Source organism: Devosia oryzisoli, from assembly GCF_014837245.1.
Taxonomy (GTDB): domain Bacteria; phylum Pseudomonadota; class Alphaproteobacteria; order Rhizobiales; family Devosiaceae; genus Devosia; species Devosia oryzisoli.
This window is the reverse complement of the sequence record NZ_JACYFU010000002.1, coordinates 622,125-737,467: the sequence shown is the minus strand read 5'-3', so window position 1 is coordinate 737,467 and position 115,343 is coordinate 622,125. Positions and strand designations below refer to the sequence as shown.

The window sequence follows — 115,343 nt, the reverse complement described above, 5'->3', positions numbered from 1 at the left end:
GCTGCTCGGCTCTTATGCGACGCCCGAGAACGTCGAGCGCATCAACCGCGCACTCGGGCTCGACCGCTCCTGGCCCGAGCAATATGTTATCTGGGTCGGCAATCTGCTGCACGGCGATTTCGGGCGCTCCTATATCCTCAACCGGCCTGTGCTCGATGAGGTGCTGGAGCGCTTCAGCGCGACGCTGATCCTGGCGGGCGCGGCGTTGCTCATCTGTTCGGTGCTGGGCATTCTGGCCGGCATCGTCTCGGCCGTCCGCCAGTTCGGCTGGACCGACCGCATCGTCACGTTTTTCGTTCTGATCGGCATTTCGATGCCGGCCTTTTTCCTGGGGCTGGTGTTCATCCTCTTCTTTGCCGTGCGCTGGCGGTTGTTGCCGGCCTCGGGCATGTACGCCGTCTATGGCGGGGGCGACCTGCCCGATCTCGTCAACCACCTGATCCTGCCGGCCGGGACCCTCGCCATCGTCGCCACGGGCGTCGTGGCGCGCCTCACCCGCGCAGCCATGCTCGAAGTGCTGCGGCAGGATTTCATCCGCACCGCCCGTGCAAAGGGCCTCAAGGAAGGCGTGGTGATCTATCGCCATGCGTTTCGCGCCGCACTGGTTTCGGTGATCCCGGTGATCGGCATCCAGGCTGGCTTCGTCCTGGGCGGCGCCGTCTATATCGAAACCGTTTTCCAGTGGCCCGGGCTGGGGCAGATGCTGGTCAAAGCCGTTTCGACGCGTGATCTGTTGCTGGTGCAGGGCGGCGTGCTGGTGGCGGCGACCGTCTATGTCCTCGTCAATCTCCTGGCCGATGTCGCCCAGGCCATGCTCGACCCGAGGCTCAAGGCATGACCGGCCTGACCGTTTCCCCCTCCGTGCCGCGCAAGCGCCGCAGCAACTGGCAATTGCTGATGGCCAACCGGCTGGCCGCCGCCGGATTGTTCCTCTTCGGCTTCATTGCCCTCCTCGCGATCCTTGCGCCGGTACTGCCGCTGCCCAATCCCGATATCACCGATCAGCCGAACCGGCTGCTGCCGCCCCTGAGCGACGGGCATCTCCTCGGCACCGATCACCTCGGGCGGGACATTCTCGCGCGCCTGATCTGGGGTACGCAGATCTCGCTGATCGTGGGCATCAGCGCCACCGCTTTAGCGGCCATCTTCGGGTCGTTGATCGGCCTTGTCGCCGGCTACATGCGCGGCGCGACTGACACGGTGCTGATGCGCTTTGTCGATATGCTGATGGCATTCCCATACATCCTTCTCGCCATTGCCATCGTGGCGGCGCTGGGGCCGGGGCTGCTCAACGCGCTCTATGCCATCGCCATCGTCAACATCCCGTTCTTTGCCCGCAACATCCGGGGCGTGACGGTCTCGGTGCGCAACCGCGAATTCGTCGAAGCGGCACGGCTGTCGGGCAAGAGCCATCCGGCGATCCTCTTTACCGAAGTCCTGCCCAATGTGTTGCCGGTGATCGTGATCACCATGTCGACCACAGTGGGTTGGATGATCCTCGAAACCGCGGGCCTGAGCTTTCTCGGGCTCGGCGCGCAGCCGCCGACGGCCGATCTTGGCTCGATGCTAGGGCAGGCGCGGGCGCAGCTTTTCACCGCGCCGCACGCCTCAATCATTCCGGGCGTCATGATTTTCGCGCTGGTGATGAGCATCAACCTGCTCGGCGACGGTGTTCGCGACGTGCTTGACCCGCGCCTGCGCTCGGGCGCGCTCGACCGCCCCATGGCGGTGACGAAGATCCGCCGCAAGGCCAAGCCCGCGCCCACCATCGAGAACGCGCCCTCCCTTGTGGTGGAGCATCTCACGACAGGCTTTGACGACGGCGGCCATTTGACGCCTGCCGTCAAAGGCATTTCCTTCCGGCTCGACAAGGGCGAATGCCTGGGGCTGATCGGGGAAAGCGGATCGGGAAAATCGGTGACGGCCCTGTCGCTGATGGGGCTTGTGGCCTCGCCGCCCGGCCTCATCACCGATGGAGCGGTCTATATCGACGGCCGCGACGTGCTCGGGCTGCGTGAGCAGGAATTGATTGCCCTGCGGGGCGCGCGCGTGTCCTATGTGTTTCAGGATCCGCTGACGACGCTCCATCCGCTCTATCGCGTGGGCGAACAGGTCGCCGAAGCCATCCTGGCACACCAGGCGGTCGGCAAGTCCGCTGCAAAAACGCGCGCCATCGCGCTCATGGAAACGGTGGGAATTCGCGATGCCGCCGAGCGCAGCAGGGCCTATCCGCATGAGCTTTCGGGCGGGCAACGCCAGCGCATCGGCATTGCCATGGCGCTCGCCAACGACCCCGACATTATCATTGCCGACGAGCCCACCACTGCGCTCGACGTGACCGTGCAGGCCCGCATTCTGGATCTGCTGCAGAATTTGCGGCGCGAGCGCGGGCTGGCGCTGCTGCTGATCACGCATGATTTCGGCGTGGTGGCGCAGGTGTGTGACCGGGTGGCGGTGATGAAGAACGGCGAGATCGTCGAGCAGGGCGTGACCGACACCATCCTGCGCGACCCTCAGCACGACTATACCAAGCGCCTCATTGCCTGCGTTCCCGAATTGGGAGAGGGGCAGCGCTTTCTCGCGCGCGTGCGGCCGCTGTTCGAGGAGGCGGGCGCATGACCGGTCCGGCAGTGCAGATGCGCGACCTGGTCAAGACCTTCGGCGGTGGCCGCGGTCTTTTTGGCCGCGAGGCCAGCACGGTTCAGGCCGTGCGCGGCATTTCTCTCGATCTCAAGCGCGGCGAAACCCTCGGCGTCGTGGGCGAAAGCGGGTCGGGCAAATCGACGCTGGCGCGGATGCTGGTCGGCCTCGAAAAACCCAGCTCAGGGACGATGCTGATCGATGGACGCCCCTGGGAAGATTTGGCCCGGTCCGGCACACGCGCCTTCGGACGTACCATTCAGTATGTTTTCCAGGATCCTGTGGCCTCGCTCAATCCGCGCAAGACCATCGGCGAAATCCTCGACGTGCCGCTCAAATTGCTCTGCGGCTACGAGAACACCAAGCGCAGGGCGCGAAAAAGAGAACTGGTCGACGCCGTGCAGATGCCGCTCGATACGCTGGAACGGTATCCGCACGAATTTTCCGGCGGCCAGGCGCAGCGTATCGCCATCGCGCGGGCCCTGGCGGCGGAAGCCAGCATCCTCGTGCTCGACGAGCCGGTGAGCGCGCTCGATGTGTCCGTACAGGCGCAGGTGCTGCTGCTGCTCCAGGACCTGCGGAACAGCCTCGGTCTTTCCTACCTCTTCATCAGCCATGACCTGGCGGTGGTGGAATCCATTTCCGATCGGGTTGCCGTGATGTATCTGGGGGAGGTGGTGGAGGTTGCCCCGGCGGCCCAGCTTTTTGCCGCGCCGCAGCATGAGTATACCCGGACGTTGATCGCCAGCGCGCCGCGTCTGGAAACAGCGGAAAGTCCCGCATGATGCCATCTACTTTTTCACAGTGTCATTCCCGCGAAAGCGGGAACTCCTGTTTGACCAAACGGAGGTCCCTGCTAGCGCGGGGATGACAGAGTGGATACTTCAAACGCCGAATCCGACAAACCAGCGTCAACTGCCCCCCGCCGCAAGCGGACGGACGAGATCGTCGACGCCATCAAGCGCATGATCGTCGAGCACGGGCTGGCCCCGGGCGATCGGCTGCCGCAGGAGCGCGACCTGATTGCACAATATGCGGCCAGCAAGGGGACCGTGCGCGAAGCCTTGAAAGCGCTCGAGGTGCAGGGGCTGATCTCCGTGCGCACCGGCCCCGGCGGCGGCGCCTTTATCGAGCGCATGTCGGAGGGACGGGCGATGAGCCTCCTCTCCAACTTCCTCTTCGCCAAGAACCTGTCGATCGCCCACATCTACGAGATGCGCAAGGCGCTTGAGCCGCTCGTGGCCGCCAGCGCGACCCCGCAGATCGACGAGTCGGGCCTAAAACGCCTCGAGGCCATCATCGCCGTCTATGACCATGAGCCGGCCGATGCCGAGGAACGCTGGACCCAGCGCATGGCCGAACTCGATTTCCACGGCGTCGTGGCCGAATATGCCGACAACCCGATCCTCGCGTTCACCTGCCGCTTCCTGCAACGCCTCCTCAAGGATCTGGCCGTGGCGCAGGACATCTACCTGCGGCCCGAACCGGTCGAGCGCGAGAGCGGCATCGAGCACCAGCGCGACCTCATCGCGGCCATGCGCCGACGGGATGTCGACGCTGCCGCTGCCATCCTTGCCGAACACATGGCCGAGGCGGAACGGCACATGCTGGGCCTCCAGGCCACGCTGCAGGACCGGTTCCTCGTGGAAGCCGAGGCGCCGGTGCGCAAGCGAAAGCGTCGATCTAGCTGATCGACCGGGCTAGCGGGACCTGCGACCGGCGCCGTCCGCTCAGGCGCCGGTGACGCGCCAGATGACGTCGCCCACATCGTCCGCCATCAGCACGGCACCATCGGCGGCGATGGCGACGCCGACTGGGCGGCCATAGGAATATTTCTCGTCCGGCGAGAGGAAGCCGCCAAGGATTTCCCGTGGCATGCCGACCGGCTTGCCGCCCTGGAATTCAACGAAGGCCAGCTTGTAGCCGGACAGCTTGGAGCGGTTCCACGAGCCGTGCTGGCCGATCGCCATGCCAGCCGGGAATCCGGGCAGTGTGCCTTCCGGCAGCCAGCAGAGGCCTAGCGACGCGGTGTGACCGCCCAGCGCGTAGTCAGGCTGCCTGGCCGAGGCCACCTTGGCTGCGTCCTGGGGCACCCGATCGTCGACGACGCGGTTCCAGTAGCAATAGGGCCAGCCATAAAAGCCGCCGTCGACCACCGAGGTCAGGTAATCGGGCGGCGTTTCGTCGCCGAGGCCGTCGCGCTCGTTGACCACCGTCCAGAGCAGCCCGCCCTCCGGTTCCCATGCCATGCCGACGGGGTTGCGCAGGCCGCTGCCATAGATGCGCGACCGGCCGGTGGCGAGATCGAGTTCGTGGATGCAGGCGCGATTTTCCTCTGCCGCCATGCCGGCATCGCCGATATTGCTCAACGATCCCACGGCGACGTAGAGCTTGGTCCCGTCCTTGCTGGCGATGAGGTTGCGCGTCCAGTGCCCGCCCGGGATCAGGTCCATGATCTTGCGGCCCGGCGTGGTGATGCGGGTGACGCCCGCTTCGTAGGGGTAGGCGAGCACGGCGTCGCTCGCGCCGACATAGAGCGTGTCGCCCCGCAGCACCATGCCGAAGGGCTGGCGCACGTTCTCTATGAAGGCGTGGCGAAGTTCGGCCGTGCCGTCGCCATCGGCGTCGCGCAAGAGGGTTAAGCGGTTGGGGCTGGTGCCCGTGGCCTTGGCGCGCTCCATGGTCGAGCTCATGGCGAGATCGAACAGGGTCCGGGGCTTACCCGACTCGCCCATGGATTCGGCGACCAGCACGTCCCCATTGGGCAGCACCAGCATGTTGCGCGGATGATCGAGCCCCTTGGCAAAGGCATTGACCTTGAGGCCGGCGGCAACGGTCGGCTTGTGGTCTCCCTCCCAACCCTTGGCCGTGGGCATCTTGAGGGTCGGAATCTTCCCCTGCGGCTTGGCGTCGGGAATGGCCGGCGTCGTTCCATAGACCGGCTGGCGGGGGCCATCTCCGGAGTGACGGATGGCCACCGCGGCTGCACCGACCGCGGCGACGAAACGAGCAAAAAGGGCGCTGGCAGGCATTCAGTACTCTCGGAGAACGTATTCGGAATAAGGATTGGCAACCTAATGCGATGATGTTTCAGAGACCAGCCCTGCCGGAAAATTTTGCACTTTGCTCCTAAGAAGGAGTGGCGCGAGGCGTATAAAAAGGTTCACCGAAGGCGTTTTTCCTTGCGCTACTCAATAAACGCAAATATTGCGAAGTTTCAGCAAGGAACTTCCATGGCGACCACCAAGCGAGCCAACCAAGCCGACATAGCCGAAAAACTGGGTGTCTCGGTGTCGACGGTTTCCCGGGCGCTGGCCAATGAAGCCGGCATCAGCGACACCGTGCGCCGCGAGGTACAGAAGGTCGCCCGCTCGCTGGGTTACAAGTCAAAGCACGCTCCGGTCACGGGCAATCCGGACAAGCGGGCGGTCGCGCTGGTGCCGCTGAGCGGGGCAATGGGTAGCTTGGCCAGTTTCTATCACGGCATTGTCGAGGGCATGCGGGCCCAGGCCGCCGAAGATGGCATCGCGCTGGACGTACGGCTGGTCAGCGAAGACCAGGTGACGCTGGACTTCATCGCCAAGCAGGTCGCCAAGTCCGATGCCGCAGGCGTCGTCTTGGCGGGCCTCGACCCCAGTGATGACATTGTGGCCTGGGCTGCGGAACACGACATCGGGGTCGTGCTGGCGAACGGGCTCGATCCGCGCATGCGGCTCAGTTCAGTGTCACCCGCCAATTTCTTTGGCGCCTACATGGCCGCGCAGCACCTGCTCGACGCCGGGCACCGGCGCATCCTGCACTATACCTTCCGCAACCGTCCCACCATTCTGCAGCGGCAGCGCGGCTTCGAGGCGGCGATGGCGGATCATTCGGACGCTGTCGGCACCGTGATCTGCTCCAACGACGTGAAGACCCGGCAATTGCTGGACGATCTCCTGGCTGGGCGCCACGACGTGACAGCCGTGTTCTGCTGGAACGACAGCGTTGCCGTGTCCATGGTGGAAACGCTCATGGGCCCCGACACGCCTCTGCCGCCGTACTTTTCGATCATGGGCTTCGACGATCTGCCCATTGCCGGGATGGCCAACCCACGCCTCAGCACGGTCGGGGTGGACCGCGAGGCGATCGGCCGGGGGGTCATTCACCTCTTGGCACGCCGGCTCGATGGCGACCTGACCGTGCAGCATCTCGAAATCGGGCTCAAGCTCGTTCCGGGCGAGACAGTTTTTTCGCTTCCGGCGCGCTGACGCCAGATTTTCCCCTGCCCAAGAGACACTTCCGCGCCGCCTAGATGGCTGACTTGACGACGCAAAGTTCGCAAAATTGCGTTAATTGCGTGAATTGCGCAAAATGCTTGAAATCACGCAAATTCACGCATAGGCTTTCTCTCATGCAGTCGCCTCCACAGATCGTCACCAGACGACGGGCGGTGGCAGGGAGGAACCGGGCAAGTGGATCTGCGACGCTGGAACGTCAAGCACATACGGATGCTGCTCGAGGCCGCGCCGGATTTCGCACCGTTTCCCAAGGCCGGCGCCGGGTTCGACCACATTCGGGCCGCGCTGGGTTCGGAGCCGCTCGCGGCCCTGACGACGGCAGCGAAGGCGGACATAGGCCAGCCAATTCCCGCGCTTCCGGCCGAACTCTACCTCGACTTCCTGCGTACCGGGCGCCGCGAGGGGTATGAGGACGCCCAGCGCGAACGGCGCAACATGCTCTATCGCCTGTCGCTGGCAGAATGGCTCGGGGGCGACAACGAGTTTGCCGCCGCCGCCGAGAACATCCTCTGGGCGCGGCTCGAGGAAACCAACTGGGCCTGGCCTGCCCATGCCCGCACGCTCGACATGCCGGACCGGCCAACGGTCGACCTCGCGGCCGCAATGACCGGGCTCGATCTCGCCGAGATCGATTATCTTCTCGGCGATCGTCTCTCGCCCCAGGTACGGGCCTGGATCCGCAGCGAAGTCGACCGCCGCACCATCACCCCGTTCCTTTCGCGCAACGACCATTGGTGGCTTCATACGACGCCGCAGAAGCAGGTCAACAACTGGACGGCGGTCTGCGTCGCCGGCGTGGTTGGGGCCGCGTGCTATCTCGAGACCAACCTCGACCGGTTGGCCGAGATCATCACCCGGGGCCTGCATTCGCTCGCCGACTACCTCGAAACCTTCGATAGCCAGGGCGGCTCGTCCGAAGGGCCGGATTACTGGTCGTACGGCTTTGGCAACTACGTCGTCCTGGCCCAATTGCTGTCCGAACGCACCGGCGGCGCGCTCGATCTCTTCGAAGACCCGATGATGCGCGAGATCGCGCAGTTCCCCGTGCGTACCGTCATGACAACCGGCATCTGGGCGAGCTTTTCCGACAGCGACAGCAACCCGCAGTTTCATCCGGGTCTCCTCAGCCACCTGGCGAGCCGTCTCGACCTGCCCATGCTTACCCAACTGGGCACGCACAACGATTTTTCCGTCGACATCTTCAACCAGTTCGTCTGGCCCCTGCGCCAGTACGCCTGGCCATTGCCGAAGGAGACGACGGTCTATGGCGGCGTTGCCCATGACTGGTTCGAGGACATGGGCTGGATGCTGAGCCGGCTCGATGCCGCCGATCCGACCTCGCTGCGCCTCGCGGTCAAGGCCGGACACAACGACGAGATGCATAACCAGAACGACGTCGGCTCGCTGATCGTCGTCTCCGGCGGCACCGTGGTCCTCACCGATCCCGGCCGCGGGCGCTATTCCAAGGCCTATTTCAGCCCGCAACGCTACGACAATCTCATGGCCTCCTCACGCGGCCATTCGGTGCCCGTGGTCAATGGCCAGGAGCAGGCCGAGGGGCGGGATCGGGCGGCAACGGTGGTGGAGCACGTTCACGGCGAGAATGCCGATCGCCTGGTCTTCGATTTCGCCGACGCCTATCCCGATGACGCGGGGCTGCAGTCGCTGCGCCGCAGCGTCACCTTCGATCGCCGCGCCGCGGGCGGGGCCATCGAGGTGCACGATGATTTCGCTCTCTCCCACGGAGGTAGTTTCCAGTCTGTGCTCGTGACGCCGCTCGACGCTTCCCTGGCGCCTGGCGAGGTCCGCATCGGGAAAGAGGGCGCGGGAGTCGCGGTCCGGTTCGATACGGATGCATTGCAAGCCAGCACCGAAATCCATCGCGGCGTAGAAAAGCAATATGCGCCCGCGGTCGACCTCACACGGGTGCTGTTCACCCCAAAATCTGCAGCGGCATCGGGCTCGGTGAAGCTGCGCATAACGCCGCTCTAGCGGCCGAGAATGCGGACCGGACAATCGGCCGCTGGCAGCCAAGCTGCCACCCTGGAGGAAGCAAACCGGGCATCACGCTCGGGGAAGGAGGAGGATAATGAAGTTCAGTGTTTTGGGTACGGCAGGTGCCTTGGCGGGGATCGCCATCGGCGCGCTCATGCTGGCCAATCCGGTTCTGGCCGCGCAGCAGGCGCCCAGCCTCGATGAAATGGTCTCGAGTGGCGCGCTGCCGCCGGTAGACGAGCGCCTGCCGGAAAACCCGCTGGTGGTGGACCCGGTCGAGAGCGTCGGCACCTATGGCGGCATCTGGCACTCGGCCCTGCGCGGCGGCCTCGACAACGCCTGGATCGCCCGCACCGTGGCGTATGACGGCCTGGTCCGCTACGACCGCGAGTGGAAGGAAATCATCCCCAACCTGGCCGAAAGCTGGGAAGTGAGCGAGGATTCCCGCAGCTACACCTTCCACCTGCGCAAAGGCCTCAAGTGGAACAACGGCAAGCCGTTCACCGCCGATGACATCGCCTTCGCCGTGGAACTGTTCAAAGAGCCGAGCTATGGCGCCGGCACCTTCATCAAGAACCCGCAGAACCCGGTCACGATCGAGGTGGTGGACGAGACGACGTTCACGCTGAACTTCGAAAATCCCAACGGCACCATCATGGACGAACTGGCCAGCGTCAACGGCCTCACGCTGGTGTCGCTCAGCAAGGACTACTGCAGCCAGTTCTACCCCAAGTACAACGAGAACGCGGCCGAGGAGGCCAAGGCGGCCGGGTTCGAGACCTGGGAACTCTGGATGACCGACCGTTGTGGTTGGGCAACCGAAACCATCCGTTGGGCCAACCCCGACCTCCCCTTCATGAACGCCTGGATGATCGACCAGCCCCTGACCGGCGACGCCACCCGCGTCACCTTCAAGCGCAATCCCTATTACTGGAAGGTCGACACCGAGGGGAACCAGTTGCCCTATATAGACGGCCTCGAAATGCGGGTTTCGGACTCGGTGGAAGAGATCACGCTTCTGGCGCTCAATGGCCAGATCGATTTTCAGGACCGGCACATCTCGACCGTTGCCAACCAGCCCCTGTTCTATGACGGACAGGAAGAAGGCGACTATCGCATGGGCCAGGAAATCCAGTCCTCGTCCAACACCATGGTCATCCAGTTCAACATGAACCATGTGGACGAAAAGCGCCGCGAGCTCTTTGCCAACAAGGACTTCCGGATCGGCATTTCCTACGCCATCGACCGGCAGGAAATCATCGACGCGGTCTTCACTGGCCAGGGCGAACCCTACCAGGTCGCGCCGCGTCCGGAGTCGCCGTTCTACAACGAGACCTACGCCAAGCAGTATACCGAGTACGATCCGGACAAGGCTGCCGAAGCGTTCGAGAAGGCTGGTCTCACCAAGGGCGGCGACGGCATGTACACCTTCGCCGATGGCAGCCCGCTGACCATCACCATCGACACCATCGCTTCGCTCCGCCCGGAATGGCCGGACATGCTCGAGCTGATCCAGCTCCAGCTCGAGGCTGCCGGCATCAAGATGGAAATCAACAACATCGACCGCACCCTCTACTACGACAAGCGTCCGCTGGGCGACTACGATGCGCAGGTGTGGGGTGGCGACGGCGGCCTCGATGTGGTGCAGGAGCCGCGCTACTACATGGCAGCCAATGCCGAGTCCGTCTGGGCCTTCCGCTGGCAGGCCTGGTACAACGGCTCGACCCCCGAAATCGCCGAAGAGCCGGCCGACTGGGCCAAACAGCAGATGGATCTCTATACCCAGCTACGCGGCGAGGGCGATCCGGACAAGCGGGCCGAGCTGATGACGCAGATCCTCACGATCGGCCAGGAAAACTTCCCGGTCATCGGCGTGAGCCTGCCTGGCGACACCTACTATATCGCCAGGAACAACCTCAAGAACGTCCCCGACACCATGTTCCAGGCGTACCTCTTCCCCACGCCTGCACCCTATGACCCGTTCCAGTGGTACTTCGCCCAGGAATAGGTCCCTCCCGGCCTCCCGCGGCGGCTCCCCTCAGACGCCGCGGGATGGCTGAGACTTTTGGCCGGCGGCGGTGGTCCCACCGCCTCCTTCCCCCGGGTGGGGAGGGACCGGGGTGGGGGAAGTTGGTCGACCCACTGACTGGCCCCACCCCTGTCCCCCTCTCCTCAGAAAGAGGGGGAACCCGGCTCCCGCTTTTCACGACAGGAGACGCCCATGCTGCGTTTCGCCATCAATCGATTGATCGCCATGGTGCTCATCCTGTGGGCCGTGTCCTTCGTCGCCTTTGCCATCATCCAGCTGCCGCCCGGCGACTATCTCACCACCTATGTGGCAACGCTCTCGGCCAATGGGGATCGGGTCGATCCGGCCGCCATCGATGCGTTGCGCCGGCAATACGGTTTCGGCGAGCCCTATATCGTGCAGTACTGGAAGTGGATCACCGGCATTCTGCTGCGCGGCGACTTCGGCCAGAGTTTTGAGTGGAAGGCGCAGGTCACCGACCTCATCTGGGGACGGCTGGGTAACTCCATTCTCGTGGAAGGGCTGGCGGTGATCCTGACGTGGCTCGTTGCGCTGCCCATCGGCATCTATTCGGCGGTGCGCAAATATTCCCTCGGCGATTATCTGGCGACCGTAGGCGGCTTTATCGGCCTTGCGATCCCCAACTTCTTCTTTGCGCTGATCCTGATGTATCTTAGCTTTGTCTGGTTCGGCGCCAACATTGGCGGGTTGTTTTCTCCCGAGTTCGAGAACGCCCGCTGGAGCCTGCCGCGCATCTGGGATTTCGTCAGCCACGCCTGGGCGCCCATTCTCGTGCTCTCGCTCTCGGGCACCGCCGAACTGATCCGCATTCTGCGCGCCAACCTTCTCGATGAGCTTAAAAAGCCCTACGTGACGACGGCGCGGGCCAAGGGCCTCAGCGAATTCCGGACCATCATCAAATATCCGGTGCGCGTGGCGCTCAACCCGCTGGTGTCAACCTTGGGCTGGCTGCTGCCGGCGCTGGTGTCGAGCTCGGTGATCGTCTCGGTCGTGCTCAACCTGCCCACCGCCGGCCCGATGCTGCTGCGCTCACTCACCAGCCAGGACATGTATCTGGCCGGCGCGATCATCCTCCTGCTCGGCGTCCTCACCGTCATCGGCACGCTGGTCTCGGACCTGCTGCTCGCCTGGCTCGATCCGCGCATTCGCTATGGAGGCAAATGACATGGCGCTCGACACCATAGCCCCCCTCGCGGAGGAAACGCGCCCCACCCGCGTGCGGGAATCGCAATTGCACCTGATGTGGCGGCGGTTCCGGCGTCATCAACTGGCCTTTGTCAGCCTCTGGATCGTCGTCGCGTTCTATCTCGTGGCAGTGTTTGCCGAGTTCCTGGCGCCCACTGACCCCGGCGCCTACAGCGCCCGCTACACCTATGCGCCGCCGCAGGGCATCCATTTCTTTGTCTCGGACGAAAACGGATGGCACTTCCAGCCGCACGTCAATGGCTACACCACCGAGATCGACCGCAAGGCGATGCGCCGCACCTTCGTGGTGGACTCCGAAGTCGTCATCCCGGTGCGGTTCTTTGCGCCATCGGAGCCCTACCTGCTGGCCGGCTTCATTCCGATGTCCATCAAGTTCATCGGCGTCGAGAACCCGCGCGATCCCTTCTATATCCTGGGTGCCGACCGGCTCGGCCGTGACATGCTGAGCCGCCTCATCCACGGCACCCGCATCTCGCTGTCCGTGGGCCTTGCCGGCGTGACGCTCAGCCTCTTTTTCGGCATCATCATCGGCGGCTTTGCCGGCTTCTACGGTGGCTGGTTCGATGGAGCGGTGATGCGCGTCGTCGAATTCATCCGCTCCATGCCCACCATTCCGCTCTGGATGGGCCTGGCGGCGGCCATGCCCAAGGATTGGAGTGCGCTCCAGACCTATTTCGCCATCACCATCATCCTCTCGCTCATCGGTTGGACTGAACTGGCCCGCGTCGTGCGCGGACGGTTCCTCAGCCTCAGGACGGAGGATTTCGTCACCGCCGCGCAACTCGACGGCGCCAGCGACTGGCGCATCATCACGCGCCACATGGTGCCGAGCTTTTCGAGCCACATCATCGCGGCCGCGACGCTGGCCATCCCCGGCATGATCCTGGCCGAAACCGCGTTGAGTTTTCTTGGTCTCGGGCTGCAGGCGCCCATCGTCTCCTGGGGCACGCTGCTGCAGGAAGCGCAGAACATCCGCACCCTCGCCACGGCTCCCTGGCTGCTGGCCCCCGGCATCTGCGTGGTGGTGGTCATCCTGTCCCTCAATTTCTTCGGGGACGGCCTCCGCGACGCCGCTGATCCACATGGCCGGTAGCTCGATGACCGTTTCCGCTCCCCCCTCATCCGGCGCTGCGCGCCACCTTCTCCCCGAGAGGGAGAAGAATAGGCCGTCACGCCTCTTATTCCTCTCCCACTCGGGGAGAGGGTGGATCGACCGAAGGTCGAGACGGGTGAGGGGGAAAGCTTCCACACACTCACGAGGCGCGGCATGACCAAACCCCTTCTCTCGGTCAACGACATGGCCATTGTCTTCACCTCGCCCGACGAGCCCGACATCGAGGCCGTGCGGCAGGTGGATCTCACCCTCACTCCCGGCAAGACCCTGGCGTTGGTGGGTGAAAGCGGCTGCGGCAAGTCGGTGACGGCCCGGGCCGTGCTGCGCCTGCTCGACAAGAACGCCGATATCAGCCGCGGCGAAATCCTTTACGACGCCGCACAGGACGGGCCGGTCGACATCGCCCGGCTTGATCCCGATGGTCTCGCCATGCGCTCGATCCGTGGCGCGCAGATATCGATGATCTTCCAGGAGCCGATGACCTCGCTCTCGCCGGTGCACACCATCGGCAACCAGATCGACGAGGTGATCATGCTGCACGAGCGCATGAGCCAGAAACAGGCGCGCGAGCGCACCATTGCCCTGCTCGATCAGGTCGGGGTGCCCGGCGCTCGCGACCGCGCCAACGCCTATCCGTTCGAATTGTCCGGCGGCCTGCGGCAGCGCGCCATGATTGCCATGGCCCTGGCCTGTACCCCTAAGCTGCTGATCGCGGACGAGCCGACCACCGCGCTCGACGTCACGACGCAGGCGCAGATCCTCGATCTCCTGCGCCAGTTGCAGGACGATTTCGGCATGGCGATCCTTTTCATCACCCATGATCTGGGCGTGGTGGCCGAGGTCGCCGACGAAGTGGCCGTCATGTATCTGGGCGACGTGGTGGAGCAGGGCGATGTCTACGAAGTATTCCGCGCCCCACAGCATCCGTATACGCAGGCGCTGATGAATTCGGTTCCGCGGCTGCAGCGCAAGGCGGAGCGGCAGCGACTCTCGCCCATCAAGGGCACGGTGCCCTCTCCCAAGGACCGGCCGGAAGGCTGCGCCTTCACCAGCCGCTGCCCGCATGCCTTCGCGCCATGCCCCAACATTCGCCCCGAACGAACCGAGGTGGGGGCAGGCCATATCGCCCGCTGCCACCTTCTTACCCAGGCAAATGTGGAGGAGCCGGCATGACCCGCCTTCTGACGGTCGAAAACCTCTCCAAGGTCTATACGCTGGGCGGCGGCCTCTTCGGCAAGTCGCGTGAACTGGTGGCGCTCAACGATATCGACCTGACGGTCGAGGCGGGCGAAACGCTGGCCGTCGTGGGCGAAAGCGGCTGCGGCAAGACCACGCTGGGGCGCTGCATCATCAAGGCGCAACCCTCGACGGCAGGCCGGGTGGTGTATCACCCCAAGTCCGGCGGTGAGGTGGAATTGACCTCGCTCAACAAGCGCCAGATCAAGCCCTACCGACAGGACATTCGGATGATCTTCCAGGATCCGATGAGTTCGCTCAACCCGAACATGCGCGTCTTCGATCTGGTGGCAGAGCCTCTGCGCATCCACAGGATCGCCAGGGGACAGGAGTTGGAAAACAAGGTGGTGGATACGCTTGCGCGGGTCGGCATCCCCGCCGACGCCCTGGGGCGCTACCCCCATGCCTTTTCCGGTGGCCAGCGTCAGCGCATCGGCATCGCCCGCGCGCTCGTGCTCGATCCGAAACTGGTGATCGCCGACGAGGCGGTGTCGGCGCTCGACGTGTCGATCCAGGCGCAGGTCCTGAACCTTCTTGACGATCTCAAGGAGGAATTCGGCCTCACCTACATCTTCATCAGCCACGATCTGGGGGTGGTGAACTACATCGCCGATCGGGTGGTGGTGATGTATCTGGGCCACGTGGTGGAAACCGCGCCCACCGAGATGCTGTTCGAGCGCCCACGCCATCCCTATACCGAAATGCTGCTCGAGGCGCTCCCCATCGCCGATCCGACGCGGCGCAAGGGTCGACGCCCCGAACTCAAGGGCGAAATCCCCTATCTCGGCAACCGCCCCCAGGGGTGTCCCTTTCACACACGCTGCAAATACGCCCAAGACCGCTGCCGCAGCGACAAGCCGGTGCTCCGACCCATTCACGGCACGGCGCAGTCTGCCGCCTGCCATTTTGCCGAAACACTCGATCTCAAGGGCGCCTACGACGACGCGCCGCAAAGGACATTTGCCTGACATGACGTACGACCCAGCCACCGCCAATCCGCTTTTCGGCAATCCGCTCAAGACCCGTGCCGACGTCGAAAAGGGCCTGCGTGACCTGTTCCAGCCGCTGCTGCCCTATTTTTCCGAGGGTCGGGCGCGCGTGCGGCTCGATGGCGCGGGCGCCCATTTCGATCGCGCCGCTGCCGACCTCGAGGGGTTCGCCCGACCGCTTTGGGGGTTGACCCCGCTGGCAGCCGGCGGCGCCGATTTCGATTATTGGGACTACTATCGTCAGGGTCTCGCAAACGGCACCGACCCGGAGCACCCCGAATATTGGGGAGAAGTGAATTCCACCGACCAGCGCATGGTGGAACTGGCCGCGATAGGCTTCACCCTGCGCCTCCTGCCGCACCTCGTCTGGGAACCGCTGCCGCAAAAGGCCAAGGACAATCTGGCCGCCTATCTCAAGCACGCGCGCCAGTTCAACTATGCAGACAACAACTGGAAATTCTTCCGCGTCCTGGTCGATCTCGGCCTTGAGGAATGCGGCGTCGATTTCGATAGCAGCCTGACGGAGAAATATCTCGAAGAGCTGGATGGCTTTTACATCGACGACGGCTGGTATCGCGACGGCAATGTGCGTCGCATCGACCATTACATTCCTTTCGCCATGCACTTTTATGGCCTGATCTATGCCAAGTTGGCCAAGGGCGACGACGCGCGGGTCCAGCGCTACAAGGAGCGGGCAGCGCTCTTTGCCAGGGACATCCAGCACTGGTTCGACGAGGATGGCGGTACGCTCGCCTTCGGGCGTTCGCTGACCTATCGCTTCGCCTGCGGCGGCATCTGGGGCGCGCTGGCCTTTGCCGATGTCGAAGGACTGCCCTGGGGCGTCATCAAGGGGCACTTCCTGCGCCACCTGCGCTGGTGGAGCAAGCTGCCCATCGCGAACCGCGACGGGATTCTCTCCATCGGCTTCGGCTACCCCAACCTCTTCATGTCCGAAAGTTACAATTCTGCGGGCTCGCCCTATTGGGCGCTCAAAGCCTTCCTGCCGCTGGCGCTGCCGGCCGACCATCCCTTCTGGGCGGCCGAGGAGGAGGAGGCCGGCTTCGACGACAAGCCGGTGCCCCTCAAGCATCCGGGCATGGTGAGCTTCCATACGCCCGGCAATGTCGTCGTGCTCTCGAGCGGCCAGCAGAACTGGCAGATGCGCGCCGGCGCCGAGAAATACTCCAAGCTCGTCTATTCCTCCCGCTACGGGTTTTCCGTCGAAGTGGACGAGCGGGCCTACCCGCAGGGCGTCTTTGACGGTGCGCTGGCCTTCTCCGACGATGGCCGCCACTACCGGACCCGCGAAACCAACGAAAAGGCCCAGATCGCCGGCACCACGCTCCATGCCGTGTGGAAGCCCTGGAACGACGTGACGGTGGAGACCTGGCTGTTGCCGGCCAATCCCTGGCACATCCGCGTCCACCGCATCACCACGCCCCGTCCACTCCACGCCACCGAAGGCGGCTTTGCCATAGGTCGGGCCGATCTCAACGCGGATACGCTGACTGAAGAAAAGGGCAGGGGCGTTGCCAGCAGCGCCACCGATCTCAGTGCCATCGTCTGTCTTGTCGGTGGTCGCGACGGACGGGTGCTGCGGGCGCTGCCCAACACCAATCTCATCGTCTCGAAAACACTGGTGCCGCAGGTGCGGGGTGACATCGCAGCGGGAACCACGGTGCTCGTCACCGCGGCCATGGCCCTGCCGGCCGGCGCTGCAGCCGATGCTGCCCTGCGCAACCCGCCCCGGGCCCCGGACATTGCCGAATTGGACGCGCTATTCGCCCGCGAGGGCATCGACGTCAGCGCCATCCTCGTGCCGGAGCGCTTCTGATGCGACCCAAACTCGCCTTCGCCCTCGATCCGCGACGAACGCGACATGTCTTCGACGACGAGGCCCTGGCGCGGCTGCACGCCTGCTGCGAGGTGCTCTCGGATGAGCCGGTGACCTCGTTTTCTGAAAGCCGCGCGCAAACCCTTCTGGCGGAAACAGAGGTGCTGGTGACCGGCTGGGGTTGCCCTGTCATCACGCCCGAGGTGCTGCGCGCCGCGCCGCGCCTGCGGCTGATCGCGCATGCGGCCGGTACGGTTAAGTACACCGTCGATCCCGGCGCATACGCCGCCGGCATCCGCGTTTCCCATGCCGCCGAGGCCAACGCGGTCCCGGTGGCAGAATACACCCTGGCCGCCATCCTGTTCGCCAACAAGCAGGTCTTTGCCCTCCGCGATCTCTACCGCGCGGACCCCAGCCGCCGCTCCAGTTATGAACTGATGGATGGCCCCATCGGCAATTTCTGCCGCACCGTGGGGCTCATTGGCGCGTCGCGCATCGGGCGTCGTGTGGCCGCCATGCTGGCCGGCTTCGACTTCACCGTGCTGCTGTACGACCCCTTCGTGCAGCCTGGCGATCCTGTCACCGCGCACGCGCGCCTCGTTGATCTCGACACGCTGATGAGCACTTCGGACGTGGTCTCGCTCCACGCCCCCTCGCTGCCGTCGACGCGTGGCATGCTCGGCGCCCGCCACTTCAAGCTGATGCGCGACGGCAGCGCCTTCATCAACACGGCGCGCGGCGCGCTGGTCGATGAGGCCGCCCTGATCGACGAGCTTCGAACCGGCCGGATCCAGGCGGTGATCGACGTCACCGACCCCGAAATCCCGCCGCAGGAGTCGCCGCTGTTTTCCCTGCCCAACGTCTTCCTCACGCCCCATGTCGCGGGCGCCGCCGGCACCGAACGGCTCCGCCTCGGCCTGATGGCGGTGGAGGAGGTCGAGCGCTTCGTGCGCGGAGAGCCTATGCTCTACGAAATCGAGCCGACGCTGCTGGAGCGGCTGGCATAATGGACGAGACAGCGAGCCGCCCGCGCGAGCCGGCGACTGCGCCCGTCGGGGACGAGTTTGCGCAAAGGCGCCTCCAGTTCCTGACTTGGGATCGTACGCCTGAGGATATCGCGAGCCCCCAGCATCAGGCGCGCTTGAGCCTGCTGCGCGAAAAGGCCGGGGGCGAGTTTCATCCGACGGCCTATGTGGCCTCGGCAGCAGCCATCTTCACCACCCGCCTCGTTCTGGGTGCCCAGAGCTGGATCGGCGGCCATGCGTTGGTCCGCGGCGATGTGGAGTTCGGCGCTCACTGCACGGTCAACTCCTATGCTATGATTTCGGGCAAGGTGCGCTGCGGCGATGGCGTGCGCATCGCCAGCCACGTGACGCTGGTGGGCTTCAACCACGGCTATGACGATCCCGACATTCCCATCTGGCAGCAGACCCACTTCAGCCGTGGCATTACCATCGGCGACGATGTCTGGATCGGCGCCAACGCGGTGGTGGTCGATGGCGTCACCATCGGGCGCGGCGCGGTGATCGCGGCCGGCGCCGTGGTCAGCAAGGACGTGCCGGAAAAGGCGATCGTGGGCGGCGTGCCCGCCAAAGTGCTGCGCTTTCGCGGCCGTGGCCGCACCGACACCACCAGGGCGCAGCTCAGTGCCCTTGGCGATCGCGCCGCGGCCCAATGGCGGGACGTGCTTGCTGCCAATCAAAGCGAGGGCGAATATCTATCGCGCGAGGCCGACGGCCAGAACCGCCGCTCCAACCGGCACCTCTGCGATGCCATCGAAATCGCGACGAGTTTTGATGCCCTCCAACCCGGGCTCGATGTGGCCGCGACCATAGAGCGCCTGCAGGCGGTCCAGGATCCCGAGACTGGCCTGTTTCCCGATCCGTTCATTTCGCCGCACCCCGACCGGCCGATGCGCGACGACGGGCTCGCCCTCTACAACATCCTTTCGGCCGGTTATGCGCTGGAAGCCCTGGGCAGTCGCCCCCGGCATCGGATCAATGCCGTGGAACTGGCCGCCGCCGATCTTTGCCAGTGGCTCCAGGAACTGCCCTGGCGCGAGCGAGCCTGGGGCGCTGGCGCGGCGGTCGACGCTATCGGCACGGCGCTCTATTTCAACGCGCGCTATCATTCGAGCACCACCGCGCGGGAAACGCTTTTCGGCTGGCTGGCGCTCAAGCAGGATCGCGCCTCAGGCCTTTGGGGATCGCCCACACCGGAGGAGGGCTTGCTGCAGCCGGTCAACGGCTTTTATCGCCTGACTCGCGGCACCTATGCCCAGTTCGGTATTGCCGTGCCGCGGCCCGAGGCCGCCATCGATGCGGTGCTGCTCAATTATCGCCAGTACGGCGGGTTTTCCGACCGGACCTATACCGCCTGCAACCTGCTCGACACCATCCACCCGCTCTGGCTCTGCCTCAATCAGACCGATCATCGCCGGCCGGAAGCCGAAGACATCGCGCGGCACATCATCGCCCGGGCGGGAGAGCGGTGGATCGACGGCGAAGGGTTCGCCTTTGCAGATGGCCAGGAGCCAGGCCTGCAGGGGACCGAGATGTGGCTCTCGGTGGTTCATCTTTCTGCAAAACTGCTGGGCATGGACGACGGGTTCCCCTTCGTGCCCAGGGGTGTGCATCGCACCGAAGCTGTCGGGTTGGGGCTGTGAAAGGAGCACCGGGAATGACCAAGAAGGCCCTCGTCGTCTGGGGCGGCATGGAACTACACACTCCCGAGCGCGGCGCGCACGTCGTGCGGGAGCTTCTCGAAGAAGAAGGCTTCGCCGTCACCGTCACGCCGGACTACGACGCGCTGGGCGCGGAAGATGTCGGCAGCAACGACCTCGTCGTGCCCGTCATCACCGACGGAACGCTCGCGCCCGACAAGATGGACAAATTGATCACGGCGATCCGCGCCGGGACGGGTCTTGCCGGCTACCACATGGGCCTCGCGACGACCTTCCGCGCCAGCGTGCCCTTCCGCTATGCCGCAAGCGTCTACTGGGTACAGCACCCAGGCAACATCATGGCCTACCGCGTGGACGTCACCCGCCCCGACCATCCGATCATGGCCGGTATCGAAAGCTTCGAGCACACGTCCGAGCAGTACTATCTCAACTACGATCCGGCCGTCGAAGTGCTCGCGACAACCACCTTTTCGGGCGACATCCACCCCTGGCGCAAGAATGTCGTGATGCCCGTGGTGTTCACCACCACGCACGACAAAGGCCGGGTGTTCTATTCCTCGCTCGGCCATACCGCGGAGGAACTGGACATCCCGCATGTCCGCACCATCCTCAAGCGCGGCCTGCTCTGGGCCGCGCGCTGATTATTGCTGGGCCGCCTCCGCCTGCCGCCGCAACACTTCGGACTCTGGTAGGGCATTGGCGTATGCCAGCTCCCGGTTGGCTCGTGCCCAGAAGGCTGGATGCACCCGGTCGAGCAGCGCTGGGTCATCGGGACGAAGATCGAGCCGCTCGGCAGTCACCTGATCAAGGAACAGCAGCGTGTTCTGCCGGTACCAGGCGGGGATAGCGTCGTCGGCCCAGATTTTGGGCCGGATGATGTCATGCGCCGAATAGCCTTGCTGCCGGAACAGCGCAGCCCAAAAGCTAGGCCATTGTTCGTTGAGGTGTCCGACCCCGCCCTGGCCGGGGATCGCTGCGCTGAACAGAACGGCAGGCGCCATGGCGCAGAGATCGCCAACGAAGGTGGCCGCTCGCTCTGGTGAGAGATGTTCGGCCACCTCTAGCGACACCACCAGATCCACCGCGTGACAGCCGAGGCGTTGTTCGAGGTTTCGATGCTCGAAAACGATGCGCTTGTCGTCCAGCAAGCTCGCGTCCAGCCAGTCGCCCTCCACGCCGAAGGCATGGCTTGCGCCGGTTCTGAGGGCTTGGGCGAGAAATGTGCCGGTGCCGCAGCCAATATCAGCAACACTGTCGCGGACTAGGCCGAGAGGCAACGCCGCAAAAATGCGCTCTGCAGCATGCGCCGTGTGTCGGCGGCGGTCGGTGTAGAAGTTGGCGGGATAAAGATCGGTCACGGCGATCCCCTCGGGAAATGCGGCACCCTAGCATGCGGCTTGTGAAAATCTTGCGGCCTCGGGCGGAACACCACCGCATATTGTGTGTTAGGCTCTTACGCTGGTCCGCTCGAGACGGACCAGATAGGGCAAATCTTGGGAGTTGGCTTGGGCATGGACCGTTTCCTGCGCCTCGCCGCAATACCGTTCTTCCTTGCGCTACTGGCGGGCTCTGCACTGGCCGATGGCCTGCTTACGCCAATGGGTCCCGTCGCCGCACAGCAGCAGTTGCACCTCTGGCGGGTCATAGGAATTACTGCCATCGCCGTTGTCCCGGTCCTGGTCGGGGTGCCTATCATTGTCTGGCGCTATCGTCGGCAGCGGCACGGCACGTATCGGCCCGACTTCGGTTTTTCCGGCCATCTCGAGGCGGTGATGTGGGGTGTGCCGGTAGTGCTGGTGGCAATCCTCGGGTTCTGGCTGTGGCAGTCTACCGTCCGGCTCGATCCATACAAACCGCTCGGCCCTGACCCGCTTGAGATCGATGTGGTGGGCCTCGACTGGAAGTGGCTCTTTCTTTACCCCGAGCAGCATCTGGCCAGTGTGGGCACTCTTGTTCTGCCGGTGGACCGGCCGGTTCAGCTGCGCCTCACGACCGACACGGTCATGCAGAGCTTCATGATCCCCTCGCTGGCCGGGCAAGTCTACGCCATGCCCGGCATGATCAGCGAGCAGAACCTCGTCGCGGACACTGCGGGGATCACCAAGGGGCGCAACGTCCAGTTCAATGGCGCCGGCTTCGCGCGGCAGGACTTCCCGGTGAACCTCCTGCCCGATGCACAATGGCAGGCTTGGACCGCCGGTCATGCCGACGCGCCCGCTCTCGACGCAGACGCCTATGCCCAGTTGGCGAGGGCCGGCACCCTCGACGATGCACGCGAGCAGTTCGGCCTGCAAGAGGGCAGCCTTGTGCTCAACCTCGTGGATGAGAGTCTCTTTCAGTCCATCGTTGGCCGTTATCATGACGGCCGCCCGGTTGAGCCGGCTTCCCAGCCCGGCGCAGCTGCCTACCTCCCCGGAAACCAGCCATGAACCTGCTCTTCGGCCGCCTCGGGTGGACGGACACACCCTTTGCCGAGCTCATTGCTCACCCCAGTGTCAACACCGCCGTGGCTTCTGGAGCAGCCGGTCTCGTAATCCTGGGCGCCCTCGTAACCACGGTCCTGCTGACGCGCTATCGGCTTTGGGTGCCGTTATTTCGGGATTGGCTGACCAGCGTCGACCATAAGAAGATTGGCGTCATGTACATCGTTCTGGCGCTGGTGATGATGTCCCGCGGCGTTGCGGAAGGCGCGGTCATGCGCGCCCAGCAGGGCACCGCACTGGCCGGTGGCTTTCTGTCCGCCGATCATTTCGCGCAGCTTTTCAGTACCCATGGCACGATCATGATCTTCTTCGTTGCCGTGCCGATGATCGTCGGGCTGATCAATATCGCCGTGCCGCTGCAGATCGGTGCACGCGACATGGCCTTTCCGGTGATGAACCAAGTCAGTCTCGGCCTCACCGCCTCAGGCGCTGCCCTGATGATGATCTCGCTGGTCATCGGCCAGTTCGCCACCGGGGGATGGACCAATTACCCGCCCTATACGGGCCTCGCCTTCAACCCCGGCGTCGGTCCCGATTACTGGCTCTGGGCCATCCTTATATCCGGCGTCGGGTCCATGCTTTCGGGCATCAATTTTGCCGTGACGATCTACAAGAAGCGCGCGCCCGGCATGCACTACATGCGCATGACGCTCTTCACCTGGACCTCACTCTGCACCGCCATCATGCTGATCTACGCCATGCCGCCGCTGACTGTCTCATCGGCCATGCTGGCGCTTGACCGTCTCCTCGGATTTCATTTCTTCACCAATGATCTGGGCGGCAACATGATGAACTACGCCAACATCTTCTGGATGTTTGGCCATCCGGAGGTCTACGTCCTGGTGCTTCCCGCCTATGGCGTGTGGTCTGAAGTCGCCTCCACCTTCTCGGGCAAGACGCTTTATGGCTATACGTCGCTGGTGCTGGCCACCATGGCGATCGCCGTCATTTCCTTCACGGTTTGGCTGCACCACTTCTTCACGATGGGGCAGTCATCTTCCGTCAACATCGCGTTCGGCATCGCCACCATGGTCATCGCCGTGCCGACGGGGGTGAAGGTCTACGACTGGATGGCAACGCTCTGGCGCGGCCGGATCCGCCTCACCGTGCCGATGATTTATCTCCTCGGCTTCTTCATGCTCTTTGTCATTGGCGGCATGACCGGCATGATCCTCGCCAACCCCAGCATCGACTATCAGGTGCACAACTCGACCTTTCTCGTCGCGCACTTCCATAACGTCCTGATCCCCGGTGTCCTCTATGGAGTGCTCGCGGGCATTCACTACTGGTTTCCCAAAGTCTTCGGTTTCCGGCTCGACGAGCGCCTCGGACGCGTTACAGCGGGGCTCTGGGTCGTTGGATTCAGTCTCACCTTTTTCCCCCTGTACGTGCTGGGCCTGATGGGCATGCCCCGCCGTCTGCCGGACTTCGATGACAGCGCCTACGGGCCATGGGTAACCGTGGCCGGCATCGGGGCCCTTGTTGTCCTGGCGGCGCTGGCGATGATCTTTTTCACCTTCTGGTACTCGATCAGGCATCGCGACCGTTTTGCCGTGCCGCTGGGCGATCCGTGGGATGGGCGGACGCTGGAATGGAGCGTGGCGGCCCCCGCGCCGGAATGGAACTTCGCTCGCCTTCCTCAGGTTCGGCAGGTCGACGATTTTTGGCGGGCCAAGCAGGATGGTCGCGCCTATGCGCCCATCGAAGAATACGAAGATATCGTGATGCCGCGCTCCACCGCCTTCGGTCTCGTAATAGCTGTCGCCAGCTTTTGCATGGGCTTCGGCATCATCTGGCACATCTGGTGGTTCGCGGCGCTGGGGTTCGTCGCGATCCCTGCCGCCATGATCTTCCGCGTCTTCCGCACCGACACCGAGCGCACGATTCCCGCAGCCGAAGTGCGGGAAAAGACGGAGGCCTGGCTCGCGGCCGTGCATGCGGCTACGCCCGTTACGCGCGATGAGGAAGATACGCCTGCCAACCGCGGTCGCGCGGTGTTCGAGGGTAACCCGGCATGAGCGACAATCTCCACCCCGGGATCAACCTCGGTGCCGATCATGGCAGCGATCATGCAGGCGCCGAGGCCACTGTATTCGGCTTCTGGGTCTTCCTGATGAGCGATCTCATCACCTTCGGCGTGTTCTTTGCCACATACGCGGCAGCCAGCGACGTCGTGGGGCGGGCGGGGGGGCCAGGGCCGCTTGAGTTGTTCAACCTGACGAGTGTGGGCCTCCAGACGGCCATTCTCCTCATCAGTTCCCTCACCTGTGGCTTTTCAGCACTCGCGGTCAAATACAAGGAAGGCGTGGCCAAGGTCACCTTCTGGCTCGCCGTGACGGCCCTCTTGGGCCTCGCCTTCCTCGCCCTGGAAATCAAGGACTTTGCCGACATGGCTGCAAAGGGCGGCGCACCCACCCGGTCGGGCTGGCTATCAAGTCTATGGGCGCTGGTGGGGCTGCATGGCCTCCACATCACCGTCGGCATCCTCTGGGCAAGTGTGATGATGGCGCTCATCCTCCGGCGTGGCGAGAACCACCACACGAAGCGCCTCATGCTCATGTTCGGGCTCTACTGGCACTTCCTCGATCTGATCTGGATCGGCATTTTTTCCGTCGTGTTCCTGGGAGGCCTCGCATGACCCACGAACAGCGCGAGCGTCGCAGCTACTTCATCGGCTTCGCCGCCTGCGCAGCCTGGACGGCTCTGGCCTTTGGAGCAGTGATCCTCCGCCTCGATCAGATAACCGCCCTCTGGATCATCGGCGTTTCAGCACTGGCCCAGGTGGTGCTGCAGTTCCGCTACTTCCTCCACATCGACTTCAGCCGCCAAAAGCGGGAGGATCTGCAACTGATCCTCTTCTCCGCGCTGCTCCTGGCGATCATGGTCGGCGGGACGGTGTGGATTCTCGCCGACCTGGACAAGCGGATGATGTAGTCTAGCCGCCCGGCTTTTCGTGATGCCCGCCAAAGGCGTAGCGCATGGCCGAGATCATCTTGTTGGCGAACTCGTCATTGCCACGCGAGGAGAAACGCTGGAAGAGTGCTGACGAAAGCACCGGTACCGGCACGCCGGTCTCGATGGCGGCCTTGAGCGTCCAGCGGCCTTCACCGGAATCGGAGACGTTGCCCGCAAAATTGTCGAGCTTGGGGTCGCGCAGCAGGGTCTCTGCGGTCAGGTCCAGTAGCCACGAACTGATTACGCTCGAGTGCCGCCAGACTTCAGCGACGGCGGCAATATCGAAATCGTACTGATAATATTCCGGCTCGGACAGCGGCGCCGTTTCGGCATCCGTGGTGCGCGTTTCGGTGCCGGCGTCGGCCTTGTCGAGCACATTGAACCCTTCGGCAAACGCGGCCATAACGCCGTATTCTATGCCGTTGTGCACCATCTTGACGAAGTGGCCGGCACCCGATGGCCCGCAATGGAGATACCCCGCAGGCGCCGTGCCCACAGCACCGTCCAGAGGGCCGGCAGCGCCTGGCGCTAGAGACGCGAAGATGGGATCGAGGCGTTTGACGGCGGCCTCGGCACCGCCGATCATGAGGCAGAAACCGCGCTCCAGCCCCCACACGCCGCCGCTCGTGCCGACGTCGATGAAGTCGATGCCGAGCCCGGCGAACTCGCGCGACAGGTCCACCGCCTCGCGATAATAGGAGTTGCCGCCGTCAACAATCGTGTCGCCTGCCGAAAGAAGCGCGGCAATCTCGCGGGCGAGCTGGCTCGTGAGTGCAGCTGGAACCATGAGCCAGACGGTACGTGGGGCATCGAGTTTGCCCACCAGATCGGCCAACGATGCGCTGCCCGTAGCGCCTTCGGAGACGAGTGCGGCTACGTTGTCGGGGCTGACGTCGTAGGCGACGCAATCGTGTCCGGATCGCATCAGCCGCCGAACCATGTTGCCGCCCATGCGACCAAGGCCCACCATTCCGATCTGCATCTTGTTTTCCCTGTGTTGTTGGCAATTTTGCTGGGCAGTGTGCAACCTCTGTGGCGCAGGCGCAAACGCCCTTGGCGGTCACACTTGCGGCACCACCCGTCCGTGCTGTGCCCGATTGATACCACCACCGCACCACGAACCAACCTCTGGAGGCACCATCACCGATGGGTTCGGCGGCCGCTTACAGATGACCCTGGTTGAAGAAGAGGCGGTGAGGCGCGACCAAAGGGCCAGCCTGCCGTCTGTCACTGCGCCCTAGCGCCATACCACAATGGGGCAGCCGGTCTAGCGCCCGCTACTCCCAGGCCTCCAGCATTGCATCGCTGACGAACTGCAGATGCCGCGCCATGGCCACGCGCGCAGCGCTTTCGTTGCCGGTGACCACGGCCGCAACGATCGCGTCGTGGTCGGCCAGGATCTGCGCCCGTACCGAACCGATATCAGCCAGGTGCTGATGAAACCGCGTGTCCACCGCACACCGCCTCTCGGTCCAGAGGTCGTCCAGAATTCCGCGCAGCACGGCGTTGCCGCTGGCCTCGGCCAAGATCATATGAAGCGCGCGGTCGTCATCCGTGGACCAATACCCCGCTTCCGTCGCGGCTCGCATGTTCTGCAGCGTCTCACGCAGGCGCGCCGCCGCAGCTGGCGACAGGAACCGGCTGGCCAGCGCCGCCGCCTCCGGCTCAAGCAGCCGCCGTACCGCCATTGTTTCGAGCGGCGAGGCGCTGCTTTCGGGCAGCGCAGCGGCGGGACTTCCCGGTCCGCGAACGAAGGCTCCCACCCCAACCCTGACCTCGACCAGTCCAGCCACCTCGAGGGCGATCAGCGCTTCGCGCACAGTTGGGCGGGATACTCCGAGGGACGATGCGAGGTCTCGTTCCGAAGGCAACTGCCGACCGGCCTCGACCGCTCCCGCCAGGATCTGGTCCCGGATCTGGTCGGCGATCTGGATGTAGAGTTTGCGGTTCGAAACGGCCTGTAGCTTCATCCTGCCCCCTGATGAAGTTCTACTGACACCGGCAGCCCGTGTCCACTGGTCTGACCGCTTGACAGCCTGGCCGTGTTGCCCTTAGCTCGTCCCCGGTTGCAACCGCCCCTGGAGCGGTGCGACCGCGGGAGGATGCCATAATGGTGGAGCCACGGGAGAGCGCGCCTGTCGTGCCGTTGGTCGAGATGACCGGCATCGACAAGTCGTTCCCTGGCGTGCGCGCCCTGTCTCAGGCGCGCTTCCAACTCCTGCCCGGAGAAGTGCACGCCCTCATGGGAGAGAACGGCGCCGGCAAGTCGACGCTGATGAAGATCCTTTCCGGCGTCTACCAGCGGGATGCTGGTACAATCCTGCTCGATGGTCGGCCCAGCGAAATTGCCTCCCCGCGCGAAGCGCAGGATCGCGGCATCGGCATTATCCACCAGGAACTGGCGCTAATGCGGGACCTGACCGCGGCGCAGAACATATTCATCGGTCGCGAGCCCCGTCGCTTCGGCATTCTCGACGAGCGCGCCCTCAATCGCGACGCGCAGGCCATCTTCGACTCGATGAACCTGCGGCTCGACCCCACTGTCGTGGTGGAGAGCCTGACCATCGCCAAGCAGCAGATGGTCGAGATTGCCAAGGCCCTGAGCTACCGGTCGCGCGTTCTCATCATGGACGAGCCGACGGCGGCGCTGAATGACGCAGAAATCGCCGAGCTCTTTGCCATCATCAACCGGCTTAAGGCTGAGGGCGTCGGTATCGTCTACATTTCGCACAAGATGGACGAGATCAAGCGCATATCCGACCGCGTCACCGTCATGCGGGACGGCGAATATGTCGGCACCGTCCCCGCCGCCGAAACACCCATCGAGACGATCATCTCCATGATGGTCGGGCGCACGCTTGGCAGCGAGACCTTCGTCGTACCCAACACTGCCGATGCGCCGGTTGCGCTCGAAGTGCGCAACCTCAATCGCGGGCGGGAAATCCGCGACGTCAGCTTCTCGGTTCGCCAAGGCGAAATTCTCGGGTTCGCCGGTCTCATGGGGGCCGGACGGACGGAGGTCGCCCGGGCCATATTCGGCGCCGACCGCCGCGAGAGCGGAGAAATCTGGGTGCATGGCAAGCGTGTCGGCATTTCGACCCCCAGGGATGCGGTCGCCAGCGGCATCGGGTATCTCTCCGAGGATCGAAAACTTTTCGGTCTCGCGACCGGGCTCGACGTGCGCAACAACATCGCGCTGCCGAGCCTCGAACGGTTCACCGGCCCGGGCGGCATCCTCAACGATGCGGCCATGCGCGATGCGGCCAGGGGCTACATCCGCCAACTGTCGATCAAGACGCCAAGCGAGACCCAGGAAGCGCGGCTGCTCTCGGGTGGCAATCAGCAAAAGGTGGTCATTGCCAAGTGGCTGCTGCGCGACTGCGACATTCTCATCTTCGATGAACCGACGCGTGGCATCGACGTGGGCGCAAAGACCGAAATCTACAAGCTGCTCAATACGCTCGCCGCACAGGGCAAGGCGATCATCGTCATCTCCTCGGAATTGCCCGAGGTGCTCCGCCTCAGCCACCGCATCGCGGTGATGTGCGAGGGTCGCCTGACCGGCTTTCTGCCTGGCGGCACCAGTCAGGAAGAGATCATGCGCCTTGCCACCCAGCGCGAACCGTCCATGCAGGTGCGCCATGCGGGATAGCCTCACGCAACAGCGGAAAATCGAGGGAAAGCCATGACCGACGCCACTGCTCCCGCCGTCCGCTCCAGCCCGCGCGTTTCAGGCGCTTTTCACCGCCTCCTGGCGTTCTCCGGGCTGATTGCGCTGGTGATCGTGTTTTCGCTCGCCTCGCCCAATTTCATGCAGACTCAGAACATTCTCGCTATCCTGCAGGCCACGTCGGTCAACGGCGTGCTGGCCATCGCGGCGACGCTGGTCATTATCACTGGCGGCATAGATCTGTCGGTCGGCACGCTGATGACCTTTTGCGCGGTCGTGGCAGGCGTCGTGCTGACGTTCTGGGGCCTGCCGCTGCCGGTCGGCATCGTCGCCGCCATTCTTGCGGGCACTGTCTCCGGCCTGGTTTCCGGCACGGTCATCGCCAAGCTCAAGGTCCCGCCCTTCATCGCCACGCTCGGCATGATGCTGATCCTCAAGGGCCTGTCGCTGGTCATTTCCGGTACCAAGCCCATCTATTTCAACGACACGCCCGGTTTCACGCAGATCGCGCAGGGCTCGTTCATCGGCGCGATCCTGCCGGCGCTGCCCATCCCCAACGGCGTCGTCATTCTCTTTGCCGTCGCGCTGATCGCTGCCTTTGTGCTCTCGCGGACCGCACTGGGTCGCTACACCTTCGCCCTCGGCTCCAACGAAGAGGCCGTGCGGCTTTCGGGCGTCAATGTCGATCGCTGGAAGATCGCCGTCTATGCCACCTCGAGCTCCATCTGCGGCATCGCCGGTCTCCTGATCGCCAGCCGCCTCAATTCGGCACAGCCGGCGCTGGGGCAGGGCTACGAGCTTGACGCCATTGCTGCGGTGGTCATTGGCGGGACCTCGCTCTCGGGCGGTCGCGGCACCGTACTGGGCACGCTGATCGGTGCCCTCATCATTTCTGTGCTGGCCAATGGCCTGCGCATTCTCTCCGTACCCCAGGAATGGCAGACGGTCGTCACCGGCACCATCATCATCTTGGCGGTCTATGCCGACATACTGCGGCGCCGCTCTCTTTAGGCACCGACCATCCGCGCATCCGCGCCAACATCAAGAGGTCGCTTCACGACCCCATAAGAACGAGCAGTTTGGGAGGATCACCATGCTCACCCGTCGCACCGTCCTCGGCGCCTTCAGCGCCCTGGCCATGCTGGCCACCGCCGGCGTGCCGTCTATCGCGCAGGACAATTACGATATTGCGCTCATCTCCAAGGGCTTCCAGCATCAGTTCTGGCAGGCCGTGAAGGCCGGGGCCGACAAGGCCGGCGAAGAACTGGGCGTCAAGGTCACCTTCGAAGGACCCGACACCGAATCCCAGGTCGACCGGCAGATGGACATGCTGGCCGCGGCATTGTCGCGCAATCCCAGCGCCATCGGCTTTGCAGCGCTCGACTCGCAGGCGGCGACTCCGCTCCTCGAACAGGCTAAGGCCGCCAATATCCCCGTCATCGCTTTCGACAGTGGCGTGGACAGCGACATTCCGCTGACCACCGTCACCACGGACAACGTTGCGGCGGCCGCGCTGGCTGCCGACAAGATGGCAGAACTCATCGGCGATGAGGGCAAGGTTGCGGTCGTCGCCCATGACCAGACCAGCCGCACTGGCATCGACCGAGTGGACGGCTTCGTCAATCGCATGAAAGAGGCGCACCCCAATATCGAAGTGGTGAGCGTCCAGTATGGCGGCGGCGATCAGCTGCAGTCGACCGAGATCACCAAGTCCATCCTGCTGGCCAATCCTGACCTCAAGGGCATCTTCGGCGCCAATGAAGGCTCGGCCATCGGTGTGGCCAACGGCAAGACCGAACTGGGCAGCGACATCGTCGTGATCGGCTTCGATAGCGGTGCCGCCCAGAAGGGCATGATCAAGTCGGGCGTCATGGCCGGCGCTATCACGCAGAACCCGGTCGGGATCGGCTACGAAACCGTCAAGGCTGCCGTGGGCGCGCTCAAGGGCGAAACCCTTCCCAAAGTCATCGACTCCGGTTTCAACTGGTACGACGCCACCAATATGGACGACCCCGAGATCGCGGCCGTCCTGTACGACTGAAGACAGCGGCTCCTTCCCCTAAGGGGGAGGGAGCCGCTTCCGGCCGGAAGCGGCCACGAACACCTCAAGGACAAACATGGCTGACCTCGCCGGCAAAGTCGTTCTCATCACCGCCGCTGCGCAAGGCATCGGTCGCGCCTCCGCAGAAGCCTTCGCCCGCGCCGGTGCGCGAGTGGTCGCCACTGACATCAATGCCGAGCTTCTTGCCCAGCTCGAGGGCGCCCAGAACATTTCCACTCGTGTTCTCGACGTCTTGTCAGATCAAGCCGTCAAGGCTGCGGTGACCGAGATCGGCCGGATCGACGTCCTGTTCAACTGCGCCGGTGTCGTCCATTCGGGCACGGTGCTGGAGATGAGCGATGCCGATCTCGATTTTGCGCTGAACCTCAACGTCAAGGCGCAGATCCGGACGATCCAGGCCGTGTTGCCGCAGATGCTGGAGCGCAAGGACGGGGCGATCATCAACATGGCCACGGTCGCTTCATCGGTGAAGGGTGTCCCCAACCGCGCTGCGTACTCCATCTCCAAGGCAGCCGTCGTCGGTCTGACCAAGTCGATCGCCGCCGATTTCACCACGAGCAATATCCGCGTCAATGCCATCTGCCCGGGCACGGTGGATTCGCCCAGCCTGCACCAGCGCTGGGCCGCGACGGGGGATGTCGAGGCAGCGCGCAAGGCCTTCATCGCTCGCCAGCCCATCGGCCGCATCGCCCGGCCCGATGAGGTGGCCGATCTTGCGGTCTATCTCGCCGGCGCCACCTACACGACCGGACAGGTGCATATCATCGACGGCGGCTGGACGGCCTAGGCAGCGCGTCGGATCGCTCCTTTGCTTTTCCCTTCGTTGCGCAAACCGACGCGCTTCGTCCTCCGCCGTTAAGCTTGGCATAAGCAGCGCTGGCTAGTATCGCCCCAGGACCAGGGACCAAACGCATGCGTCTGCTCATTGTCGATGACAGCCGGTCGAGCCTGGCATTGATCGCTGCCATCCTGCGTGAGGCCGTCATCGGCGAGGTTGAGCTCTGCCTCAATCCCGTGGAGGCGCTCGAAAAATGCGCCCAGACACAGTTCGACCTGGTTGTGGTTGACAACATCATGCCCGAGATGGACGGCGTGGCCTTTACGGCCGCGCTCCGCGCTCGCCCGGCCTATCACATCGTGCCCATCGTCATGGTCACGTCCGACCTCGACGCGAGCGTTCGGATCGAGGCCATCAAGGCGGGTGCTACCGATTTCCTCCACAAGCCGTTCGATCCGACTGAGCTCCAGGCGCGCGCGGCCAATCTTCTGGCGCTGCGCCAGGCGCAGGTGGAATTGGCGGATCGCGCCAACTGGTTGGCACGCGAAGTCGAGCGCGCCACAGCACACCTGCTCGCCCGGGAGGAGGAGATCATCTCCCGGCTCGGCCGTGCCATCGAGTATCGCGACGGGGACACGGGTGAACATGTGTCGCGCGTCGCGCTGATCAGCCGGATGATTGCCGAAGGCGTAGGCCTCTCTGCCGAGCGCTGCCGCATGATCTATCTGGCTGCGCCCCTGCACGACATCGGCAAGATCGGAATTGCGGATGCTATCCTGACCAAGCCGGGCAAACTGTCGCCCGACGAAATGGCCAAGATGCGCGAGCACGTGACCATTGGTGCTCGTATCCTCGGCAACGGTGACAGCGAGTTGATCCGGACCGCCGAACTGATCGCCCAGAGCCATCACGAACGCTGGGACGGCGGCGGCTACCCTGATCAATTGTCACAGACCGACATTCCCATTGAAGCGCGCATCGTCGCTATCGCGGATGTCTTCGACGCGCTGTGCTCTGAACGGTCATACAAGGCCGCCTGGCCGATCGAAAAAGCCTACGCCGAGATCGTTCGCTCCAGCGGCAGTCACTTCGATCCCAAATGCGTGACGGCCTTCCGCGCCAAATGGCCGGAAATAATGGCGCTGATGCAGTCGGCCCCCGTTGCGGACGCTGCTGACTTCTGAACCGAAGCGACTTTCTCTCGTCATCACTATTCCGGACCTCGGCCGCGACCAGATGCGGGCCACCGTAATGCGCATAGTGAATCCAGCGTGTTCTACTGGAGAGTCTTGCGCATTGGATTCTGAGTCTTGATGGCCGGATTCTGCCGCCCAGCCCGTCAGGCTGGAATCAACCGAATGCTTGCGTCGCCGTATGTTACTTTTACTGCTGAATACTGTTTTGAAATCTCTTCAACAAAAATCATCACGGGTTCCATGCTGTAACTAATGTTTAAGCTGGAGATGAAACTATAGTGTTGCGTCGGATGGGAATACGATGCCGCAGAAACAGCAATAGAGTCAAACGTAGCAAGCGTACGGACACGCATAAACGCCTACCGGTTCCCACCCCACTTTCAACGGTAGAAAGACAGAATGTCAGACCAGATCACCCTTCAGGCCGGCCACGCACATGGCCGATGAACGATACCACACGCTCGTCTTGAGCGCTGACGCAGGCATCAGATCGGCACAGAACGTGCTGGCAAGTCTGCGGGAGACAATTTCACATCACGATCGGATCGGCATCGACACGCAGACGGTGACGGCGGCGGACCTGACGACCGTTCAGTCGCTTCTTTCGGCACGCAACAAGGCGGCCGAACTGGACAAGTCCGTGGTGATGCTGGCTCCCCTTGGGGCAGCGCTGGCCGATGTGCTCCAGGCGGCCGGCTTTCTGGCCGAGGGCCAGGCGCAGGCATCCTTCTGGTCACCCGTTTCCGAACCGCTGCCAAGGGCCTGAGCCATGAGCAAGACCATCCTCACCATCGACGACTCCGCGTCCATCCGCCAGATGGTGGCCATGACCCTTACGGGTGCCGGGCTCGACGTCATCGAGGCCGCCAACGGCGCCGAGGGCTACGACAAGGCCACCACCAATACCGTCCACGCCGTGCTGACCGACCTCAACATGCCGGTCCTCAACGGCATCGAATTCATCCGCAAATACCGCCAGCACCCCTCCAGCAAGGGCATCCCGATCATCCTCCTGACCACGGAGTCCGATGAGGACCTCAAGCGTCAGGCCAAGGAAGCGGGCGCCACCGGCTGGATCGTGAAGCCCTTCAAGCAGGACCAGCTTCTGGCCGTCATCAAGAAGGTCACCGGGGCATGAACATCTCCGACCCCACCGAGACATTCCGCCAGGAGGCGCGCGAGCTGCTCGATCTGCTCGAAGCGGGGCTGCTCGACCTTGAGCAGGATCCCGGCAATGGCGACCTCATCAACTCCGCCTTTCGGGCCCTCCATACTATAAAGGGCTCGGGCGCGATGTTCGGGTTTACCGCCGTCGCCGAATTCGTGCACGAGTTCGAAACGGCCTTTGACCGGGTGCGCAAGGGCCAGAGCGAGGCGACCAAGGCCCTGATCGGCGTGGCGCTTGACGCCAAGGATCACATCCACCGCCTGATTGAAAACCCGGACAGACGGATCACGGGGGGCGACGTCATCCTGTCCCAGTTGCGACAAGTGGTCGAAGGAACGCCTGTTGAACCCGTGGCGCCGTCGCCAGTCGCCGAGCGCACGCCCGCGCAGAAAGTCGACACCACGCGCCTCTGGCGGCTGACATTCTTCCTGCCATCGGACGCCCTCGTCTACGGCACCAACCCGCTGCTGCTGCTCGATGAACTCGCGCAAATCGGCCCGATCACTGTTACTGCACTGACGGACCGAATTCCCGATCTCGATATCCTCGACCCCGAGGTGCCGCAGATCGGCTGGCAGGTGGACATCGAGGCCGACGACCCGACGAGCGCGATCGACGACGTCTTCCTGTTCCTGCGCGACAGCATGGAACTCAGTCTAGTGCCGCTGGAAAGAGCTCCCGCAGCCGCGATCGACCTCGAAGAGCATACCCAGCTGGCCGCGGCGCCAAGAGCCCAGGAACCTGCCGCAGTGCCGGTTCCACCGCGTGCAAAGGCGCAGGAGAAGGCGGAAACGGACAAGCCAGCCGCCAGCTCCTTGCGGGTTCCCGCGGAAAGACTGGACGAGTTGATGGACCGCGTTGGGGAGCTGGTCATCGCCCAGGCGCGCCTCAGCCAGATTGCCGCGCTCAGTTCGGACACGGCATTGAAGACCATCGCCGAAGAACTCGAGCGCCTGTCCTCGGGCCTGCGCGACACCACCATGGGCATCCGCATGGTGCCCATCGGCAGCCTGTTCGGCCGCTTCAGGCGGCTGGTCCACGATCTTTCGGGCGAGTTAGGCAAGCCCATCGACTTCATCACCACCGGCGAGGAAACCGAGCTCGACAAGACCATGATCGAGCGTCTCGCCGACCCGCTGGTGCACCTGATCCGCAATTCGGTGGACCATGGCCTTGAGACGGCCGAGCGCCGTGCCGCCGCCGGCAAGCCGGCCAAGGGGCAGGTGCGGCTGTCCGCGGTCTATTCCGGCGCCGAAGTCGCCATCTCGGTCAGTGACGATGGCGCTGGGCTCGACGCCGCCCGCATCCGCGCCAAGGCCGAGGAGAACAGGCTCATCACCCCCGAAACCAAGCTGACTGATGGCGAGTTGCATCAGCTGATCTTCGCCCCGGGCTTTTCGACCGCCAAGGAAGTGACCTCGCTCTCCGGTCGCGGTGTCGGAATGGATGTCGTCAAGCGCACCATCGATGGGTTGCGCGGCACCATCGAGGTGTCGACCCGGCCGGGCGAGGGGACGACCATGACCCTGCGCCTGCCGCTGACGCTCGCGATCATCGATGGCATGCTCGTGCGCGTGGGCACCGGCCGCTACACCATTCCCCTTGCCGCAGTCGAAGAATGTGTCGAGCTGCCCGAGGGCCTTGAAGGGCAGGCGAAGGGCCGCAACTTCCTCGACATCCGCGGCAGTCTCGTGCCCTACCTGCGGCTGCGGGAGGTCTTCGGCATCACCGCGCCGCGTGAACTGCACCAGAAGGTCGTGATCGTCTCCTCCGGCGAAGGGCGGGTGGGGCTCGTGGTCGACCAGATCATCGGCAACAACCAGACCGTCATCAAGCAGCTCTCCAAGCTCCACTCGGACATCAAGTCGTTCTCCGGGGCGACCATCCTGGGCGATGGCAGCGTGGCGCTAATCCTCGACACCGCGCATCTGGTCGCTTCCGGCCAGTCCTACGTGGACCGCAACCTCAACGGGAGGGCGGCATGAGCGCCTCTGAAGCGCCGATGAAGGCGCTGACCATCCGCCTCCAGGACGAGCTGTTCGCCGTCGAGGCCTCTCAGGTGCGCGAGATCCTTGATCTCGTGCCCATTACCGAGGTCCCCAACGCGCTCCCCTTCGTCGGCGGCTTGATCAACGTGCGGGGGCGCGTCGTGCCGCTGGCAGACTTGCGCGTCATGTTCGGCATGCAGCGCCCGGAGCCAGACCAAGATACCCGCATCGTCGTCATGGAAGTCATCATCGACGGTGAGCCAACCATTGCCGGTATCCTGGCCGACAAGGTTCATGACGTCACCGACATCGAGGCCGCCTCGATCGAGGAAGCCCCGCGAGTGGGCATGCGTTGGCGCCCCGACTTCGTCAAGGGGATCGGCAAGCGCAACGGCGGCTTCATCATCATTCCGGACATGGAACGGATTTTCGACACAACGGACGGCAGGACGCCGGCCGCAGCAACGACAGAAGAAAGGTCATCGCTGTGAGACTAACCATCAAGACCAAGCTGGCGGCGGTGTTTACGACCGTCGTTGCCCTCTCGGGCGTCAGTATGTTCATCGCCGTGCAGAATTTGGATGCGCTCAACTCCGAGCTGCAAACCATCGTCGATGTCCGGTCGGCAAATCTAATTCGCTCATCGCAGATGCAAACGAGCCTTGAGAGCTTGGGCTCAAGGGTGCGCGCCCAAATTCTGACTACGGATCAGATCGAAAAAGAAAGCTACACAGAGAAGCTCCACGAGGATTATCAGGAGCTCGTCGATGGGCATGCCTTCCTTGATGGCAATGCACTCAATCCGGCTGTGCGCGAGAAATTGCCCGCCTTCAAGGCGAAGGTGGAGGAACTTTATGCTGCCGTGCAGAAGGGCGAAGAGTTGACGCTCAAGAATTCCGACGCCACGGCCCTGGCCATCAGCCGCAGTGATGGCAGCGACTCCCTAGGCGTCTTTGAGGAGTCCATGGCCAATATACGCAGCACGTTGCAGCGGAAGGTCGAAGGCGGCGATCTGTCTGCTTTCCCGGCATATCGAGCAGCTACAGAGATGTTGCTGACTGGCTCGGATATGTTCCGTCAGCAGCGCAACGTATTGCTTGCGGCCTCGCAGGATCGAGAGCTGCAGGAAAAGTGGCATGCAGATTATCTGTCGGGCGTGCAGTCCAATGCAGAACGGCTGCCTGACCTTCAAAGGACCATGCCGCCCTCTGAAATGGCCTTGTTCAATGCAGCTCGCGACGCGTACGAGGCCATGGTTGCAGCGATGGATAAGGCGGTTGCTGTATCGATGGACAACGGCGACTACTTCGCGCTGCAGCAGATGAACAGCGTCAACGACCTGCGACTTGAGGCGGATGAAATCCTGCAGTCAATTATCGATCTGAACACAGCCGTCATGGATGAGGCCCAGAAGCACGCGGCAGAAGTTTACCAAAGCTCGATGACGCTGCTGATCGGCCTCTTGATCGGCTCCGCCCTGATCGCTCTGGTCGCGGCCACCTGGATCGTACTCTCGATTTCGCGGGCTCTCTCCAGCGCCGTTCGCCTCGCCGACGAAGTGGCTGCCGGCGATCTCAATGCCTCCGCCCAGATCAAGGGCGACGACGAGGTGGGCGATCTCATCAAGTCGCTCAATGCCATGACCACCAAGCTGCGCAACGTGGTCGGCGAAGTGACCGCGGCGGCCCGCAACGTTGCCGCTGGCTCGCAGGAAATGTCGGCCACCGCCGAACAGCTGAGCCAGGGCGCCACTGAACAGGCCTCCTCGACCGAAGAAGCATCTGCCTCCATGGAAGAGATGGCCGCCACCATCAAGCAGTCGGCCGACAACGCCTCCCAGACTGAGAAGATCGCCCGCCAGTCCGCGGCCGATGCCATCGCCTCGGGCGAAGCGGTCAACAATGCCGTCAGCGCCATGCAGACGATCGCCGAAAAGATCATGGTGGTGCAGGAAATCGCCCGCCAGACCGATCTGCTCGCTCTCAACGCGGCTGTGGAAGCGGCCCGGGCCGGCGAACATGGCCGCGGCTTTGCCGTCGTGGCTTCGGAAGTGCGCAAGCTCGCCGAGCGCAGCCAGGCGGCCGCCGCCGAAATCTCGACCCTTTCCGGCACAACGGTCAAGGCCGCCCAGTCGGCCGGCGAGATGCTCTCCAGGCTGGTGCCCGACATCCAGCGCACGGCCGAACTCGTCGAAGAAATCTCGGCCGGTTCGCGTGAGCAGAATGCCGGTGCCGCCCAGATCAACACGGCCATCCAGCAACTCGACAAGGTGACCCAGCAGAACACCTCGGCCGCCGAAGAGATGTCGGCAACCTCCGAGGAGCTGGCCAGCCAGGCCGAACAGCTGCAGGCGGCGATAGGGTACTTCCGCGTCGACGGCAGCGGCATGGAAACCTCTGTCGCGGTCGCCCGTCCGGCCAATGATCTGAAGCAAGCCATTCTCGCCAAGGCGCCGCACATGGCTCCGCGCAAGCCGGCTCCGGCCGGCAAGTCACGCACTGGTGGCGGCTTCGACCTCGACCTCGGCGATGACGGCCACGACGATCTCGACGGCGAGTTCAGCCGCCGCGGCGCCGCATAGGAGGCCCGTTCATGGCCGAGCGCCAGCAATATGTGACCCTGGGCGTCGCGGAGGAAATCTTCGCGGTGCCCGTCACCCGGGTGCAGGAAATCCTCGACATGCGTCCCATCGCCCGCCTGCCGCGCGCGCCGGACAACCTGCTGGGCATGATCGACGTGCGCGGCGAAGGCGTACCGGTGCTGGACCTGCGGCTGACCCTGGGAATGGGCGCGGCCATCGACACGGAAAACACTCGGATCGTGGTGCTGTCTGTGGAGACGGCACACGGACCGGTCGTGCTCGGCCTGCGCGCCGACCGCGTCTTCGAAGTGACCGTGCTCGATAGCGATGCGCTCGATCCGGCCCCGGCCATCAGCGCGGGCTGGAGCGGTCACTGTATCGAGGGCATCGGACGGCGCAACGGCCAGTTCGTGACGGTTCTCGATCTCGACCGGCTCCTCGGGAACGCCGTGCCTGCCGCAGGCCGCGCCGCCTGATCACTCGCCGGCCGGCGTCCTGCTGGCCGGCGTCCTGCGTTTCGGAGAACACTTTCTTGCCCGCCCTTGCCCGCGCCCCGCAGCGCCTCGACGAAGACGATCACCTCACCCCGACCGATTTCCAGCGCATCTCGGCGCTGATCGGGCAGGAGGTCGGTATCCGCTTGCCGCCGGGCAAGCGCCTCATGGTCGAGGGGCGCCTGCGCCGGCGCCTGCGCGCCCTGGGCCTGGCAGGCTTCGAAGCCTATGGCGACTACCTTTTCCGCCAGAACGGGCTCGAACAGGAGCGCCCCCACCTCATCAACGCCGTCACCACCAACAAGACCGACTTTTTCCGCGAGCCCGAGCATTTCGAGATCATGGAAAAAACGCTCGTGCCGACGCTGCTGGCTGGCCGGACCGATCGCCAGCCGCTGCTCAAGGTGTGGAGCGCCGCCAGTTCCACCGGTGCCGAGGCCTATTCCATCGCCATGCTGCTGGCCGACATGGTGACCCGCGGCCGAAGCTTCCGCTTCGCCGTGCTGGGCACCGACATTTCCACCGACGTGCTGGAGCAGGGCCGCCGCGCCATCTATCCGGCCGAGCAGATCGCGCCCGTTCCGCCCGCGCTCCAGTCGCGCTACCTGATGTTCTCCCGCCGCCCCGGAACACGCCCCGAGGTGCGCATCGTTCCCGAATTGCGCCGGCACGTGCAGTTCCAGCGTCTCAACCTCATGGACCAGAGCTATCCTTATGACCGGGACGTCGACATCATCTTCCTGCGCAACGTGCTGATCTATTTCGACAAGGCGGATCAGACAAAAGTCATCACGCGGCTCACCGCTCATTTACGACCCGGCGGCTATCTTCTACTTGGCCACTCGGAGTCGATGATCGGCACTGATGTGGCGGTGCGGCAGGTTGCTCCGGCCGTGTTCCAGAAACTCTGAGGCCACGCCATGGGCGAGAAAATTCGCGTCCTCATCGTCGATGACAGCGCCTCGGTTCGTCTGGCGCTTTCCGACATCATCGCGGCCGATCCCGATCTCGAGGTCATGGGCACGGCCGCCGATCCCTATGTGGCAGTCGAGCGCATCCGCCAGGAGGTGCCGGACGTGATGTTCCTCGATATCGAACTGCCCCGCATGGACGGGCTGACCTTTCTGCGCAAGATCATGTCGCAACGGCCCATCCCCGTCGTCATCTGCTCGAGCTTCGCGCAGGCCGGCTCAGACACGTTTATCGAGGCGCTCGAAGCCGGAGCGGTGGACGTGGTGGCCAAGCCGCGCGTCGACACCGCCCAATTCCTCCAGGAATCGCGGATGCGCATCTGCGACGCGGCCAAGGCGGCTGCCCATGCCAAACTGAAAGGCATTCGCAAGGCTGCTCCCGCCATGACCGTCGAGGCCAAGCTGACGGCGGACGCCATCCTGCCGCCGCTGTCGGAGACGCGCCGCCAGTCGCTCTCCGAACGCATGCCGGCCACCGAGCCCCTGATCGCCATCGGCGCCTCCACCGGCGGCACAGAGGCGCTGCGCGAAGTGCTCGATGCGCTTCCCGCGGCCACGCCGGGCATCCTCATCGTCCAGCACATGCCCGAAAAATTCACCACCGCCTTCGCCCGCCGCCTCGACAGCACCTGCGCCCTGCGCATCAAGGAAGCCGAGGACGGCGACCTTGTGCTGCCCGGTCAGGTCCTCCTGGCCCCTGGCAATCTGCACATGCAACTGGTGCGCAACGGAACGCGCTACAGCGTGAAGATCATCGAGGGTCCGCACGTCTCGCGCCATCGCCCGTCGGTCGACGTTCTCTTTCGCTCCGTCGCCCAGGCCGCAGGCCGCAATGGGCTCGGCATGCTCTTGACCGGCATGGGCGACGATGGGGCCCGGGGGCTTCTCGAAATGCGGCAGATGGGCGCCCATACCGTCGCGCAGGACGAAGACAGTTCGGTCGTTTTCGGCATGCCTAAGGAAGCCATTGCGCGCGGCGCCGCTGCCCGCGTGCTGCCGCTCTCGCGCATGGCGCAGGAAATCGCGCTATTCGCCCACGCTGCCACCACCAAGAGGGCCGGCACATGATCGCCACCGCTTCCGCCCGGTCACCGTCCACGGCCGGCACTCCTGTCCGCGATCTGGCCCGCGCCATCGCCGCGCCGCGCGACCGCATCGAGACGGCTTTTGTCGGCGTCGGCGAGCGCCTCACCGAAGGCGCGGCGCTGCTCAACAGCCTGACCCGCGAATTCGAAGCGCTGCCCGAGGCCCTGGAAGGCGAGGACGTACTCGACGCCAGCGCCCGCCTGCGCGACGTGGCGGAGCGCGCCGCCGATCTCGCGCGCGCTTTTGGCCAGGAAAAGGCCGACCTCGACAAGCTCGTGGAGGTCGTTGCAGCGGCCAATGCCCCGATCAGCGAACTGCGGCGGACCGTGAAGATGATGGGCATCGTCTCGGTCAATGCCCGGGTAACGGCCGCCGGCATCGTCGGAGACAGCGACGACTTCGACGTCTTCACGACCGACATTGCTACCCTCTCCGATACGGCCAACCGCACCATCCAGGAATTTGCGCAGGTCTATCGCCAGCTGACGGTGGAGGTGGGCAAGGCCGCCAGCCAGCGCGCCCGCTTTGAAAGCCAGCACGCCAGCACCCTTTCGACCCTTGCCGCGAGCCTCTCGGAGACCCTCGAGGCTTTGGACCGCCAGCGGGTTGCCGCTGTCGACGGCAGCGCCGAAACCGGTCGCGTATCGCGCCAGATTGTGGCCCGTATCGGCAGCGCCGTCATGGCCTTGCAGGTGGGGGACGCCACAAGGCAGCGGCTTGAACATGTCGAAGCGGGCCTGCTTGCCCTGGCAGATACGCTCGATCACGCCAGTGCGATGGGCGTCGACCTCGACGTGAACGAGCGTGCGCCCGCCCGGGCGGCGCTGTCGGCCCTGCAACAGGCGCAACTGAGCGACGCAGCATCGAGCTTCGGCATGGAGGTCGCGGAGGCCGAGGAGGCCCTCTCGGCCCTTGCAGCCGATGCCAGCGTCATCATGGCGCGCAGCCGCGATCTTTATGGCGACAAGAACGGCAAGAGCTCGATCATGGCGGGCCTGAGTGCGCAGTTGCGCAGCGCCATTGCCATCCTGGGCGATTTTGAGCTGGAGCGCGGCAAGCTCGAAGCTGTCGCCGGCGCGGTGCACGACACGGTGGGCGTTCTGCTCGGGCACGTTGCGGCGGTGCAGGACATCGAGGCGAACATGCGCCTCGTCAGCCTCAATGCGGCAGTGCGTTGCGCCCAGCTCGGGCCGCGCGGCGCCTCCCTCACGGTGATTGCGACGCAACTGCGCGAATTGACCAGTGAAACCGTGGTGGCTGCCGAGGCGGCGATGGCGCGCCTCGATCAGTCCTCTACGCTTGCAGCGTCGTTTGGCGCCGCAGCCAGGGCAGACGGCGCCGGACAGGTCGGCCAGCTCGAGCAGCAGGCCAGCCAGGCGCTCGAGCTTCTGACCAGCCTCGACAAGCGCCTCGCGGCTGCACTGGCGCGTCTCAACGCCGATGGGCCAAAGGTCATTGCCCTGCTCGATCGCGCGGCGCGCGGCCTGTCGGGCCAATCCGCCATGGCCGAAGCTCTTGACGACATTGCGCTGCGCATTGCCGGCCTTTCGCCCGAGCCACCGCCAGAGAGCCTGTCGGCAGGTCTTGCCGCCCTGCTCGAAAGTCTGCGCAAGACCTACACGATGCAGGCGGAGCGACAGGTGCATGCGCGGCTCTTCGGGCACCTTGCCACGACCGCGCTCGAAGAACCCGAGCCGGCCAATGACGACGCCAATCTGGGTGACTTCATGCTCTAGCCGATCGTGGCACTCACCACGCCGTACCCCTCGACCCGCCCCTCGATGGTTGTGGCCTCACCGATCGGCGCGACGGGCCGCGCCCCGGTGATGATGATCTGGCCGGCCCTGAGCGGCAGGCCGCGGCTGGCTGCGTGGCCGGCAAGCCAGGCGAGGGCGTCGAGCGTCGTTGTCCAGCTGGCTCCGTTGGCGACCGCCTTGGCCTCGGCGCCATCGTGCCAGAGCGCCGCCGGGAGGGTCTCCAGCTTGCCGGTAATCGTGTCGGCAACCGCCGGTCCGACGACGACGGCCCCATTGCTCTGCAGGTCCCCCAGTTGCAGATTGCGCGCCATGGCGTCCCGGTCGGGGAAGGGGCTGCCGATCAGTTCGAGAGCCGGATGGATCGATCCGATGGCCTCGGCGATGGTGGCGCGGTCGGAACCCGCGGCGATGTCGGCCCCCAGCATCACCGCGATCTCGAGTTCCGCAATGACGAACCGGTGGCGCTTGCCGTCGATGCTGGCCCGATTGTCGAAATAGCGGTTCTTGGGGATCGGCGAACAGATCGGCGGGTCGCCGACGCCCGCAGCGACTTTCCAGCCCCCGACGGGGCCGGTCCGTTCGATGATGGCATCCTGGAGCGCGTAGACCGCATCGAGGTCAGCGGGGACCAGATGATCGGGGACGTCCGCCACCAGCGGTCCGCCATCGTGGGCGGCGATCAGGGCTTGGGCGAGGGCGGAGAGGCTGTCGATCATGTGCTGGTCCTTAGGCAGAAGGGGTCGTTTCGATGAGCCGCACCCCTGCCTCGGCACAAAGCGTGCGAATGGAGGCGTGGGGGCACGTGTCGGTGATGAAGGTCTGAGCCTGGCTCAGATGGCCGATGCGCACCGGAGCGGTGCGCGAAAATTTCGTGCTGTCCGATACGACGATGACATGGCGTGCATTGGCGATGATCGCCTGCGCCACCTTCACCTCCCGAAAATCGAAGTCGAGCAGCGCCCCATCCGGGTCGATGGCCGACACGCCGATAATGGCAAAATCCACCTTGAACTGGCGGATGAAATCCACCGCCGCCTCGCCCACGATGCCACCATCGGATGCGCGCACCACGCCCCCGGCAATCACCACCTCGACCGTGGGAACGGTGCGCAGGCGGTTGGCGACATTGATATTGTTGGTGATCACCATCAATCCGTGGTGCTGGCTCAGGGCCTGGCTGACGGCTTCGGTGGTGGTGCCGATATTGATGAAGAGCGAGGCGTTGTCAGGAACAATGGCCGCGGCAGCCTGCCCGATGGCCTGCTTCTCCGCCGTCGCCATGCGCCGCCGGGCCTCGTATTCGAGGTTTTCGACGCCCGAGGGGTGCATGGCCCCGCCATGCGTGCGCTTGAGGGTACCGGCATCGCAAAGGCTGTTGAGGTCCCTGCGGATGGTCTGCGGTGTCACCGCAAAGGCGGCCACGAGATCCTCGACGCTGACTTCGCCGCGCTGGCGCGCCATCTCGACGATCTGGGCCTGTCGCATCGTGGGAGTCATGGCATCCGCACCGGTTCCTTCCGGTGCTTATCCCAAGAACGGATGCGGGAAAAGCATTCAGCCTGCCCGCGCCGACCACTTTACCTCCGGCGTGAAGGCAAAATCGGTGTCGAACGGAAAGCTCGGCCGCGGGGTGTGAAGGCGTTCGGTGCGCTCGACGAACTGGTCGACGACGCCCGGTGACAGCGCCATCAGGCTCGGATTGGCGATCGGTCCCAGTTCCGGCGACAGATAGCCCGACTTCACCACCACGATTCCGGCCTTGCGCGGATCAAGGTCGAGTTTGGTGAAGTCCGCGATGTTGTGGAACGGTCGCCGCCGGGCCGTCAGCACGAGCTCGATGCCGCCGATCCGCACCACCGCCTCGCGCAATCGCGGCTCGAACGTTTCGAGGAGGAAAACGACCTCACAACCCGTCTCCACCGGCGTGCTGGACGGATCGAGGCTGCCCCCGATATGCAGCATCACCGTCGCGCCGACCCCAGCACTGTAACAGGCATCGGTCGCCGCGCGATCGGCTATGCCGGCAAAGATCACGTCGCGGGCGTCACGGTGCATCAGCGCCGCCAGCACCTCGGCCCGGTCGCCCACGCCCCCGCCTGTCGGATTGTCCCCGGACTCGGCAAGCACGACGGGATGCGTGGGGCTGGCGATGGCCTTGTCGACACACTCGTCGATGGAACCGGTTTGCATGCCGAAGACGAACTGGTGGCGAATGTCCCAGTAGTTCTGCGCCAACCGGCCGGCGGCCTCAGCCATTGCCGCCCGGTTCGTGCCCGTGATCACGGCGCAGGCGGTGGCGCGGGGCTCATCGGCCCAGACATAGCCAACCTGGAACGAGGCATCCCACACCCCGCCCGGCTCCTCGACCTCGTGCATCTGCGCATAGAAGCTGCGGGCCGGCTCGTCCTGTGTCGAGGTCCGTTCCCCCGGGAGCAATACCGGCACGGGTGCCCACGCCAGCATCGGCCGCACGCCCGTATGCAGTGCCCGCACGAGCATGGTCACGGCCCGGCGCATCGTGTCGGGCACGTCGATGTGTGGCGCGGTGCGATAGGTGGAGAATATGTCGAGATTGTCGATGATGCGCTGGCTGATATTGCCGTGCAGATCATAGCTGGCCGCGATCAGCACGTTGGGTCCCACGACCTGCCGCACGGCTGCGATGAAATCGCCCTCGGCGTCGAACATGCCCTCGACGAACATGGCGCCGTGCATGGCGAGATAGACGCCATCGAGCGGCATCGCCGCGCGCAGCCCGTCGAGGATTTCGCCTTTCCAGGCGTCGTAGATGGCCCGCTCCACCGGTCCCCCGGCGATGGCGCGCGCGTGCAGCAGCGTGATGAACTCGGCCGGGAAATGGGTCAGGAAGTTGAAGTAATCGTCCTTGAGCATGGCCGGGCCGCGCAGCACGCGAAAATCGGCTTCGCGCGCGAGCACGGGATTATACGTGCTGCATTCGGTGTGGAGGCCGGCAACGGCAATGCGCATCAGAGAACTCCGGGTATCTCGGCTTCGGGATTACGGGTGGTTCGGACAGGGCGTGGCGCCAACCGGCCTGCAAGAAAGAGGCTGAGCAGCAGCGCCGGCACGACGCAGGCCACACCCACCCGGATGTCGACATGCTCGGCGACGAACCCGATCAGCGGCGGACCGATCAGGAAGCCGCAGAGGGCCACGAAACTCAGCACCGCCACATTGGCCGATGCGGCCCGGTCGCCGAGCCCGGCCGCGGCCGTGACGGCCAACGGGAATCCGACCGAAACGCCGACGCCGATGATGCCGAAACCCACCAGCGCAAGCGGCAAGGTGGGCGCCAGGAACAGGGTGATGCCGCCCAAGACCCCCAGCGTCCCGCACAGCCGCGCCGTGCCGACGGCGCCGAACCGCCGCTTGAGCAGATCGCCACCGAAGCGGCCGCTCGCCACCATGAGGGCAAAGATCGAGTAGCCGATCCCGACAAGGCCGCCATCGGCCGAGAGGGCGTCCCGCAGGAAAATGGCCGACCAATCGGCCATGGCGCCTTCCGTCATGGTGATGCCGAAGACAAAAAGGCAGATGCCCACCAGGGCTGGGCTGGGTAGCGACCAGGCCGAACGGTGCGTCTGGCCTTCGGGTGCTGCATCACTCAGCGCCGGCAGCGCCTGTCCCACCAGGAGAGCGATCGGCAACACCATTGCTGCCGCGATGGGAACGGCGATCTGGGGCGCCACCGCCAGCGCGGCGAAGCCCGAGCCGATGAGGCTTCCGGCCATGATGCCGAGCGACCAGAATCCGTGCGAGGTGTTCATGATGAGCCGGCCGCTGGACTTTTCGACAAGGTCCGCCTCGACATTCAATCCCAGTTCCACGAAGGAAATCGAGGATCCGGCGAGCATCAGGGCGAGGAAGAGCCAGGCCATGTTGGGCGCCAAGACCGGCAGGCAGGCAGCCAGCGAATAGAAGACGAAGCCGAGAACGATGGCCTGTCGCGCCCCGATCCGTCCCACCAGCGGCCCGGCAAAGGGCAGGGTGAGCAGCGTACCCACCGGCATGCCGAGAAGGGCAACCGCGAGGCTGGCCGGACCCAGCTCCAGCCGCGCCTGGATTTCGGGAATGCGCGGCAGCCAGGAGCCATAGGCGATGGGCTGGAGAAAGAAGATCAGCATCACGAGGCGCTGGGGCGTGAGGAGGGGCAAGAAAAGCTCCGAAATCCGTGGCCTGTCCTGCAGGGTCATCCCCCGAGAAAGGCGGGGGCCTCTGTTGGGGATGCCTGCGCAAACAGGGGTCCCCGCTGTCGCGGGAATGACACCGGGTTTGCTTAGGCCTGCTTGCCCATCGGGTAGGGCAGATAGCCGACGAAGCCTGTCAGCTTCCATTGCCCATCGATCTTGCGGCAGAAATAGAGCGTCTGCCAATTGAGCCGGTCGACCCCGCCGTCGCTCTTGCGGATTTCGCCATCGAACTTCTTGTGCGCGATGGCGCGCTCGCCGCTGATCTCGATTTCGGTCAGGCTCGTGGCGCGACGGATGCCGGCCTCGACGTCCTCGGCATAGCTCTGCGCCTGCCCCTCGCGGGCCTGCCGCAGCCACTCGTCGCGATACGCCTCGAGCGTGGGAAAGCTGATCGTCCAGCCGTCCGGATTGTCCTTGCCGTTGCCGTTGATGCCGAAGAAGTCCGATGCGGCGAAGTCGTTTTCCACCATGCTCCAGTCGGCCTGGATGTAGGCGGCGATGTCGCGGGGCACCAGCATGGTCCAGATGGCGCTGCGATCGGGGTCGTTGGGGAAGGGGTTGGTGGAAAAGCTCATCATTACCATCGTGTTGGGCGGGAACGGCCGGTCCCGCGCTGTTTCATATTTTCAGGCAAAGCCGGGCACAAACAAGTCCACTTTGAGGCCACAAGGATACCAATTTCGCCATGCTGCCCCGAACCGATGGCTTTGTCCACATCTTCCTCGGGGGTGTCACGTTGAAAAATGCCCAGATTTCGGCCGTGTCGCCGCAGATTTGGGCAGGGAAGCTGGGTGGCTTAAATTGGTATTGTAATGGGCGGCAATGTGTGTTGACATGATGTCAGAAACACGCCTAGTCTTGAAAATCGTTTACAAGAACGACACTGGCCCGCAGAGGTCGGCGGAAGAATAAACAGGGTGCGCATATGCGGGTAGGGATCGTCGGGCTCGGCTTTCGGCTGGGCTATCTGGCACGGGTGTTTTCGCTGGCGAGCGACGATTTCGAGGTCGTCGGCTACGTGGATCCCGAGCCTGCCGGTCTTCCCTACGCCCAGGAACATGGCGTGTCCGTCGGTAAGGCCTATGACAGCCTCGAGGATATGCTGGACAAGGCGGAGCTCGACCTTTTGATGGTCGGCTCGCCCAATCACCTTCATCTCGAGCACATCCGCATCGGGCTCGACCGCGGCCTGAAAATCTTTACCGAAAAGCCGGTCGTCACGACCATCGAAGACACGATGACGCTGGCCGAGCTGATCGGCAAGCACGGCCCGGACCAGCTCATGGTCGGCCTCGTGCTGCGCTACGCGCCGCTCTATGTCGACCTGCGCCGGGCACAGGCCGAAGGGCAGCTGGGGGACATCGTCTCCATCGAGGCGTCCGAGACCATCCCGCCCTATCATGGCGCTTTCTTCATGCGCGACTGGCGGCGGTATGAAAAATATTCGGGCAGCTTCATGCTCGAAAAGTGCTGCCACGACATCGACCTCTATAATGGCGTCATGGGCTGCCGCCCGGTCTCCGTCGCCAGCTTCGGCGGCCGGCGCAGCTTCGTGCCCAAGAATGCGCCTGCCGAAAGCGGCATCAACGACATGGAGGTCTACCACCGCAAGCCCTCGGGCTGGATGGGGACGGACAAGGTGTTCGACAGCGACGGCGACATCATCGACTACCAGATGGCGCTGGTGCAGTACGAGAACGGCGCGGCGCTGACCTTCCACACCAACCTCAACGTGCCCGACGATTTCCGGCGCTTTGCCGTGATCGGCGCCAAGGGCATGGCCGAGGGCGACTTCATCCGCAACTACTTCAAGGTCACCGACGCCCGCACCAAGGAGCGGCTGGAGGACAAGACCTACCAGACCTCCGAGCTCAGCCAGCACTATGGCGCCGACGAGCAGATGGCCGAGGACATCCTCAAGCACCTCAAGGAGGGGGCGCCGCTGCCGGTTTCGGTCACCGATGCCCTGGAGGCGGGGCTCCTCGCCCTCTCCATGGACGAGGCCATGCGAACCCGCTCCGTGGTGGACATGGCCCCGATCTGGCAGCGCTTCGATAAAGCGCTCGGGCGCACCAGCTAAGGGAGACCGGCGATGACCAGCACCAGAAGCGCAACCCTCTTCGCCCTCGCCCTGCTGGCTCCGGCCCTCCTCTATATCCTGGTGATCGTCGCCTATCCCCTGTTCGATACGGTGGTGCTGAGCTTCACCAACGCCGCCCTGCGCCCGACCTACGACTTCGTCGGCTGGGCCAACTACCAGCGCATCTTCAGCGCCGGCAATTTCACCGAAGTCATCCTGCGCACGCTGATCTGGACCTTCTTTTCGGTCAGCATCAAGATGATCATCGGCATGGCCGGCGCGGTGCTGCTCAATGCCGCCATCCCCGGCCAGACGCTGTTCCGCGTCCTCACCATGCCGCCCTGGATCGTGCCCATGGCCATCGGCATCTTCATGTGGGGCTGGATGTATAACGGCCAGTTCGGCATGATCTCCGGGCTGCTGCAGAATTTCGGCATCATCAGCAAGCCCTGGCCGATCCTGGCCGCGGGAGACAGCGCCTTCTGGGCCACCATCGTCACCGACGTGTGGATCGGCGTGCCCATGGTGACGATCTATTTCCTGGCCGCCATGCAGTCGATCCCGCGCGATCTCTACGAAGCCGCCTGGACCGACGGGGCAGGGCGCTTCTACCGCTTCCGCCGCATCACCGTGCCGATGATGCTGCCGGCCATCATCACCATGAGCCTGCTCTCGCTCATCGCCACGTTCAACTCGTTCGACATCATCTACATCCTCACCCGTGGCGGGCCCTCCGGCTCCACCACGACGATGATCATCGACACCTACAACACGGCCATGGGCAGCCGGAAATACGGCGAAGGCGCCGCGCGCGCCGTGGTCATCTGCATCTTCGTGACGCTGTTCTGCCTGGTGTACTTCCGGGCCGTGCGCAAGCTCCAGCAGGGAGAGGCCAAATGACCGACGTCGCCCACACCACCGAAGTTGCCGCCGTCGATAGCCCGGCGACCGTCAAGCCGAAGGCCCGCGTCAAAGCCACCAAGGCGATGATCGACCGCTACAAGTGGTACGAGGTCGTGGCGCTCTACGCTGGCATCGCCCTCTTCCTGTTCTTCGTGCTGGCCCCCTTCATCGAAGGGTTCCTCGTTTCCCTGAAGCCGTTGAGCCAGCTGTTTTCGACGCCCTACAGCTTCATTCCCAAGACCTGGTCCTTCGACTCCTACGTCAACATGTGGACCTCGGTGCCCATGCTGGGCATGCACATCTTCAACTCGTTCTTCATCTCCACCCTGGTCACCCTGATCGTGGTGATGGTGGTGGTCCCTGCCGCCTACGCCTTCGCGCGGTTCAGCTTCGCTGGCGCGGGCCTGCTGCTGGGCGGGTTCCTCGCGGTCAACATGTTCTCGGGCGCCGTGCTGCTGATCCCGCTGTTTCGGCTGATGCGCTCGCTGGGCCTGCTCAACACCTACTGGGCGATGATCGTGCCGGGCGCGGCTTTCCTCATTCCCTCGTCCATCTGGCTGTTGCGCACCTACATGATGCGCATTCCGCGCGAGCTCGACGAGGCGGCATGGGTCGATGGCGCCAGCCGGCTCTATACGCTGCGCCGGGTCATCCTGCCGCTGGCCATGCCCGGCATCGTGGTGGTCGCCATCATGACCTTCATCGGCGCCTATGCGCAGCAGTTCATCTTCGCGCTGACCTTCAACTCCAAGACCGAGTTCATGCCGCTGCCGATCGGGCTCTTCGCCTTCTTCGGTAAGCAGGAAGTGATCTGGAACGAGCTGATGGCAGCCTCTTTCGTGGGCATCCTGCCGGTCATGATCGTCATCGTGATCCTGCAGCGCTATCTCGTCGCCGGCCTCACCGCCGGTGCCATCAAGCAATAGGGCTCTCCCAGGGGAGCTCGAGGGACTTGGCCGCAGCCCGTTGGGAGGCCCGGCCGGGAGAATGCGCCCCCCGGGGCGTCAACAAGGGAGACTACGCAATGAAGAAGATACTTGGATTGACGGCGGTTTCGCTGCTGGCCCTGGCCAGCGCTGCCCCGGGCGCCTATGCCCAGGACAAGGAAATCACCTTCATCAACTGCGGCGACGAACTGACCGCGGGCTACGCCGATTATTTCAAGGAATGGGAAGCCGAGAACCCGGGCTTCAAGGTTGCGCCCGAAGTCGTGGGTTGGGGCCAGTGCCAGGACAAGGTGACCACGCTCGCCGCCGCCGGCACCCCGGTTGCCCTGGCCTATGTCGGTTCGCGCACGCTCAAGCAGTTCGCGCTCAACGACCTCATCGTCCCCATTCCGATGACGGACGAGGAGAAGGCCTCCTACTACAATTTCGTGCCCGAAACCGTGACCTTCGACGGCACCCAGTGGGGCGTGCCGGTGGCCTTCTCCACCAAGGCTCTCTACTGGAACAAGGACCTGTTCGAAGCCGCGGGCCTCGATCCGGAAACTCCGCCCAAGACCTGGGAAGAAAAGATCGCCTTCGCCAAGCAGATCACCGAAAACACCGACGCTGCTGGCTATGGCCTGGTCGCCAAGACCTTCGACAACACGATGCACCAGTTCCTCCATTGGGTTTACACCAATGATGGCCTCGTGATCGATGCCGAAGGCAACATCGTCCTCGACAGCCCGCAGGTTCTGGCCGCGCTGACGGCCCTCAAGGACATCACGCCTTACTCCGAAGAAGGTCCGACTGCTTACGAGCAGAACGAAGTGCGCGCCATCTGGCTGGACGGCGGCGTGGCCATGATCGAGGCCTCTCCCGGTGCGGCCAACCTGGCCACCGAAGCCGGCATGAATTGGGGCGTCGCTCCGCTGCCGCTTGGCCCCGACGCCAAGGGTCCCGGCACGCTGTTGATCACCGACTCGCTGGCCGTCTTCAAGGGCAGCGGCGTCGAGGAGCAGGCCATCAGCCTTGCCAAGTACATCACCTCGGGTGAACGCCAGTGGGATGCCGAAATGGCGCAGGGCCTGACCCCGCTCCGTCCGCTGCAGCCCCAGACCGATGAACTGGTTGCCGAAAAGCCGTACTGGAAGCCGTTCCTCGACGGCATCGAGTTCGGTGGCCCCGAGCCGCTCCTGACCGACTATGTCGGCCTGCAGAACACCATGATCGAAATGGTCCAGTCGGTCGTGACCGGCCAGGCCGAGCCCAAGGCGGCGCTCGAAAAGGCCGCTTCCGAGCTCGAGCAGTACAAGTAAGGTCCTCCCAGACTCCGCCGCCGCCTCCGGGCGGCGGCCCTCCACCATTGTGCCTTCGCCGGAGACGCGAACCATGTCGCAACTGAGCCTCAAGCAGCTCGAAAAGAGCTTCAACGAAGCCCGCATCATCAAGGGCATCGATCTCGATGTGTCCGAAGGCGAGTTCGTGGTTTTCGTCGGGCCTTCCGGCTGCGGCAAGTCCACGCTGCTGCGCATGATCGCGGGGCTCGAAGAGGTCAGCGGCGGGCAGATCGAGATCAGCGGGCAGGTGGTCAACGACCTGCCGCCGGTCAAGCGCGGCATTGCCATGGTGTTCCAGAGCTACGCGCTCTACCCGCACATGTCGGTCTATGAAAACATCGCCTTTCCGCTGCGCGTGGAAAAGCTGCCGCAGGCCGAAGTGGACGCCCGTGTCGGCGCCGCGGCCAAGGTGCTGCAGCTCGAATCGCGCCTGCAGCATCGCCCGGGCCAGCTTTCGGGCGGCCAGCGCCAGCGCGTCGCCATCGGCCGCGCCATCGTGCGCCAGCCGAAAATTTTCCTGTTTGACGAGCCGCTCTCCAACCTCGACGCCGCGCTTCGTTCGGAAATGCGCATCGAGCTGATGGAGCTGCACAAGCGCCTTGGCTCCACCATGATCTACGTGACGCACGACCAGATCGAGGCCATGACCATGGCCGACAAGATCGTCGTCCTCAACGCCGGCGAAATCAGCCAGGTCGGCGGCCCGCTCGAGCTCTACCACAAGCCCGACAACCTCTTCGTCGCGGGCTTCATCGGCTCGCCCAAGATGAACTTCATCTCGGGCAAGGTGCGCAAGGCCGATGGCGCGACGGCCACCATCGATCTGGGGAGCCTCGGCACCATCGCCCTGCCGCGCACCAGCACCGCCGTTGCGGGACAGGACGTGACGCTGGGCATCCGGCCCGAGCATCTCTCGCTGGGCGAAGGGGAGTTCGGCCTCGAGACGACGCCAAACATCGTCGAGCAGCTCGGCATCCACACCATCACCTATTCCACCCTGTCGGGCGGGGAGAACTTCATCGGCCTCTTCGAAGGCAACCCGGCGCTGGCCGAGGGCCAGCCGGTGCGCATGAGCTTCCCCCTCGACAAGGTTCACCTCTTCGACGCGAAGGGCCTCGCCGTCTACTGAGCGGCAAGGGGCCAGGGTCAGGTCATGCTCGATATCGTCGGCCTGCTGCAGACCGAAAAGAACGCCTTTACCCGCTCGGAACGCGCGCTGACCGATCTCGTGCTGGCCGATGTCGACAGCGTCCTCAAGATGAGCATCGTCGATCTCGCCGCGCAGGCCGACGTGTCCCCACCCACCGTGACGCGCTTCTGCCGGCGGCTGGGCTGCGAGTCCTATGCCGATTTCAAGGTGCGCCTCGCCCAGTCCCGCTTCGTCGGGCAGCGCTACATCGCCCCCTCAAGCGGCCCGACCGGCGTGCCCGAAATCGCCCAGGGCGTGATCAACGGCATCCAGTCCATCATCTACGAGACCTTCGATCAGCTCGACTTTGCCGCTGTCGACCGGGCCGCCAAGGCCATCGCGCAATCGAGCTTCGTGCTGAGCTTCGGCTCGGGCGGGGCCTCCTCGATGATGGCGGGGGAGATCGAGACGCGCCTGTTTCGTCTCGGGCTCAAGGTCGCGTCCACCGAGGACCACCAGCTCCAGCTGATGCGCGTGGCGGCTGCCCCGGCCGGCACAGTGATCGTCGCTTTTTCCATGTCGGGCAACAATGCCCAGCTCGCCAAGACGCTGACGGTCGCGGGCGAATATGGCCTCACCCGCATCGTCGCCACGCGCTCGGCCTCCATGGTGTCGGCGCAGGCCGATATCCTCTTGCCGGTCAACTGGCACGAGAACACCGACATTCTCCGTCCCACCCCGGGGCGCTACGCTTTCCTCGCCACGGTGGACGTGTTGGCCCAGACCATCGCCACGCGGCTTGGCCCCTCCGCCGTCGCCAGCATGCGCCGCATCAAGCACCAGCTCGTCGTCACCCGTGATGGGGACGACGGACAGCCGCTGGGGGATTAGTTCAGAGCGTACCAAACGCCCTCGTGGTGAGGTGCGCGTTCTTCACGAGCCTCGAACCACGAGGGCGTGGCATCACATCTGCAGCGAGTTGATCATGACTGCCAAATTCTCCCTAACCACCACCTGGTCCCCCGCCACGGACAGCGAGCCGCTCGGCTATGGCCTCAACCTCACCAATATCGGGGACGAGCCGGTCAGCAATTTCCAGCTGGGCTTTTCCGGCCCCGCGCGCATCGATCCGCATGCGACGCTGGAGAACGGCAAGCTGTTGAAGCGCCTTTCGAACCACACGCTGATCGCGCCGCCCGATGGCTTCGTGCTGCGGCCGGGGGAGACGTGGACGGCGACGGCGCGCGGGCTCTCCTATGGGCTGCGGCACTGGAGCGATGGCGCCAATGCGGCCTATGTCGTGCTCGAGGACGGGCAGGTAATTGCCATCCCCACCACCCCCACGCAAGGCAAGGGCCACAACGCGCCGCTCCTCAAGGGGGCTGCGCGGTTCCTGGTTCCGGCCAAGGCGCCGGTGGCCCATTCCATCATCCCCTGGCCGCGCCATGTCGCGACCGCCGGCAATCGCATCGCGCCGCTCGGCCTCGACCTCCAGCCGCAGGGGGAGGCGGCCAATCGCGCCGCTGCCGCCTTTGCCGGGCTTGTCGACGATCTCTTCCCGGTCGAAGCCATCGTCCGCCCCGCGGCCGAAGCGGGCATGGCGGTGCACATCACTGAAAAGATGGGCCTTGGCGTAGAAGCCTATGAACTGAGCTTTGCCGACAACGCCGTCACCGTCGCCGCGGCCACCCGGCAGGGCATGCTCTATGGCCTCATCACCCTGGCGCAGATGCTACGCGGCGCTCGTCAGTATCCGCAGACCTTCTCCTGGCCCACCGGCGGCACCATCAGCGACGAACCCGGCTTTGGCTTCCGCGGCAGCCATCTCGACGTGGCGCGCCAGTTCTACACCGGAGCGGAAGTCAGCCGGCTCCTCAAGATCATGGCGTGGAACAAGATGAACCGGTTCCACTGGCATCTGACCGAGGACGAAGCCTGGCGCATCGAGATCGACGCTTACCCGGCGCTGACCGAAATCGCCGCCTGGCGCGGTCACGGCAAGGCCCTGCCGCCGCTTTTGGGCTCCGGGCCGCAGCCGACGGGCGGCTACTACACCAAGGACGTCATCCGTCAGGTCGTGGCGCTGGCCGATAGCCTGGGCATCGCCGTCATTCCCGAAGTCGACATGCCGGGCCACTTCTACGCCGCATTGCAGGCGCTGCCCGAATTGCGTGACCCGAATGAAAAGGGCGAATACCAGTCGGTCCAGGGTTTCCCCAACAACAGCCTCAACCCCGCGCATGAGCCGGTCTACAAGTTTGTCGAGACGGTGATCGACGAAGTGCTCGAGATGTTCCCTGCGGGCATCTTTCATATCGGCGCCGACGAGGTGCCGCTGGCGGCCTGGTCCGGCTCGCCTTTGGCGCTGGACATGCTCGAAAAGCTGGCTGGCCCCGAGATGCGGAAAAAACACGAGGCCCAGTTCAACCAGCTGGGCAATCATCACGGCGCCGACGAGATCGAGGGCTCGCCCACGGCGATCCTCCAGGCCGAGTTCATCAAGCGCGTGCACGCCTATATCACCAGCAAGGGCGCCCTCACCGGCGGCTGGGAGGAGGCCGCGCATGGCGATGCCGTGGCCAAGGACAAGGCCTATGTCATCGGCTGGCGCAATGTCGAGATCAACGCGGCGCTGGCCGAACGCGGCTTCGACATCGTCGTTTCGCCCGGCCAGCGCTATTATCTGGACATGGCCAACGGCGTGAGCTGGGCCGAGCCCGGCGCCGGTTGGGCGGGGTGGTCCGGGCCGCAGGAAACTTATGAGTTCGAAGCCCGCGAGGGTTTTTCCGAACAGGGATTGAAGCATCTCCTGGGCATCCAGAGCTGCATCTGGTCCGAAAGCATGACCGACCGCGCCATCTTCGATCGCCTCGTCTTCCCGCGCCTTTCGGCGATTGCCGAAGCCGGCTGGACCACGCCGGAGCGCAAGAGCTGGGAGCGGTTCAGGGCGTTGGTCGGGCTGATGCCGATCATGTACGGGCACTTCGAGCAGAGCGTATGACCCTTATTCCTCTCCCCCTCGGGGAGAGGGTGGATCGGCCGCAGGCCGAGACGGGTGAGGGAGCGCTCGGTCGAGAAGGCGGCGTTGGTGGCTATGTGGACCACCCGGACAAGCCGGGTGGTGACGAGGTGGGAGAGATGCGATCCCCCCACATCGTCATTGCCCCACGTGTTCGGGCAATCCACCGGCCCAACCTCCCCCTCCACGGGGAGGCCGGGAGGGGTGCGAGACCCCTGATATCGTGGCTCTCGTCCCCCCACCCTTGACTCCCTCCCCGCGAGGGGGAGGGTGTCGACTGAGAGTTCCATCCCACCCACCGGTCTTCACCTCCCCCTCGACGGGGGAGGCCGGGAGGGGGTGCGAGAGCCCCGATACCGTGGCTCTCATCCCCCCACCCTTGATCCCTCCCCGCAAGGGGGAGGGTGTCAACTGAGAGTTCAGGGAACGGGATGCGGCTTGCCGATTACAGCGGTTGTCACGCCCCCCACGGGTCCTCGACCATCGGCCAGATGTCGCGGCGCGCCTTGCGGTAGGGCGTCTCCGCCGGGCGGTTGGGGTAGGGCTTGCCGGCCGAGCAGTAGACGATCTCAGAGGCGATCTTCGAGAACGAGTCATAGAAGTGGTTGGTGGACTTGATCAGCAGGATTTTTCGGCTCTTCGGGTCGATCCCCAGTGCCGAAAACAGGCTTGGATCGAAGCTCTGCGCGCGTGTCGAGTTAAGGATCACGTCGATCCCGTCGAAATGCACCCAGGCTGCATCGCCAAAGGGAGCAAAACTGTCGCCGAAGCGCATCTGGGCGTTCCGCACCAGCTTTCTTATCGTCACGATCCGGTCGATGGGATTGCCGGTCATGGGAGCGGACTTGGCGCCGAAGCGCAGCGGGATTTCCGCGCCTTCCCCGGCGGCAAAGCAGATCTGGACGGCAATGGGGTCCCAGATGGTGCCCACCGCAACATCCTGTGCGCCGCGCGCCATGAGTTCGGCCAGGATCACAGTGGCGTCGCCCGCCGTGCCGCCGCCCGGATTGTCCCACACATCGGCGATCACCACCGGGCCGCGCGGGGCGGCGAGGGCGGTGCCGACCGCGACCTTTTCGTCCACCTGCCGCACCATGAAGGTGCCGCGCATGGCAAAGAGCTCGCGGCCCAGCCGCTCGGCGAGGGCCGCGCCTTTTTCAGGCTGCCCGTCCGTCACGGCGATGATCTTGGTGCCCATCTCCGGCACGTCGCCGGCCATGAAGCCGTGAATGACCGAGAGCGAGAGCACGCCTGGCTCGCTTTTCTCGAGCGCCATAAGCCCGTCGACAAAGCTGCGCATCGGCTCCTTGGAGGTGGGAAAGACGTCGATCATCCGGCAATCGAAGACGCTCATCACTGGGGAGATTTCGCCCTTCAGCGTCCGCACGGCCAGCGCCCAGAGGTCGCGCGCCCGGTCCACGAAATCAGTGTGCGGGAACTCCTTGAACACGACGAAGAAGTCTGCCGCCGCGACGCGCCTGGCCGTGAGGTGGCTGTGCGGGTCGAGTTCTGCGCAGACCAGAACCTCCGGCCCGACGATCTCGCGCACGCGGGCGAGGAAATCCCCCTCGCAATCGTCATAGCCCTGCGCCACCATCGCGCCGTGGAGACCCAGCACCACGCCGTCCACCGGCAGCGCCGCGCGCAGCTCGTCGAGAATGGTGTCGCGCAACTCCTCATAGGTCGCCCGCGCCACAAGCCCGGCCGGGTCGGCCCAGCTCGCGCTGCCCTCGATCAGCGTCCAGCCTTCCCGGGCGCAGATTTCGCGGCCGACGGTGATCGGCGCCGTGCAGAGGGTCGGTGTCGCGGGGTGTTGGCCCGGCCCGGCATGGAGGGACGCTTCGAAGGCCCGCTTGTCGATGGCGATGGGCGAAAACGTGTTAGTTTCGGTAGCAAGGGCAGCGGTAAAGACGCGCAACGGGATCATCCGGAAGAAGCAGGGCGTGGAGAAGTCGCAGCCGCGACGCTAGCACACCGGCCGGGTCCCATCACGTAACAAATTTTCATTCCTCACCGCACTTTTCGCCAAATCCATTGCCACCGCGCTATAACTTTGGCTCAGCACGAAATTGAATTTCAGAAAGGATCACCAACATGCCGATCAAGCGCTACGGAGCCGAAAAATCGGGAGCCGGTGGACAGAACCTGCCCTTCGCCCGCGCTGTCGAGGCCGGCGGCTGGCTCTATGTCTCGGGGCAGGTGGCGATGAAGGATGGCGAGATCGTGCGTGGCGGCATCGTTGACGAGACGCACCAGACCATGAAGAACGTCCTCGCCATTCTGGATGAGGCCGGCTACGGGCTCGAACACGTGGTTCGGGTGGGTGTGTGGCTCGATGATCCGCGTGATTTCTGGAGCTTCAACGGCGTCTACAAGACCTATTTCGGCGAGCATCCGCCCGCCCGCGCCTGCGTCCAGAGCCGCATGATGGTGGACTGCAAGGTGGAGATTGATCTCGTGGCCTATAAGGGGCCGTGACCTGAGGCTTGTGCCAGTCGCCCCACCCCACCCTTGATCCCTCCCCATCAAGGGGAGGGAGACGACTGAGAGTTCAGCGTGAGCCAGAGGATTTTCGAGAGTGACCGAACAAAACGCCCCCTTCCGCCTCGATGGCAAGACCGTCCTCATTTCCGGCGCCGGCGGCGGTATCGGCCGCTCGCTGGTGGCGGCGTTCCATGGCGCCGGGGCCCACATCATCGGCGCCGATCGCGATGCCACGATGCTCGAGGGGCTGCCGCTGCTGCGCACGGTGCTGTTCGACCAGGCCGATGCTCCGGCCACCCGCGCGGCCATCAGCGCCGAGATCGAGGCCCATGGCGGGCCAGACTGCGTCGTCTCCAATGCCGGCTTCACCCGCGCCGAGCATCTGGGGATGGTCGATGACGATGTGTGGGCCAGTGAACTCGCCATCAATCTCAACGGCGCCTACGCCATGACCGACCCAATCATTGCCGCCATGGCCAAGCGCGGGCAGGGGAGCCTGGTTTTCATTTCCTCGGTCAACGCGCTGGCGCATTACGGCAACCCGGCCTATTCCGCGGCCAAGGCCGGGCTCGTGGCCTACGCCAAGGCCATCGCGGTGGAGCGCGGCGGCGAGGGCGTGCGGGCCAATGTCGTGGCGCCCGGCTCGGTCCGCACCCCTGCCTGGGATCATCGTCTGGCGGCCGATCCGAGCCTTCTGGACGACGTGCTTCCGCACTATCCGCTGGGGCGCATGGTGAGCCCGTTGGAAGTGGCCAATGCCGTGCTGTTTCTCTGCTCGGACGCGGCCTCGGGCATCACCGGCACCGTGCTGCCCGTCGATGCCGGGCTCACCGCGGGCAATCTGCGTTTCGTCGATGACGTCCTGAGACACAAATGACCACGATATCCGAACTCGATACTCCTTGCGTTCTCATCGATCTCGACAAGGTCGAGGCCAATCTCGCCCGCGCGCAGGCGCTGGCCGACAAGGCGGGGCTGAAGCTGCGCCCGCACATCAAGACCCACAAACTGCCGCGCTTCGCCCGGCGTCAGGTCGAGCGCGGCGCTGCGGGTATCACGGTGCAGAAGCTGGGCGAGGCTGAGGTGATGGCCGATGCGGGGCTCACCGACATGCTCCTTACCTTCAACATCATCGGCGCGGCAAAACGCGCGCGCCTCAAGGCGCTGCACGAGCGCGTCACCATCCGCACCGTGGCCGACAGCGCCGAGTGCGTCGACGGACTGGCCGAGACGTTTACGGACCCGGCCCATCCTCTCGGTGTCTTTGTCGAATGCGACACGGGCATGGGGCGCTGCGGCGTCCAGTCAGCCAAAGCGGCCGTCAGCCTCGCCCGCCGCATCGCCGCGGCGCCCGGCCTCGCCTTTGCCGGCCTCATGACCTATCCGGCGGCCGGAAAATATCGTGAAGCGGCCAAATGGCTGGCCGACGCCAAGGCGCTCTTTGCCCGGGAGAACATGGAGCTGCCCGCCATCACCACGGGCGGCACGCCGGACCTGGCGCACATGGCCGAGGCGGCGGCCGTTGCCACCGAATACCGCCCCGGCACGTACATCTACATGGACCGCTCGCAGGTCGCGGCGGGCGCCGCCGGCTGGGACGATTGCGCGCTGAGCGTTCTTGCCACGGTGGTGTCGCGGCCGACCGACACGCGCGCCATTCTCGACGCGGGCTCCAAAACCCTCACCAGCGACACGCTGGGCCTGGATGGCTTTGGCTATATTCCGGCCTATCCCGAGGCGCGTATCGCAGGCCTCAGCGAGGAACACGGCACGGTGGACCTTTCGGCATCGGCGCAAAAACCTGCCATCGGCGCGGTGCTGCGGATCATTCCCAACCACGCCTGTCCGGTCAGCAATCTCTTCGACCGGGTGCATCTGGTGCGGGGTGACGGGGTGGTGGAGACGCTTGATGTCGCCGCCCGCGGGCGCGTCGACTGACCGGAAACGGTCACTGCCGCGTCAGCAGCGCCGTCATCAGGCCCTCGGCGATCCGCTCGGTCCAGAGCGCAACGCCGTCGAGCGTCAGTATCTCGTCGTGCCGCAACTCGATCATGATGGCGTCGATGCCCCGCGCGTTGCCATGGCGCTCGAGCGTCAGGGTCAGCCCCATGCTGGCCGCATAGGGCTCGTTCCAGCCCACCCTGAGATCGGGTTCGAGCGCGAGAAGGGCATCGCGGAAAGCGGCGGTGAAGCCTTCGTCGTGCGGCACCACCAGCCCGATCGGCCAGGGCCGCTGCACGCCATGATAGACCGGCGTGAAGGAGTGCATGCAGACGAGAATGGAACTCAGCCCTGCATGCCGCCGCGCCTCCAGCAGCGTCTCGATGGCCGCGTGATAGGGCCGGTGATAGTGGTCGATCCGGTATTGCCGCTCCTCGGGCGAGAGGTTCTCGTTGCCGGGGATGCGGGTGCGTTCGGACAGCGTCCAGATGAGGTCGGGCGCGTCGAGCCCGCGGTTCGGATCGATGACGAGGCGCGAAAAGGTGGCTTGCACCATGGGCGCGTCGAGTTGGTCGCTGAGGGCGCGGCTGACCGCCAGCGCGCCGGGGTCCCAGGCGACGTGACTCAACCGCTCGGTCATCGTCAGGCCAAGGGTGCCGAAGCGGTCGGGCAAGCGGTTGGAGGCGTGGTCCACGACGATCACGAAGGGAGAGGCGCCCCGCGCATTGGTCACCATCACCGCTTTGTCGGCAGACGCATTCACGAAGTGCAAAGTCCTTGTCAGTTGTGGGGAAATGGCCGCTTCGACAACGGCGTGTCAACGCCCAACGGTTCCATGACGGCTTCGGCATATCCGCTTGCGGGGGCGCCAAGGCCCCAATAGGCTTGCACCGCCTCATCGTGGGAGGGAGGCACCGGATGCGGATCATCGATACCCATTTGCACCTGATATATCCCGACCGCTTCTCCTACCCCTGGCTGGCCGGCAAGACAGGGCTCGATCGCGCCTGGACGCATGACAGCTATTTCGCCGAAGCCGTGCCGCTCGGCATCGAGGCGGCGCTCCACATGGAGGTGGACGTGGCCGAGCCGGACATGGTCGAGGAGACCGGCTTCGTGGTCGGCCTGCCGCGTATCGTGGGCGCGATCGCGGCGTGCCGGCCGGAACGGGCCGATTTCCCCGACCAGCTCGAGCGTCTGCTCGAAGCGGGGCGGGGGAAGGTGAAGGGGCTGCGGCGCATTCTCCACGAGGTGCCGGACGATGTGAGTCAGAGCGCGCTTTTCGAGGAAAATCTGCGTCACCTCGCACGCCGCGACCTGCCGTTCGACCTTTGCCTCAGGGCCGATCAGTTGCATCTGGGGGTACGGCTTGCCCGGCTTGTGCCCGATCTCACCTTTGTCCTCGACCATTGCGGTAATCCCGACATCAACGGCCAGGGGCTCGACCCGTGGCGCGAGAGCCTGAGCAGCATCGCGGCGCTGCCCAACGTGATGGGGAAGGTATCGGGCATCGTCAATCACTGCGATCCGGGCTGGACGGCGGAGACGCTTCGCCCCTATGTCGAGCACATGATCGCGGCTTTCGGCTGGGACCGGCTGGTCTGGGGCTCGGACCATCCCGTCGCCACGACGACGGGCGGGACGCTGACCGACTGGGTCAATGCCACACGCACCATCGTCCAGGGCGCCAGCACCGACGAAAAGGCCGCACTCTTTCATCGCAACGCCGAACGCCTCTATCGGCTTTAGCATCACCGGGCCGATCCCGGCCCACAACTACCGCCTTCAGGAGAAGCCTCATGGCCGACAGTGCCGACCGCATCGCCCTTTCCACCTGGTCCCTGCACCGCCTCCTGGGCTCAACCTATCCGCACGACCTCTCAACCGATGCGGTGGGGCCGGGCGAGGACACCTATGGCGAAGGCGAAGAGTCGCTGCTGGGCCTGCCCTCGGTGATGGCGAACCACGGCTACCACCGGCTGGAGATCGTCTCGTTCCACCTGCGCAGTCGCGATCCGGTCTACCTTGGCGAATTGCGCGACCAGCTCAAGGTGTCCCATGTGCGCCTCCAGACCCTGCTCATCGATGCCGGGGACATGACCGACCCGGTCAACGGGGCGCGGGACACCGCCTGGATCGGCCGCTGGCTGGACGTCGCCAATGAGCTGGGGGCGGAGAATGCCCGCATCATTGCCGGCAAGCAGCCGTACTCGCCCGAAACGCTGGAGCGGTCCGTGGCCGGCTTCCGCGAACTGATCGCGCGCAATGCCGGGTCGCCGTTGCGGCTCGTGACCGAAAACTGGTTCGACCTGCTCTCGACGCCCGCGGCGGTAAACGCGCTGCTCGACCGTCTCGAGGGCGAGGTTGGGCTGCTTGCCGATTTCGGCAACTGGGGCGGGCCGGGGAAATACGAGGACCTGGCCGCGATCTTCCCGCGCGCCGAGCTCTGCCACGCCAAGGCCAGCTTTGCCGACGGGCAGCTCGACGAGGCGGACTATGGCGACTGCGTCGGCGTGGCCGAGAGCGCCGGCTATATCGGCCCCTACACCCTGATTTTCGATGCGGACCATCCGCACGAATGGACAGGGCTGGCGGCGGAGCGGGACTTCATACTTTCCCGCCTCGGCTGAATTTCCATAGCGCTGGAAGCCAGTTATTAACACGCGCGTGGCAGACTGACCGCATGGCCAAACCGCGTGTGAAACTTGGGGCGAATGCGCCTGTGCGTCTCTCCGAGACGGCAGGCGAGGGTTTGGCCCTTCTCGACGCCGCGCCCCTGGGCATGCTGGTGCTCGATGAGGCCGGGCGGACGCTCTACGCCAATGCGGCATTCTCCGCCATGACGGGCCATGTGCTGCCGCTTGCCGACGACTTTGCGTTTCTCCAGACGATCCACGCCGACGATACGACGCCGGTCCGCCTGCAGCTCGAGCGCCTGGTTCGGGGCGAGGTGGAGACCCTGCGCGGGGAGCACCGCCTGATGCACGCCGATGGCGGCACGCTCTGGGTGATGCTGGCCGCGTCTCGCCTGCCGGGTGCCCAGCCGCGCGTCATCGTGCAACTGACCTCCATCGAGCTGCAGAAAAAGGCCGAGGAAGCGCTGGCCTATTCCGAGAGCCGCTGGAACTTCGCTCTCGAGGGCGCGCGTCAGGGCGTGTGGGACCACGACATCCGCACCGACACCATGTTCTATTCGCGCATGTGGCGCCGCATGCGCGGCATTCCGGCCGACGAGGTGGTCGGCAAGGACCACCAGAAGCAGTGGCTCTCCCGCGTCCACCCCGATGACCATGTCCGCGTGCTGCACGAAATCGAGCGGCAGGATCGGGGCGACGAGGATTTCGAGGCGCTCGAATACCGGGAAATGACGCGGGACGGGCGCTACATCTGGATTCTCAGCCGTGGCCGTCCGGTGGAATGGGATGCGGATGGCAATCCGGTCCGGACCATCGGCACCGATACCGACATCACCTATCTCAAGACGATCGAGCAGGAACTCGCCAGCGAAAAGGAACGGCTGCGCATCACGCTGGACGCCATGGCGGACGGCATGATCGCCACTGACGCCCAAGGCAATGTGGTGTTCCTCAACCCGGCAGCAGAAGCGCTGATCGGCAGACGCGCGGAAGAGATCAGGGGCCGCCCGGCCCAGGACGTGTTCTGCCTGCGCCACGAAATGACCGGCCTGCCCATCCCCTGTCCGGTGCGCCGGTGTCTGGAGACGCACCAGACGGTGCGTAGCGACGATGACGCGCAACTGCTGCACGCCGACGGCGCCCTGCGTGACATCCGCTGCATGGCCTCTCCCGTTACCATGCCCGACGGGACGCTTTCGGGCGTGGTGCTGGTGTTCCAGGACGTCACGCAAAGCCGCGCGCTGCAGCGCGAACTGGCCCATTCGGCTGCGCACGACCCACTGACGGGCTTGCCGAACCGCGCCGCCTTCGAGCGCGGCATGGCGGCCGCAATCGCGACGGCCACCAGCGGAACCCGCTCGCACGGCCTCGTCTATATCGACCTTGACCGCTTCAAGCCGGTCAATGACACGGCCGGGCACGCCGCCGGGGACGCGCTGCTCAAGCAGGTGGCGCGCACCATCCGCGAGTGCTGCCGCAGCCACGACGTGGCCGCCCGCATCGGCGGCGACGAATTTGCGGTGATCCTGGAAGGATGTCCCCCGGCCAATGCCCGCCTCATCGCCGAAAAGATCGTGCGCGCCATCGGTTCCCTGATCTTCACCTGGTCGGGGCGCGACTATCGCATCGGCGCCAGCGCCGGCGTCACCCAGATCAGCGCCGAGCCCGCCTCGCCGCTGGGCTTCCTGGGGGAAGCCGACGCTGCCTGTTATTCGGCCAAGAGCGCGGGGCGGGGCCGGGTGGTGGCGTTCCGCGACATGCTTGGTCCCGAGCAGCGCCGGGACTAACGCCCGCTCAGCTCGAGGGAGAGTAGGTCTCTTCGCAGAGCGCGATGAAGCCGCGCATGGCCGCGGACATCGGGCTCGATTTGCGCCGGGCCACCAGCAGCTTGCGCATCGCCCAGGGCTCGGCCAGCGGTGCGCAGACCAGATCGGTTCCGGCCAGCAGGTGTAGGCTCGTCGAACGCACGAAGCCCAGGCCAAACCCGGCTTCCACCATCCGCACCAGTGCCGGAAAACTCTCGACCCGCAGCGCCTCTTCGAGCTTCTTTCCGGTTTTCGACGCGGCTTCTACCAGGAGCCGGTCGAGCGAGCCGGCATGATGGACGCCCACGATCGGGTGCGGCAGCACATCGGCAAACGGCAGCGCCTTGCGCGGATCGATCTGCGGCGCCAGCGGGTGTTCGGGCGGCGCCAGCACCCAGATACGCTCATCCTCGAACGGGCGGATGTCGAAACGCGAAAAATCGTAATTGTCCGAGACGATGGCGATGTCGGCCTGGCCTTCGTCCAGCGCAAGAAGCGCCTTTGCCGCCCCCATTTCTCCGATGGAGAGGGAAATGCCGGGGTGCTTTTGCGCAAAGCGCGCCAGCAGTTCCGGGAGCCGCCCCGTCAGCGCCGAACTGGTGCAGGCGAGCCTGAGGCTGCCTTTTTGCCCGGAGCTGAAATCGGCCATCACCGCGTCCAGGTCGGCAATGGCACGCAGGACTCCCCGGCAGCCTTCGGCATAGGCTTCCCCGGCCCGCGTGAGGCGAACCCCATGCGCCGAGCGGTCGAACAGCACCACGCCCAGCCGTGCCTCGAGGTCCGATACGCGCCGGCTCACCGCCGAGGATGCAATGCCTTCGCGCTCGGCGGCGCGGCCGATCGAGCCGGTTTCGGCCAGAAGCAGGATCAGGCGGGCAGTGACGCTGTCGAATGGGGCCAAGGGCGGTTCTCCTCGGCCGCACCTTAGGCGGGGTCGGTGCGCCGCAGAAGGGGGCAGCTTCGTTTTGCGGCCCTGCCCCACAGCTTTAGCCGCCGGAAAGGAGTATCAGGCCGCGCCCGAGGTAGAAGAGGCCGATCCCCGTCACCACCCAGCGGGTCCAGCGGCGGAAACCGTCATCGGTGAGCTTTTGCAGGATGCGATAGCCCACCTGCGTGCCCGCCACGGCAAAGGGGGCGGCGATGATGACGAGGAGCCAGTCATTGGCGGCCATGGCCGAGGCGGTCGCCCCGTAAAATACCACCTTGGCCGCGTGCGACACCACTTGCGTGGCCGCCTTGGTGGCGATCACCCGGCGCCGGTCCATTTGCGTGCGGATAAAGAAGATGTCGACCGTGGGGCCCGAGACGCCCACCGCCAGGTTCAGCCCGCCTCCCAGGAGCCCGCAGAAAAAGGCGTGATGGGGCTTGCTGGCGTCGAGCGCGAGCCATTCGCGCGGGATCCAGACGAGGATCGGCATGAGACCGATGGCCAGGCACACCGTCGGCAGGTCGGGCGTGTAGCGCACGATCCAGAGCACGATGGCCGCCGCCACCAGGCCCCCGCAGATCATGCCCAGGATGCGCCAATCGATGAAGGCGCGGGAGAAATAGGCCCGCGACCCGTTGGCGACGATCTGGATCGCCCCCTGCACCGCGATGGCCGTCGCCACCGGAAGCAGCGCCAGGAGGGCGGCCAGCAGCAAGAGGCCCCCGGCCATACCGAAAACACCGGACAAGGTGGACGTGCAGAATACGGCGAGCGCCACGAAGGCGCCGATAAGGAATGCGGTCATGGCGGAACGGTCCTCGCCCCAACATGTTGACCGCATCGACCCGCGCCCGCCAGGCCGCATCCGGCATGGGGCCTTGCCGGTGTCATCGCAATGTCACGCAATGATGCTGGACTGGGAAGTTTGCGAATTTTGCGCAGTTAGCATCTTGAATGGCAGTTTATTTGCGCCTTTTATAGGCAACGCGAGTTTGATTTGCCCGTTTACCGGCCGACGGTTCCTCCCCGCCTCCCTGACGGGTGCCATTTTTTGACGTCTGGATACTCCCTTGACCACCTTCAAGGCTGGCCGCGATCGTTCGCGCGGCGATGCTCATGCCCACCTGGCCGCCGCTCACGCCGGTAAGGGCCAAAAACCGCTCCGGCGCATCACTGCCTATTCGTTGCGGCACGGATGGCAGGCGAGCTTTGCCATCGGCGCCACCATCATTGCTGCGGTGCTGCAGCTGACCATTCCCCGGCTGCTCGGCCATGCGGTCGACCAGGCGCAGAACGTCCTGACGACGGCCGATGCCCGGGCGCAGGAGGCACTGGTCTGGACCGCCCTGACTCTGCTTTCCGTTTCGGTGGCGCGCGGCCTCTTCACCCTCATCCAGAACTATTTCGGCGAGTCGGTGGGCCACCATGTAGGGTATGAGCTGCGCCTGGCCTTCTATGACAAGGTGCAGAAGCTCTCCTATTCCTACCACGACAAGATGCACTCGGGCGATCTCATCACCGTGGGCCTGCTCGATCTCGACGGCCTGCGCATGTTCTTCTCCACCGGCTTCGTGCGCACCATCCTGCTCACCATCCTCATCGGGGTCGGGGCGTGGTTCCTGTTCACCACCGACGTGCTGCTGGCCTTTCTGGCGCTGAGCTTCGTGCCGTTCGTCGCCTGGCGCTCGTCGGTCGCCCAACTCACCCTGCGCGCGACCTGGCTGATGCTGCAGGAAAAGCTGTCGGTATTGACCCGGGTGATGGAGGAGAACCTGGGCGGCATCCGCGTGGTGCGCGCCTTCTCGGGTGGCAAGTACGAGCTCAACAAGTTCGACGCCGCCTCCAAGGAGGCGCTGGCCCTGTCGCACCAGCGTGTCCAGGTGCGCGTGCGCAACACCTCGATGATGACGCTGTCCTTCTTTACCGCCATGGGCCTCGTGCTCTGGTTCGGCGGCAGCAAGGTGATCGCGGGCGAGATGAGCATCGGCACGCTGGCGAGCTTCCTCACCTTCATGACCATCCTGCAGATGCCGGTGCGCCAGCTTGGCCTGATGGTCAATTCCTACGCCCGCGCTTCCACCTGCGGCGAGCGCTTCTTCGGCTTTCTCGATGCGCCCATCGAGATCGAGGACAAACCGGGCGCCGCGCCGCTCACCGTCACCGACGGCACGTTGCGCTTTGAAGATGTCAGCTTCACCTATCCCGGGGCCAACCGCCCCACGCTCGATGGCGTCAGCTTCGAGGGGTACGCCGGGCAGACCATCGGCATCGTCGGCGCGCCGGGCAGCGGCAAATCCACGCTCGCCCACCTCATCCCGCGCTTTTACGATGTGACGGGCGGCCGCATCACCATCGACGGCCAGGATGTCCGCGACGTGACGCTGGAGTCCCTGCGCCGCTCGGTGGCCGTGGTGCAGCAGGACACGTTCCTCTTCACCACCACCATCCAGAACAACATCGCCTATGGCGACCCCTGGGCCAAGGAGCGCAAGATCGAACGCGCGGCCGAAAGCGCGCAACTGCACAACTACATCATGGGCCTGCCCGCCGACTACGAGACGGTGGTGGGCGAGCGCGGCGTGTCGCTTTCGGGCGGCCAGCGGCAGCGTCTCTCCATCGCGCGCTCCCTGGTGCTCAAGCCCGCCGTCATGGTGTTCGACGATTCGACGGCCGCCATCGATGCCGGCACCGAACACCGCATCCGCTCGGCCATGCGCCGCTACGCCAAGGACCGGGTGACGCTGATCATCGCCCATCGGCTTTCCTCGCTCATGCATGCCGACATGATCCTCTTCCTTGAGGACGGGCAGATCGTCGAGCGCGGAACCCATGCCGAGCTCCTGGCGCAGGGCGGCCGCTACAAGGCGCTCTACGACCTCCAGACGCGCCCAACCGACGACATCGACGTCGAGATCGACGCCGACATCGAAAGGGCTGCCCAATGAGCACTCCCATGCACGCCACTGCTCCCATGGCCAATGACGAGGAGCGCGAGACCGCGACCTATCCCGGCCAGCGCCCGCCGCATGCTTCCGTCGGCAGCCACCGCATCGAGGAAGAGGTGTTCGGCAACGCCTATGATCCGCAGACGGTGCGCCGGATCTGGGCCTATGTGCGGCCCTATCGCAGGAAAATCTACCTTTCGGTCGCGGCTGTGCTCATCTTCACGGCCACGCAATTGGCCATTCCGCTCATCATCGGCCGCGCCATCGACACCGGCATGGTGGCCGGTGGCGACATGCAGGCGCTGGTTGGAGCCGTCATCGCCTTCGCCATCGCGGTGCTGCTCAATTTCGGCGCTTCCTATGTGCAGGAAACGCAGGTGGGCGAGGTCGCAGAGAACGTGCTGTTCGACATGCGCCGCGCCATGTTCGCCCAGCTCCAGCGCGTGTCGCTGAGCTTCATGGACAAGACCGAAGTCGGGCGCCTGATGAGCCGCCTGCAGGGCGACGTCAATTCCATGCAGGAGTTTCTCGAAACCTCGGTCATCTCGGTGGGCGATATCGTGCTTCTGGTGGGCATCGTCGTGGTGCTGCTCAGCCTTGATCCTGGCTTGGGCCTTTTGACGATGGTCACCATGCCCATCCTCTTCGTGGTGCGCATCTTCTGGCTGCCGCGCGCCAAGCGGGCCTTCTGGGCGGCGCACGAAACCAATTCGCTGACCGCCGGGGCCATGGCCGAAGGCATCAACGGCGTGCGCACGGTGCAGAACCTCGACCGCCAGCAGGTCAATTTCGACCTCTATGACGACAAGGCCTATCACAACCTCGAAAACCAGCTGACGGGGTCGAAATACGCTCAGGTCATGGTGCCCATCGTCGATACGCTGACCGGCATCTCCATGGCGACGGTGGTGATCGTGGGCGGCAACATGGTGCTGAACGGGACGCTGCAGGTGGGTGTCATCGTCACCTTCCTCTTCTACATCCAGCGCTTCTTCGATCCGATCCGCTCGCTCACCATGCAGTATTCGATCATGCAGCGCGCCATGACCTCGGGCCGTCGCATTACCGAAGTGCTCGACCTGCCCGTGACGATCGCCGACAAGCCGAACGCCGTGACGCTGACGAGCGACATGGATGGCTCGGTCGAGTTCCGCAACGTCGTCTTCGGCTATGATCCGAAGCGCCCCGTGCTCAAGAACGTGTCCTTCAAGGTCAACCCTGGCGAAACGGTCGCGCTCGTCGGTCCCACTGGCTCGGGCAAGACCAGCGCCATGGCGCTCGTCCATCGCTTTTACGAGGTGCAGGAGGGTGCGGTGATTGTCGGCGGCCACGACGTGCGCGACGTGACGCAGGACAGCCTGGGCGCCGAAGTCGCCATGGTGTTGCAGGAGCCGTTCCTCTTCACCGGCACGATTTTCGAGAACATCCGCTACAACAAGGCGGGCGCCACCCTCGACGACGTCGTCACCGCCTCCAAGGCCGTGGGCGCGCACGAGTTCGTCGAGCGCCTGCCCGAGGGGTACAATACCGTGCTTGAACAGCGCGGCTCGAACCTGTCGCTCGGCCAGCGCCAGCTTTTGAGTTTTGCGCGGGCGCTTGTGGCCGACGCGAAGATCCTGGTATTGGACGAAGCCACGGCCAATATCGACAGCTATACCGAGCGGCAAATCCAGAAGGCGCTGGAAATCCTGCTGCGCGGCCGCACCGGCATGGTCATTGCCCACCGTCTCGCCACCATCCGCGGCGCCGACCGGATCATCGTGCTGCAGAACGGCGAAAAGATCGAGGAAGGCAACCACGACCAGCTCATGGAATTGGGCGGGCTCTATTCCAGGCTCTACAACATGAACTACGCCAGCTTCGACGACATCCCCGACGACCTTGTCGCCCAGGCCAACGCCAAGGCGTCTAGCACCTGATCTTCTCCGGGGCTCTGGCTGTCTCCCGACCCGCGCCCCTAGGGACCGAGGGTGGGGTGGGGCCACACCCACCGGCGTCACCCCACCGTCACCACCCGGCTCGTCCGGTGGTCCATCTTTCGGGGAACATGGATTGCCCGGACAAGCCGGGCAATGACGAAGGACATGAGTCCCTTTTCGCCCGGCTACTTTACCCCATCCAGTTCCGGGTAGATCAAGGCCGAGCACTGCCGGTTGTTGGCGTCGAGCTTGGCCTGGTCACCGGCTGAGACGAGGCCGCTATAGATCGGCTCCCAGAGATTGTCCCGCTCGACGCCCTCCAGGCCGCACTGGCAATAGGTCGTGCACAGATCGGGCGAGGTGCCACCGGCTTCGCAGGTGGATTGGCACGAGCGCAGGAAATCGGCCTCGCGGCCGCTCTGCTGCGTGTCCATGACCAGCGAGAGCGGATAGACGATGCCCAGCAGCAGAGGCTGGTGCAAAAGGTAGATGAGAAGGCTCCAGCGCCCGAGAAAGGCGAGCCCGCGTCCGAGGCGTCCGGGCCGGATTTCGGCGAGCCGGGCGCGCAGGGCGCTTGCGTCGACCAGCCGCATCGCCAGCACGCCCAGAAGCACCACGCCGAGCCAGGGAAAGACGGGCACGAGGTCATTGGCCGGTGGCGCCTCTGTCCAGAAGCCGATCCAGGACGTGATGCGCCGGTTGAAGAAGGGGTTGGAGAAAACCTGGGGCAGGCCGATGATCACGGCGGCGACAGCGCCCGTGAGCCATAGCGGCGTAAAGAGGAACGGCAGCGCCAGGAGGCTCAAAAGCGCGATTGCGTGCAACACGCCGAAATAGACAAAGCTGGTGGGGAAGGTGAACCAGGTGCCGATGGTGATCAGCGCCGCGCCCGCCACCACGAATGCCCAACGCCGCCAGAACGCCCCCCAGCGGATGGCCCGCCCGTGGCCCAGCACCAGACCCACGCCGACCAGAAACATGAAGGCGAACAGGATGGTGCGCGCAAAGAAGACCCAGACCGGGTCGTACCCGACATCGACCGGGATGAAGCGGAAATAGGAGAGGTCCCAGCCCAGGTGATAGACCGCCATGGCGATGATGGCGACGCCGCGGAGGATGTCGATGATGGCGAGGCGCGGGCGTTTTTCGTGTAGCGGATGGATCAAGCTACCCCCTCATCCGGCGCTGCGCGCCACCTTCTCCCCGAGGGGGAGAAGAATAGGCCGGTACGCGGCTCCACCACCGAGAAAGGTGGGAAGCGTGGAACAAGTAGCGGTCGAACTCACTGATCAGTCACCTGCATAGCCCGACACCACCGCCAGAAACGCCTCGCCGTAGCGGTCGAGCTTGCCCTGGCCGACGCCGGGGAGGTTCAGCATGTCGTGCGGATGCGTCGGCCGGGCGACGGCCATGGCGCGCAGCGTCGCGTCGTGGAAGATGACATAGGGCGGCACGCCCTGCGACTTGGCGATGCGCAGCCGTTCTTCGCGCAGGGCATCGAAGAGGCCTTGCGCGTGCGCCGGAACATCGACCGACCGCGCCAGCTGGCGCCGAACCTCGACCGACTTTTTCGGCCGGTCCTTGCGCAGGATGACGGTCTGTTCGCGCCGGAACACCGCGTGCGCCGCTTCCGAGAGCATCAGGGCGCCGTGATTGGCGTGGTCGACCAGCACGAGGCCCATCGCCGTCAGCTGGCGCAAGACCGATTGCCAGGCCTTGGCATCGAGCTCGCGTCCCTGCCCGAAGACCTTCTGGTGCTGGTGGCCGAAGCGCTGGACCTTTTCGGTTTCCTTGCCGAGCAGCACGTCGATCACATGCGCCGCGCCGAACCGTTGCCCGGTGCGGTAGATGCCGGCCATCGCCTTGATCGCCGCTTCCGTGCCGTCCCAGCTTTCCACGGGCGAGCGGCAGGTATCGCAATTGCCGCAAGGGCCGGGATAGGTCTCGCCGAAATGGGCAAGGATGGCCTGGCGGCGGCAGGAGGCGGTTTCGCAGACCCCAAGGAGAGCATTGAGCTTGCTGTGCTCGAGGCGCTTCACCTCGTCGGGGGCGTTGCCCTCGTCGATCATCCGGCGGCGCTGCACCACGTCGGCCATGCCATAGCTCATCCAGGCATCGGCCGGCTGCCCGTCGCGGCCTGCGCGCCCGGTTTCCTGATAATAGGCCTCGATGGACGAGGGCAGGTCCATATGCGCCACATAGCGCACGTCCGGCTTGTCGATGCCCATGCCGAAGGCAACGGTGGCGACAAGGCAGAGGCCTTCGTCCTTGAGGAACGCGTCCTGGTTGGCACTGCGGAGCTGGGGGCTCATCCCGGCGTGGTAGGGCAGGGCCCTGATGCCTTTGCCCGAGAGCCAGTCGGCCACGTCCTCGACCTTGGCGCGGGAGAGGCAATAGACGATGCCGCTTTCGTTCTTGTGGCTGGCGAGGAATTGCAGCAATTGCTCGCGCGGCTTGTCCCGCTCGACGATCGAATAGGAGATGTTGGGCCGGTCGAAACTGGTGGTGAAGACCCGCGCCTGTTCGAGCCCCAGCCGCTCGATGATATCGGCCCGCGTGGTGGGATCGGCCGTGGCGGTCAGCGCAATGCGCGGCACGCCGGGAAAAAGTTCGACCAGATGAATGAGTTCCCGATATTCCGGGCGAAAATCGTGCCCCCACTGGCTCACGCAGTGCGCCTCGTCGATGGCGAAGAGCGCAATGTCGACGCCCGAGAGCATGTTGGCAAAGCCCGAGGTCGCGACGCGCTCAGGCGCCACGTAGAGGAGGTCGAGTTCGCCCCGCCGCAACTGTCGGCGCACCTCGGCGGCCTCTTCGGCACTGAGCGAGGAATTGAGCGCTGCCGCGGCGACACCGGCTTGCCTTAGCGCCTCGACCTGGTCGCGCATCAAGGCGATCAGCGGCGAGATGACGATGCCGACGCCGTGCCTGCAGATGGCGGGGATCTGGTAGCACATCGACTTGCCGGCGCCGGTGGGGAACAGCACCACGGCATCGCCTCCGGCCACCACGTGATCAACCACTTCGCCCTGCTGGCCGCGAAAGGATTTGTGGCCAAAAATCTCGCGCAAGGCATCGAGCGGGCCGAGGCGCTCGGCTCGATGGGGCGAAAACAGATCAAAGGACTCAAGCGCTTCCACGGCACCCTTGAATCACGCGGGCGCAGGGGTGGCAACCAGGAGCCGCGCAGTTTGCACCGGCCGGGGCGCTCACTTTAACTTGGGAATAGGCGAAGGGCACGGCACGGGTGGGACAGAGGCTCGGCTGCCAATTCGTTGGCCGGAGCGGGAAACCGGAAAAACCATCTCCGTTCCTCGATACCACCGGGTCCGGTTGACGCGCACCGGCCTTCGCCTTGACAACGGAGCATATGCCGATGGGTTGCCACCTCACGGCGCCGCAGGGGAACCGAGGGGCCGGCTGAGGTAGCGCGATCCTGCCTCCACGAACCGCCAGGGAGTCTCGACGCCCTTGGAAATCCCGATCCTTGTGCCCGTCCTGACCTCCGCCGGGGTGGGCGGGGCGAGGAGGCGAAAGGGCGGCTGGTCGAGCGCCAGGCCATCGTGTCCCAGGTTAATCCCGAGCGCCTGCGCCAGCTTGCCCGGCCCCGAGCAGAGCTGCCGCTCCCCGACGGCGCCGCGCCTTTGGTGCATGGCCGCGAGGTTCTCGGTGGGCTGCAGCGCCCGGATCAGCACGGCGCTGCCGGGGCGGCACACGAAATTGAGGCAGAAGTGGATGCCGTAAATCTTGTAGACATAGGCGTGCCCCGGTTCGCCAAACATCACCCGGTTGCGCAGCGTCGGTCCGCGGAAGCTGTGCGAGGCGGGGTCCTGTTCGTCATAGGCTTCGACCTCGACGATACGGCCACCTGCTCCGGCAAACAGCAGGGTCGTGCCGATCAGGGCTGGGGCAACCTCGGTCACGGGTCGGTCGAAAAAGGCGGAGGGAATCACGTCGGGTCTGGTCATGGATGAAGGCTAGCGCAAAGCTGCTGGCCCCACATCGATTGGACGCGAACAGCGAACGAACTCTTCGGGGCAGTTCCCTTTTTACACCGGCCTGATGGGGCTACATCAGGGGCACGCTTGAAAATGGAGGTCGACATGATCGACGCATCTGTCCAGACCAATGTCAAATCTGAGCCCATCCTGCCGCTGACGACGCGCCTCGGGCCCGTGCATCTTGCCGTCACCGACCGCACGCGGGCGCTCGCCATCTGGCAGGACGTGGTGGGGCTCGATCTTCTGTCGGAAGAGGGCAACCAGCTGACGCTGGGCGCCGGCAAGACGCCGCTCATCGTCCTTGAAACTGGGGCAATCCGGCCCGTGGTGCCGCGCTCGATCGGGCTCTACCACGTCGCCATCCACGTGCCTCGCCGGGCCGACCTGGCGCAACTGGCGGTGCGGGCGCTGCAGCGCAAGGTGCGCATCGCGCCGACCGACCACCTCGTTTCCGAAGCCATCTATCTCTGGGATCTGGATGGCAATGGCATCGAGATCACCTTCGAGACCCCCTGGCGCGGCACGCTGGGCGACCCTGACAAGGGCCAGAGCTATGCCGTGACGACGGAGGGCAAGCCGCACTCCGGCCGGGACCCCATCGACCTGGAGGGCCTCCTGGGCGAGCTTGGGCCGGACCCGGTAATCGAGGCACGCATGCCGGAGGGAACGCGCATCGGGCATGTGCATGTCCATGTGGGCGATCTCGGCCGGGCCATGGAGTTTTACCGCGACGTGCTCGGCTTTGCCGGGTTCCTGCTCATCCACTCCTTTGGGATGGGCGATGTGGGGCTCGACTACATGCCTCATACCCTGGCCTTCAACATCTGGTCGGGACCCGATGCGAAGCTCCCGCCCGCAGGGTCGGCCGGCCTGCGCTGGTTCACCATCGTACTGCCCGAGGAGGCGAGCCTCGAGGCGCTGCTCGGGCGGTTGCGGCAGGCGGGTGCGCCCGTCGAAGCCCTGCAGGATGGTTTCGAAACGCAGGATCCGTTCGGCAATCGCATCCGGCTGCAGGTGGGGCGCTAGCGCGGATCGCCGCCCCTGGGCTTGACCCGGGGGCTTTGCCCTTGAATGGTGCCGCGACAAGTTCAGTGCCCTCGGGTCGAGCCCGAGGTGACGCTTCTGTGAATTGGAGACATGCATGCAGGGACCACAGGCCATCATCCAGTTCTGGTTCGTGGATCACGGCAAGCAGGACTGGTTTGGCGGCAAGCCGGAGTTCGATGCCGAACTGGCCGAGGCGTTCGGCAACCTTCATCCGCAGATCGCGGCGGGCGAGGCGTGGTCCTGGCGGGTGACGCCGGAGGGGCGGCTGGCCGAGATCGTCGCGCTCGACCAGTTTTCGCGCCAGCTCCACCGCGGCCGGGCCGAGGCCTTTGCGCAGGACAGGATGGCGCTGGCGCTGGCGCAGGAAGCGATATCACAAGGCGCAGACGATGCCGTGGATCGCGCATGGGCCGCGTTCTTCTACCTGCCCTTCATGCATTCGGAATCACTGGTCATCCAGGAGGAAGGGGTGCGGCTCTATACCCAGCACGGGGATCCGGACAACCTCGATTTCATGCTCAAGCACCGCGACACCATCGCGCGGTTCGGCCGCTTCCCGTTTCGCAACGCGGCGCTGGGGCGGCAGAGCACGGCGGAAGAACTGGCCTATATGCGCGAGCAGGGCGACCGCTCGTTTTGATCGGCGGGCGGTAGCTGCACCGCAACCTTCGCCCGGCGGCCCCCGTTCACCGAGGTGGAGGAGCATCGCCATGGATTTATCGCCCTATATCTGGCTGATCGCCGTGACGGTCGGCGTGGTCATCCTCGGCGCCGTCATGAGCTACGGCCTGTTGCGCAATCGCCGTCGCACCCTCGCCGAGAAGGTGCTGACAGAGGTGGAGACCAAGCGCGAGTACGCGCGGGAAGACGCCGACCATCGATAAGCAAAGGGCGCCCAGCGGGCGCCCTTTTCGTATCAGGCCACGAGGCCCTTGGTCAGTTCCAGCGCCTGCCGCTCGAACAGGCGCCGGTAGATGCCGCCCTTGAGCCGGATCAGCGCGTCGTGGTCGCCCTCCTCGACGATACGGCCCTTGTCGAACACCAGCAGCCGATCGAGAGCCCGGACCGTCGAGAGACGGTGCGCGATCACCAGCGTCGTGCGCCCGACCATCAAGCGCTCCATCGCCTGCTGGATCATGACCTCGCTCTCGCTGTCGAGGCTGGACGTGGCCTCGTCGAGGATCAGGATCGGCGCGTCGGCGAGGAAGGCCCGGGCGATGGCAACGCGCTGGCGCTCGCCGCCCGACAGCTTGACGCCACGCTCGCCCACCATCGTCTCGTAGCCCTTGGGCAGGGACACGATGAAGTCGTGGGCGTTGGCTTGGCGCGCCGCTTCCACGATCTCCGCACGGCTGGCAGATGGCCGGCCATAGGCGATGTTCTCGGCCAGCGTGCGGTGGAACAGGATGGGCTCCTGCTGCACGATGGCGATCTGACCGCGCAGCGAGGCCTGCTGCACATCGGCGATGTTCTGCCCATCGATCAGGATGGCGCCGTCGTTGACGTCATAGAGGCGCTGGATCAGCTTGACGAACGTCGTCTTGCCCGAGCCCGAATGCCCCACGAGCCCCACCCGTTCGCCGGGCCGGATGGTCACGGAGAAATCCCGGTACAGCGGCGTCGGATGCGCGCCATACTGGAAGGTGACGCGATCGAACACGATCCCGCCATCACCGATGCTGATCGGCCCGGCGTTCCTGCGATCTTCGATCCCCAGCTTCTGGGCATAGAGATTGACCAGTTCCTCCATGTCGTTGACCGAGCGCTGCAGGTTGCGGATGTGCTGGCCCACGTCGCGCAGGTGTCCCGAGAGCAGGAAGAACATGGTCAGCACGAAGGCGATGTCGCCCGGCGTCGCCTGGCCCTGCGACCACAGCCAGATGGCAAGACCGAGAATGGCGGTCTGCATGATGACCATCATCAGGCCCTGCATGCCGCCATTGAGCGTGCCGCGCTTCCAGGTGCGGCGGGTTCGGCTGTCCCACTTGCCCACCACGCCCTTGAGGCGGTCTTCCTCGCGCGTTTCGGCGCCAAAGGCCTTGACCACCGAATTGCAGCTCACCGCATCGGCCAGTGCGCCACCCATGCGGGTATCCCAGGCATTGGCCAGCGTCGCCGCCGGGGCCACGAAGCCGGTAGACAGCGCAACGGTCACGGCGATGTAGACGATCGATCCCACACCCACCAGCAGCCCCATGGCCGGCCAGAACGAACCGAGGATGATCGTGGCTCCGATCAGCATGATGGTCGAGGGCAAGAGGGCGACCAGCAGGGTGTCGTTCAAAAGGTCCAGGGCCCACATGCCGCGCGTGATCTTGCGCACGGTCGAGCCGGCAAAGCTGTTGGCGTGCCAGTCGGTCGAAAAACGCTGCACCCTGTGGAAGGCGCTGGAGGCGATCTCGCCCATCATGCGCAGCGTGAGGGCGATGATGTTGAAGAACACGAACTGCCTCAGCACCACCGACGACAGGTAGAGCACCGACATGATGGCAAAGGCGGTGAGCGCCGCAGCGATAGCCTCGTTCTGGCTGCCGCCGCTGGCCACGGCGTCGACCAGCCGGCCGGCGAAAAGCGGGCTCAACGCTTCGGCCATGGTGGCCAGCAGCACCAGAATGGCGATGGTGGTGACGCGCCAGGGCTGGCGGCGCCAGTGACGGAAAGCAAAGCCCAGCACGTTGCGAAAGGCATCGGCGCGGAAATCGAGTTTCTTGCGACTCATTGGTGTTGCCGGTGCCGTTGTCCGGCCACCGGTTCCTCGAGAAGGATCATGAAAGACGCAATGCGACCGGGCGATGAACGGCTCAAGGGCCGGTCGACTGCGATGAAGAGGGAATAAGACCGCTGAGGGTCAGGTGCGGCCTGCGCCCGAAGGCGACCGCACGGGCCGAGGCGTCAACCTCGGCGCGGATCAGCGGGAGACGCGAAAATCAATGCTGGCATGCAACGCCTCCCCGTGTCCTGAAATAAAAGCGGCGAACGGTTTGTAGCCAAACCGTTCGCCGTTGCCAATGGTGGATGTGGCGCAATGCCGCAAGTGATGCGGATGTGCCACAGTCGCCCCGCAGCACCGCCATTGGCCGCGCGCGGACACGCCGGATCGGCGTCTCCTCTCTTCCGCGCGAACCTTGTTAGTTCGGCTTGAGCGCACCCGGTGCCACGAGCCCACGCGTGCGCAGCTGCGCAATCGCCAGCGCCAGGCTGAAGAGGCCGAACATGCCGACAGAGACGGCGATAACGATAATGGTGGTGGTTTCCATGTGAGCCCCCGAGATCTGGTGCTCCTCATGTGACGCAACTGTCCGGCTTCGCTCCTTGATCCAGGTCAAGTTCATTTGCGATTCTTGCCGGGTGGCGCATCCCCGCGCGCGGGGATAGGCTCCGCCCAATCGATTCAAGAGCAAGAAGGCAACGCCCCGTGAGCAATTCTCCCATCGATCCTGCAAAACTCGACAAGCTCGGCGAAGTCGCCATCAAGGTTGGCCTGCAGCTGGCCGAGGGCCAGGACCTGATCATCACCGCGCCAATGACGGCGGCGCCGCTGGTGCGGCGGATCACCGAGCACGCCTACAAGGCCGGCGCCGGCCTCGTCACCACCATCTATTCGGACGAGGAAGCGACCCTGGCGCGCTACCGCTACGGCAATGACAAGAGCTTTGATCGGGCCGCCGGCTGGCTCTATTCGGGCATGGCCGAAGCCTACAAGAACAACGCGGCGCGCCTCGCCATCTCGGGCGACAACCCGATGATGCTGGCCAACGAAGACCCCGAAAAGGTGTCGCGCGCCAACCGCGCCAATTCGGCGGCCTACCGGCCCGCGCTCGAGATGATCACCGGCTTCGCCATCAACTGGAACATCGTCTCCTACCCCACGCCGAACTGGGCCAAGCTCGTGTTCCCCAACGACCCGGAAGACATTGCGGTGGGCAAGCTGGCCGACGCCATCTTCAAGGCCTCGCGCGTCGATCAGGATGACCCCATCGCGGCCTGGAAGGCGCACAACGCCAACCTCAAGGCGCGCTGGACCTGGCTCAACGGCAAGAAATTCTCCGCCCTCAAATATACCGGCCCCGGCACCGATCTCACGGTCGGGCTTGCCGACGGGCACCGCTGGAAGGGCGGCGCTTCGGAGGCCAAGAACGGCATCACCTGCAATCCCAATATCCCCACCGAAGAAGTGTTCACCACGCCCCACCGCCTGCGTGTGGAGGGCACGGTGGCGGCGACAAAACCGCTCTCGCACAATGGCACGCTGATCGAGAACATCCAGGCGCGCTTCCAAGAGGGGCGTCTGGTGGAGCTCAAGGCGACCAAGGGCGAGAACGTGTTCAACAAGGTGCTCGACACCGACGAGGGCGCGCGGCGCCTGGGCGAAGTGGCGCTAGTGCCGCACTCCTCGCCGATTTCGGCCTCCGGCATCCTCTTCTACAACACGCTCTACGACGAGAACGCCTCGTGCCACATTGCCATGGGCCAGTGCTACGGGGACTGTTTCGAGGGCGGCAAGGAATTGACGCCGGACCAGATTCACGCCCAGGGCGGCAACAAGAGCCTCATCCACATCGACTGGATGATCGGCTCGGACAAGGTCGACATCGACGGCGTCCATGCCGATGGCAGCACCGAACCGGTGATGCGCAAGGGCGAGTGGGCCTTCAGCGTCTGATCGTAAGGGCCGCAGGTGGCCCGCTATTGTCTCGTATTGCCGGGCTTGTCCCGGCATTGCATTTTACAAGCGCTTGGACCACCGGGATAAACCCGGTGGTGACGACGAACGAGAGATGGCCGGACGGCCGCCTCTGGCCAACGGATTTTACTCGCCCTTGATCCTGAGGAAATCGTGGGCGCTCAGCACGATGTTCCGGTCGATTTCGCCAATTTCGTCCTTGTCCTTGCCCTCATAGTCCGCCCCCAGCAGCATCACGCGGATGGCGTTGAGCCGTAACCGACGCTTGTCGTTGCCGCGGACGACGGTCCAGGGCGCCTGCCGGCTGTCGGTCCGTTCCAGCATCCTGTCGCGCGCTTGCGAATAATCGTTCCACTTGTCGAGGGCCTCGAGATCGACGGGAGACAGCTTCCAGGTCTTGAGCGGATCGTGGCGCCGGTCGTGGAAGCGCTTGAGCTGCATTTCCCGCCCGATCGAGAGCCAGAACTTGACGATGCGAATGCCGTCCTTGACCAGCCGGGCCTCGACGTCGGGCACCTCGTCGAGGAAATGTTCGGTCTGCTCGGGGGTACAGAACCCCATCACCGGCTCCACGCCCGCCCGATTGTACCAGGAGCGGTCGAACAGCACCATTTCGCCTGCCGCCGGGAGCCAGTCGATATAGCGCTGGAAATACCACTGCGTGCGTTCCCGATCGTTCGGCTTGGGCAGCGCGGCGATGAAATTGTAGCGGGGGTTGAGGTTTTCCAGGAACCGCTTGATGGTGCCGCCCTTGCCGGCCGCATCGCGTCCTTCGAAGATGAGGACGGTGCGTGTGCCGGCCTCGGCCATGTGCGCCTGATGCTTCACCAACTGCTTTTGCAGCTTGTACATCTGCGTGTCATACTCGTCGCGATCGAGCTTTTCGTCATAGGGGTAGTCGCCCGACTGCAGCGCCGCCTTCTTGATGCTCTTGGGCAGGTCCGGATCGTTGATGTCGAAGCCTTTTATGGGGTCGCTCACGCTGTCTCTCCGTTGTCACAGTGAACGTGCTATGAAGCCGCTCCTTGCGCAAGTGCGGGCAAGGATCAATTGAGCCGGCGGCCCGGAATGGATGACAGCAGCGCGCGACGCGCCTTCGGCCTGCCCAGCCTGATCGGCTTGCGCCTCGGCGCGCAGGCGGCGATCCTTGCGGCGCTGGCGGGGCTGATCCTCGCCTTCGTGCTGCTGGGGAACCTGCGGGTCGATCTCGCCGTGATCGGTTACCTCGTCATGGTTCTGTTCGTCGCCTTCATGCCGCTTCCCATCGCCACCCTTCGTGCCATGGACGGGCCGGAGCTGCTTGCGCCGGCAACCCCGGGCGGCACCGGCGAGCCGCTTTCGGCCCTGGTGGAAGCCCTGGGAGACCCGGCGCTGGTGCTGGATCGCCGAGGCACGGTGTTACATCGCAACAGCGCCGCAGCCCGGCAGTACCCTAGCCTGATGCCGGGGCGGGTGGCGACACTGGCCCTCCGCAATCCCGATTTCATCGCCGCGGTAGACGCCGTGATGCGGCTGGGCGAACCGCGCAGCTTCGAATGGCACGAAATCATCCCGAGCGAGACCTGGGACCGGGTGGTGATCGCCCCTCTGCGCCACGGCGACGTCGATTGGCTGCAGGACGACAACCGGCAGGCGCTGGTGACGGTCCAGAGCCTCACCGAACTCAAGCGCGTCGATGCGCTGCGCAGCGACTTCATCGCCAATGCCAGCCACGAATTGCGCACGCCCCTGGCCTCCTTGCTGGGGTTCATCGATACCCTTTTGGGCCCCGCCGCACGCGACGCCGCGGCCCGAGAGAAGTTTTTGGGCATCATGCGCGGCCAGGCCGAGCGCATGAGCCGGCTGATCGATGATATGCTGAGCCTGTCGCGGATCGAGATGCACCAGCATGTGCGCCCCACCGGGTCGGTCGACCTGCCCGGCCTTCTGCGCGAGGTGCGCGAAGGCCTGCAGGCGCAGGCCAACGCTGCCGGCCTCAAGGTCGTGCTCGACCTGCCCGGCGAGCCGGTCACCGTCACTGGCGACCGCAGCCAGCTTTACGGGGTGTTCGAGAACCTCATCGAAAACGCCATCAAATATGGAAGCGGCGGCCAGACGGTGGAGGTGTCGCTGGTGCCGGTGGATCGGCCCGGCTTCAAGCACCTGGTAAGTGTGGTCGACCACGGCGCCGGTGTGGATGCCGAGCACGTGCCGCGCATGACGGAGCGGTTTTATCGCATCGATGCCGAAGCGAGCCGCAAAAAGAAGGGGACGGGGCTGGGTCTGGCCATCGTCAAGCACACGGTGCAGCGGCATCGGGGGCAATTGTCCATCCGCTCGCGGGTCAACCCCGGCGAAGGGCTGCGCGTCGAGGTTCTGCTGCCTTAGGGTGGGCGCTGTGGCGAGACGGCTGGGCACGTGTGCAAGCCGCTTTTATAAGCCCTGCAAATCAGCTAATGTCCGACAAATGAACACGCGTGCAAGGTTTGTCGAACAGTTTGCAGCGCTCCCTTGGCGGATGGTCGATAGCCACCCCGAGGTGCTTCTGGTCACCTCGCGCATCAGCCGCAAATGGCTGCTGCCCAAGGGGTGGCTCATCAACAGTCTTGGGCCCGCCGGCACGGCGGAGCGCGAAGCCTATGAAGAGGCGGGGATATTGGGTGAAGTCTCTGCCCAGCCCATCGGCTCGTTCCGCTACTTCAAGGTCAGCGGGCGCAACGAAAAACGTCCGGCGCAGGCCATGGTGTTCGGCCTCCGGGTCACCGAAATGCTGAACCAGTGGCCTGAAGCGCATCAGCGGCATCGCGCCTGGTTCTCACCCTCCGACGCGGCGGAAGCGGTCAGCGAACCGACCCTTGCGGCTTTTCTGAGGACCCTGCCCGAGGCGGTGTTCTGCGACACAAGCCGCACCATGCCGGCGCATGTCGCTCAATGGGCTGCCGCCGAATAGATCCGGCGCGTGGCGCGAGCCAGCATGGCGAAGCGCATTCAGTTGACTGAAAAAAAGAAGCTCTCCGTCGGGAGAGCGTGGATTGGGGTGCCGGCCGCCCCCTGCGGAATGAGGGGGCGAGGCTATGCACTGGCCGGTTGCGATCAGCGCTTCTTGCGATCGAGCTGGTGGTAGGCCTTGCGCGAATGGAACTCGCAATAGGGGCCGCTTTCCAAGCTGTGCTGGCCGCAGAAGTAGAAATCCTTGGTCAGCGGGTCGCCAATCGGCCACTTGCAGGTCTGCTCGCTCAACTGCAGCAGGCTCAGGCGCTTGTGCTCGGGAATGAACAATTCCTGGCTGGCGGGGGCGACGTAGAGCTCGGTCTCCATCTCCGGCGCCATGGCAAGAGCCGTTGCGCCCATTACCTGTGGCCGCGGCGTCGTCATGCGCGGCTTGCCGGCATGGCTTGCGCTGCTCATGGTCGCCGCAGGGCTGGCGACGCGGCGGGGCGCCGGCCGGGCTGCCGCCGGCCGCGAGCGGGGCGCCGTGTTGGTAGGCTTGGCCCGGGCTGAAAGCTTGAGCCGGTGCACCTTGCCGATCACCGCGTTGCGCGTCACTCCCTCGCCGAGCTCGCCGGCGATCTGGCTGGCGCTGAGGCCCTCCATCCAGAGCTTTTTTAAAAGTTCGACGCGCTCGTCAGTCCAGCCCATCGATTGCGCTCCTGAAACCATCGTCAAAACAGAATCCTTCATTGCGCTGCCAAAACAGTCTGGCAGCCTTTCGGCTCTACAGCTCGTATGCTGAGCGGGTCCGCCGCACGAGATATCGTGTCCCCAACGAGGATGAGACTACGACATGGCTGGAATCGGGATCAAGAGTCGGGGGCGGATTTCCCCGTTTATTCAGTGGTTAAAAATGTCCTAACAATCATTGAGTCAAATCAGGCACTTGGCGCGACCTCGTTGACTTGGCAGGGCGAATTCGCCTATTTCTCGGCACCCAAACGCGCTGCCGAACCGGCGCGTTTTTGGTTTCTGTGGCTTTCTTGCCACGCCCTGCCTACCCGATTTCATCTTGTTCACTTTCGATAGAGGAACGCCCAAAATGTCTGCGCTCTTTGGCACCTATGCCCGGTCCGATCTCGCCTTCGAGCGGGGCGAGGGCATGCGCCTTTATGACCAGCAGGGCCGATCCTATCTCGATTTCCACTCCGGCATCGCCGTCAATGCACTGGGCCATGGTGATCCGCACCTGGTGACGGCGCTGAAGTCGGCGGCCGAAAAGGTCTGGCACACCTCCAATGTCTTCGCCATTCCCGAGCAGGAACGGCTGGGCCAGCGGCTGGTCGACGGGACTTTCGCCGACAAGGTGTTCTTCACCAATTCGGGCGCCGAGGCACTCGAATGCGCCATCAAGACGGCTCGCCACTACTTCTTCGACAAGGGCGAGCCGGACCGCTACGAGATCATCGCCTTTACCGGCTCGTTCCATGGTCGCACCATGGGTACGATCGCGGCGGGCGGCAATCCGGCCTATCTCGAAGGCTTCGGCCCGCCCATGCCGGGCTTCAAGCACACGCGGCCGGGCGATCTCGACGCGGTGCGGGCGCTGATTGGCCCGCAGAGCTGCGCCATTCTCATCGAGCCGGTGCAGGGCGAGGGCGGCGTCACGGCGATGGCGCCGGAATTCCTGCAGGGCCTGCGCCAGATCTGCGACGAAAACGACATGCTGCTCATCTTCGACGAAGTGCAGTGCGGCTTCGGCCGGACCGGGCGCTTCTTCGCCCATGAATGGGCCGGTGTGACGCCCGATATCGTGGCCGTGGCCAAGGCCATCGGGGGCGGCTTCCCACTCGGCGCCTGCCTGGCCACGGAAAAGGTCGCAGCCTCGATGGTGCCTGGCACGCATGGCTCGACCTATGGCGGCAATCCGCTGGCCTGTGCCGTCGGCAACGCCGTGCTCGACCGCATCCTAGCGCCGGGCTTTCTCGACCATGTCAACCAGATGGGTCAGCGGCTGAGCTGGCATCTGCAGCAACTGGCGCAGAAATACCCCGACTACGTGCTGGAATTGCGGGGCAAGGGGCTGCTTGCCGGCATCAAGATCAGCCCTCCGGTGCGCGACTTCGTGGCCCGCCTGCGCGACGACCACCAGTTCCTCGCCATCGGCGCCGGAGACAATGTCCTGCGTCTCCTGCCGCCCCTGATCCTGACCGAAGACGATATCGCCGAGGCCATGGGCAAGATCGGCGCCGCGTTCGATGCCATCGAGGCCGAAACTGCGGCCGGTCCTGCGGCGGATTGAGCCGATGGACCTGATCTTCTACCATTTCGGACGTCGCCGAGGCAGCTGACGGGCTGCCTCGCGGCCGCCATGGCGGCCTATCCGAACTTTTCCAAGCGTCACAAAGGACCCCGGCCCATGTCAACGACCGGCACCCCCAGACATTTCCTGTCCATCGACGATTTCACCCTGCCCGAACTGCGCGGCATGTTGAACCAGGCTGTTTCGCTCAAGGAGCGGCTCAAGCAGGGCGACCGCCCCCAGCTCCTCAAGGACAAGGTGCTGGCCATGATCTTCGAGCGCCAGTCGACGCGCACCCGCGTCAGCTTCGACGTCGGCATGCGCCAGCTTGGCGGGCAGACGCTGATGCTGTCGGGCCAGGAAATGCAATTGAGCCGCGAGGAGACGCTGGCCGATACGGCGCGCGTCATGAGCCGCTATGTGGATGCGATCATGATCCGCATCCTTTCCCACGCCGATCTGCTCGAATTGGCCGAAGCGGCTAGCGTACCGGTGATCAATGGGCTGACGCGGCGCGCCCATCCGTGCCAGATCATGGCCGACCTCATGACCTTCGAAGAGCATCGCGGCGATATCAGCGGCGCCAAGGTGGCCTGGGTGGGCGACAGCAACAACGTGCTCCACTCCTGGGTGAACGCGGCCGAGCTCTTTGGCTGCCAGCTGACCATTGCCGTCCCGGATGAGTACAGCCCCGAGAAAGACCTGATGCTGGACATCCAGCGGGCCGGCAGCGCCGTGCGGTTGATCGAGGATCCGCGCGAAGCCGTCGAAGGCGCGGACCTCGTGATCACCGACACCTGGGTCTCGATGGGTGACGTGGATGCCGCCGAACGGCGCCGGGTCTTGAAACCCTACCAGGTCAACACCAATTTGATGGCCTTGGCGAACAAGGACGCCCTGTTCATGCACTGCCTGCCGGCCCACAGGGGCGACGAGGTGACCGACGAGGTGATCGACGGTCCCCAGTCGGTGGTGTTCGACGAGGCCGAAAATCGCCTTCATGCCCAGAAAGCCGTGTTGTGCTGGGCCTTCGGGGTCGACGCGAACTGATCCCACCCGATCCGGTTTCACAGCTGGCGGCGCTGCCTCTCGACGGGGTGGCGCCGCTGGTTTGATCGGCCTCAGGGTGGCGTGCGCGCGCTGCGAGGCGTAGCCTGAGGAAAAGAGTAGCCCCATGACCGCGGAAGCGACGATGACTGAAAACCTCCTGTCCACCATGGGCCTCGACCGCCCCGAGACCGGCGATGATGCCGTGGTGCCCTTCACCCTCGACAAACTCGACACGCGTGGCCGGGTGGTGCGCCTTGGCGCATCGCTCGACACCATCCTGAGCCGGCACGATTATCCCACGCCCGTGGCGCGGCTGCTCGGCGAAGCCGTGGTGCTGGCGGCCATGATCGGCTCGTCACTCAAGTTCGAGGGACGCTTTATCCTGCAGACCCAGACCGACGGGCCGGTGAACCTCATCGTCGTGGACTTTGACGCCCCCGATGGCATGCGCGGCTATGCGCGGTTCGACCGCGATGCCGTCGTCAAGGCCGCCGAGGAAGGCCGCATCAGCCCGGCCGAACTCCTGGGCAAGGGCCATCTGGCGATGACCATCGACCAGGGCGCGCACATGGAGCGCTACCAGGGCATCGTCGCCCTCGAGGGCAACACGCTAGAGGAAGTGGCGCACACCTATTTCATGCAGTCCGAGCAGATTCCGACCCAGGTGCGGATCGCCGTGGCGCAGATGACGACCAGGGGTGACCACCGGCCGCGCTGGCGCGCTGGCGGCATGCTGATCCAGCACCTGCCAGAGAACGGCATCTCGGTCATGCCCGACCTGCCCGGCGATGGCGACTTCGACAACCCGGACATGGTTGATCCCGACTATGTGGAGGCCGACGGGTGGAGCGAAGCGCGTGCGCTCCTGGGCACGGTGGACGACCTGGAACTGGCCGATCCGGATATTTCGCCCGAGCGGCTGATGTTCCGCCTGTTCCACGAAACCGGCGTCCGGGTGTTCCCCCCGCAGCCGCTCGAGGAACGCTGCACCTGTTCGGTCGACCGCATCGAGGACATGCTGGCCAATTCGTTCTCCGACGAAGAGCGCGAAGACATGGCCGTGGACGGGGAGATCGAAGTCGTCTGCGAGTTCTGTTCGACCGCCTATAGGTTCAACCCGCACCAGTTCCAGGTGAAGAACTAAACAATTGTCGCGCGGGAAGAAGTTCGGCTTCTTTCCGCGCCAGACACTTGCTATCCAGCCTATATTAGTAGAAATACTTATCCATGCGGCGAGCTGGGGGGCTTGCACTCGTGCGTATGGATCAGTGGCTATCAGTCTGCGCCAACCGGACGCGTCGAGGACGCGGGTTAGGAGAAGGTTGTATCGGCGGGCCGCTTTGCCTGTCGTCCTTCACTGCATCCAGCCTGTTCATCTGACGGCGCGCGCGCGTGTCGAGGGCCCTGAGCTTGATGTGCGCGATCCTCGGGCCCGGGGTCGACCCTGAAACGGCGCAATACTATCTCGATGAGGCCCTCTTGGCCGAGGTGGATCCGTTCCGCTGGTGCGCCGGGCACCTTGCCATCAGCGACGCCGAGGTGATGCACCGGGCGGCGATCTGGGCCGGGCTGGCCTTCTATGACGCAGTACCCCAATTCGCGCATCCGCCGGTCAACGCCGCGCAGATCAATATGCTTGCGGGGGCGCGTCTGGTGCGGGCCACGCTGGCCTCGAGGGAAATCGGTTTTGCAGCGCCGGATTTCTTTGCGCTGCTGCGGCTCGAGGCGCTGCGGCGCGCCCGGCCTCAAATTCGTGATCTCGTCTGTCTTGTGCCCGAGCGGGCTTTGCGCGCCTTTCTGGCGCAATCGGCATCGGCAGCGCTGATGGATCAGGCGCGACAGCACCTGACGCTGAAGTGGCCCTTTGCTGCCGCGCAACTCGATCTGCCGGGCTGGATGCGCTGGAGCTTCGTTTTCGCGATCTGCGTCTTCACGCTGGCTTTGCTCGCCGCGCCCCTGATCGGCCAATGGTGGCTGATGCCGTTCTGGACGGTGCTGATCAGCCTGCCGACGCTCCTGCGGCTCGGCGCCCTGTTCGAGCCCGGCCGGCCGCCGGCGATCCCGGCCACCTTCGAAGAGGCCGCAGAATTTCCCTTCTACAGTGTGATCGTGCCGCTGCGGGACGAGGCGGGCATGGTCGATCAGCTGAGCGCTGCCCTTTCCCGCCTCGACTACCCGCCAGAGCGCCTCGACATTCTCTTTGTCGTCGAGCAGCGCTCTCCGGAGACGATCGAGGCGGTGCGCCGGCATCTGCATGACAGCCGCTTCATGCTGGTCGAAGTGCCCGACGCCGCGCCGCGCACCAAGCCCAAGGCGCTGAACTATGCCCTGCCGCTCTGCCGCGGCGAGTTCGTCGTGGTGTTCGACGCCGAGGATCGTCCCGAGCCCGACCAGTTGCGACGCATCGCCGGGCAGTTTCGGGTGCAGCCCGACGTCGAGTGCATCCAGGCGCGGCTCAATGTCGACAATGGGCACCATGCCTTCCTGCAGAGCCAGTTCGCAGGAGAATATGCGGGGCTCTTCTCGGTGCTGCTGCCGGCGCTGGCGCGATGGAACATCGTCATGCCGCTTGGCGGCACCTCCAACCACTTCCGCGTCGCGACGCTGCGCGCCCTGGGCGGCTGGGACGCGTTCAATGTCACCGAAGACGCCGACCTTGGCGTGCGGCTGGCGCGGCGGCGGTTGCGCACCGCCACCAGCTCCAGCGCCACTCTGGAAAGCGCCCCGGACAGCTTCAAAGCCTGGCTGGGGCAGCGGACCCGGTGGATGAAGGGCTGGATGCAGACCTTCCTGGTGCACAACCGGCGGCCGGCCATGACCTTCGCCGATCTCGGCCTGGCCGGTTTTGCTCTTTTGCAGGTGCTGCTCATGGGGATGATCGTCTCCCCGCTGCTCCACTCGGCTTTTGTGATGATGGTTCTTGTGGCGGCCCTGACCGGCCGGTGGTCGCTGGTCATTCCCGATCAGGGCGGCGCCATCTACGTCGCGGTTCTGGCGCTGGGGCAGGGCGTGGTGATGCTCACCAATATCGTTGGCCTCGCCCGCATCAACGGCAAGACGCCGTGGTGGACGCAGTTGGCGCTGCCCGTCTACTGGATGCTGATCGGGGTGGCGACGCTGCGGGCCGTGTTCGACCTGGCGCACCGGCCGTTCCACTGGTTCAAGACCCCCCACCACGTCGTCGCGACCAACACCGACACTCGGCGCTGGCAGGCCCTTCGGCGGTGGAGGATGCGCCGCCTTGGCAGATCAGGCTCCCTGAATTAAGGGGGAGGGCTGCGCCACCGGAGACAGCCGTGCCCCGCATCGATGCCGACAACATGCCCGATTTTCTGCGCGCCTATGGAGAGCGGACGCCCTATGCGCTGGGCTGGACGCCTGAGGCCGATTTCGCAACGTGGCAGGTGGCCGGTCTTGAGGCGGTGCGCGAGGCGGTCAATGGCGACCTGATGGCGGTGCCGCAGGTTCGGCTCGTCTCCGAACGCGCCCTCGGCGAGGCGCGCGTGCAGCATCTGGAAATGACGTTTCCGACCGGTGCGGTAACGGACGCCGTGTTCGCCGTCCCGCAAGGGAAGGGGCCTTTCCCGGCCATCGTGCTGTTGCACGACCATGGCGGCGCTTTCGAGATCGGTTGGGAGAAGCTGATCCCGACCGAAGACGCGGAGAAGCGCGCGATCGGCGACGCCTGGGTGGAGCGGTACTATGACGGGCGCTATCTCGGAGAGGTTCTCTTGGCGCAGGGATATGCCGTGATCGCCTGGGATGCCCTGGGCTGGGGGAGCCGCAAGGGCAATGGCCTGGAATCGCAGCAGGCACTGGCCAGCAACCTCATGCAATATGGCCTCAGCTTGGCCGGGTTGATGGCGCAGGAGGACGTGCAGGCCGCTAACTGGCTGTCCCGGCAAGCCCAGATCGACCCGCAGGCGATCGGCAGTTGGGGGTTTTCCATGGGCGGCTATCGCGCCTGGCAGCTTTCTGCGCTGAGCCCGGTCATCGGCGCCGGCGTGAGTTCGTGCTGGATGGCCGCGATGAAGCCCCTGATGGCGCCCGGCAACAACCAGCTCGGCGGGCAATCGGCGTTCAACATGCTGCATCCGGCCCTGGGCGGACGGCTCGACTACCCCGATTTTGCCGGGCTGGCTGCCCCCAAGCCGATGCTGTTCGAGGCGGGTCGGACCGACCACCTCTTTTCCGAGCCGTCGATCCGCGAGGCGTTCGACAAGCTCGAGGCGGTCTGGCAGGCGTCGGGAGCTCCCGAGGCCCTCCGGACGCGCATCTGGGACCGCGGCCATATTCTCCTGAGAGACCAGCAGGAGATGGCGCTGGAATTCTTCCAAGATGTGCTGGGAGCGCCAATTCCCTAGGCCGGGAACCGGCACACAGGCGCCACGTTGGACTCTTTCGTAATTGCGTATGAGGGGTTTGCGATGCCCGCTGTCCGACCGATGACGCTGTACCACCACCACCACCAGATCGCTGCAGAGGGCTGCTGAAAATGGCCAGCCCCAAGGAACTGCTCAAGGAATACCGCAGCAAGCGCGATTTCGCGCGCACGCAGGAGCCATCCGGCGAGGCGGCGGGCAAGGAGGCGGGGGCGGGGGCGCAGCGTGGCACCTTCGTCGTGCAAAAGCATGATGCGACGCGGCTCCACTACGATTTCCGCATCGAGCTGGACGGTGTGCTCAAAAGCTGGGCGGTGACCAAGGGGCCATCGAACAACCCGGCGGACAAGCGGCTCGCCGTGCACGTCGAGGACCACCCGCTCGACTATGGCGGGTTCGAGGGCACGATTCCCGAAGGCGAATATGGCGGTGGCACCGTCATGCTGTGGGACCGGGGCACCTGGGAGCCGATCGGGGACCCGCATGAGGGGCTGGAAAAGGGCGACCTCAAGATGCGCATCTTCGGCGAGCGCATGAAGGGCGAGTGGGTGCTGGTGCACATGAAGGGCCGCGACACCAAGCGCCGGAATGGCCCGGACCGCGAGAACTGGCTGCTGATCAAGCACAAGGACAGCTATGCGCGCGACAAGGACACGCTGACCACGCGCTTTACCCGGTCGGTCGCCACGGCGCGCGACTTCGCGGCCATCGCCAAGGGTGCGGAACCGGCAAAGGCGAGCAAGGTGCCGGCCAAGGCCGTGTGGCACTCGGACGGCGCCGAGACGCCCGCGTTCCGCTCGCCGCAACTGGCGACGCTGACGGACACGGTTCCCTCCGGCAGCGACTGGCTGTTCGAGATGAAGTATGACGGCTACCGGTGCCTCGCCGCGATCGCCGGCGACAGCGTACGGCTCTATACGCGTAGCGGCCTCGACTGGACCGACAAGTTCGATGCGCTGGTGGAGCCCCTGCGCAAGCTCAAGATTTCCTCGGCGCTGATCGACGGCGAGATTTGCGCCTTCGACGGCAAGGGGCGGACCGATTTCACCACTCTCAAGAACGTCCTCTCCAACGGCGGGCGCCTCGAATATTTCGCCTTCGACCTGCTGGAGGCCGACGGCGAGGACCTGACCGGCAAGCCGCTGGTCGAGCGCAAGGAACGGCTCGAAAAGCTCTTGGGAAAGAGCGCGCGCAATTCGGCTGTGCAGTTCTCCTCGCATGTGCGCGGGCACGGGCAGAAGGTGCTCGATGCGCTCTGTCGCGAGGGGCACGAGGGGGTCATCGCCAAGCGCGGCAGTGCTCCCTATCGCAGCGAGCGCAACCGCGACTGGTACAAGATCAAGTGCCTCAAGCGGCAGGAGTTCGTCATCGGCGGCTGGTCGCCCTCGGAAAAGCGCAATGGCTTCGCCTCGCTGCTCTTGGGGACGTGGGAGAACGGCAAGCTGCTCTACCGGGGGCGGGTCGGCACCGGCTTCACCCAGGACCTGCTGGCCGAACTCGATGCCAAGCTGAAAAAGCTGGAGACCAAGGAACGCCCCTTTGACGCCGTGCCGCGCGCGCGGGCGCGGGGCGTCCATTGGGTCAAGCCGGAGCTGGTCGCCGAGATTGCCTATACCGAACTCACCGCCGACGATATCCTGCGGCACCCTTCATTTTTGGGCCTGCGCGGCGACAAGCCGGCCGAGGAGGTCAAAATGGAAAAGGCGCAGCCGCTCGAGGACGATGGAGCGGCCGTGGCCGAAAGGCTCGGCGTGCGGCTGACCTCGCCCGATCGGGTCGTCTACCCAAGGCAGGGCATCACCAAATCCAATCTTGTCGCCTACTACGAGGCCGTCGCCGAGGTGATGCTGCCCCATATCTCGGACCGTCCGCTGAGCCTTGTGCGTTGCCCGCAGGGCCGCGCCAAGGCCTGCTTCTTCCAGAAGCACGACACCGGCGGGTTTCCGGAGCAGCTCAAATCGGTGCCGGTCACCGAAAAGGACGGCGAGACGCAGGAGTATTTCTACATCGATGACCTTGCCGGGCTCGTGGCCGGGACGCAAATGAACGTGCTCGAATGGCACATGTGGGGCTCGCGCCGCGCCAATGTCGAAAAGCCGGACCGGCTGGTGTTCGACCTCGACCCCGACGAGGGGCTGGACTTCAAGGCCGTCGTAAGCGCCGCAGAGGATATGCGCGACCGCCTCAAGGACATCGGGCTCGAGACGTTTCCCCTGGTTTCGGGCGGCAAGGGCATTCATGTCATCGTGCCGCTGAGGCCGCTTGCCGAATGGCCGGCGGTCAAGGCGTTCTGCAAAGGTATGGCGCAACTGCTGGCGACCGAGGAGCCTGACCGCTTCACCGCCAACCTCTCCAAGGCGCGCCGCAAGGGGCGGCTCTTTATCGACTACCTGCGCAACGAGCGAGGCTCGACGGCGATATCGCCCTGGTCCGTGCGCTCGCGCGAGGGGGCACCCGTCGCGGTGCCGGTGACCTGGGACGAAGTGAAGTCGCTCAAAAGCGCCAATGGTTTCTCGTTGGACGCGGCCGCGGCGCGTGTCGGTGACGACGCCTGGAGCGGTTATTTCGAGGTCAGGCAAAGCCTCACCAAGGCCATTCTGGGCAAGGTGCCGGGCGGCGACTGAGCTCGCTAGGCGCGTTCGGCCGCGTCGTCCTTGACCGCCTCCATCGAGACGTGTGTCGAGGTGTGCGCGACATAGGGCAGGGCAGAGATCTTTTCGCCCAGCACCTCGCGATAGGCCGCGATGTCGCGCGTGCGGACCTTGAGCAGGTAATCAAAGCTCGAGGCGATCATGTGCGCCTGTTCAACTTCCGGCATCTGCCGGACCGCCGCGTTGAACGCCGCCAGAGCTGCCTTGCGGGTATCGGTGAGGCGCACTTCGACGAAGGCGACGTGCGGCAGTCCGAGGCGATCGGGATTGAGGACGGCACGGTAGCCGAGAATGACGCCCTGTTTTTCAAGGTTCCTGATGCGCGCCTGGCAGGGGGTCTTGGACAGGTGGACCCGGCGGCTGAGTTCAGCAACGCTGATGCGGCCGTTTTTTGACAGCTCCTCCAGGATGCGACGGTCGATCTGGTCCAGTTCACTCTCAGGGGGCGGCTTCATAGGCGAAAATCCTGCTGATTTGGCCGCGAACATACCATAGACCCGTCAGAAGCCACCAGAATGGTCGGAAGGGCTATCGGGACTGGAGTAGATTTGGAGCACCTGTTGTCCCCGGAGCTGCCATGGACCAAGCTGCCGCCCGCAATGCCCTGCGTGCCTCACTTTATGCACCCGAAGCCGAGTTGGTCAGGGCGCTGATCACCAAGACAGCACTCGAGGGTGCTGATCGAAGCCGGATTTCCGAAGCGGCAGCGGAACTGGTCAAACAGGTGCGGGCCGCCGGCGAACTGGGGCTGATGGAGAGCTTTCTCTCCGAATATGGCCTCGAGACCGAGGAGGGCGTCGCGCTGATGTCCCTGGCCGAGGCGCTGTTGCGGGTGCCGGACAGCGAAACCGTGGACGCCCTGATCCACGACAAGGTCGGCGGCGCCGACTGGGCGAAACACTTCGGCAAGTCCGACAACCGGCTCGTCAATTTCTCGTCCTGGGCGCTCGACCTGACCGCGGACGTGCTCGGCGATCCCGAGGTCGGGCCGCGCAGTGCGTTGCATCGCGCGGTGGCGCGGCTGGGCGAACCGGTGATCCGCACGGCGGTGGCGCAGGCCATGCGGCTGCTGGGCGGCCAGTTCGTGTTCGGCCGCACCATCGACGAGGCGATCACCAACGCCCGCAAGCCTCAGGCCCAGGGCTATCGCTTCTCCTACGACATGCTGGGCGAAGCGGCGCGCACGGCGGAAGACGCCCGGGGCTATTTCGAGGCCTACCGCCGCGCCATTCTGACCCTGGCGCCGCACTGCACGGGCGACAGCGTACGCGACAATCCCGGCATCTCCGTAAAGCTCAGCGCGCTCCATCCGCGCTACGAAGTGGCGCAGCGCGAGCGCGTGATGGCGGAACTGGTGCCGGCCACGAGGGCGCTGGCGATCGAGGCCGCGCGGGCCAATATGGGGTTCAACATCGATGCCGAGGAAGCCGACCGGCTCGATCTCTCGCTCGATGTGATCGAGGCCGTGCTGGAGACGCCGGAACTGGCCGGATGGGACGGCTTCGGCGTCGTGGTGCAGGCCTATGGCAAGCGGGTGCTGCCCCTGATCGACTGGCTCGATACGACGGCGCAAAAACTCGACCGGCGGATCATGGTGCGTCTCGTCAAGGGCGCGTATTGGGACGCCGAGATTAAGCGCGCGCAGGTCATGGGGCTGCCGGGCTTTCCGGTGTTCACCCGCAAGGCGGCCACGGATGTGAGCTACATCGCGGCGGCGCGGCGGCTGTTCCAGAGCGAGCGCATCTACCCGCAGTTTGCCACGCACAATGCGCACACGGCGGTCGCGGTGCTGCATCTGGCCGCAAAGGCCGGACGGGGCACCGATCGGTTCGAATTCCAGCGTCTGCACGGCATGGGCGAACAGCTGCACGATGTGCTGCGCCAGCGGTTCGGCACGACGACGCGCATCTATGCCCCGGTGGGGGCGCACCGGGACCTTCTGGCGTATCTGGTGCGGCGGCTGCTGGAAAATGGCGCGAACGGTTCGTTCGTCTACCAAATCGCCGACGAAGACATTCCGCCCGAAAAGGTGGCCGAGGACCCTGTCGGGCGGTTGCTTGCGCTCGATGGCACGCTTGCCAATCCGGCCATCCCTCAGCCCGCCGACATTTTTGCGCCCCGCCGCAACTCGGCCGGGCTCGACCTGACCGATCCGCTGGCGCTGGCGACCCTAGAAACGGAGCGCGGCAGGTTTCACCAGCACCGCTGGGCATTTGGTTCAGCCGATGCGCCAGTGGTGGAGGTGCGCAATCCGGCAAAACGGGACGATGTCGTAGGGACCATCGCGCTTGCCACGGCCGGCGACGTCACGGCCGCGATCGGCCGGGCGGAAGCCTCGTCGTGGTCATCGGTCGACGTGCGGCAGCGGGCAGAGCGGCTGCTGGCGGCAGCTGACCTCTACGAGAGCCATTTCCCCGAACTCCTCGCGCTCCTTGCCCGGGAAGCGGGCAAGACGCTGCCCGATGCAGTGGCCGAAATCCGCGAAGCGGTGGATTTCCTGCGCTACTATGCCCACGATAGCGCGGCGGCCACCGAGGCACCGCGCGGACCCTTCGCCTGTATCTCCCCGTGGAATTTCCCGCTGGCAATTTTCACGGGGCAGATCGCTGCGGCGCTGGTGGCAGGCAATCCCGTGCTCGCCAAGCCCGCGCCGCAGACGCCGCTGGTTGCTGCCCGCGCCGTGGCACTGATGCATGAGGCGGGCATTCCGGAGGATGCCGTGCAACTCCTGCCCGGCGGTCCCGATGTCGGGCAGGCGCTGGTCAGCGACGCGCGTATTGCCGGCGTGGCCTTTACGGGATCTTTGCCTACGGCCCATCGGATCGATCGCACCATGGCCGAGCATCTTGACCCCAAGGCGCCGCTGATCGCCGAGACCGGTGGGCTCAACGCCATGATCGTCGATTCCACCGCGCTGCCTGAACAGGCGGTGCGCGATATCGTGGCGTCGGCCTTCCAGTCAGCCGGGCAGCGCTGTTCGGCGCTGCGCATCCTTTATGTGCAGGAGGATGCGGCCGACCGGCTGATCAGCATGCTCAAGGGCGCAATGGACGAGCTGCGCCTCGGTGACCCTTGGGCGCTCTCGACCGATGTGGGGCCGATCATCGACGAAGCGGCCCGTGACAAGATCGAGTCCTATGTGGCGGCACGGCAGGGGCGCGTGCTGCATCGGCTGGTGTCGCCGGCGTCGGGTATTTTCGTGCCGCCCACCGTGCTGCGCGTCAGAGGCGTCGAAGACATTCCCGAAGAAATCTTCGGACCCGTCCTGCATGTCGCGACCTATCGCGCCGAGGATCTGGACAAGGTCGTCGCAGCGATCAATGCGTCCGGTTACGGCCTGACGTTTGGCCTGCACACGCGCATTTCCTCTCGCGTGAAACACCTGTCTTCGGCGGTTCATGCAGGCAATATCTATGTCAACCGCAACCAAATCGGCGCCGTGGTGGGGTCGCAGCCGTTTGGCGGCGAAGGCCTTTCGGGCACTGGCCCCAAGGCCGGCGGGCCGCACTACGTGGCGCGGTTCACGCAAGCCGCAACCGCTTCGGTGCTGGAAAGCACGGTGCTGCCCGGGCCGACCGGAGAGAGCAACACGCTGCGCACCCTGCCGCGTGGCCTGGTGCTGTGTCTGGGGCCGGAGCAGGCCGATATCGACTACCAGAGGGAGATGGTCGAGGCAGCCGGCTGCACGCCGCTCATTGGGGATATGGGGGCAATTGAGCAGCCTGAAATCGCTGGCGTCGCCTGTTTCGGCGAGGGAGAAGCGTTGCGAGCCGTGCGGCGCCGGCTGGCTGCACGCGAGGGAGCGATCCTGCCGCTGCTCACGAGCTTCCGCGATGGGGGCCGCCTGGTGCAGGAGCGGCATGTGTGCATCGACACCACGGCGGCAGGCGGCAATGCCAGCCTCCTGACCGCCGCCGGAGACTGACGTTTTCATAGTCTGACGGCCTTTGCGGCGCCGTGCCCGCGCGCTATGCCATGGGCACGGCGAGGACGAGGAGAGGCACCGTGAAGGCATTGGCGATCTTGGAACCGGGCAAGGCGGCACTGGTGGACATTGCCGCGCCTGATCCCAGCCCGGGCGAGGTTGCCATCGACCTCGCCTATGTCGGCTTCTGCGGTTCCGATCTCACCTCCTATCGCGGGCTCAATCCGCTGGTGAGCTATCCGCGCGTGCCCGGGCACGAAATTTCGGGCACGGTGAGCGCCGTGGGTACGGGGGTCGACGACGTCGCGGTGGGGCAGGCGGTGACGGTGCTCCCCTATTTCAATTGCGGGCAGTGCCGGCCCTGCCGCACCGGCCGGCCCAATGCCTGCGTCAACAACCAGACCATGGGCGTGCAGCGCGAAGGCGCCATGGCCGGACGGGTGGTGGTGCCGCGCGGCAAGGTGATACCGGTCGATGGGCTGGCCCTGCGCGACCTGGCGCTGATCGAGCCCTGCGCCGTTGGCTTTCACGCGGTCAACCGCGCCCAGGTGGAAGAGGGCGAGACCGTGCTGGTGCTCGGCTGCGGCATGATCGGGCTCGGCGTCATCATCGGCGGCTTGCGGCGGGGCGCCCGGGTGATTGCCGTGGACCTCAGCGCGCAAAAGCTCGAAACGGCGAAGGCGCTCGGGGCGCAACACGCCATCCTGGCGGGCGGCGACATTGCTCAAGCGGTCGCCGCGATTGCTCCGGAAGGGCCTGAAGTGGTGATCGAGGCGGTCGGCGCCGAGGCGACCTTTCGGCAGGCGGTGGAGGTGGTGGGAAGCTGTGGGCGCGTGGTCTATATCGGCTATGCCAAGGCGCCGATCGCCTATGACACCAAGCACTTCATCACCAAGGAGATCGACATTCGCGGCTCGCGCAATGCGCTGCCGCAGGATTTCGCCGATGTTGTCGGCTATCTGCGCGATCACCCTCAGGCTGGGGACCGCATCGTCTCTCGCGTCGTCGCCCTTGATGCCGCTGCCACGGCCCTTGCCGAGTGGGACGCCGCACCGGCCGATTTCACCAAGATCCTGGTGAAGTTCGGCGGGTGACTTTCGAGGCCGCCGGGATCAGGGCGTGTGCGGGTAGATTCGCCAGCGCCTGGGACGGCCAAGTCCAATTGCTCCGCAGCCGGGTGGTCATCACGCCCGCGGCGGCGCGTTGGACGCTGGATCAGCGGTTGTTGCGCTTTCGCCAGGCGTCGAACTCGCCTGCGAATTCTTCCTTGGTGCGGGGGTAGAGACCGATGATCGGCGTTCCGGCCTTGACCTTCTCCACGACGAAGTCCTCGTAGGCGGTCATTTCAAGAGCCTCGGCGCCCACCTCTTCGGCGATGTCCCGGGGGATGACGATGACGCAATCGTCGTCGCCGACCACGATGTCTCCTGGGAACACGGCCACGTCGCCGCAGCCGATCGGCACGTTGAGGTCGAGAGCCTCGTGCAGGGTAAGGTTGGTCGGGCTCGAGGGACGGGTGTGATAGGCCGGGATATCGAGGCCGCCGATCGTGGCAGCATCTCGGAAGCCACCATCGGTCACCACGCCAGCGACGCCGCGCACCATCAGACGGGTGACCAGAATGTCGCCGGCCGACGCGGCGCGCGGGTCCTTACGGCTATCCATGACCAGCACATGGCCGGCGGGGCAGGATTCCACGGCGACCCGCTGCGGGTGTTCGGGATTACGGAATTGGCTGAGCTGGTTGCGATCCTCGCGCGCCGGAATGTAACGCAGCGTGTAGGCTGGACCCACCATGTTCACGCCTTTGGGTCTGACCGGATGGACGCCCTGGATCACCTGATTGCGCAGGCCGCGCTTGAACAGCGCCGTGGCCAGCGTAGCGACCGAAACGCTCATCAGGTCCTTGCGCAGTGTATCGTCCATCTTGATGCTCTCAGCTCAGCTTGTTTCGGGAGATGAAGGTGTCGAGCTTGGCTTGCTGGTCCGCCGTCAGCGGCCAGGCGGAGGGCGGGCGGGTCGGGCCACAGTCGCGCCCCAGCGCCAGGAGCGCCGCCTTCACCCCGGTGACATTGGTGCCGTTCATTTCCTCGGCGCGGATGTCCTCGAAAGCCTTCATGCCCGCAATGAGCTCGTTCGCTTCCGTATAGTTCCCAGCTTCGAGTGCGGCATGAATGGCGACAGACCGTTCCGGCCAGACATTGATCAGCCCCGAGGTGAACCCCCGCGCCCCCACGGAATAGAAGACCGGCGCCCAAATCTCGGCCAGGCCACCGACCCAGACGAGGTCCGGACGGCAGGCGGCCTTGGCTTCGGCAAGTTTAAGCGGATTGGGCGTGGCCCATTTGATACCCCTGACCTGCGGCAAGGCGCAAAGCTCGGCGATAGCTCTGGTGCCGATGGTGTCATTGCGCAGATAGAGCATCATCGGCAGGCCGCCCGAGGCGTCGGCTATTGCCTTGAGATAATCGACGATGCCGCGGGGCGAAACGAAGGGATCGGGCGGCTGATGCACCATGAGCGCGGTTGCCCCGGCGTCCGCGGAGGTTCGGGCCAGCGCAATGGCGTCGCGGATGCCGCGCCCGATGCCGGCCAGAACTGGCGCCCGACCGTCCACCAGGCGCACCACCTCGCGCACCATGACCGAGGCCTCCTCGGTGGTCAGCGCATAGAACTCGCCGGTATTGCCGTTGACCACCGGCATGTGCAGGCCCGCCCGCAGCGCGCGGTCCACGATCGGCGCCAGCTTGTGAGGCGCCACGTCACCGTTGTCGTCATAGGGCGTGACGAGAATGCCGGAAATCCCGGTCAGGGCCTGTTCAAGAGAGAGTGCCATGGTGGGCCTTTCCTAGAAAATATCCGGTTCGCCTGCGGCACGGCCGAAGTCGCGCTCGAGGAAATCGAAGTCGCAGCCTTTGTCGGCCTGCGTGACATGTTTTGAATACATCCACCCCCAGCCGCGCTCGAACAGCGGCGCCGGAGGCACCCACGCCGCGCGGCGCCGCTCGATTTCCCCGTCCGGCAGCAGCATGTCGAGGCGGCGGTTGGGCAGGTCCAGCCGCACGATGTCGCCGGTTTGCAGAAGCGCCAGCGGTCCCCCCACGAAGCTTTCGGGGGCCACGTGCAGCACGCATGCGCCATAGGAGGTTCCAGACATACGGGCGTCCGATATCCGCAGCATATCGCGGTGCCCCTGCTTGATCAGCGCCTTGGGAATGGGGAGCATGCCCCATTCGGGCATGCCCGGACCGCCCTGCGGCCCGGCATTGCGCAGCACCAGAACATGATCGGGCGTAACGTCGAGATCGTCGTCGTCGATGGCCTTCTTCATGTCCGGATAGGAGTCGAAGACCAGCGCCGGCCCTTGATGCACATAGTATTTGGGATCGCAGGCCGCGGGCTTGATGATGGCGCCATCGGGACAGAGATTGCCGCGCAATACGGCGAGCGAACCTTCGTGGTAGACCGGGTTGCTGAGTGGGCGGATCACGTCGTCGTTGTAGACTACGGCGCCGGCGATATTCTCGCCCAGCGTCCGGCCGTTGGCCGTGATGGCCGAAAGGTCCAGGCGGTCAGCAATCTGCTTTTCGAGAGCCAGAAGGCCACCGGCAAAATAAAAATCCTCCATCAGGTAGTCCTTGCCGGACGGGCGCACATTGGCGAGCAGCGGCGTGTTGCGTCCAAGCGCATCGAGATCGTCCAGCGTCAGGCCGGCACCCGCCCGACGCGCCATGGCGATGAGATGCACCACCGCATTGGTGGAACAGCCCGTCGCCATAGCGACGATGGCTGCATTGCGTATCGAGGCCTCGGTAACGATCCGGTCCGGCGTCAGGTCCTCCCAGACCATGTCGACGATGCGCCGGCCGCACTCGGACGCCATGCGGCCATGCGCCGAATCCACCGCCGGAATGGACGAGGCTCCGGGAAGGGTCAGTCCCAGCGCGTCGGCGATCGCCGTCATGGTCGAGGCCGTGCCCATTGTCATGCAGACGCCGGCAGAGCGGGCAATGCCGCCCTGTACACCGCGCCATTGCTCGTCGCTGACATTGCCGGCCCGGCGCTCGTCCCAGTATTTCCAGGCATCCGAGCCGGAGCCGAGCGTCTTTCCGGCATAGTTGCCGCGCAGCATAGGTCCTGCGGGCAGATAGATCATCGGCACGCCGGCGGTGATCCCGCCCATGACAAGGCCCGGCGTGGTCTTGTCGCAACCGCCCATCAGCACCACGCCGTCGAGTGGGTGCGAGCGGATTGTCTCCTCCGCTTCCATGGCGAGCATGTTGCGATAGAGCATGGAGGTGGGCTTGGTGAAACTCTCGTCGACCGAAAGCGTCGGCAGCTCCACTGGAAGGCCACCGGCTTGCAGCACCCCACGCTTCACGGCCTCGACCCGTTCCGGAAAGTGGCTGTGGCAGGAATTGAGCTCGGACCAGGTGTTGAGGATGCCGATCACGGGTTTCCCCATGAAATCCTCTTCCGAATAGCCCAACTGCATCATGCGCGAGCGATGCCCGAAGCTGCGCAGGTCATCGGGCGCAAACCAGCGGGCGGACCGCAGGCGCGCCGCATCCTTGCGTGGGAACTTATCCATGGAATCCTCCCTCAACCGCCACGTGTATGCGCATACATTTGTGGCTGTCAACTCGCGAGGGCCCTGCACAGATCGCAGTTATGATGCAATGACGGTTCTGGTCTACAGCTGGTATGTATCCGTATACATTGCCTGCCGGCAGCGGTTAGGCGATAAGGGCAGGTGATCCTGGTGACGCGCATGGCCACCAGCCTGGCGTGACGGGGTGAATGACGAGAAGCATGGCATGACAGACAAGTCGCCGGACCCACTCCAGACCAGGCGCGGTGGTGGGGTTACCATGGCCGAGATTGGCCGGCTGGCCGGCGTCTCGCAGGTCACGGTCTCGCGGGCGCTCTCGACGCCCGATAAAGTCTCTCCCGAAACGCTCGAGCGCATAAGGAACGCCATCGAGCGGACCGGCTATGTCCCCAATGCGGTCGCCGGAGCGCTGGCCTCGAGCAAGTCCAGGCTGATCGCGGCCCTGGTCCCTTCGGTCACCAACATCGTCTATGCAAGCGTGCTGCACGCCTTTTCCGAGATCATGTGGGATCGCGGCTACCAGATCATGCTGTCCGAGACGGGCCTGGAGCTTGATCGCGAAGAAAAGGCCATCGCGACGCACCTGTCGCGCCGTCCGGATGCCATGTTGCTGACCGGCGTCCGCCACTCCGCCGGGTCCCGGCGCATGCTGCACAATGCGGGCATTCCGGTGGTCGAAATCTGGGATGTCACCGATACGCCCATCGACTGCTGCGTCGGGTTCTCCCACAAGGAAGCAGGGCGGGTGGCGGCAGACTTTGCAGTCGGGGCCGGGTACGCCCATGCCGCGACCATTACCGCCGGCGACGAGCGCGCCATATGCCGGCGCGATGCCTTCGCCCACCGATACGAGCGGCTGACCGGAACCAAGGTACAAGCCGCAGACTTCGCCGCGCATGCGACGCTGGGCTTGGGGCGCGAAGGCCTGGCCCAACTGCTGGACCGAAATCTGCCGCGCGGCTCGGTGATTTTCTGCAGTTCAGACCAGTTCGCCCAAGGCGCTCTGGTCGAGGCAACGGCGCGCGGATTGTGCGTTCCGCAAGATATTGCCATCATCGGCTTTGGCGACCAGGAGTTCGCGGCAAGTACCGTCCCCGCGCTGACCACCGTGCGCATCGACCGCCAGATCCTGGGCCAGACAGCAGCCAACGCCCTCCTCGCGCGCTTCGCGGCCAGCCCCGAAACGGCGATGGTCCACGATATCGGCTTCGAAATCGTCCGCCGCCAGTCGGCGTGAGTCGCCGCTGCGCCGCCTGTAGCAAGCGAGAGCAAAGATCGAGGCATTTCGTGCGCCGATCTGCGCGAGAGACGGGCTCTGGCGTCTGGGGAAAAGAAGGGGATCGCTGGAGCGGGTGAAGGGAATCGAACCCTCGTCGTAAGCTTGGGAAGCTTCTGCTCTACCATTGAGCTACACCCGCCCGGGCAAGCGCATAGATGCGGGAAATCGGGACGGGCGTCAAGGTGGCGGTGGGGGGCGATCAGCCCAGTTTTCCACCCTCGATGATGGCGCGCACTTCCGCCTCCACCGTGTCGAGCAGGCGGTTGATGGCATCGATGGCGGCGGGCGCGTCGCCGATCAGGATGGCGTCCGCCAGATCGCGGTGAATGGGGAAGGAGTCGAGGCCGAAGGCGTCGGCGGCAAAGGGCGAGGAGCCGCCGCGTTCGAGCGCGTGGTCGAGGTTGAGCAGCAACTGGCCGTACATGGGGTTGCCGGTGGCGTCGTAGATCGCCTGGTGGAAGGCGTGATCGGCGGTGCGCCAGGGGCGGCCGGCATCGACCTCCTTGAGGAGCAGCGTGCAGAGGCGGGATATTTCGGCGCGCTGGGTGGTACTGGCCTTGGCGACGGCCTTGCGCACCACATCGTTTTCGAGGGTGCGGCGGATTTCCATGAGGCGCAGCAGGGCTTCGCCCTCGAGGCGCACCATGGTGGGCACGAGGCCGCGCGACGTCTGGACGCGGGCGGCCAGATAGGTACCATCGCCCCGCCGCCGCCGGATGATGCCGAGGCCCTCCCAGCGGTTGAGCGCTTCGCGGATGGTGGAGCGCCCGACGCCGAGCGAGGTCGCAAGGGATATTTCGGGCGGCAACCGGTCCCCGATGCCGAGGCCGGCACGCTCCACCATCTCGGCAAGCGCATCGAGCACCGCCACGTTGCGCGTGCGGTTTTCGAGCGGCTCGAGGTATCGAAGGGCCGTTTCCCGACTCAACTCCGGTCTGTCCTCCAGGGCACAGGAATGCCCGCCACTCACACCATATCCACGCGCGTTTGTCAGTACCTCAGTCTCAGGCGGCTTCCGGCGCCTTGAGGTTCAGCAGCTCGCTGAGCGCGTCGATCAGCCTGTCCATCTGCGGCTTGGAGTTGTAGCCCTGGACCGACAGGCGCGCGATGCAGCGATCCTGCCATTTGAACACCGGGATTTCGATGCCGTAGCGCTCGAACAGCGTCGTATGGATCGCCGGGGCATCGCAGTCGGGAATGGGCATGGCGACCATTTGCGGGGCGCAGAATTGCGGCGCGCTGAGCGGCGCGAGCCCTGTGCGTTCGCCTAGGCGCCGGGCTGTATCCTGCGCCAGCGCGCGGCAATGGTCGGCGATGGCCCACCAGTCGTTTTCCTGCCGGAACTTGATCGCGGCGGGGACGGTCAGCCAGGGCGAGGGGTCACGCGTCCCCTGCATTTCGATTTCATCGATGAATGGCGAATTGCCGAAGGCACCCTTGGCGCCGGGCAATTTGGAGTCGGCCGTCCAGCCGTGACTGATGACCAGCGGATCGAGGAGGCCCTGAACCTCGGGGCGGGCATGAAGGAAGGCGGAGCCTTTGGGCGCCATCATCCATTTGTGGCAATTGCCCGAATAGAAATCGGCACCAAGGGCATCGAGATCGAGCCGAATATGGCCGGGCGTATGCGCGCCATCGATCACCGACCAGATACCCCGGCGGCGCGCCTCGGCCACAGCCCGCTCGATGGGAAACACCAGCGCAGTCGGCGAGGTGATGTGACTGAGAAAGAGGACGCGCGTCTTGTCCGTCATGCCGGCGATGATGGCATCGGTGAACTGCGCCTCCTCGACGAGGGGCAGGGGGATGGTGACGACCACCACTTCGGCGCCGGTCTTGCGGCAGACATAGGCCCAGGTCTTTTCGAGCGCCGAATATTCGTGGTCGGTGGTGAGGATCTGGTCGCCCGGCTTGAGGTCGAGCGACTGCGCGACGATGTTGAGCCCCGTCGTGGCATTTGTGAGCCCGACGATGTTGTCGGCGCTGGTGCCCAGTTCGGCGGCCAATGCGCGGCGCGGCACCGCCATGTTTTCGGTCAGCCGGCGGCCCAAAAACTCCACCGGTTCGCGCTCGAGTTCGAGTTGGAACGCCTGGTAGGTTTCGAACACCGGGCGCGGGCAGGCGCCGAACGATCCGTGGTTGAGAAAAGTCACGTCCTCGCGCAGGAGAAAGTGACGGGCGAGATTGTCGGACACGATTCAGCGGCCTTTCAGGGTGGGATCGAGCGCATCGCGCAGGCCATCGCCGAAGAGCGATGTGGCGAGCACGGTGATGGCCAGCGCCGCTGTGGGGAACAGCGCCAGGTGCCAATAGAAGAACATGTAGTCGATGCCCTCGCTGATCATCTGTCCCCAGGTCGGGGTCGGCGGGGGCACGCCGATGCCGAGGAAGCTGAGCGAGGCTTCCAGCATCATGGCGAGCGGGATGGCGAGCACGAACCCCACGATGATCGGGCTGACCGAATTGGGAATGAGGTGCCGCCAGATGATGTACCAGGATGAGGCGCCCAGCGCCTGCGCGGCCCGCACGAACTCCTTTTCGCGGAACGCCTTTACCTGTGCGCGCACCAGGAGGCACACCTGCACCCAGCCGAACAGGGCGGCGATGAAGACGATGGTGGTGTACCCGCCCCGCGTCAGCGTGCCGAGCAACATGGCGGCAAGGAGCGGCGGCACGACGGAGAAGAGTTCGATCACCCGCATGATGATCCAGTCGGTGCGGCCGCCGAAATACCCGGCCAGTGCCCCGAGCGGGATGCCGATCACTACGGAAAACGCCGCGGCGATGAAACCGATGGAAAGCGAGACGCGAGCGCCGTAGACGATGCGCGTATAAAAATCGCGCCCCAGATTGTCGACGCCGAACCAGTGCGCGGGCGAGGGGAAGGCCAGGGCTTCGGTGAGGAACAATTGGCCTTCGGGCGGAGCAGGAGTGATGAGCGGCGCAAAGATCGCCATCAGGATCAGGATGGCGAGGACGATGCCGCCCCCGACCGCCGCCTTGTTGGAGCGGAACCGCTGCCAGGCGAACCAGATCGGGCCGCGCGTGCGGGGTGGGGGCAGGTCGACGGGCAGGTCGGTCATTCGGCGCCTCCTATGCGGATGCGCGGGTTGATGAGGGCATAGACGACGTCGGAGAGAAGGTAGGCAATGCAGTACATGAAGGTGATCATCAGCATCAGCGCCATTTCGAGGGGGTAGTCGCGGACCTCGATGGAAGAGACGAAGTAGGCGCCCAGCCCCGGCACGCGGAACATCGCCTCGACGAAGATGGAGCCAGTGGCCGTGCCGATGAACATGGGCAGGAACACCGTCACCAGCGGAATGGCGGAGTTGCGCAGCACATGCTGGAAGATGATGCGGCGCTCCGAAAGTCCCTTTGCGCGCAGCACGGTCACGAACTGGCGGCTCATGGTGTCGAGCATCGCCGCGCGGGTGTAGCGGGCATAGGTGGCGAGCGGAATGGCGGCATAGGCGGCCACGGGCAGGATCCAGCGCTCCGGGTCGGGCCAGCCGCTGGCCGGCAACCAGTTGAGCCAGACGGCGAAGATCAGGATCAGCAGCATGGAGGTGACGAAGACCGGCACCGTCAGCCCCAGCGTCGCGAGCGCCGAGGCGATGTAGTCGATCCAGCTGTTGCGATTGAGCGCGGCGGCCATGCCGAGGAGAATCCCGAGCGGCGCGCCGATGAGAACCCCGAGCCCGCCCAGCACCAGGCTTGGCACCCAGGCCCGCGAGAGCAGTTGCAGCACGGTTTCGCCCGGGCTCTGGTAGGGCACGCCGAAATCGAAATGCAGCACGCCCCACATATAGCGGAAATACTGCACGTAAAGCGGCTGATCGAGCCCCAGTTGCGCCATCAGTTTGGCCCGTACGGCCTCGGACACCGGCATGTCATTCGCATCGAACGGCCCGCCGGGAATGGAGTGCATCATCAAAAAGATGATCAGCGATACCACGATGAAGGTGACCGCAACGGAAACGAGGCGGCGCAGGATGTAGCCTAGCATGGTGAACCTCGCGAAGTCGCTCCGGAGGATGGACCTTCACCCCCACCCTTGATCCCTCCCCACAAGGGGGAGGGAGACGCCGGAACCGAGACGCCCGTGCTGGCGCATCCCTCCCCTCGATGGGGAGGGACCGAGGGTGGGGTGGGGCGGGGTATACCGTACATCGGCACGCTTGATGAAAGGTCCATGATCGCTCCCCTCACGCCGTCACGATCGCCTCGACCCGGTGGCCCGGGGCGATGGTGACCAGTTGCGGATCGGGGTGGGGCGCGAGACCGGTCTGGATCACGGTCATCCGCGGGGTGGCGGCAGAAATCTCCTCGGCCGAGAGGAACGAGCGCTCGCGCTTGTCGCGCGGGTTGGTGGCCGGCACGGCATCGAGCAGGGCGCGGGTATAGGGGTGGCGCGGATCTGCGAAAATGCGCTCGGTCGGCGCTTCCTCCACGACCCGCCCGCGATACATGACGACGACGCTGTCGGTCAGCGACTTGACCGTGGAGAGATCGTGGCTGATGAACAGCATGGAGAGGCCCAGCTCCGCCTGCAGATCCTTGAGCAGGGTGATGATCTGCGCCTTGACGGTCACGTCGAGCGCCGAAGTCGGTTCATCGGCGACAAGGATTTTGGGCTCGAGGATCAGGGCGCGGGCGATGGCGACGCGCTGGCGCTGGCCACCGGAAAGTTCATGCGCATAGCGGCTGCCGAAGCTGCGATCGAGCCCGACCCGCTCGAGCCAGGCCAGCGCCTTTTCGGTCCGCTCGCGCGGCGTGCCGATGCGGTGGATGACCAGCGGTTCGGCGATGATTTCGGTCAGCGTCATCATCGGATCGAGCGCCGAATAGCTGTCCTGGAAGACGATCTGCATCTGCTTGCGATAGGGTCGCATGGCTTCGGGCGAGAGGCTCGAGATGTCCTTGCCATCGACCAGGATTTCGCCCGCGCTGGCTTCGGTGAGGCGCATCGCCATGAGGCCGGTGGTGGTCTTGCCCGAGCCGCTTTCGCCCACGACGGCAACAATGCGATTGTGGGGGAGGGTAATGTCGACGTCGCGCACGGCGTCGAAGGCGCCGTATTCGGTAAAGAGCCCGCGCCGCCGCCGGATGCGGAAGGATTTGCTGAGCCCGCGCAATTGCAGGGCAGGGGCTGCATCGGCATCGCCGCGCGAGGGTTCGAACTTCGTATGAAGGCTGGCGAGAAGCCGCTTGGTATAGTCGTGGCGGGGCGCGTCGAAAATCTGCGCCACCGGCCCCTCTTCCATCACCTCGCCATTGTACATGACCAGCACCCGGTCCACCGTTTCGGCGATGACCCCGAGGTCGTGCGTGATCATGATCAGCGCCATGCCGAACTCGGCCTGCACCTTCTTGATGAGCTGCAGGATCTGCGCCTGGATGGTGACGTCGAGTGCCGTCGTGGGCTCGTCGGCGATCAGCACCTTGGGCCGGCACGAGAGGGCCATGGCGATCATGGCGCGCTGCAGCATGCCTCCCGAAAGCTGGTGCGGGTAATAGGCCAGCACGTCGGCGGCATTCTTTATCTCGACGCGCTCGAGCAACTCGCGCGCTTCCTTGAGCGCTGCTGATTTGGTCACGGTGCGGTGCGCGCGGATGGTCTCGCTGATCTGGTGGCCGATGGTGAAGACCGGATCGAAGGCGCTCATCGGGTCCTGGAAGATCATCGCCGCGGCCCGCCCGCGCAGGCGCTCCATGTCGCCCTTGCGCGCGGAGAGCACGTCGACGTCGTCGAGCATGAGCTTTGCGGCTGTGACGTCGGCGGTGGCGGGCAGGAGGCGCAATAGGGCCGCGCAGCTGACCGACTTGCCCGAGCCGCTTTCGCCCACGATGCCGAGGCTCTCCCCGGCGTCGAGCGAGAAGCTGATCTTGCGCACGGCCTCGATGGTGCCGCCATACTGGCGGAAGCGCACCTTGAGGTCTTGGATTTCGACGAGCGGCATTGGACCCCGGCCGTTGAAGAAAAAGGGCGCTCCCCGGATGGCTCCGGGAAGCGCGTGGGTCGCGGCTTACTGCTTGGTCAAGTGCGTGAAGAAGTAGTGCGCGAGCCGGTCGAGCGGGGTGAAGCCGAGGTCGTTCGGCGTCGAGGCGTCGCCACCCAGCTTGTCCGACAGCACGGCCGTGGTGATCGGGTGCACCAGCGGCACGATCAGGCCCTGGTCGATCATCACCTGCTCGGCCTGCGCATAGAGATCGAGACGCTTTTCGGGATCGCTCTCGCTGTCGGCCTGGGCCACCAGCGCGTCATATTCGGGCACGTGATAGTTGTGGCGCCCGCCATTGTAGAAAATGCCGTAGAAGTTGGACGGGTCGAGGTAGTCGTATTCGTAGGGCGCGATGAAGATGTTGTTCTTGGCGCCCCGCAGGCCGTCCATCCAGTCGGCGTTGGGAAGCGAGCGGATCGACATGTTGATCCCGAGGACTTCCTTGAACTGGGACTGCAGATACTGGGCCATGGGCGGGATGATGGCGCCGTTGTAGCCGCCCTCGTCACGGATCCAGATTTCGATATCGGGGAAGCCTTCGCCGTTCGGATAGCCTGCATCGGCCATGAACTGCTTGGCCTTCTCGGGGTCGAACACGGCTTCCGCGGCGATGTCCTTGTTGTACCCGGGATAGCCGGGCGGCAGGATGGAGCCGGCCGGAATGGCGATGTCCTTGAGGACGGTGGAGGTCAGCTCGTCGCGATTGACCGCGTAGTAGAAGGCGCGGCGCACGTCGACATTGTTGAAGGGCTCGGATTCGAGGTCGTAGGAGATGTACGAGGTCGCGAACACCGCGTTGCGGCGCATCCCATCGGCAAAGCGCGCCTCGGCCACCGGGACCTGCCCGGCATTGAGGAAGGTGTAGTCCGCGTCGCCCGCGAGGAAGGCCGGCAGGCCCACTTCAGGTGCGTTCAGCGTCGGGTCGAGCTCGACCTTGTCGACCTGGGCCTGCCAGGGCCCCTTGTAGGTGTCCGACTTGGTGAGGACGACGGAGTTGTTCGACTTCTCCCAGCTCTCGATGTCGAACGGGCCCGAGGAGACGATGGTGTCGACGTTGAGCGCCCAGTCGTCGCCCAGCTTGTCTACCACATGCTTGGGCACGGGATACCAGAGGCTGGTGACGGAGGGGAAATAGGGTTTTGGTGCGACGGTCGTGACTTCGATGGTGTGCTCGTCCACCGCCTTGAGGCCCAGCGTCGACACGTCGGCGGTGCCTTCGGTGACTTCCTTCCAGCCCTTGATGCCGCCGGCAAAGTCCCAGTACCAGGCGAAGTCGTAGCCCGAAGTCGCGGCGCGCTGCAGGGCGAAAATGTAGTCTTCGGCCGTCAGCGGCTCGCCATCGGACCAGACGAGGTCGGGCTGCAGCTTGAACGTCCAGGTGAGGCCGTCTTCGGACTGGCTCCAGCTTTGTGCCGCCATCGGCGTCAGCTCGAAGTTCTTGTCGAAGGTGGCCAGCGGTACCTGCAGCAGGTCCGAGCCCGTGCCGCGGTCATAGACCGTCTTCATGTAGTCCATGTACGTGCCCTGCGCGCTGCCGCTGGGCGCCACGATGGTGGTCTGGGCCAGAACCGGTGCGGTCATCGCCGTGGCGATGGCCAGGATACCGGCGATCTTGTTGGTGAAGTGCATGCGCTCCCTCCTTGTGCAGAGCCGTGGACGTTCCCTTCGACGCGCCAGGCCGCTTGAGCCGGGTCTGGTCGCGGATGCGTAGGCCCCGTCCGCTGTCCGGGGCAGTGGCGGCCTTCTCCTCAGATGGCGCCATATGACATATGTCTGACAAATGGAGCGTCGCTTGGCAAGGGCGGGGGCGTGGCTTTTCCAACACCGGCAGGGTGGCTGGTTACTCGTCCTCTCGCGCGCGGTTCGATCTCAGCGAGCGCCGAAAAGGCTCCGGCAGGCACGCGCAATGGCGGCGGCGTCGATGCCGAAATGGCGGTAGAGGTCGGTGACCGTGCCGGTCTGTCCGAAATGCTCGACGCCCAGTGGCAACGTGCGATGCCCCATGACGCCGCCCAGCCAGCCGAGGGTAGCGGGGTGTCCATCAATCACCGTGATCATCCCGGCATGGCGGGGCACGCCGGACAGCAGACGCTCGATATGGCTTTGCTGCGTGTCGTCGCCATGGAGCCGCGCACGTTGCGTCGCTTCCCACCCTGCATTGAGCCGGTCAGCCGAGGTCACGGCCAGTACCGCAACCGCGCGATGATCGCCGCCGATCCGCGCTGCCGCCTCGATGGCCTCGCTGGCGAGGACCCCTTGATAGGCGATGACCACGTCGCATTGCGGGGTGGGGGGCTTCAGCCAATAGCCGCCGCGGATGATGTCATCCGCCAGGGGCGTGCTCATCTCGCGTGGAATCTGCTCGATGCTGCGCGTTGAAAGCCGCAGATAGACCGAGCCGCCCGTCACGTCGCGCGGCCAGTCGGCCAGATCGGGCCGCGCATCGCCGCTGCGCTGCATGTAGTCGAAGGCCCAGTCGATGATGATCGCGAGTTCGTCGGCAAACGCCGGCTCGAAGCTCGCGAGCCCGTCCTGGCTCATGCCGATCAGCGGCGACCCGATGGATTGGTGGGCACCCCCTTCGCCCGCCAGCGACACGCCCGAAGGCGTGCCCACCACCATGAAGCGCGCATCCTGGTAGCAGGCGTAATTGAGCGCATCGAGGCCGCGGGCGATGAACGGGTCATAAAGCGTGCCGATGGGCAGGAGGCGCTCCCCGAAGAGGGAATGGCTCAGCCCCGTCGCGCCGAGCATCAGGAAGAGGTTCATTTCCGCAATGCCCAGTTCGATGTGCTGCCCCTCGGGCGTGAAGCGCCATTTCTGGGTCGACGGGATCGCTTCCTTCTGGAACAGATCCACCATTTCGCGGCGGGCAAAGAGGTTACGCCGGTTCACCCAGGCGCCAAGATTGGTCGAGACCGTGACGTCCGGCGAGGTCGTGACGATGCGCTCGGCCAGGGCGCTGTCGGTCTTGGCGATGGCATCGAGAATGCGCCCGAAGGCCGCCTGCGTCGACGTGGCGCCAGTCCCGACAAACTGCGGGCCAATGCCCCGCACCGCAGGTGAACTCAACCGTCGCGATGCCTGCTTGTTAAACGGCACGGCGTTGAGGAAAGCCTGCAGGTCCTGTGCCTGATCGAGCCCCTCGAACGGCTCCCACTCATGCCCCTCGCGGATGCCGTGCGCAGCGCGCAACTGCTCGATCTGCGCCGCCGTCATCTGGCCGGCATGGTTGTCCTTGTGGCCGGCGAGCGGCGTGCCCCAGCCCTTGACGGTATAGGCGATGAAGACCGTCGGCTCGTCGCTGCCGGCCGCCTCGAACTGCTCCAGAAGGCTTTCGACGCAATGACCGCCGAGATTGCCCATGAGCGTCGCCAGCTCGTCGTCGCTCCGCCGGTCGAGGAGGGCGCTGACCGGGCCCTGATCGCCGATTTCGCCGGTCAGCCGCTCGCGCCAGGCCGCGCCGCCGCGAAACATCAGCGCCGAATAGAGGTCGTTCGGCGCCCGGTCGATCCAGGCTTTGAGCCGGTCGCCGCCCGGCTCGGCAAAGGCGGCGCGTTGCAATGCACCGTATTTCAGCGTCACCACGCGCCAGCCGAAGGCGCGAAAGATGCCCTCGATGCGGTCGTAAAGACCCTCGCGCACCACGCCGTCGAGGCTCTGCCGGTTATAGTCGATCACCCACCAGCAATTGCGCAGCCCGTGCTTCCAGCCTTCGAGCAGGCATTCGTAGATATTGCCCTCGTCCAGTTCGGCGTCGCCAGCCAGCGCGATCATCCGGCCTTCCGGCCGCGTCGTGTCCGCCCACGGCTTGGCGCGCACATAGTCCTGTACCATCGAGGCAAAGGCGGTGAAGGCGACCCCGAGGCCGACCGAACCGGTGGAAAAATCCACATCGCCGGTGTCCTTGGTGCGCGAGGGGTAGGATTGCGCGCCGCCAAAGGCGCGGAAGTCGATGAGTTTTTGCCGGCTCTGGCGGCCCATCAGGTACTGGATGGCGTGAAACGTCGGCGCGGCATGCGGCTTGATCGCCACCCGGTCCTCCGGCCGCAGGACGCCGAAATAGAGCGTGGCCATGATGGCGGCCATGGAGGCGGAACTGGCCTGGTGCCCGCCGACCTTCACGCCATCCACATTGGGCCGGATGTGATTGGCGTGGTGCACCATCCAGCTGGCGAGCCACAGCGCCTTGCGCGTCAGCGCCTCGATGGCCTCGACCCTACCCATTTTTGCTTCCGGCATGCGTTCCTCCTGTCCCGGAGGTGAGATTGCGCCTTGCAGAGGGTCAGGTTCTGCCTATTCTGGGCGCAAGAGGCCTCACCGGCGCAGGATGTACAAAGCTGGAGATGACTTAGTGGCGGAAACTGCCAAAAACGGGATAGATGCAATAGACCGCCGTATTCTCCGCGCCTTGCAGGAAGATGGCCGCATGACCATCCAGGCGCTGTCCGAGCGGGTCGGTTTGTCACCGTCACCATGCCTCCGGCGCGTGCGGGCGCTCGAGAAGGCCGGCGTGATTTCGGGCTATGGGGCCAGCATCGACCAAAAGGCGGTGGGGTTGCCGGTTTCGGTGTTCATCTCGATCAAGCTCGAACGCCAGCGCGCCGGCAATCTCGACGCCTTCGGCGCCGCGATCAGCCGCTGGCCTGAAGTCATGGAATGTTACCTCATGACCGGGCAGTTCGATTTTCTGCTGCGCGTCGTCTGTTCCGATCTGGAAGCCTATGAGCGATTCCTGCGCGAAAGGCTGACGCAACTCGATGGCGTCGCCTCCATCGAGAGCAGTTTTTCGCTGGGGCCGGTCAAGTTCTCGCGCGTGTTGCCGCTCTAGCCTGCATAGGGCTTGAAGTGCTTGGAGAGTTTTAGGGTCTGTGCCTGGTAGTTCGAGCCGAAGGCCGAGCCGTAGAGCCGGTCCGGCGGCTCGGCCAGCTTCTCGTAGATCAACCGGCCGATGCTCTGCCCGTGCCCGAGGAGGAACGGGACTTCGCGGCTGCGCACCTCCAGCACGGCGCGGCT

The 115,343-nt window shown here is 64.9% G+C and carries 97 protein-coding genes and 1 tRNA gene (2 of these 98 cut by a window edge); 65 read left to right on the top strand and 33 right to left on the bottom strand.

Annotated features, from left to right (window positions below; translation table 11 throughout):
• The 4 genes from IC608_RS10180 to IC608_RS18455 all read left to right on the top strand — a co-directional run.
• On the top strand, positions 1–838 hold the 3' portion of the coding sequence (locus tag IC608_RS10180; RefSeq protein ID WP_191775031.1) for an ABC transporter permease. Its footprint begins 110 nt before the window's first position; the window shows 838 of its 948 coding nt (coding positions 111–948); its start codon lies off the left edge, out of view; it ends in the stop codon at positions 836–838.
• On the top strand, positions 835–2,619 hold the full coding sequence (locus IC608_RS10175) for a dipeptide/oligopeptide/nickel ABC transporter permease/ATP-binding protein (RefSeq protein ID WP_191775030.1): 1,785 nt from the start codon (positions 835–837) through the stop codon (positions 2,617–2,619). Before IC608_RS10180 ends, IC608_RS10175 begins: the two co-directional genes overlap by 4 nt.
• Positions 2,616–3,425 (top strand): ATP-binding cassette domain-containing protein, encoded by an 810-nt coding sequence (locus IC608_RS10170; protein ID WP_191775029.1) that lies wholly within the window; start codon positions 2,616–2,618, stop codon positions 3,423–3,425. Before IC608_RS10175 ends, IC608_RS10170 begins: the two co-directional genes overlap by 4 nt.
• Before the next feature lie 90 nt (positions 3,426–3,515).
• Positions 3,516–4,331, top strand: a complete 816-nt coding sequence (locus IC608_RS18455; protein ID WP_345890875.1) for a FadR/GntR family transcriptional regulator — start codon at positions 3,516–3,518, stop codon at positions 4,329–4,331.
• A 39-nt stretch (positions 4,332–4,370) separates the two neighbouring features.
• Here IC608_RS18455 and IC608_RS10160 read toward each other — a convergent pair whose 3' ends face one another.
• Complete coding sequence (locus tag IC608_RS10160; RefSeq protein WP_191775028.1) at positions 4,371–5,672, bottom strand: PQQ-dependent sugar dehydrogenase; 1,302 nt, start codon at positions 5,670–5,672, stop codon at positions 4,371–4,373.
• A gap of 201 nt (positions 5,673–5,873) precedes the next feature.
• Between IC608_RS10160 and IC608_RS10155 the strand changes: the two genes are divergently transcribed.
• From IC608_RS10155 to IC608_RS10105, 11 genes are all read left to right on the top strand, one after another.
• On the top strand, positions 5,874–6,887 hold the full coding sequence (locus IC608_RS10155) for a LacI family DNA-binding transcriptional regulator (RefSeq protein ID WP_191775027.1): 1,014 nt from the start codon (positions 5,874–5,876) through the stop codon (positions 6,885–6,887).
• A 204-nt stretch (positions 6,888–7,091) separates the two neighbouring features.
• Positions 7,092–8,909 (top strand): heparinase II/III domain-containing protein, encoded by a 1,818-nt coding sequence (locus IC608_RS10150; RefSeq protein WP_191775026.1) that lies wholly within the window; start codon positions 7,092–7,094, stop codon positions 8,907–8,909.
• Between the two features lie 97 nt (positions 8,910–9,006).
• The gene (locus IC608_RS10145) at positions 9,007–10,920 is read left to right on the top strand and encodes an ABC transporter substrate-binding protein (RefSeq protein WP_191775025.1); all 1,914 of its coding nucleotides are present in this window, start codon (positions 9,007–9,009) and stop codon (positions 10,918–10,920) included.
• A gap of 213 nt (positions 10,921–11,133) precedes the next feature.
• Positions 11,134–12,126: an ABC transporter permease gene (locus IC608_RS10140; protein WP_191775024.1), complete on the top strand. Its 993-nt coding sequence runs from the start codon at positions 11,134–11,136 to the stop codon at positions 12,124–12,126.
• A 1-nt stretch (position 12,127) separates the two neighbouring features.
• Positions 12,128–13,261, top strand: a complete 1,134-nt coding sequence (locus IC608_RS10135; RefSeq protein ID WP_191775023.1) for an ABC transporter permease — start codon at positions 12,128–12,130, stop codon at positions 13,259–13,261.
• Between the two features lie 174 nt (positions 13,262–13,435).
• Entirely contained in the window at positions 13,436–14,455 is a 1,020-nt protein-coding gene (locus IC608_RS10130; RefSeq protein WP_191775022.1) for an ABC transporter ATP-binding protein, read from the top strand.
• Complete coding sequence (locus tag IC608_RS10125; RefSeq protein WP_191775020.1) at positions 14,452–15,486, top strand: ABC transporter ATP-binding protein; 1,035 nt, start codon at positions 14,452–14,454, stop codon at positions 15,484–15,486. Before IC608_RS10130 ends, IC608_RS10125 begins: the two co-directional genes overlap by 4 nt.
• 1 nt (position 15,487) lies before the next feature.
• Positions 15,488–17,341: a DUF2264 domain-containing protein gene (locus tag IC608_RS10120; protein WP_191775018.1), complete on the top strand. Its 1,854-nt coding sequence runs from the start codon at positions 15,488–15,490 to the stop codon at positions 17,339–17,341.
• Positions 17,338–18,348, top strand: a complete 1,011-nt coding sequence (locus IC608_RS10115; protein WP_191775453.1) for a hydroxyacid dehydrogenase — start codon at positions 17,338–17,340, stop codon at positions 18,346–18,348. The genes IC608_RS10120 and IC608_RS10115 overlap by 4 nt, the downstream gene beginning before the upstream one ends.
• Positions 18,348–20,006, top strand: a complete 1,659-nt coding sequence (locus tag IC608_RS10110; RefSeq protein WP_191775016.1) for an acyltransferase — start codon at positions 18,348–18,350, stop codon at positions 20,004–20,006. The genes IC608_RS10115 and IC608_RS10110 overlap by 1 nt, the downstream gene beginning before the upstream one ends.
• Positions 20,007–20,020: 14 nt before the next feature.
• On the top strand, positions 20,021–20,665 hold the full coding sequence (locus IC608_RS10105; protein ID WP_191775014.1) for a ThuA domain-containing protein: 645 nt from the start codon (positions 20,021–20,023) through the stop codon (positions 20,663–20,665).
• Here the strand turns inward: IC608_RS10105 and IC608_RS10100 are convergent, their stop codons facing one another.
• Positions 20,666–21,382: an SAM-dependent methyltransferase gene (locus IC608_RS10100; protein WP_191775012.1), complete on the bottom strand. Its 717-nt coding sequence runs from the start codon at positions 21,380–21,382 to the stop codon at positions 20,666–20,668.
• A gap of 153 nt (positions 21,383–21,535) precedes the next feature.
• Here IC608_RS10100 and IC608_RS10095 point away from each other — a divergent pair, with 153 nt between their 5' ends.
• From IC608_RS10095 to IC608_RS10080, 4 genes are read left to right on the top strand one after another with little or no spacing between them, the layout of a single operon-like run.
• Positions 21,536–22,453, top strand: a complete 918-nt coding sequence (locus IC608_RS10095) for a cytochrome c oxidase subunit II (RefSeq protein WP_210316288.1) — start codon at positions 21,536–21,538, stop codon at positions 22,451–22,453.
• Entirely contained in the window at positions 22,450–24,525 is a 2,076-nt protein-coding gene (locus IC608_RS10090) for a cbb3-type cytochrome c oxidase subunit I (RefSeq protein ID WP_191775010.1), read from the top strand. The genes IC608_RS10095 and IC608_RS10090 overlap by 4 nt, the downstream gene beginning before the upstream one ends.
• Complete coding sequence (locus IC608_RS10085) at positions 24,522–25,145, top strand: cytochrome c oxidase subunit 3 (RefSeq protein WP_191775008.1); 624 nt, start codon at positions 24,522–24,524, stop codon at positions 25,143–25,145. Before IC608_RS10090 ends, IC608_RS10085 begins: the two co-directional genes overlap by 4 nt.
• Positions 25,142–25,441 (top strand): cytochrome o ubiquinol oxidase subunit IV, encoded by a 300-nt coding sequence (locus IC608_RS10080; protein WP_191775006.1) that lies wholly within the window; start codon positions 25,142–25,144, stop codon positions 25,439–25,441. The genes IC608_RS10085 and IC608_RS10080 overlap by 4 nt, the downstream gene beginning before the upstream one ends.
• A gap of 1 nt (position 25,442) precedes the next feature.
• Here IC608_RS10080 and gnd read toward each other — a convergent pair whose 3' ends face one another.
• Both gnd and IC608_RS10070 read right to left on the bottom strand, forming a co-directional pair.
• Positions 25,443–26,444 (bottom strand): phosphogluconate dehydrogenase (NAD(+)-dependent, decarboxylating), encoded by a 1,002-nt coding sequence (gnd, locus tag IC608_RS10075; protein ID WP_191775004.1) that lies wholly within the window; start codon positions 26,442–26,444, stop codon positions 25,443–25,445.
• Between the two features lie 295 nt (positions 26,445–26,739).
• On the bottom strand, positions 26,740–27,432 hold the full coding sequence (locus IC608_RS10070) for a FadR/GntR family transcriptional regulator (protein ID WP_191775002.1): 693 nt from the start codon (positions 27,430–27,432) through the stop codon (positions 26,740–26,742).
• 140 nt (positions 27,433–27,572) lie between these two features.
• On the opposite strand from IC608_RS10070, the gene IC608_RS10065 reads away from it, so the two are divergent.
• The 14 genes from IC608_RS10065 (at position 27,573) to IC608_RS10000 (ending at position 43,192) form a co-directional block, all read left to right on the top strand.
• Positions 27,573–29,114, top strand: coding sequence for a sugar ABC transporter ATP-binding protein (locus tag IC608_RS10065; RefSeq protein ID WP_210316287.1), 1,542 nt, complete (start codon positions 27,573–27,575; stop codon positions 29,112–29,114).
• 33 nt (positions 29,115–29,147) lie between these two features.
• Positions 29,148–30,143 (top strand): ABC transporter permease, encoded by a 996-nt coding sequence (locus tag IC608_RS10060; RefSeq protein ID WP_191775000.1) that lies wholly within the window; start codon positions 29,148–29,150, stop codon positions 30,141–30,143.
• A gap of 82 nt (positions 30,144–30,225) precedes the next feature.
• Positions 30,226–31,173: an ABC transporter substrate-binding protein gene (locus IC608_RS10055; protein WP_191774999.1), complete on the top strand. Its 948-nt coding sequence runs from the start codon at positions 30,226–30,228 to the stop codon at positions 31,171–31,173.
• Positions 31,174–31,249: 76 nt separating this feature from the next.
• The gene (locus IC608_RS10050; RefSeq protein WP_191774997.1) at positions 31,250–31,981 is read left to right on the top strand and encodes an SDR family oxidoreductase; all 732 of its coding nucleotides are present in this window, start codon (positions 31,250–31,252) and stop codon (positions 31,979–31,981) included.
• Positions 31,982–32,106: 125 nt separating this feature from the next.
• The gene (locus IC608_RS10045) at positions 32,107–33,156 is read left to right on the top strand and encodes an HD domain-containing phosphohydrolase (RefSeq protein ID WP_191774994.1); all 1,050 of its coding nucleotides are present in this window, start codon (positions 32,107–32,109) and stop codon (positions 33,154–33,156) included.
• 448 nt (positions 33,157–33,604) lie between these two features.
• On the top strand, positions 33,605–33,934 hold the full coding sequence (locus IC608_RS10040) for an STAS domain-containing protein (RefSeq protein WP_191774992.1): 330 nt from the start codon (positions 33,605–33,607) through the stop codon (positions 33,932–33,934).
• 3 nt (positions 33,935–33,937) lie between these two features.
• A complete protein-coding gene (locus IC608_RS10035; RefSeq protein WP_191774990.1) occupies positions 33,938–34,306 on the top strand; it encodes a response regulator in 369 nt (122 codons plus the stop codon).
• Positions 34,303–36,321, top strand: a complete 2,019-nt coding sequence (locus IC608_RS10030) for a chemotaxis protein CheA (RefSeq protein ID WP_191774988.1) — start codon at positions 34,303–34,305, stop codon at positions 36,319–36,321. Before IC608_RS10035 ends, IC608_RS10030 begins: the two co-directional genes overlap by 4 nt.
• A complete protein-coding gene (locus tag IC608_RS10025; RefSeq protein WP_248306278.1) occupies positions 36,318–36,815 on the top strand; it encodes a chemotaxis protein CheW in 498 nt (165 codons plus the stop codon). Before IC608_RS10030 ends, IC608_RS10025 begins: the two co-directional genes overlap by 4 nt.
• Complete coding sequence (locus IC608_RS10020) at positions 36,812–38,905, top strand: methyl-accepting chemotaxis protein (RefSeq protein WP_191774986.1); 2,094 nt, start codon at positions 36,812–36,814, stop codon at positions 38,903–38,905. The genes IC608_RS10025 and IC608_RS10020 overlap by 4 nt, the downstream gene beginning before the upstream one ends.
• 11 nt (positions 38,906–38,916) lie before the next feature.
• Positions 38,917–39,381, top strand: a complete 465-nt coding sequence (locus IC608_RS10015) for a chemotaxis protein CheW (RefSeq protein ID WP_191774984.1) — start codon at positions 38,917–38,919, stop codon at positions 39,379–39,381.
• Between the two features lie 56 nt (positions 39,382–39,437).
• Entirely contained in the window at positions 39,438–40,310 is an 873-nt protein-coding gene (locus IC608_RS10010; RefSeq protein ID WP_191774982.1) for a CheR family methyltransferase, read from the top strand.
• Between the two features lie 9 nt (positions 40,311–40,319).
• Positions 40,320–41,438: a protein-glutamate methylesterase/protein-glutamine glutaminase gene (locus IC608_RS10005; RefSeq protein ID WP_191774980.1), complete on the top strand. Its 1,119-nt coding sequence runs from the start codon at positions 40,320–40,322 to the stop codon at positions 41,436–41,438.
• On the top strand, positions 41,435–43,192 hold the full coding sequence (locus IC608_RS10000; RefSeq protein ID WP_191774978.1) for a hypothetical protein: 1,758 nt from the start codon (positions 41,435–41,437) through the stop codon (positions 43,190–43,192). Before IC608_RS10005 ends, IC608_RS10000 begins: the two co-directional genes overlap by 4 nt.
• Here the strand turns inward: IC608_RS10000 and IC608_RS09995 are convergent.
• From IC608_RS09995 to IC608_RS09975, 5 genes are all read right to left on the bottom strand, one after another.
• Positions 43,189–43,929, bottom strand: coding sequence for a hypothetical protein (locus tag IC608_RS09995; RefSeq protein WP_191774976.1), 741 nt, complete (start codon positions 43,927–43,929; stop codon positions 43,189–43,191). The two genes, IC608_RS10000 and IC608_RS09995, sit on opposite strands and share 4 nt — an antisense overlap.
• A 10-nt stretch (positions 43,930–43,939) precedes the next feature.
• Positions 43,940–44,710: a DeoR/GlpR family DNA-binding transcription regulator gene (locus IC608_RS09990; protein ID WP_191774974.1), complete on the bottom strand. Its 771-nt coding sequence runs from the start codon at positions 44,708–44,710 to the stop codon at positions 43,940–43,942.
• Between the two features lie 57 nt (positions 44,711–44,767).
• A complete protein-coding gene (locus IC608_RS09985) occupies positions 44,768–46,201 on the bottom strand; it encodes a M81 family metallopeptidase (protein ID WP_191774972.1) in 1,434 nt (477 codons plus the stop codon).
• Positions 46,201–47,388 carry an MFS transporter gene (locus IC608_RS09980; RefSeq protein WP_248306277.1) on the bottom strand — a complete coding sequence of 396 codons (1,188 nt, stop codon included), beginning with the start codon at positions 47,386–47,388 and terminating at the stop codon, positions 46,201–46,203. The genes IC608_RS09985 and IC608_RS09980 overlap by 1 nt, the downstream gene beginning before the upstream one ends.
• 122 nt (positions 47,389–47,510) lie before the next feature.
• Positions 47,511–47,999 (bottom strand): hypothetical protein, encoded by a 489-nt coding sequence (locus IC608_RS09975; protein WP_191774970.1) that lies wholly within the window; start codon positions 47,997–47,999, stop codon positions 47,511–47,513.
• Between the two features lie 350 nt (positions 48,000–48,349).
• On the opposite strand from IC608_RS09975, the gene IC608_RS09970 reads away from it, so the two are divergent.
• From IC608_RS09970 to IC608_RS09940, 7 genes are all read left to right on the top strand, one after another.
• On the top strand, positions 48,350–49,504 hold the full coding sequence (locus IC608_RS09970) for a Gfo/Idh/MocA family protein (protein WP_191774968.1): 1,155 nt from the start codon (positions 48,350–48,352) through the stop codon (positions 49,502–49,504).
• Positions 49,505–49,516: 12 nt separating this feature from the next.
• Complete coding sequence (locus IC608_RS09965) at positions 49,517–50,404, top strand: carbohydrate ABC transporter permease (RefSeq protein ID WP_191774967.1); 888 nt, start codon at positions 49,517–49,519, stop codon at positions 50,402–50,404.
• Between the two features lie 86 nt (positions 50,405–50,490).
• A complete protein-coding gene (locus tag IC608_RS09960) occupies positions 50,491–51,333 on the top strand; it encodes a carbohydrate ABC transporter permease (RefSeq protein ID WP_191775445.1) in 843 nt (280 codons plus the stop codon).
• A gap of 98 nt (positions 51,334–51,431) precedes the next feature.
• On the top strand, positions 51,432–52,652 hold the full coding sequence (locus IC608_RS09955; protein WP_191774965.1) for an ABC transporter substrate-binding protein: 1,221 nt from the start codon (positions 51,432–51,434) through the stop codon (positions 52,650–52,652).
• 73 nt (positions 52,653–52,725) lie between these two features.
• The gene (locus tag IC608_RS09950; RefSeq protein ID WP_191774963.1) at positions 52,726–53,802 is read left to right on the top strand and encodes an ABC transporter ATP-binding protein; all 1,077 of its coding nucleotides are present in this window, start codon (positions 52,726–52,728) and stop codon (positions 53,800–53,802) included.
• Positions 53,803–53,826: 24 nt separating this feature from the next.
• A complete protein-coding gene (locus IC608_RS09945) occupies positions 53,827–54,693 on the top strand; it encodes a MurR/RpiR family transcriptional regulator (protein WP_191774961.1) in 867 nt (288 codons plus the stop codon).
• A gap of 94 nt (positions 54,694–54,787) precedes the next feature.
• A complete protein-coding gene (locus IC608_RS09940) occupies positions 54,788–56,803 on the top strand; it encodes a beta-N-acetylhexosaminidase (RefSeq protein WP_191774959.1) in 2,016 nt (671 codons plus the stop codon).
• 475 nt (positions 56,804–57,278) lie between these two features.
• Here IC608_RS09940 and IC608_RS09935 read toward each other — a convergent pair whose 3' ends face one another.
• Positions 57,279–58,739, bottom strand: coding sequence for a M81 family metallopeptidase (locus IC608_RS09935; RefSeq protein WP_191774957.1), 1,461 nt, complete (start codon positions 58,737–58,739; stop codon positions 57,279–57,281).
• A 176-nt stretch (positions 58,740–58,915) separates the two neighbouring features.
• Here IC608_RS09935 and IC608_RS09930 point away from each other — a divergent pair, with 176 nt between their 5' ends.
• The 3 genes from IC608_RS09930 to IC608_RS09920 all read left to right on the top strand — a co-directional run bounded on the left by IC608_RS09930 (position 58,916) and on the right by IC608_RS09920 (position 61,243).
• The gene (locus IC608_RS09930) at positions 58,916–59,299 is read left to right on the top strand and encodes a RidA family protein (protein ID WP_191774956.1); all 384 of its coding nucleotides are present in this window, start codon (positions 58,916–58,918) and stop codon (positions 59,297–59,299) included.
• Between the two features lie 100 nt (positions 59,300–59,399).
• Complete coding sequence (locus IC608_RS09925; protein WP_191774954.1) at positions 59,400–60,182, top strand: SDR family oxidoreductase; 783 nt, start codon at positions 59,400–59,402, stop codon at positions 60,180–60,182.
• Positions 60,179–61,243 carry a D-TA family PLP-dependent enzyme gene (locus tag IC608_RS09920; protein ID WP_191774952.1) on the top strand — a complete coding sequence of 355 codons (1,065 nt, stop codon included), beginning with the start codon at positions 60,179–60,181 and terminating at the stop codon, positions 61,241–61,243. The genes IC608_RS09925 and IC608_RS09920 overlap by 4 nt, the downstream gene beginning before the upstream one ends.
• Before the next feature lie 10 nt (positions 61,244–61,253).
• On the opposite strand, the gene IC608_RS09915 is transcribed toward IC608_RS09920, so the two are convergent.
• Complete coding sequence (locus tag IC608_RS09915) at positions 61,254–62,009, bottom strand: N-formylglutamate amidohydrolase (protein WP_191774950.1); 756 nt, start codon at positions 62,007–62,009, stop codon at positions 61,254–61,256.
• Between the two features lie 155 nt (positions 62,010–62,164).
• Here IC608_RS09915 and IC608_RS09910 point away from each other — a divergent pair, with 155 nt between their 5' ends.
• The 3 genes from IC608_RS09910 to IC608_RS09900 are packed head-to-tail and all read left to right on the top strand — an operon-like array spanning position 62,165 to position 65,669.
• Positions 62,165–62,995: an amidohydrolase family protein gene (locus tag IC608_RS09910; protein WP_191774948.1), complete on the top strand. Its 831-nt coding sequence runs from the start codon at positions 62,165–62,167 to the stop codon at positions 62,993–62,995.
• A 50-nt stretch (positions 62,996–63,045) separates the two neighbouring features.
• On the top strand, positions 63,046–63,876 hold the full coding sequence (locus IC608_RS09905) for a sugar phosphate isomerase/epimerase family protein (RefSeq protein ID WP_191774946.1): 831 nt from the start codon (positions 63,046–63,048) through the stop codon (positions 63,874–63,876).
• 53 nt (positions 63,877–63,929) lie between these two features.
• A complete protein-coding gene (locus tag IC608_RS09900; protein WP_191774944.1) occupies positions 63,930–65,669 on the top strand; it encodes a PAS domain S-box protein in 1,740 nt (579 codons plus the stop codon).
• A 7-nt stretch (positions 65,670–65,676) separates the two neighbouring features.
• On the opposite strand, the gene IC608_RS09895 is transcribed toward IC608_RS09900, so the two are convergent.
• Both IC608_RS09895 and IC608_RS09890 read right to left on the bottom strand, forming a co-directional pair.
• The gene (locus tag IC608_RS09895) at positions 65,677–66,588 is read right to left on the bottom strand and encodes a LysR family transcriptional regulator (RefSeq protein WP_191774942.1); all 912 of its coding nucleotides are present in this window, start codon (positions 66,586–66,588) and stop codon (positions 65,677–65,679) included.
• Between the two features lie 85 nt (positions 66,589–66,673).
• Positions 66,674–67,420, bottom strand: a complete 747-nt coding sequence (locus tag IC608_RS09890) for a sulfite exporter TauE/SafE family protein (RefSeq protein ID WP_191774941.1) — start codon at positions 67,418–67,420, stop codon at positions 66,674–66,676.
• Positions 67,421–67,685: 265 nt separating this feature from the next.
• On the opposite strand from IC608_RS09890, the gene IC608_RS09885 reads away from it, so the two are divergent.
• Together IC608_RS09885 and IC608_RS09880 are read left to right on the top strand one after the other, a co-directional pair.
• Positions 67,686–69,560 (top strand): ABC transporter ATP-binding protein, encoded by a 1,875-nt coding sequence (locus tag IC608_RS09885; RefSeq protein ID WP_191774939.1) that lies wholly within the window; start codon positions 67,686–67,688, stop codon positions 69,558–69,560.
• A 26-nt stretch (positions 69,561–69,586) separates the two neighbouring features.
• Positions 69,587–71,479 (top strand): ABC transporter ATP-binding protein, encoded by a 1,893-nt coding sequence (locus IC608_RS09880; protein ID WP_191775442.1) that lies wholly within the window; start codon positions 69,587–69,589, stop codon positions 71,477–71,479.
• A 185-nt stretch (positions 71,480–71,664) separates the two neighbouring features.
• Here the strand turns inward: IC608_RS09880 and IC608_RS09875 are convergent, their stop codons facing one another.
• Positions 71,665–72,645, bottom strand: a complete 981-nt coding sequence (locus tag IC608_RS09875) for an acetyltransferase domain-containing protein (RefSeq protein ID WP_191774937.1) — start codon at positions 72,643–72,645, stop codon at positions 71,665–71,667.
• A gap of 123 nt (positions 72,646–72,768) precedes the next feature.
• Positions 72,769–74,550 (bottom strand): DNA helicase RecQ, encoded by a 1,782-nt coding sequence (recQ, locus tag IC608_RS09870; RefSeq protein WP_428055148.1) that lies wholly within the window; start codon positions 74,548–74,550, stop codon positions 72,769–72,771.
• On the opposite strand from recQ, the gene IC608_RS18575 reads away from it, so the two are divergent.
• The gene (locus IC608_RS18575) at positions 74,491–74,697 is read left to right on the top strand and encodes a hypothetical protein (protein WP_428055162.1); all 207 of its coding nucleotides are present in this window, start codon (positions 74,491–74,493) and stop codon (positions 74,695–74,697) included. The genes recQ and IC608_RS18575 overlap by 60 nt on opposite strands.
• A gap of 171 nt (positions 74,698–74,868) precedes the next feature.
• On the opposite strand, the gene IC608_RS09865 is transcribed toward IC608_RS18575, so the two are convergent.
• A complete protein-coding gene (locus tag IC608_RS09865) occupies positions 74,869–75,447 on the bottom strand; it encodes a DNA-3-methyladenine glycosylase (protein WP_191774933.1) in 579 nt (192 codons plus the stop codon).
• A 135-nt stretch (positions 75,448–75,582) separates the two neighbouring features.
• Here IC608_RS09865 and IC608_RS09860 point away from each other — a divergent pair, with 135 nt between their 5' ends.
• The 3 genes from IC608_RS09860 to IC608_RS09850 all read left to right on the top strand — a co-directional run bounded on the left by IC608_RS09860 (position 75,583) and on the right by IC608_RS09850 (position 77,411).
• Positions 75,583–76,506, top strand: a complete 924-nt coding sequence (locus tag IC608_RS09860) for a VOC family protein (RefSeq protein ID WP_191774931.1) — start codon at positions 75,583–75,585, stop codon at positions 76,504–76,506.
• A gap of 115 nt (positions 76,507–76,621) precedes the next feature.
• Positions 76,622–77,167: a DUF924 family protein gene (locus tag IC608_RS09855; RefSeq protein WP_191774928.1), complete on the top strand. Its 546-nt coding sequence runs from the start codon at positions 76,622–76,624 to the stop codon at positions 77,165–77,167.
• Between the two features lie 70 nt (positions 77,168–77,237).
• On the top strand, positions 77,238–77,411 hold the full coding sequence (locus IC608_RS09850; RefSeq protein WP_191774926.1) for a hypothetical protein: 174 nt from the start codon (positions 77,238–77,240) through the stop codon (positions 77,409–77,411).
• A gap of 32 nt (positions 77,412–77,443) precedes the next feature.
• Here the strand turns inward: IC608_RS09850 and IC608_RS09845 are convergent, their stop codons facing one another.
• Together IC608_RS09845 and IC608_RS09840 are read right to left on the bottom strand one after the other, a co-directional pair.
• Positions 77,444–79,246: an ABC transporter ATP-binding protein gene (locus IC608_RS09845; RefSeq protein WP_191774924.1), complete on the bottom strand. Its 1,803-nt coding sequence runs from the start codon at positions 79,244–79,246 to the stop codon at positions 77,444–77,446.
• A 409-nt stretch (positions 79,247–79,655) separates the two neighbouring features.
• A complete protein-coding gene (locus IC608_RS09840; protein ID WP_191774922.1) occupies positions 79,656–79,859 on the bottom strand; it encodes a hypothetical protein in 204 nt (67 codons plus the stop codon).
• Positions 79,860–79,942: 83 nt separating this feature from the next.
• Between IC608_RS09840 and IC608_RS09835 the strand changes: the two genes are divergently transcribed.
• On the top strand, positions 79,943–81,190 hold the full coding sequence (locus tag IC608_RS09835; RefSeq protein WP_191774920.1) for an aminopeptidase: 1,248 nt from the start codon (positions 79,943–79,945) through the stop codon (positions 81,188–81,190).
• A 147-nt stretch (positions 81,191–81,337) separates the two neighbouring features.
• Here the strand turns inward: IC608_RS09835 and ppk2 are convergent, their stop codons facing one another.
• Positions 81,338–82,192, bottom strand: a complete 855-nt coding sequence (gene ppk2, locus IC608_RS09830) for a polyphosphate kinase 2 (protein ID WP_191774919.1) — start codon at positions 82,190–82,192, stop codon at positions 81,338–81,340.
• Between the two features lie 87 nt (positions 82,193–82,279).
• Here ppk2 and IC608_RS09825 point away from each other — a divergent pair, with 87 nt between their 5' ends.
• Together IC608_RS09825 and IC608_RS09820 are read left to right on the top strand one after the other, a co-directional pair.
• Complete coding sequence (locus IC608_RS09825; protein ID WP_248306275.1) at positions 82,280–83,578, top strand: sensor histidine kinase; 1,299 nt, start codon at positions 82,280–82,282, stop codon at positions 83,576–83,578.
• 79 nt (positions 83,579–83,657) lie between these two features.
• Entirely contained in the window at positions 83,658–84,140 is a 483-nt protein-coding gene (locus IC608_RS09820) for an NUDIX hydrolase (protein ID WP_191774916.1), read from the top strand.
• Between the two features lie 143 nt (positions 84,141–84,283).
• Here the strand turns inward: IC608_RS09820 and IC608_RS09815 are convergent, their stop codons facing one another.
• Entirely contained in the window at positions 84,284–84,829 is a 546-nt protein-coding gene (locus IC608_RS09815) for a GcrA family cell cycle regulator (protein ID WP_191774914.1), read from the bottom strand.
• A 394-nt stretch (positions 84,830–85,223) separates the two neighbouring features.
• On the opposite strand from IC608_RS09815, the gene IC608_RS09810 reads away from it, so the two are divergent.
• From IC608_RS09810 to ligD, 6 genes are all read left to right on the top strand, one after another.
• On the top strand, positions 85,224–86,423 hold the full coding sequence (locus IC608_RS09810) for an aspartate aminotransferase family protein (protein WP_191774913.1): 1,200 nt from the start codon (positions 85,224–85,226) through the stop codon (positions 86,421–86,423).
• Between the two features lie 117 nt (positions 86,424–86,540).
• Entirely contained in the window at positions 86,541–87,473 is a 933-nt protein-coding gene (argF, locus tag IC608_RS09805) for an ornithine carbamoyltransferase (RefSeq protein WP_191774912.1), read from the top strand.
• A gap of 142 nt (positions 87,474–87,615) precedes the next feature.
• A complete protein-coding gene (locus tag IC608_RS09800) occupies positions 87,616–88,617 on the top strand; it encodes an Hsp33 family molecular chaperone (protein ID WP_191775439.1) in 1,002 nt (333 codons plus the stop codon).
• A gap of 269 nt (positions 88,618–88,886) precedes the next feature.
• Positions 88,887–90,740: a glycosyltransferase gene (locus IC608_RS09795; RefSeq protein WP_191774911.1), complete on the top strand. Its 1,854-nt coding sequence runs from the start codon at positions 88,887–88,889 to the stop codon at positions 90,738–90,740.
• Positions 90,741–90,769: 29 nt separating this feature from the next.
• On the top strand, positions 90,770–91,837 hold the full coding sequence (locus tag IC608_RS09790; RefSeq protein ID WP_191774910.1) for a dienelactone hydrolase family protein: 1,068 nt from the start codon (positions 90,770–90,772) through the stop codon (positions 91,835–91,837).
• Positions 91,838–91,968: 131 nt separating this feature from the next.
• Positions 91,969–94,479 carry a DNA ligase D gene (gene ligD / locus IC608_RS09785; RefSeq protein ID WP_191774909.1) on the top strand — a complete coding sequence of 837 codons (2,511 nt, stop codon included), beginning with the start codon at positions 91,969–91,971 and terminating at the stop codon, positions 94,477–94,479.
• Positions 94,480–94,484: 5 nt separating this feature from the next.
• Here ligD and IC608_RS09780 read toward each other — a convergent pair whose 3' ends face one another.
• The gene (locus IC608_RS09780; RefSeq protein ID WP_191774908.1) at positions 94,485–94,961 is read right to left on the bottom strand and encodes an Lrp/AsnC family transcriptional regulator; all 477 of its coding nucleotides are present in this window, start codon (positions 94,959–94,961) and stop codon (positions 94,485–94,487) included.
• Positions 94,962–95,083: 122 nt separating this feature from the next.
• Between IC608_RS09780 and putA the strand changes: the two genes are divergently transcribed.
• On the top strand, positions 95,084–98,431 hold the full coding sequence (gene putA / locus IC608_RS09775) for a bifunctional proline dehydrogenase/L-glutamate gamma-semialdehyde dehydrogenase PutA (protein ID WP_191774907.1): 3,348 nt from the start codon (positions 95,084–95,086) through the stop codon (positions 98,429–98,431).
• Between the two features lie 80 nt (positions 98,432–98,511).
• On the top strand, positions 98,512–99,525 hold the full coding sequence (locus tag IC608_RS09770) for an alcohol dehydrogenase catalytic domain-containing protein (RefSeq protein WP_191774905.1): 1,014 nt from the start codon (positions 98,512–98,514) through the stop codon (positions 99,523–99,525).
• 121 nt (positions 99,526–99,646) lie between these two features.
• On the opposite strand, the gene IC608_RS09765 is transcribed toward IC608_RS09770, so the two are convergent.
• Genes IC608_RS09765 through araD form a run of 3 tightly spaced genes read right to left on the bottom strand, consistent with a single transcriptional unit; the run spans position 99,647 to position 103,022 of the window.
• On the bottom strand, positions 99,647–100,357 hold the full coding sequence (locus IC608_RS09765; RefSeq protein ID WP_191774903.1) for a ribonuclease activity regulator RraA: 711 nt from the start codon (positions 100,355–100,357) through the stop codon (positions 99,647–99,649).
• 10 nt (positions 100,358–100,367) lie between these two features.
• Positions 100,368–101,267 carry a dihydrodipicolinate synthase family protein gene (locus IC608_RS09760; protein WP_191774901.1) on the bottom strand — a complete coding sequence of 300 codons (900 nt, stop codon included), beginning with the start codon at positions 101,265–101,267 and terminating at the stop codon, positions 100,368–100,370.
• 12 nt (positions 101,268–101,279) lie between these two features.
• Positions 101,280–103,022 (bottom strand): L-arabinonate dehydratase, encoded by a 1,743-nt coding sequence (gene araD / locus IC608_RS09755; RefSeq protein WP_191774900.1) that lies wholly within the window; start codon positions 103,020–103,022, stop codon positions 101,280–101,282.
• A 226-nt stretch (positions 103,023–103,248) separates the two neighbouring features.
• On the opposite strand from araD, the gene IC608_RS09750 reads away from it, so the two are divergent.
• A complete protein-coding gene (locus IC608_RS09750; protein ID WP_210316285.1) occupies positions 103,249–104,280 on the top strand; it encodes a LacI family DNA-binding transcriptional regulator in 1,032 nt (343 codons plus the stop codon).
• Between the two features lie 107 nt (positions 104,281–104,387).
• Here IC608_RS09750 and IC608_RS09745 read toward each other — a convergent pair.
• The 8 genes from IC608_RS09745 to IC608_RS09710 form a co-directional block, all read right to left on the bottom strand.
• Positions 104,388–104,461, bottom strand: a tRNA-Gly gene (locus tag IC608_RS09745).
• 60 nt (positions 104,462–104,521) lie between these two features.
• Entirely contained in the window at positions 104,522–105,250 is a 729-nt protein-coding gene (locus IC608_RS09740) for a FadR/GntR family transcriptional regulator (protein ID WP_191774899.1), read from the bottom strand.
• A gap of 76 nt (positions 105,251–105,326) precedes the next feature.
• A complete protein-coding gene (locus tag IC608_RS09735) occupies positions 105,327–106,517 on the bottom strand; it encodes an aminotransferase class V-fold PLP-dependent enzyme (protein ID WP_191774898.1) in 1,191 nt (396 codons plus the stop codon).
• A gap of 3 nt (positions 106,518–106,520) precedes the next feature.
• On the bottom strand, positions 106,521–107,405 hold the full coding sequence (locus IC608_RS09730; protein ID WP_191774897.1) for an ABC transporter permease: 885 nt from the start codon (positions 107,403–107,405) through the stop codon (positions 106,521–106,523).
• On the bottom strand, positions 107,402–108,331 hold the full coding sequence (locus IC608_RS09725; RefSeq protein ID WP_191774896.1) for an ABC transporter permease: 930 nt from the start codon (positions 108,329–108,331) through the stop codon (positions 107,402–107,404). The genes IC608_RS09730 and IC608_RS09725 overlap by 4 nt, the downstream gene beginning before the upstream one ends.
• A 199-nt stretch (positions 108,332–108,530) precedes the next feature.
• A complete protein-coding gene (locus IC608_RS09720) occupies positions 108,531–110,285 on the bottom strand; it encodes an ABC transporter ATP-binding protein (RefSeq protein WP_191774895.1) in 1,755 nt (584 codons plus the stop codon).
• 66 nt (positions 110,286–110,351) lie between these two features.
• Positions 110,352–111,956, bottom strand: a complete 1,605-nt coding sequence (locus tag IC608_RS09715) for a peptide ABC transporter substrate-binding protein (RefSeq protein ID WP_191774894.1) — start codon at positions 111,954–111,956, stop codon at positions 110,352–110,354.
• A 240-nt stretch (positions 111,957–112,196) separates the two neighbouring features.
• Positions 112,197–114,569, bottom strand: a complete 2,373-nt coding sequence (locus IC608_RS09710; RefSeq protein WP_191774893.1) for a transketolase — start codon at positions 114,567–114,569, stop codon at positions 112,197–112,199.
• Between the two features lie 112 nt (positions 114,570–114,681).
• Between IC608_RS09710 and IC608_RS09705 the strand changes: the two genes are divergently transcribed.
• Positions 114,682–115,158: an Lrp/AsnC family transcriptional regulator gene (locus tag IC608_RS09705; RefSeq protein WP_345890874.1), complete on the top strand. Its 477-nt coding sequence runs from the start codon at positions 114,682–114,684 to the stop codon at positions 115,156–115,158.
• Here IC608_RS09705 and IC608_RS09700 read toward each other — a convergent pair.
• Positions 115,155–115,343 carry the 3' portion of a 2'-deoxycytidine 5'-triphosphate deaminase gene (locus IC608_RS09700; protein ID WP_191774889.1) on the bottom strand. It continues 918 nt past the right edge of the window, so the window shows 189 of its 1,107 coding nt (coding positions 919–1,107); its start codon lies beyond the right edge, outside the window — the gene reads right to left on this strand; its stop codon occupies positions 115,155–115,157. The two genes, IC608_RS09705 and IC608_RS09700, sit on opposite strands and share 4 nt — an antisense overlap.

Bases quoted from the DNA above. Each gene is read 5' to 3' on its own strand.
- IC608_RS10175 (WP_191775030.1), top strand. From the start codon at position 835: ATGACCGGCCTGACCGTTTCCCCCTCCGTGCCGCGCAAGCGCCGCAGC.
- IC608_RS10170 (WP_191775029.1), top strand. From the start codon at position 2,616: ATGACCGGTCCGGCAGTGCAGATGCGCGACCTGGTCAAGACCTTCGGC.
- IC608_RS10160 (WP_191775028.1), bottom strand. From the start codon at position 5,672: ATGCCTGCCAGCGCCCTTTTTGCTCGTTTCGTCGCCGCGGTCGGTGCA.
- IC608_RS10155 (WP_191775027.1), top strand. From the start codon at position 5,874: ATGGCGACCACCAAGCGAGCCAACCAAGCCGACATAGCCGAAAAACTG.
- IC608_RS10145 (WP_191775025.1), top strand. From the start codon at position 9,007: ATGAAGTTCAGTGTTTTGGGTACGGCAGGTGCCTTGGCGGGGATCGCC.
- IC608_RS10140 (WP_191775024.1), top strand. From the start codon at position 11,134: ATGCTGCGTTTCGCCATCAATCGATTGATCGCCATGGTGCTCATCCTG.
- IC608_RS10135 (WP_191775023.1), top strand. From the start codon at position 12,128: ATGGCGCTCGACACCATAGCCCCCCTCGCGGAGGAAACGCGCCCCACC.
- IC608_RS10130 (WP_191775022.1), top strand. From the start codon at position 13,436: ATGACCAAACCCCTTCTCTCGGTCAACGACATGGCCATTGTCTTCACC.
- IC608_RS10125 (WP_191775020.1), top strand. From the start codon at position 14,452: ATGACCCGCCTTCTGACGGTCGAAAACCTCTCCAAGGTCTATACGCTG.
- IC608_RS10120 (WP_191775018.1), top strand. From the start codon at position 15,488: ATGACGTACGACCCAGCCACCGCCAATCCGCTTTTCGGCAATCCGCTC.
- IC608_RS10110 (WP_191775016.1), top strand. From the start codon at position 18,348: ATGGACGAGACAGCGAGCCGCCCGCGCGAGCCGGCGACTGCGCCCGTC.
- IC608_RS10105 (WP_191775014.1), top strand. From the start codon at position 20,021: ATGACCAAGAAGGCCCTCGTCGTCTGGGGCGGCATGGAACTACACACT.
- IC608_RS10095 (WP_210316288.1), top strand. From the start codon at position 21,536: ATGGACCGTTTCCTGCGCCTCGCCGCAATACCGTTCTTCCTTGCGCTA.
- IC608_RS10090 (WP_191775010.1), top strand. From the start codon at position 22,450: ATGAACCTGCTCTTCGGCCGCCTCGGGTGGACGGACACACCCTTTGCC.
- IC608_RS10085 (WP_191775008.1), top strand. From the start codon at position 24,522: ATGAGCGACAATCTCCACCCCGGGATCAACCTCGGTGCCGATCATGGC.
- IC608_RS10080 (WP_191775006.1), top strand. From the start codon at position 25,142: ATGACCCACGAACAGCGCGAGCGTCGCAGCTACTTCATCGGCTTCGCC.
- gnd (WP_191775004.1), bottom strand. From the start codon at position 26,444: ATGCAGATCGGAATGGTGGGCCTTGGTCGCATGGGCGGCAACATGGTT.
- IC608_RS10070 (WP_191775002.1), bottom strand. From the start codon at position 27,432: ATGAAGCTACAGGCCGTTTCGAACCGCAAACTCTACATCCAGATCGCC.
- IC608_RS10065 (WP_210316287.1), top strand. From the start codon at position 27,573: ATGGTGGAGCCACGGGAGAGCGCGCCTGTCGTGCCGTTGGTCGAGATG.
- IC608_RS10060 (WP_191775000.1), top strand. From the start codon at position 29,148: ATGACCGACGCCACTGCTCCCGCCGTCCGCTCCAGCCCGCGCGTTTCA.
- IC608_RS10055 (WP_191774999.1), top strand. From the start codon at position 30,226: ATGCTCACCCGTCGCACCGTCCTCGGCGCCTTCAGCGCCCTGGCCATG.
- IC608_RS10050 (WP_191774997.1), top strand. From the start codon at position 31,250: ATGGCTGACCTCGCCGGCAAAGTCGTTCTCATCACCGCCGCTGCGCAA.
- IC608_RS10045 (WP_191774994.1), top strand. From the start codon at position 32,107: ATGCGTCTGCTCATTGTCGATGACAGCCGGTCGAGCCTGGCATTGATC.
- IC608_RS10040 (WP_191774992.1), top strand. From the start codon at position 33,605: ATGGCCGATGAACGATACCACACGCTCGTCTTGAGCGCTGACGCAGGC.
- IC608_RS10035 (WP_191774990.1), top strand. From the start codon at position 33,938: ATGAGCAAGACCATCCTCACCATCGACGACTCCGCGTCCATCCGCCAG.
- IC608_RS10030 (WP_191774988.1), top strand. From the start codon at position 34,303: ATGAACATCTCCGACCCCACCGAGACATTCCGCCAGGAGGCGCGCGAG.
- IC608_RS10025 (WP_248306278.1), top strand. From the start codon at position 36,318: ATGAGCGCCTCTGAAGCGCCGATGAAGGCGCTGACCATCCGCCTCCAG.
- IC608_RS10015 (WP_191774984.1), top strand. From the start codon at position 38,917: ATGGCCGAGCGCCAGCAATATGTGACCCTGGGCGTCGCGGAGGAAATC.
- IC608_RS10005 (WP_191774980.1), top strand. From the start codon at position 40,320: ATGGGCGAGAAAATTCGCGTCCTCATCGTCGATGACAGCGCCTCGGTT.
- IC608_RS10000 (WP_191774978.1), top strand. From the start codon at position 41,435: ATGATCGCCACCGCTTCCGCCCGGTCACCGTCCACGGCCGGCACTCCT.
- IC608_RS09995 (WP_191774976.1), bottom strand. From the start codon at position 43,929: ATGATCGACAGCCTCTCCGCCCTCGCCCAAGCCCTGATCGCCGCCCAC.
- IC608_RS09990 (WP_191774974.1), bottom strand. From the start codon at position 44,710: ATGACTCCCACGATGCGACAGGCCCAGATCGTCGAGATGGCGCGCCAG.
- IC608_RS09985 (WP_191774972.1), bottom strand. From the start codon at position 46,201: ATGCGCATTGCCGTTGCCGGCCTCCACACCGAATGCAGCACGTATAAT.
- IC608_RS09975 (WP_191774970.1), bottom strand. From the start codon at position 47,999: ATGAGCTTTTCCACCAACCCCTTCCCCAACGACCCCGATCGCAGCGCC.
- IC608_RS09970 (WP_191774968.1), top strand. From the start codon at position 48,350: ATGCGGGTAGGGATCGTCGGGCTCGGCTTTCGGCTGGGCTATCTGGCA.
- IC608_RS09965 (WP_191774967.1), top strand. From the start codon at position 49,517: ATGACCAGCACCAGAAGCGCAACCCTCTTCGCCCTCGCCCTGCTGGCT.
- IC608_RS09960 (WP_191775445.1), top strand. From the start codon at position 50,491: ATGATCGACCGCTACAAGTGGTACGAGGTCGTGGCGCTCTACGCTGGC.
- IC608_RS09955 (WP_191774965.1), top strand. From the start codon at position 51,432: ATGAAGAAGATACTTGGATTGACGGCGGTTTCGCTGCTGGCCCTGGCC.
- IC608_RS09950 (WP_191774963.1), top strand. From the start codon at position 52,726: ATGTCGCAACTGAGCCTCAAGCAGCTCGAAAAGAGCTTCAACGAAGCC.
- IC608_RS09945 (WP_191774961.1), top strand. From the start codon at position 53,827: ATGCTCGATATCGTCGGCCTGCTGCAGACCGAAAAGAACGCCTTTACC.
- IC608_RS09940 (WP_191774959.1), top strand. From the start codon at position 54,788: ATGACTGCCAAATTCTCCCTAACCACCACCTGGTCCCCCGCCACGGAC.
- IC608_RS09930 (WP_191774956.1), top strand. From the start codon at position 58,916: ATGCCGATCAAGCGCTACGGAGCCGAAAAATCGGGAGCCGGTGGACAG.
- IC608_RS09920 (WP_191774952.1), top strand. From the start codon at position 60,179: ATGACCACGATATCCGAACTCGATACTCCTTGCGTTCTCATCGATCTC.
- IC608_RS09910 (WP_191774948.1), top strand. From the start codon at position 62,165: ATGCGGATCATCGATACCCATTTGCACCTGATATATCCCGACCGCTTC.
- IC608_RS09905 (WP_191774946.1), top strand. From the start codon at position 63,046: ATGGCCGACAGTGCCGACCGCATCGCCCTTTCCACCTGGTCCCTGCAC.
- IC608_RS09900 (WP_191774944.1), top strand. From the start codon at position 63,930: ATGGCCAAACCGCGTGTGAAACTTGGGGCGAATGCGCCTGTGCGTCTC.
- IC608_RS09890 (WP_191774941.1), bottom strand. From the start codon at position 67,420: ATGACCGCATTCCTTATCGGCGCCTTCGTGGCGCTCGCCGTATTCTGC.
- IC608_RS09880 (WP_191775442.1), top strand. From the start codon at position 69,587: ATGGCCAATGACGAGGAGCGCGAGACCGCGACCTATCCCGGCCAGCGC.
- IC608_RS09865 (WP_191774933.1), bottom strand. From the start codon at position 75,447: ATGACCAGACCCGACGTGATTCCCTCCGCCTTTTTCGACCGACCCGTG.
- IC608_RS09860 (WP_191774931.1), top strand. From the start codon at position 75,583: ATGATCGACGCATCTGTCCAGACCAATGTCAAATCTGAGCCCATCCTG.
- IC608_RS09855 (WP_191774928.1), top strand. From the start codon at position 76,622: ATGCAGGGACCACAGGCCATCATCCAGTTCTGGTTCGTGGATCACGGC.
- IC608_RS09850 (WP_191774926.1), top strand. From the start codon at position 77,238: ATGGATTTATCGCCCTATATCTGGCTGATCGCCGTGACGGTCGGCGTG.
- IC608_RS09845 (WP_191774924.1), bottom strand. From the start codon at position 79,246: ATGAGTCGCAAGAAACTCGATTTCCGCGCCGATGCCTTTCGCAACGTG.
- IC608_RS09840 (WP_191774922.1), bottom strand. From the start codon at position 79,859: ATGAACTTGACCTGGATCAAGGAGCGAAGCCGGACAGTTGCGTCACAT.
- IC608_RS09825 (WP_248306275.1), top strand. From the start codon at position 82,280: ATGGATGACAGCAGCGCGCGACGCGCCTTCGGCCTGCCCAGCCTGATC.
- IC608_RS09820 (WP_191774916.1), top strand. From the start codon at position 83,658: ATGAACACGCGTGCAAGGTTTGTCGAACAGTTTGCAGCGCTCCCTTGG.
- IC608_RS09815 (WP_191774914.1), bottom strand. From the start codon at position 84,829: ATGGGCTGGACTGACGAGCGCGTCGAACTTTTAAAAAAGCTCTGGATG.
- IC608_RS09810 (WP_191774913.1), top strand. From the start codon at position 85,224: ATGTCTGCGCTCTTTGGCACCTATGCCCGGTCCGATCTCGCCTTCGAG.
- argF (WP_191774912.1), top strand. From the start codon at position 86,541: ATGTCAACGACCGGCACCCCCAGACATTTCCTGTCCATCGACGATTTC.
- IC608_RS09800 (WP_191775439.1), top strand. From the start codon at position 87,616: ATGACTGAAAACCTCCTGTCCACCATGGGCCTCGACCGCCCCGAGACC.
- IC608_RS09795 (WP_191774911.1), top strand. From the start codon at position 88,887: ATGTGCGCGATCCTCGGGCCCGGGGTCGACCCTGAAACGGCGCAATAC.
- ligD (WP_191774909.1), top strand. From the start codon at position 91,969: ATGGCCAGCCCCAAGGAACTGCTCAAGGAATACCGCAGCAAGCGCGAT.
- IC608_RS09780 (WP_191774908.1), bottom strand. From the start codon at position 94,961: ATGAAGCCGCCCCCTGAGAGTGAACTGGACCAGATCGACCGTCGCATC.
- putA (WP_191774907.1), top strand. From the start codon at position 95,084: ATGGACCAAGCTGCCGCCCGCAATGCCCTGCGTGCCTCACTTTATGCA.
- IC608_RS09765 (WP_191774903.1), bottom strand. From the start codon at position 100,357: ATGGACGATACACTGCGCAAGGACCTGATGAGCGTTTCGGTCGCTACG.
- IC608_RS09760 (WP_191774901.1), bottom strand. From the start codon at position 101,267: ATGGCACTCTCTCTTGAACAGGCCCTGACCGGGATTTCCGGCATTCTC.
- araD (WP_191774900.1), bottom strand. From the start codon at position 103,022: ATGGATAAGTTCCCACGCAAGGATGCGGCGCGCCTGCGGTCCGCCCGC.
- IC608_RS09750 (WP_210316285.1), top strand. From the start codon at position 103,249: ATGACAGACAAGTCGCCGGACCCACTCCAGACCAGGCGCGGTGGTGGG.
- IC608_RS09730 (WP_191774897.1), bottom strand. From the start codon at position 107,405: ATGACCGACCTGCCCGTCGACCTGCCCCCACCCCGCACGCGCGGCCCG.
- IC608_RS09725 (WP_191774896.1), bottom strand. From the start codon at position 108,331: ATGCTAGGCTACATCCTGCGCCGCCTCGTTTCCGTTGCGGTCACCTTC.
- IC608_RS09720 (WP_191774895.1), bottom strand. From the start codon at position 110,285: ATGCCGCTCGTCGAAATCCAAGACCTCAAGGTGCGCTTCCGCCAGTAT.
- IC608_RS09715 (WP_191774894.1), bottom strand. From the start codon at position 111,956: ATGCACTTCACCAACAAGATCGCCGGTATCCTGGCCATCGCCACGGCG.
- IC608_RS09710 (WP_191774893.1), bottom strand. From the start codon at position 114,569: ATGCCGGAAGCAAAAATGGGTAGGGTCGAGGCCATCGAGGCGCTGACG.